General features: G+C 67.5%; 92 protein-coding genes and 7 pseudogenes. 55 read left to right on the top strand and 44 right to left on the bottom strand.

Annotated features, from left to right (window positions below):
- The 3 genes from BMX97_RS27175 to BMX97_RS27160 all read right to left on the bottom strand — a co-directional run.
- The coding region (locus BMX97_RS27175; RefSeq protein WP_091754293.1) for an ISL3 family transposase at positions 1–1,109 on the bottom strand (1,109 nt) is incomplete at its 3' end.
- 531 nt (positions 1,110–1,640) lie between these two features.
- A complete protein-coding gene (locus BMX97_RS27165) occupies positions 1,641–3,809 on the bottom strand; it encodes a sensor domain-containing phosphodiesterase (RefSeq protein WP_091754292.1) in 2,169 nt (722 codons plus the stop codon).
- Between the two features lie 111 nt (positions 3,810–3,920).
- Positions 3,921–5,393 (bottom strand): methyl-accepting chemotaxis protein, encoded by a 1,473-nt coding sequence (locus tag BMX97_RS27160; RefSeq protein WP_091754291.1) that lies wholly within the window; start codon positions 5,391–5,393, stop codon positions 3,921–3,923.
- A 415-nt stretch (positions 5,394–5,808) separates the two neighbouring features.
- Between BMX97_RS27160 and BMX97_RS32410 the strand changes: the two genes are divergently transcribed.
- The 3 genes from BMX97_RS32410 (at position 5,809) to BMX97_RS27145 (ending at position 8,975) form a co-directional block, all read left to right on the top strand.
- Positions 5,809–6,015, top strand: coding sequence for a hypothetical protein (locus BMX97_RS32410; protein ID WP_143074725.1), 207 nt, complete (start codon positions 5,809–5,811; stop codon positions 6,013–6,015).
- 1,201 nt (positions 6,016–7,216) lie between these two features.
- On the top strand, positions 7,217–8,149 hold the full coding sequence (gene dapA / locus BMX97_RS27150; RefSeq protein ID WP_244538667.1) for a 4-hydroxy-tetrahydrodipicolinate synthase: 933 nt from the start codon (positions 7,217–7,219) through the stop codon (positions 8,147–8,149).
- Positions 8,139–8,975 carry a 2-keto-4-pentenoate hydratase gene (locus BMX97_RS27145; RefSeq protein ID WP_091754288.1) on the top strand — a complete coding sequence of 279 codons (837 nt, stop codon included), beginning with the start codon at positions 8,139–8,141 and terminating at the stop codon, positions 8,973–8,975. Before dapA ends, BMX97_RS27145 begins: the two co-directional genes overlap by 11 nt.
- 10 nt (positions 8,976–8,985) lie before the next feature.
- Here BMX97_RS27145 and BMX97_RS27140 read toward each other — a convergent pair whose 3' ends face one another.
- From BMX97_RS27140 to BMX97_RS27110, 7 genes are all read right to left on the bottom strand, one after another.
- A complete protein-coding gene (locus BMX97_RS27140; RefSeq protein ID WP_091754287.1) occupies positions 8,986–9,435 on the bottom strand; it encodes a PTS sugar transporter subunit IIA in 450 nt (149 codons plus the stop codon).
- 47 nt (positions 9,436–9,482) lie between these two features.
- Positions 9,483–10,172 (bottom strand): response regulator, encoded by a 690-nt coding sequence (locus BMX97_RS27135; RefSeq protein WP_091754286.1) that lies wholly within the window; start codon positions 10,170–10,172, stop codon positions 9,483–9,485.
- Positions 10,169–12,889 carry a sensor histidine kinase gene (locus BMX97_RS27130; RefSeq protein ID WP_091754285.1) on the bottom strand — a complete coding sequence of 907 codons (2,721 nt, stop codon included), beginning with the start codon at positions 12,887–12,889 and terminating at the stop codon, positions 10,169–10,171. Before BMX97_RS27130 ends, BMX97_RS27135 begins: the two co-directional genes overlap by 4 nt.
- Positions 12,890–12,898: 9 nt before the next feature.
- A complete protein-coding gene (locus BMX97_RS27125) occupies positions 12,899–13,534 on the bottom strand; it encodes a K(+)-transporting ATPase subunit C (RefSeq protein WP_091754284.1) in 636 nt (211 codons plus the stop codon).
- Between the two features lie 14 nt (positions 13,535–13,548).
- Positions 13,549–15,663, bottom strand: a complete 2,115-nt coding sequence (kdpB, locus tag BMX97_RS27120) for a potassium-transporting ATPase subunit KdpB (protein WP_091754283.1) — start codon at positions 15,661–15,663, stop codon at positions 13,549–13,551.
- Between the two features lie 309 nt (positions 15,664–15,972).
- A complete protein-coding gene (gene kdpA, locus BMX97_RS27115) occupies positions 15,973–17,688 on the bottom strand; it encodes a potassium-transporting ATPase subunit KdpA (RefSeq protein ID WP_091754282.1) in 1,716 nt (571 codons plus the stop codon).
- A 12-nt stretch (positions 17,689–17,700) separates the two neighbouring features.
- Positions 17,701–17,790, bottom strand: a complete 90-nt coding sequence (locus tag BMX97_RS27110) for a K(+)-transporting ATPase subunit F (RefSeq protein WP_091754281.1) — start codon at positions 17,788–17,790, stop codon at positions 17,701–17,703.
- Positions 17,791–18,087: 297 nt separating this feature from the next.
- Between BMX97_RS27110 and BMX97_RS32405 the strand changes: the two genes are divergently transcribed.
- Positions 18,088–18,288, top strand: a complete 201-nt coding sequence (locus tag BMX97_RS32405; RefSeq protein ID WP_143074724.1) for a hypothetical protein — start codon at positions 18,088–18,090, stop codon at positions 18,286–18,288.
- Positions 18,289–18,457: 169 nt separating this feature from the next.
- On the opposite strand, the gene BMX97_RS32400 is transcribed toward BMX97_RS32405, so the two are convergent.
- On the bottom strand, positions 18,458–18,691 hold the full coding sequence (locus tag BMX97_RS32400) for a hypothetical protein (RefSeq protein WP_143074723.1): 234 nt from the start codon (positions 18,689–18,691) through the stop codon (positions 18,458–18,460).
- A 786-nt stretch (positions 18,692–19,477) separates the two neighbouring features.
- On the opposite strand from BMX97_RS32400, the gene BMX97_RS33190 reads away from it, so the two are divergent.
- Entirely contained in the window at positions 19,478–19,615 is a 138-nt protein-coding gene (locus BMX97_RS33190; protein WP_177202371.1) for a hypothetical protein, read from the top strand.
- 202 nt (positions 19,616–19,817) lie between these two features.
- Positions 19,818–20,051 carry a hypothetical protein gene (locus BMX97_RS27100; RefSeq protein ID WP_091754279.1) on the top strand — a complete coding sequence of 78 codons (234 nt, stop codon included), beginning with the start codon at positions 19,818–19,820 and terminating at the stop codon, positions 20,049–20,051.
- 416 nt (positions 20,052–20,467) lie between these two features.
- Here the strand turns inward: BMX97_RS27100 and BMX97_RS27095 are convergent.
- The 4 genes and pseudogenes from BMX97_RS27095 to BMX97_RS27080 form a co-directional block, all read right to left on the bottom strand.
- Positions 20,468–20,943, bottom strand: a pseudogene (locus tag BMX97_RS27095) (Na+/H+ antiporter NhaA); the annotation flags it as partial.
- Positions 20,873–21,190, bottom strand: coding sequence for an alpha/beta fold hydrolase (locus BMX97_RS33960; protein WP_244538666.1), 318 nt, complete (start codon positions 21,188–21,190; stop codon positions 20,873–20,875). The pseudogene BMX97_RS27095 and the gene BMX97_RS33960, both read right to left, overlap by 71 nt.
- 268 nt (positions 21,191–21,458) lie before the next feature.
- A complete protein-coding gene (locus BMX97_RS27085; protein ID WP_091754278.1) occupies positions 21,459–22,475 on the bottom strand; it encodes an NADP-dependent oxidoreductase in 1,017 nt (338 codons plus the stop codon).
- Between the two features lie 37 nt (positions 22,476–22,512).
- Positions 22,513–23,307 (bottom strand): SDR family NAD(P)-dependent oxidoreductase, encoded by a 795-nt coding sequence (locus tag BMX97_RS27080; RefSeq protein WP_091754277.1) that lies wholly within the window; start codon positions 23,305–23,307, stop codon positions 22,513–22,515.
- A gap of 107 nt (positions 23,308–23,414) precedes the next feature.
- Here BMX97_RS27080 and BMX97_RS27075 point away from each other — a divergent pair, with 107 nt between their 5' ends.
- Complete coding sequence (locus tag BMX97_RS27075; protein WP_091754276.1) at positions 23,415–23,960, top strand: TetR/AcrR family transcriptional regulator; 546 nt, start codon at positions 23,415–23,417, stop codon at positions 23,958–23,960.
- 319 nt (positions 23,961–24,279) lie between these two features.
- A complete protein-coding gene (locus BMX97_RS27070; protein WP_177202370.1) occupies positions 24,280–24,645 on the top strand; it encodes a DUF3526 domain-containing protein in 366 nt (121 codons plus the stop codon).
- A gap of 192 nt (positions 24,646–24,837) precedes the next feature.
- Here the strand turns inward: BMX97_RS27070 and BMX97_RS27065 are convergent, their stop codons facing one another.
- The 7 genes from BMX97_RS27065 to BMX97_RS27040 all read right to left on the bottom strand — a co-directional run bounded on the left by BMX97_RS27065 (position 24,838) and on the right by BMX97_RS27040 (position 30,764).
- The gene (locus tag BMX97_RS27065; RefSeq protein ID WP_091754274.1) at positions 24,838–25,149 is read right to left on the bottom strand and encodes a hypothetical protein; all 312 of its coding nucleotides are present in this window, start codon (positions 25,147–25,149) and stop codon (positions 24,838–24,840) included.
- A complete protein-coding gene (locus BMX97_RS27060) occupies positions 25,146–25,379 on the bottom strand; it encodes a hypothetical protein (protein WP_091754273.1) in 234 nt (77 codons plus the stop codon). Before BMX97_RS27060 ends, BMX97_RS27065 begins: the two co-directional genes overlap by 4 nt.
- Entirely contained in the window at positions 25,363–25,869 is a 507-nt protein-coding gene (locus BMX97_RS27055) for a copper chaperone PCu(A)C (RefSeq protein ID WP_091754272.1), read from the bottom strand. The genes BMX97_RS27060 and BMX97_RS27055 overlap by 17 nt, the downstream gene beginning before the upstream one ends.
- A 94-nt stretch (positions 25,870–25,963) precedes the next feature.
- A complete protein-coding gene (locus BMX97_RS32395) occupies positions 25,964–26,317 on the bottom strand; it encodes a hypothetical protein (protein ID WP_143074722.1) in 354 nt (117 codons plus the stop codon).
- A 201-nt stretch (positions 26,318–26,518) separates the two neighbouring features.
- Positions 26,519–27,442, bottom strand: coding sequence for a HoxN/HupN/NixA family nickel/cobalt transporter (locus BMX97_RS27050; RefSeq protein ID WP_348273138.1), 924 nt, complete (start codon positions 27,440–27,442; stop codon positions 26,519–26,521).
- Positions 27,443–27,730: 288 nt separating this feature from the next.
- Complete coding sequence (locus BMX97_RS27045) at positions 27,731–28,603, bottom strand: DJ-1/PfpI family protein (RefSeq protein ID WP_091754270.1); 873 nt, start codon at positions 28,601–28,603, stop codon at positions 27,731–27,733.
- Between the two features lie 13 nt (positions 28,604–28,616).
- Positions 28,617–30,764, bottom strand: a complete 2,148-nt coding sequence (locus BMX97_RS27040; protein WP_091754269.1) for a TonB-dependent siderophore receptor — start codon at positions 30,762–30,764, stop codon at positions 28,617–28,619.
- 406 nt (positions 30,765–31,170) lie between these two features.
- Between BMX97_RS27040 and BMX97_RS33955 the strand changes: the two genes are divergently transcribed.
- The 3 genes from BMX97_RS33955 to BMX97_RS27020 all read left to right on the top strand — a co-directional run bounded on the left by BMX97_RS33955 (position 31,171) and on the right by BMX97_RS27020 (position 35,031).
- Complete coding sequence (locus tag BMX97_RS33955; protein WP_244538664.1) at positions 31,171–31,842, top strand: hypothetical protein; 672 nt, start codon at positions 31,171–31,173, stop codon at positions 31,840–31,842.
- A gap of 40 nt (positions 31,843–31,882) precedes the next feature.
- Entirely contained in the window at positions 31,883–34,060 is a 2,178-nt protein-coding gene (locus tag BMX97_RS27025; RefSeq protein ID WP_091754267.1) for a TonB-dependent siderophore receptor, read from the top strand.
- 257 nt (positions 34,061–34,317) lie between these two features.
- Positions 34,318–35,031, top strand: coding sequence for a DJ-1/PfpI family protein (locus tag BMX97_RS27020; RefSeq protein WP_280142819.1), 714 nt, complete (start codon positions 34,318–34,320; stop codon positions 35,029–35,031).
- Positions 35,032–35,169: 138 nt separating this feature from the next.
- Here the strand turns inward: BMX97_RS27020 and BMX97_RS27015 are convergent, their stop codons facing one another.
- The 3 genes from BMX97_RS27015 to BMX97_RS27005 all read right to left on the bottom strand — a co-directional run bounded on the left by BMX97_RS27015 (position 35,170) and on the right by BMX97_RS27005 (position 38,294).
- Positions 35,170–36,396 (bottom strand): ABC transporter substrate-binding protein, encoded by a 1,227-nt coding sequence (locus BMX97_RS27015; RefSeq protein ID WP_091754266.1) that lies wholly within the window; start codon positions 36,394–36,396, stop codon positions 35,170–35,172.
- Positions 36,397–36,492: 96 nt separating this feature from the next.
- Positions 36,493–37,575, bottom strand: a complete 1,083-nt coding sequence (locus BMX97_RS27010; RefSeq protein WP_210187681.1) for a Leu/Phe/Val dehydrogenase — start codon at positions 37,573–37,575, stop codon at positions 36,493–36,495.
- The gene (locus tag BMX97_RS27005) at positions 37,575–38,294 is read right to left on the bottom strand and encodes a DJ-1/PfpI family protein (protein ID WP_091754300.1); all 720 of its coding nucleotides are present in this window, start codon (positions 38,292–38,294) and stop codon (positions 37,575–37,577) included. The genes BMX97_RS27010 and BMX97_RS27005 overlap by 1 nt, the downstream gene beginning before the upstream one ends.
- Before the next feature lie 105 nt (positions 38,295–38,399).
- Between BMX97_RS27005 and BMX97_RS27000 the strand changes: the two genes are divergently transcribed.
- From BMX97_RS27000 to BMX97_RS26950, 11 genes are all read left to right on the top strand, one after another.
- The gene (locus tag BMX97_RS27000) at positions 38,400–39,359 is read left to right on the top strand and encodes a GlxA family transcriptional regulator (RefSeq protein ID WP_091754264.1); all 960 of its coding nucleotides are present in this window, start codon (positions 38,400–38,402) and stop codon (positions 39,357–39,359) included.
- 485 nt (positions 39,360–39,844) lie between these two features.
- Complete coding sequence (locus tag BMX97_RS26995; RefSeq protein WP_091754263.1) at positions 39,845–40,930, top strand: efflux RND transporter periplasmic adaptor subunit; 1,086 nt, start codon at positions 39,845–39,847, stop codon at positions 40,928–40,930.
- Positions 40,927–44,034, top strand: a complete 3,108-nt coding sequence (locus BMX97_RS26990; RefSeq protein WP_091754262.1) for an efflux RND transporter permease subunit — start codon at positions 40,927–40,929, stop codon at positions 44,032–44,034. Before BMX97_RS26995 ends, BMX97_RS26990 begins: the two co-directional genes overlap by 4 nt.
- Positions 44,035–44,263: 229 nt before the next feature.
- Complete coding sequence (locus tag BMX97_RS26985) at positions 44,264–44,806, top strand: TetR/AcrR family transcriptional regulator (protein WP_091754261.1); 543 nt, start codon at positions 44,264–44,266, stop codon at positions 44,804–44,806.
- A gap of 189 nt (positions 44,807–44,995) precedes the next feature.
- Entirely contained in the window at positions 44,996–45,949 is a 954-nt protein-coding gene (locus tag BMX97_RS33950) for a Vgb family protein (RefSeq protein WP_244538662.1), read from the top strand.
- 36 nt (positions 45,950–45,985) lie between these two features.
- Entirely contained in the window at positions 45,986–47,398 is a 1,413-nt protein-coding gene (locus BMX97_RS26975; RefSeq protein ID WP_091754260.1) for an MATE family efflux transporter, read from the top strand.
- A 184-nt stretch (positions 47,399–47,582) separates the two neighbouring features.
- Entirely contained in the window at positions 47,583–47,795 is a 213-nt protein-coding gene (locus BMX97_RS26970) for a hypothetical protein (RefSeq protein WP_244538661.1), read from the top strand.
- A gap of 813 nt (positions 47,796–48,608) precedes the next feature.
- Positions 48,609–49,640: a 2-keto-3-deoxygluconate permease gene (locus BMX97_RS26965; protein ID WP_091754259.1), complete on the top strand. Its 1,032-nt coding sequence runs from the start codon at positions 48,609–48,611 to the stop codon at positions 49,638–49,640.
- A gap of 3 nt (positions 49,641–49,643) precedes the next feature.
- Positions 49,644–50,897 (top strand): four-carbon acid sugar kinase family protein, encoded by a 1,254-nt coding sequence (locus BMX97_RS26960; protein ID WP_091754258.1) that lies wholly within the window; start codon positions 49,644–49,646, stop codon positions 50,895–50,897.
- On the top strand, positions 50,894–51,892 hold the full coding sequence (gene pdxA / locus BMX97_RS26955) for a 4-hydroxythreonine-4-phosphate dehydrogenase PdxA (protein ID WP_091754257.1): 999 nt from the start codon (positions 50,894–50,896) through the stop codon (positions 51,890–51,892). Before BMX97_RS26960 ends, pdxA begins: the two co-directional genes overlap by 4 nt.
- Positions 51,893–51,897: 5 nt before the next feature.
- Positions 51,898–52,659 (top strand): DeoR/GlpR family DNA-binding transcription regulator, encoded by a 762-nt coding sequence (locus tag BMX97_RS26950; RefSeq protein WP_091754256.1) that lies wholly within the window; start codon positions 51,898–51,900, stop codon positions 52,657–52,659.
- Between the two features lie 58 nt (positions 52,660–52,717).
- Here BMX97_RS26950 and BMX97_RS26945 read toward each other — a convergent pair whose 3' ends face one another.
- A complete protein-coding gene (locus BMX97_RS26945; RefSeq protein ID WP_091754255.1) occupies positions 52,718–54,403 on the bottom strand; it encodes a methyl-accepting chemotaxis protein in 1,686 nt (561 codons plus the stop codon).
- Between the two features lie 748 nt (positions 54,404–55,151).
- A complete protein-coding gene (locus tag BMX97_RS26940; protein ID WP_091754254.1) occupies positions 55,152–56,396 on the bottom strand; it encodes a metal-dependent hydrolase family protein in 1,245 nt (414 codons plus the stop codon).
- Positions 56,397–56,524: 128 nt separating this feature from the next.
- Here BMX97_RS26940 and BMX97_RS26935 point away from each other — a divergent pair, with 128 nt between their 5' ends.
- From BMX97_RS26935 to BMX97_RS26845, 17 genes and pseudogenes are all read left to right on the top strand, one after another.
- Positions 56,525–57,178, top strand: coding sequence for a TetR/AcrR family transcriptional regulator (locus BMX97_RS26935; protein WP_091754253.1), 654 nt, complete (start codon positions 56,525–56,527; stop codon positions 57,176–57,178).
- A gap of 115 nt (positions 57,179–57,293) precedes the next feature.
- Positions 57,294–58,127: an ABC transporter permease gene (locus BMX97_RS26930; protein WP_091754252.1), complete on the top strand. Its 834-nt coding sequence runs from the start codon at positions 57,294–57,296 to the stop codon at positions 58,125–58,127.
- The gene (locus BMX97_RS26925) at positions 58,127–59,188 is read left to right on the top strand and encodes an ABC transporter ATP-binding protein (RefSeq protein ID WP_091754251.1); all 1,062 of its coding nucleotides are present in this window, start codon (positions 58,127–58,129) and stop codon (positions 59,186–59,188) included. The genes BMX97_RS26930 and BMX97_RS26925 overlap by 1 nt, the downstream gene beginning before the upstream one ends.
- Positions 59,185–60,210, top strand: coding sequence for an extracellular solute-binding protein (locus BMX97_RS26920; RefSeq protein ID WP_091754250.1), 1,026 nt, complete (start codon positions 59,185–59,187; stop codon positions 60,208–60,210). The genes BMX97_RS26925 and BMX97_RS26920 overlap by 4 nt, the downstream gene beginning before the upstream one ends.
- Before the next feature lie 245 nt (positions 60,211–60,455).
- Positions 60,456–61,283, top strand: a complete 828-nt coding sequence (locus BMX97_RS26915) for an ABC transporter permease (protein WP_091754249.1) — start codon at positions 60,456–60,458, stop codon at positions 61,281–61,283.
- A 26-nt stretch (positions 61,284–61,309) separates the two neighbouring features.
- Positions 61,310–62,920, top strand: a complete 1,611-nt coding sequence (locus BMX97_RS26910) for an amidohydrolase family protein (protein WP_091754248.1) — start codon at positions 61,310–61,312, stop codon at positions 62,918–62,920.
- A complete protein-coding gene (locus BMX97_RS26905) occupies positions 62,917–63,945 on the top strand; it encodes a CobW family GTP-binding protein (protein ID WP_091754247.1) in 1,029 nt (342 codons plus the stop codon). The genes BMX97_RS26910 and BMX97_RS26905 overlap by 4 nt, the downstream gene beginning before the upstream one ends.
- Before the next feature lie 1,048 nt (positions 63,946–64,993).
- Positions 64,994–65,180: pseudogene (locus BMX97_RS33945) on the top strand (cytochrome c oxidase accessory protein CcoG); the annotation flags it as partial.
- Between the two features lie 324 nt (positions 65,181–65,504).
- Entirely contained in the window at positions 65,505–66,479 is a 975-nt protein-coding gene (locus BMX97_RS26885) for a LysR substrate-binding domain-containing protein (RefSeq protein WP_177202368.1), read from the top strand.
- Positions 66,480–66,530: 51 nt separating this feature from the next.
- Positions 66,531–67,931: a 3-isopropylmalate dehydratase large subunit gene (leuC, locus tag BMX97_RS26880; protein ID WP_091754245.1), complete on the top strand. Its 1,401-nt coding sequence runs from the start codon at positions 66,531–66,533 to the stop codon at positions 67,929–67,931.
- Entirely contained in the window at positions 67,928–68,575 is a 648-nt protein-coding gene (leuD, locus tag BMX97_RS26875) for a 3-isopropylmalate dehydratase small subunit (RefSeq protein WP_091754244.1), read from the top strand. The genes leuC and leuD overlap by 4 nt, the downstream gene beginning before the upstream one ends.
- Positions 68,572–69,690 (top strand): 3-isopropylmalate dehydrogenase, encoded by a 1,119-nt coding sequence (gene leuB, locus BMX97_RS26870; RefSeq protein ID WP_244538660.1) that lies wholly within the window; start codon positions 68,572–68,574, stop codon positions 69,688–69,690. The genes leuD and leuB overlap by 4 nt, the downstream gene beginning before the upstream one ends.
- Before the next feature lie 45 nt (positions 69,691–69,735).
- Complete coding sequence (locus BMX97_RS26865) at positions 69,736–70,809, top strand: ABC transporter substrate-binding protein (protein WP_091754243.1); 1,074 nt, start codon at positions 69,736–69,738, stop codon at positions 70,807–70,809.
- Positions 70,809–71,636: an ABC transporter ATP-binding protein gene (locus BMX97_RS26860; RefSeq protein ID WP_091754242.1), complete on the top strand. Its 828-nt coding sequence runs from the start codon at positions 70,809–70,811 to the stop codon at positions 71,634–71,636. The genes BMX97_RS26865 and BMX97_RS26860 overlap by 1 nt, the downstream gene beginning before the upstream one ends.
- Positions 71,637–71,646: 10 nt before the next feature.
- Positions 71,647–72,513: an ABC transporter permease gene (locus tag BMX97_RS26855; protein WP_091754241.1), complete on the top strand. Its 867-nt coding sequence runs from the start codon at positions 71,647–71,649 to the stop codon at positions 72,511–72,513.
- Positions 72,514–72,539: 26 nt separating this feature from the next.
- A complete protein-coding gene (locus tag BMX97_RS26850) occupies positions 72,540–73,853 on the top strand; it encodes an MFS transporter (RefSeq protein ID WP_210187680.1) in 1,314 nt (437 codons plus the stop codon).
- Between the two features lie 7 nt (positions 73,854–73,860).
- Entirely contained in the window at positions 73,861–74,784 is a 924-nt protein-coding gene (locus BMX97_RS26845; protein ID WP_348273137.1) for an SMP-30/gluconolactonase/LRE family protein, read from the top strand.
- A 152-nt stretch (positions 74,785–74,936) separates the two neighbouring features.
- Here BMX97_RS26845 and BMX97_RS26840 read toward each other — a convergent pair whose 3' ends face one another.
- Complete coding sequence (locus BMX97_RS26840) at positions 74,937–75,713, bottom strand: GntR family transcriptional regulator (RefSeq protein ID WP_091754238.1); 777 nt, start codon at positions 75,711–75,713, stop codon at positions 74,937–74,939.
- A 136-nt stretch (positions 75,714–75,849) separates the two neighbouring features.
- Here BMX97_RS26840 and pcaB point away from each other — a divergent pair, with 136 nt between their 5' ends.
- The 3 genes from pcaB to BMX97_RS26825 all read left to right on the top strand — a co-directional run bounded on the left by pcaB (position 75,850) and on the right by BMX97_RS26825 (position 80,157).
- Complete coding sequence (pcaB, locus tag BMX97_RS26835; protein ID WP_091754296.1) at positions 75,850–77,211, top strand: 3-carboxy-cis,cis-muconate cycloisomerase; 1,362 nt, start codon at positions 75,850–75,852, stop codon at positions 77,209–77,211.
- Between the two features lie 108 nt (positions 77,212–77,319).
- The gene (locus BMX97_RS26830) at positions 77,320–78,657 is read left to right on the top strand and encodes a cation:dicarboxylate symporter family transporter (RefSeq protein WP_091754237.1); all 1,338 of its coding nucleotides are present in this window, start codon (positions 77,320–77,322) and stop codon (positions 78,655–78,657) included.
- Between the two features lie 72 nt (positions 78,658–78,729).
- Positions 78,730–80,157, top strand: a complete 1,428-nt coding sequence (locus tag BMX97_RS26825; protein WP_091754236.1) for a class II fumarate hydratase — start codon at positions 78,730–78,732, stop codon at positions 80,155–80,157.
- Between the two features lie 42 nt (positions 80,158–80,199).
- On the opposite strand, the gene BMX97_RS26820 is transcribed toward BMX97_RS26825, so the two are convergent.
- Positions 80,200–81,225 (bottom strand): GntR family transcriptional regulator, encoded by a 1,026-nt coding sequence (locus BMX97_RS26820; RefSeq protein ID WP_177202367.1) that lies wholly within the window; start codon positions 81,223–81,225, stop codon positions 80,200–80,202.
- Between the two features lie 385 nt (positions 81,226–81,610).
- Here BMX97_RS26820 and BMX97_RS26815 point away from each other — a divergent pair, with 385 nt between their 5' ends.
- The 3 genes from BMX97_RS26815 to BMX97_RS26805 are packed head-to-tail and all read left to right on the top strand — an operon-like array spanning position 81,611 to position 84,421.
- Positions 81,611–82,393: an acetoacetate decarboxylase family protein gene (locus BMX97_RS26815; RefSeq protein WP_210187679.1), complete on the top strand. Its 783-nt coding sequence runs from the start codon at positions 81,611–81,613 to the stop codon at positions 82,391–82,393.
- A 49-nt stretch (positions 82,394–82,442) separates the two neighbouring features.
- On the top strand, positions 82,443–83,684 hold the full coding sequence (locus BMX97_RS26810) for an ABC transporter substrate-binding protein (RefSeq protein WP_091754234.1): 1,242 nt from the start codon (positions 82,443–82,445) through the stop codon (positions 83,682–83,684).
- A complete protein-coding gene (locus BMX97_RS26805; RefSeq protein WP_091754233.1) occupies positions 83,681–84,421 on the top strand; it encodes an SDR family NAD(P)-dependent oxidoreductase in 741 nt (246 codons plus the stop codon). The genes BMX97_RS26810 and BMX97_RS26805 overlap by 4 nt, the downstream gene beginning before the upstream one ends.
- Positions 84,422–84,915: 494 nt before the next feature.
- On the opposite strand, the gene BMX97_RS26800 is transcribed toward BMX97_RS26805, so the two are convergent.
- Positions 84,916–86,187 (bottom strand): cation:proton antiporter, encoded by a 1,272-nt coding sequence (locus tag BMX97_RS26800; RefSeq protein WP_091754232.1) that lies wholly within the window; start codon positions 86,185–86,187, stop codon positions 84,916–84,918.
- Positions 86,188–86,893: 706 nt separating this feature from the next.
- Between BMX97_RS26800 and BMX97_RS26790 the strand changes: the two genes are divergently transcribed.
- The 4 genes from BMX97_RS26790 (at position 86,894) to BMX97_RS33390 (ending at position 88,209) form a co-directional block, all read left to right on the top strand.
- Positions 86,894–87,145: a hypothetical protein gene (locus BMX97_RS26790; protein ID WP_091754231.1), complete on the top strand. Its 252-nt coding sequence runs from the start codon at positions 86,894–86,896 to the stop codon at positions 87,143–87,145.
- A gap of 106 nt (positions 87,146–87,251) precedes the next feature.
- Entirely contained in the window at positions 87,252–87,728 is a 477-nt protein-coding gene (locus tag BMX97_RS33400; RefSeq protein WP_210187678.1) for a mechanosensitive ion channel family protein, read from the top strand.
- Entirely contained in the window at positions 87,683–87,862 is a 180-nt protein-coding gene (locus tag BMX97_RS33395) for a mechanosensitive ion channel family protein (RefSeq protein ID WP_210187684.1), read from the top strand. The genes BMX97_RS33400 and BMX97_RS33395 overlap by 46 nt, the downstream gene beginning before the upstream one ends.
- A complete protein-coding gene (locus BMX97_RS33390) occupies positions 87,835–88,209 on the top strand; it encodes a hypothetical protein (protein WP_210187683.1) in 375 nt (124 codons plus the stop codon). The genes BMX97_RS33395 and BMX97_RS33390 overlap by 28 nt, the downstream gene beginning before the upstream one ends.
- Before the next feature lie 30 nt (positions 88,210–88,239).
- Here the strand turns inward: BMX97_RS33390 and BMX97_RS26780 are convergent.
- Positions 88,240–88,797, bottom strand: a pseudogene (locus BMX97_RS26780) (ion channel); the annotation flags it as partial.
- A 370-nt stretch (positions 88,798–89,167) separates the two neighbouring features.
- Between BMX97_RS26780 and BMX97_RS26775 the strand changes: the two are divergent.
- The 4 genes and pseudogenes from BMX97_RS26775 to BMX97_RS26760 all read left to right on the top strand — a co-directional run bounded on the left by BMX97_RS26775 (position 89,168) and on the right by BMX97_RS26760 (position 93,158).
- Positions 89,168–90,859: a methyl-accepting chemotaxis protein gene (locus tag BMX97_RS26775; protein ID WP_091754230.1), complete on the top strand. Its 1,692-nt coding sequence runs from the start codon at positions 89,168–89,170 to the stop codon at positions 90,857–90,859.
- A 188-nt stretch (positions 90,860–91,047) separates the two neighbouring features.
- Positions 91,048–91,236: pseudogene (locus tag BMX97_RS26770) on the top strand (Na+/H+ antiporter NhaA); the annotation flags it as partial.
- Positions 91,237–91,429: 193 nt separating this feature from the next.
- On the top strand, positions 91,430–91,792 hold the full coding sequence (locus tag BMX97_RS26765; RefSeq protein WP_348273139.1) for an MgtC/SapB family protein: 363 nt from the start codon (positions 91,430–91,432) through the stop codon (positions 91,790–91,792).
- A 67-nt stretch (positions 91,793–91,859) separates the two neighbouring features.
- A pseudogene (locus BMX97_RS26760) lies at positions 91,860–93,158 on the top strand (DUF2254 domain-containing protein).
- Between the two features lie 97 nt (positions 93,159–93,255).
- On the opposite strand, the gene BMX97_RS26755 reads toward BMX97_RS26760, so the two are convergent.
- The 6 genes from BMX97_RS26755 to BMX97_RS26730 form a co-directional block, all read right to left on the bottom strand.
- The gene (locus BMX97_RS26755; protein ID WP_091754229.1) at positions 93,256–93,921 is read right to left on the bottom strand and encodes a response regulator transcription factor; all 666 of its coding nucleotides are present in this window, start codon (positions 93,919–93,921) and stop codon (positions 93,256–93,258) included.
- Between the two features lie 18 nt (positions 93,922–93,939).
- Positions 93,940–96,012: a sensor histidine kinase gene (locus BMX97_RS26750; protein ID WP_091754228.1), complete on the bottom strand. Its 2,073-nt coding sequence runs from the start codon at positions 96,010–96,012 to the stop codon at positions 93,940–93,942.
- Positions 95,996–96,340 (bottom strand): hypothetical protein, encoded by a 345-nt coding sequence (locus BMX97_RS26745; RefSeq protein ID WP_244538659.1) that lies wholly within the window; start codon positions 96,338–96,340, stop codon positions 95,996–95,998. Before BMX97_RS26745 ends, BMX97_RS26750 begins: the two co-directional genes overlap by 17 nt.
- 125 nt (positions 96,341–96,465) lie before the next feature.
- Positions 96,466–96,681, bottom strand: coding sequence for a hypothetical protein (locus BMX97_RS26740; RefSeq protein ID WP_060850927.1), 216 nt, complete (start codon positions 96,679–96,681; stop codon positions 96,466–96,468).
- Between the two features lie 186 nt (positions 96,682–96,867).
- Positions 96,868–97,365, bottom strand: coding sequence for a PRC-barrel domain-containing protein (locus tag BMX97_RS26735; RefSeq protein ID WP_091754226.1), 498 nt, complete (start codon positions 97,363–97,365; stop codon positions 96,868–96,870).
- Positions 97,366–97,450: 85 nt separating this feature from the next.
- Positions 97,451–97,882 (bottom strand): hypothetical protein, encoded by a 432-nt coding sequence (locus BMX97_RS26730; RefSeq protein ID WP_091754225.1) that lies wholly within the window; start codon positions 97,880–97,882, stop codon positions 97,451–97,453.
- 367 nt (positions 97,883–98,249) lie between these two features.
- On the opposite strand from BMX97_RS26730, the gene BMX97_RS26725 reads away from it, so the two are divergent.
- Positions 98,250–98,495 carry a hypothetical protein gene (locus tag BMX97_RS26725; protein WP_091754224.1) on the top strand — a complete coding sequence of 82 codons (246 nt, stop codon included), beginning with the start codon at positions 98,250–98,252 and terminating at the stop codon, positions 98,493–98,495.
- Between the two features lie 766 nt (positions 98,496–99,261).
- On the opposite strand, the gene BMX97_RS26710 is transcribed toward BMX97_RS26725, so the two are convergent.
- The 7 genes and pseudogenes from BMX97_RS26710 to BMX97_RS26680 form a co-directional block, all read right to left on the bottom strand.
- On the bottom strand, positions 99,262–100,398 hold the full coding sequence (locus tag BMX97_RS26710; protein WP_091754221.1) for an alpha/beta hydrolase: 1,137 nt from the start codon (positions 100,396–100,398) through the stop codon (positions 99,262–99,264).
- 124 nt (positions 100,399–100,522) lie between these two features.
- Complete coding sequence (locus BMX97_RS26705) at positions 100,523–101,728, bottom strand: ABC transporter substrate-binding protein (RefSeq protein ID WP_091754220.1); 1,206 nt, start codon at positions 101,726–101,728, stop codon at positions 100,523–100,525.
- Positions 101,729–101,858: 130 nt separating this feature from the next.
- Positions 101,859–102,504: pseudogene (locus tag BMX97_RS26700) on the bottom strand (CoA-transferase).
- Between the two features lie 17 nt (positions 102,505–102,521).
- Positions 102,522–103,181 carry a 3-oxoacid CoA-transferase subunit A gene (locus BMX97_RS26695; protein WP_091754219.1) on the bottom strand — a complete coding sequence of 220 codons (660 nt, stop codon included), beginning with the start codon at positions 103,179–103,181 and terminating at the stop codon, positions 102,522–102,524.
- Between the two features lie 122 nt (positions 103,182–103,303).
- Positions 103,304–104,092: an SDR family oxidoreductase gene (locus tag BMX97_RS26690; RefSeq protein WP_091754218.1), complete on the bottom strand. Its 789-nt coding sequence runs from the start codon at positions 104,090–104,092 to the stop codon at positions 103,304–103,306.
- 77 nt (positions 104,093–104,169) lie between these two features.
- Positions 104,170–105,428, bottom strand: a pseudogene (locus tag BMX97_RS26685) (MFS transporter).
- Positions 105,429–105,559: 131 nt separating this feature from the next.
- Positions 105,560–106,498 (bottom strand): 3,5-dioxohexanoate:acetyl-CoA acetone transferase, encoded by a 939-nt coding sequence (locus tag BMX97_RS26680; protein ID WP_091754217.1) that lies wholly within the window; start codon positions 106,496–106,498, stop codon positions 105,560–105,562.
- A gap of 382 nt (positions 106,499–106,880) precedes the next feature.
- Between BMX97_RS26680 and BMX97_RS26675 the strand changes: the two genes are divergently transcribed.
- Entirely contained in the window at positions 106,881–107,936 is a 1,056-nt protein-coding gene (locus BMX97_RS26675) for an AraC family transcriptional regulator (RefSeq protein WP_091754216.1), read from the top strand.
- The last annotated feature ends 742 nt before the right edge of the window (positions 107,937–108,678 follow it).

Below are 108,678 nucleotides of genomic sequence, written 5' to 3'. Positions count from 1 at the left end.
CCGACCACCCGCAGACTACCGGTGAACCCTCTCGCACGAAGTTGCCGCCACAGCTCCGCCCCGTTCCGGCAGCCCGCCTTCCACTCGCCCTCCAGCCAGGGCAGATGAACCTCCAGGCTGCTCTGGCGGGAGCGGAACACGTCGCCCGTCAGGCCGCGCACCACGTTGCGGACGAGCTTGCGGCTGTGGCCGGTCGTGCGAGCGATCGTCTTGATCGGCACCCCTTGCCGCGAGAGGGCTAGGATCGCCTCGCCCGTCGCCTCCCGACGCAGATAACCTTCGTACCGCAGACGCTCGGCACGGGTCAGCCGCTCGGGGTCGACCGTCGCGGCGCCCACCGCCTTGCGGATCGCCGACATCGACCGGCGCACGGCGTCGAGGAAGGCGGCGCTGGCGTTCTCCATCAGGTGCCCGCGATCGGCGGTCTGGACGGCATTGGGCAGCGCCCGCGTCGTGGCCTCCCCGTAGCCACCACCACGATCGCTTGCGACGATGGTGATCTCGGGATGAGCCGATAGCCAGGCCTCCACCGTGCCGCTCTCGCGATCCGGCAGCAGGGCGAGGGTGCGCCGCCGCTCCAGATCGACGATGATGGTGCCGTAGCGCCGTCCACGGCGGAACGCCCAGTCGTCGATGCCGATTACGCGCGGCGCCTCTACCGGTCGCGCGGCATGCCGGCGTACGCTGCGCAGCAGCGTATCGCGACTGGCGGGGACGACGAGCCGGCGGCTGAGACGCTCTGCAGGCCTGCCGCCGAGCGCGAGACCGAGGTGATTCACGATGCTCTCGAGCCGGGCGGTGCGCCGGGCATAGGGGCCGGCGAGATCCGGACCCAGCCGTTCGGCGAAGATCCTAGTCGGGCAGCCACTTGCGGCACAGCGGAAGCAGCGGACGATGACCTCGATGACGGCCTGCCTGCCGGCGACGGGCAAGTCCGCCAGGGTTCGCGTGTAGCGGCTGTGGACGCGGGATGAGGGCTGATCGCAGCCAGGACAGAGGGCCGACGCGGCTACGGGCTGCGCGATGATGGTGATGCAATCGGCAAGCTCCACGCGATCGACCAGGATGCCGGGCGGGGCAATCACGTCGGGGTGCAGGCTGGGAGCCATGGCAGGATCTCCAACGGCCAGAGCCGAGATCCATCAACCCACATGCACCGAGAGTGCGTCAGAGCCCCGTTCCGATGCCGTTTGACACGCCTGCTCCTGCGGAGTCTCCGGAGCCAGGGGACCGCAGCGTGCCTTGAACCAATAGTGATCAAGGTGATCGATGACATGCTGGTACTGAGTATGGTTTGCGCGAGCTTTGCCAGCGCATCGAACTCGCGCTCGGGCGGCGTGTCGAGAAGGGCAGCCTCGGCCACCCCTGTTTGCGGCGTGCCTCGCGCTAATTGTCCGACATGAGACCCTGCACCCTCATCGCTAGCCTCGCGAGGCTGATATGTCGTCAAACGTCTAGAGGTTTCAGATTAAATGATCATGACCTATCAGGCGCTGATGACGATACGCGTGCATCCTATCCTGTTACACAATCCTACAACCCGGCCATCGACGCATGCGCACCGCATACACGGACACAAGCGCTCAGCCGATCCTCTTGGGATAACAGAGTCTTCCTCGGCGTATGGTGCGAAATTTGTATTAGGCGGCAATCTCGCGGACGGGCGGATTCTTCAGCTCGAACCGCGATGCGAAGCTCGTAGCGGGCATCGGGCGACCAAGCAGGTATCCCTGGAGCTCATCACAGCCCTTGGCGAGTAGCCGTTCCTGCTGCATTAAGGTTTCTACTCCTTCTGCGATGACGCCGAGGCCGAAGGCCCTCGCCATATGAACAATGGAACGCACGATCGCAGCGTCCTCCCGCGACTGGCCGATGTTGCGCACGAAGGATTGGTCGATCTTCAGGCGCGATAGCGGGTACCGCTTCAGTAGGCTGAGCGAGGCGTACCCAGTGCCGAAATCGTCGAACGCGATGCTGACACCGTCGGCGTACAACGTCCGAAGCATCTGCAGGGCGAGATCGTTCTGCTGCAGGATGATGTTCTCCGTGACTTCGAGCTCGAGGGCCGCCGCAGGCAGGCCGGCCTGCTTCAGGACCGCCCTCACTTCCGCCACGAGATCTCCCGTGTGCAACTGAAGCCCGAAAAGGTTGATGCCCATCCGAAAGCTCGGCGCATCTTGTCGCCAAATGGCCGCCTGGGCGCAGGCGGTCTGCAGCACCCACTGTCCAACTTCAACCGCCAAAGAGCTTTTCTCGAGAAACGGGAGGAAAGCCGCGGGGGATTGCAGCCCGCGATCGGGATGCTCCCAGCGCAACAAGGCCTCTGCCCCCACCAGCCGCCCGGCAGCGTCGACCTGCGGCTGGTAGAATAACTGAAATTCACCGTTTTCGCAGGCTCGGCGCAGTTCCCCTGCGAGCGCATGTTGCTGCAGCGCCGCCTGGCGTAACCCCGGCGAGTAGAGACGATGGCACTGTCGACCCTCGTTCTTGGCTGCGTAAAGTGCAAGATCGGCAGCCGAGAGCAGATCGTCTGCTTGTCTTGCATGCGAGGGGTAGACAGCGACGCCGACGCTGGCACTCAGATTGAAGGCCAAGCCATCCACCGTGAACGGCACGGAAACGGCCTGGATGAGACGTTCCGCGACGAAATCTCCCCTTCGATCCGCTCCGCCCTCGAGGAGGATCGCGAACTCATCGCCGCCGAGACGGGCGACCATGTCGAGGGGGCAGGTCACGCTCACAAGGCGCTTTGCGACGTCTTGGAGCAGGCGATCGCCAGCCGAGTGTCCCAGTGTGTCGTTGACCTGTTTGAATCCGTCGAGATCGAGCACAAGCAGGACGGCTTCCTGCTGTGCCCGGACTATTGCATCAAGGCGCTGACGGACGACCAAGCGGTTGGGCAGGTCAGTGAGATGGTCGCGATGCGCAAGCCGATCCAGGCGCTCCTCGTTGGCACGCCGGCCGGAGAGATCGCGGATGATGGCGCCAAAGCTCGCGGTCCCATCGTCCCGCCACATCGATAAGGCGAGTTCGATCGGAAGCTCCGACCCGTCCTTGCAAAGTGCCGAGAGTTCCACCGACTGGCCGACGAGCTTTGGTGTTCCGCCTGCGCCGACGTGCCTGAGACCACCGGCGTGACCGCCGCGGAAGCGATGGGGAACGATGAAATCGATCGGTTGACCTTCGGCCTCGGCAGCCGAGAAGCCGAGCATCGCCTCAGCGCCCTGGTTCCAGAACCGAATGATCCCCTCGTGGTCGGCGCAGATGATGCCGGCCGGCGAGGTCCCCGCCATCTGACGGAAGCGGTTATTGCTGGCTTGCTCTGCACGCTCGAGCCGCCTCAGCTCCATCTTGTCGAGCGCGAGCGTGGCCAGAAGCTTCAGATTGGCGACATCTGCTGGTGTGAATGCCTCACGCGGGCGGGTATCGAGAAGACAGAAGGACCCGATCGCTGCCCCGGACGGGCCGATCAGCGGGGCACCGGCGTAGAAGCGAACATGCGCCGGCCCGTTCACCAGCGGGTTGTCATGGAAATTCGGGTTCTGGCTCGCGTCGAGAATGACGAGTGGTTCGTCCTTGGTGATCGTCGAATGGCAGAAGGAAATGCGTCGATCGACCTCGCAGACCGAGATTCCGACGCGGCTGGCAAAGAACGTCTGATGCTCCGCAACGACTGATACCATCGAAGTCGGCACGCCGAAGAGCGCGCTCGCCAGAAGGTTCAGCGGTTCCAGGTCTCCTTGCATGACGTCGGGGCTGAGACCGTAGGCGGCGACAGCGCGCAGGCGAGAATCGTCACTGGTCAGCATTCGATCTGCAGTCACAAAAATATTTCCTCAAACGATCACCAACGATCGGCTACGCCATGTTTCATCGACTCCGCGCGGGCGCGAGTGACCGCAAGAGGCCCGAATTGGCCGTCACGCCGCCTCGGAAGCTTCACGAACCTTGGTTGTCGAGCGATCGACCTGCTCGGCCGCCTGGGCGATCGCCGCCATGCTACCGGCAAGGCTGTTGGCTCCCCGAGAGGCCATCTGCATTGACGCTGAGATCTCGTCGGTCACCGCCGACTGCTCCTCCACCGCCGCCGCGATGGCGGTTGCGACCTGATCAAGCGTCCGGATCGTACCCTGGATCGCCCCGATAGCGTCCACCGCCTGCTGGGTTGCTCCTTGCGTTGCACCAATCTGCTGGCGGATCTGATCGGTCGCCTTGCTGGTTTGCTCGGCGAGTTGCTTGACCTCCTGCGCGACCACGGCGAAACCCCTCCCCGCCTCGCCCGCGCGAGCCGCTTCGATGGTCGCGTTGAGCGCCAGCAGATTCGTCTGGCTGGCGATTGCCTGAATCAGGGCGACGACCTCTCCGATACGCGCGGCCTGTTCGCTGAGTCCCGCGACGATGCCACCGGTATGTTCGGCCTGGGTGACCGCCCGCCCGGCGATCTGCGAGGCGTGCTGCACCTGGCTACTGATCTCCGCCACCGAGACCGACAGTTCCTCGGCCCCGGATGCGACGGCCTGGATGTCGCCTGAGACCTGATGCACCGTGCCTGCCGCTGCGACCGTCTGTGTCGTCACCCCATGCACCGCTCGACTGATGGCGTTGAGGTCGAGGCTGATGGCACGGGCCTTCTCTGCCCGGTGTCGGCGTTCGTGCACTTGTGCGGTCACATCGACGGCGAACTTCACGACCTTGACCAAGCGCCCATCGTCGTCACGGATCGGATTATAGGTCGCTTGGATGAATATCTCCCGCGCGCCCTTAGCAAATCGGCGATACTCCGACGCTTGATACTCTCCGCGCCCGAGTGCAGCCCAGAAATCATGATAGGACGCACTTTCTCGTTCGGACGGGTCGATGAAGATGCGATGATTTTGACCTTTAATTTCGGTCAATTCATAGCCCAAAGCTTCGAGAAAATTGCTATTGGCGTCGAGGATGGTGCCGTCTGGCGTGAAAGCGATCACAGCCTGCGACCGGTGCAAGGCGGCGACCTGACCATCGGTGTCGATGCTACGCGCCTTTTGCGACGTGATGTCGGAGGCAAAGACAACGATACGTACGGGCTTGCCGGATCGGCCCAACACGGGGTTGTAGGAGGCCAGGATCCAGACCTCGCTCCCTGCCTTGGTAATCCGTTTGAATTCGCGGGTCTGCGGCTTGCCCTCGCGCAGGCTGGTCCAGAAATCCGCGTCCTGCGCGCCATGCCGTTCGGTCGGGGGAAGCAGCAGGCTGTGGTGCTGGCCGACCAGTTCCTCGTGGCGGTAGCCCATCAGATCAAGGAAGTTGGTGTTCGCGTTGCGGATGGTGCCGTCGAGGTCAAGGTCGAGACAGCCCCGCGAGCGGTTGATCGCCTCCGTGAGGGCACGCAGCCTGGACCGAAATAACGACATCTACGCGTCCTCCCGGCAGCGGCGATATCAACGCCGATTGATGCAAACCCATAGCATTTCACCGTTGAATCAATAGTTAACAAGCTGCACAGTAGAGGATCGTCGCCATCTCTATAACATCAGACCCACGCGCAATGCGGTGAGCGAAGATGTCTGATTTTAGACACACATAATATAACTTTTATACTTGTTAGACGACAGGAGCAATTTTCGATCGATGCCGTTACGGCACTCGGAGCCATGTGACAATCGCAGCGGGTGCAACGGCAAAGCGGCTTCGAATGATCGCCGAAGCGCAGCCATCTCCCGTCCCTCACCCTGTCGACTGAGAAAGAGAAAATCGCACTACATACAATCAACCGCGATTTAGATAGGGTGCAATATGATTGCTGCCCAACCGCACAGATCTCCTGTAATGCCCATCGCCGCGCTGGCCAAGGAGCTTGCTTTTGCTCTCACCCCGGACCTTCTGGCCGAACAATATCGTAAACGCAGCACAGCCCTCGATCAGCTCGCCGCGGCCAAGGTCTTTCTTGCGAGTCATCATCACCCCGTGGGACCGAACGCCCGAGAGGTGGTCGAGATCGCTCAAGCTCAAGGAGGGTTGGCACAAGGGCAGTAACGGATCGGCAGTTGCGCGATGTTTGTAGGGCCGCAGTCACGCCGTTCCTGCCCCTCCGATGACGGCGATGAGAAATGGGCGCTGGCCGCATCTCGCCCGATACTGCCGCCCGAGACCGTCACCCCGCGCGAGACTGGAGCATTTTCCGACGAAGTAAAAACCGGTTCGTTGGATAAAATGCGAAAAAACAAAGACTTAGAGAGCTTCGCGATTGCAACGCGATCGTGAAGCGCTCTAGCCAGCGGGGGTGTCCAACAGACGTCTCGATCAAGGTATAAGCGATATAACTGATGGAATATTATTAACTTAGTCATTATTTTGATCAAATCACGAGAGTACTCAAAAACTCAATGATATTGTTTTATATAATATATTGTTTTATCGGTATTTACTGAATTAATCTACAAATTATGATATTACGAGCGGTCAGCTAAGAACTGACTTTATCTGCTTAATTCGTTGACATTCGGATGAATTCGATCCCGTCGATCCAGGAAGGTTTCTGTGTGCCAGCGCACCGATGCCAGCGGCCAAGCAGGATACGGTTATCGATGTTACTGGAGATTGATCATGGCTCGGCTCCTGATCGTCGGTGCGCTCGCGCTAACCATATTCCATGAAGGATTTGCTGTTATTCAGCATTGGATATGAATGCCAAACTCGAAACGAGCTTCCAATATTATTTATTAAAATAATAAAGTCGTTCAATATCAAGGAGCCTCGATCGAGTGAGCCCTCATGCTCAGCTCGAAGATCGAGCACTCGCGTTCGGTGCTTCCCTCACAGTGCTGGATCACTATGCATTTTTAATAACTCTACCCCTCAAGCCGCATCGACCCCTTATGCCGAAAGGCGCAATCCTTGGGCGCGGTCCTGCAATCGGGCCGCGTCAGCCAGATCGGCCCATGTCGCACCTCGTTGAAAGAACTCCCGTTCGCTCGTCGACCACGGACGGCGGGCAGAGCTACCTTGTCTGCTTGAGCGTCGATGGACAGTGGCTCGCGGTCGAGACCCGCGGCCTCGGCGGCGGGATCTTCCGCTCGCAGCGTGATGCTCTCGCCTATGCAGCCTTCGAGACGGGTCGGCGCCCAAACGCCGTGACACTCTCGCCCCATCCTATCGTCTTCACACTGTGAGGCCTCCCATGCCCCGTGGAGCCTTCCGGGATACCGGCGCGGACGATGCAGCAGGTCTGACGACATTGCGCATCGGTGGATCGCTCACCGCGCTCATCACGCCCTTCGTCGAGGGCGGCAGCCGGGTCGACGAGCGTGCCTTCGCGGATCTCGTGGCCTGGCAGATCGCCGAGGGCACGCAGGGCCTGGTGGTCGCCGGCACCACCGGCGAGGCGCCGACGCTCGCAGAGGCCGAGAGGACCCGGCTTTTGCACATTGCCGTCGAGGTCGCAGCCGGACGCGTCCCGATCGTCGCCGGCTCGGGCACCAACTGCACCCGCAGCAGCATCGCGCTGACACGTGCCGCCAAGGCCGCCGGGGCCGATACGGCGCTCATCGTCACACCCTACTACAACAAGCCGACGCAGGAGGGGCTCTACCAGCACTGCGCCGCCATCTCCCGCGGCGTCGACCTGCCGGTCCTGCTCTATACCGTACCGAGCCGAACCGGCGTCGATTTCGCACCTGCGACCCTTGCTCGGCTCGCCGCGATCCCGGGCATCATCGGCATCAAGGATGCCACGGGCGATCTCGGCCGGCCGGGCATCACGGCTGGTGCGGCGGGATCCGCCTTCCTTCAGCTCTCGGGGCACGATGCCACCGCCGCCGCCTTCAACCTGGCCGGCGGCCGAGGCTGCATCTCGGTTGTCGCCAATGTCGCGCCGCGCCTCTGCGCCGAATTGCAGGGCGCCTGCCGGATCGGGGATTATCGGCGGGCCATGGTGCTCCAAGCCCGCCTCAACCCCTTGATCGCTGCCCTCGAGCGCGAGACCAATCCGGGACCGGTCAAGCTGGCGCTCTCGCTGATGCGCAGCGACATCGCACCGGACCTGCGCTTGCCCCTCGTGGTTCCGCGACCCGAGACGGCAGTGGCTCTCGCCGAGGCGCTTGCATCGCTCCAGGAAACGGGGGACGGGGCGCCTGCCGTACACGATGAGGCGCAATCCTATGCAGCGTGATCTCTGGCCGGCGACCTCAGTGACAATAGGCCCCGGACCGGTTCGGGACCGCATCGATCCCGAGCGGCTGGGGTGGCAACTCGCCCAAGCCCGTCGCTCGGGCACGGTCGCGCCCGGCCTCGACCTTCGCGCGGTCGACGGACCAGTCTCGGCCGCGGAGGTGCAGGACGCGGCCGTGATAGCCTGCGGCCAGCCGATCCGCGGCCACGCGCTCGCCGCGACGTCGGACCGCGTCACGCGGCAGCTCGGCTGCGACGGCCCCGTCGTCGCGCCCCTCCTTGCCGGCAGCCTGCTGCCGAGCAGGGCCGGGCTGACCCTCCCGCGGGGGATCCTGGGGATCGGCGCGCAATACGTCTTCGTGCTCGGGCGGCCGTTCCCACTCGACGACGAGGATCCCGGCGACGGCGAGAGGCTGGCCGAGGCGATTCTGTCCTGTCACCTCGGCCTGCAGATCCTCGGGCGGCGCGTGCCCCACGGCGTGCCGCTGAACGCTTTGACCGCGACCGCCGATTTCGGTCTCGACGTCGCGCAAGTTCGCGGCCCATCCGTCGCAGGATGGCGTGAAATCGATCTCGCCACCGCGCCCGTCACCCTTGCTCTCGATGGCCACATCGTCGCCCGTGGCTCGGGTGCCGAGATACTCGGCCGGCATCCCCTGGCCGCGGTCACCTGGCTCGCCGAGACCCTGTCGCAGACCCGGCGTGGCCTCGATGCCGGGGATACTGTGGCGGTCGGGAGTTGCACCGGGTTGAGCCAGCTCGTTCCGGGGCAGAGGGTCGAAGCGGATTTCGGCGCGTTCGGGACGGTCGTGCTCGACACGCAGTAAGGCGTTCGCCTCACCGATCTCCGGTCAGCATCGCGTAGAAGGCCGCCGGATCGCGCACCTGCCGCAGCGTCGCAACGAGGGCAGGATCGCGCAGCCGGCGGGCGATCGAGACGAGAGCGTTGAGCGGTTCGCTCGGGGCCTCCGCCGGGATCAGCAACAGGAACACCAGGTCAACCGGTTGCTCGTCGATCGCCTCGAAATCGATGGGCTGGCGCAGCCGCAGCATCAGGCCAGCGGGCCTGGTTACCTGCGGCAGCCGGGCATGCGGCAACGCGATCCCGTTCCCGATCCCCGTCGAGCCCAAGGCCTCGCGAGCATCGAGCGCACGAAAGATCGGCTCGCCGGCGAGGCCGAACGAGGCGGCGGCGCGGTGAGCCAGGTCGTCCAGCAGCCGGCGCTTGTCGGGAGCCCGCACGTCGAGAAGGACATCGTGGGGAGCGAGGAAGTCGGTGATGGTCATGGGTGTCGGGCGAGGCTCGAATGAGGGTTTGCGCGTCGTCACCGACATCAATCGGGCGCACGCAGGCGGTAGCCGATTCCGGTCTCGGTCAGGATGTAGTGAGGGCGCTCCGGGTCCGGCTCGATCTTCTGGCGCAGCTGGCGCACGTAGACGCGCAGGTACTGCGTATCGGCCACCGTCCCCCAGATTTCTCGCAGCAGGTGGGCGTGGGTGAGGACCTTTCCGGCGTGATGCACCAGAAGGCGCAGAACGTCGTACTCCTTCGGCGAGAGTTTGACGTCGCGATCGCCAATCCTGACGACGCGGCGTACCAGGTCGACAGAAAGTTCGTCGACGCGAAAGATCGGACGCTCGCCCTGCTGGGCGAGTTGGTGGCGGAGTGCAGTCCGCATCCGAGCCAGAAGCTCGTTCATCCCGAACGGCTTCGTCACGTAGTCGTCCGCCCCGAGGTCCAGGGCCTCGACCTTTCCGGCCTCGTCGCCGCGGCTCGACAGGACGATCACCGGCAGGTTCGGCCACGACTCGCGGATCAGGCGCAGGAGCTCGTGACCGGGCATGTCGGGTAGGCCGAGATCCAAGAGTGCGAGATCGATTCTGTCCTCGGCCAGGACCTGCAGGGCCGCCTTGCCGGTCCCCGCATCCCGGAACTCGTAGCCTTGGCTGGTCAACCCCATACGCAGGAGCTTGCGGATGGGCGGCTCGTCGTCGATCGCCAGAATGCGGAGCGCAGCGGTCATGCGGCAGTGTCCAGAACGCGTCGATCGACAGGGATCGGAAAGCTCAGGGTGAAGACGGCACCGGACCGGTCCGCCCGGTTCTCGGCTGTCAGGCGACCGGCCATGGCCTCGACGAAGCCGCGCGAGATGGCGAGGCCGAGCCCCGTCCCCGCCTGGACGTGGTCGCCCTTCCGCGCCCGGTTGAACTTGTCGAATATCGCCTCGAGATCGCTCGGTGGGATTCCGTCGCCCTCGTCCAGCACCTGGAGGCAGACGTGATGGCTCGTGTGCCAGCCCTCGATCCGCACCGTGGACCCGCCGAGAGCATATTTGGCGGCGTTGTCGAGGAGGTTGAACAGCACCTGCTCCATCAGCACCGCATCGAGGAGCAGTGGCGGCAGGTCCTGCCCGAGGACGACCTCGATCCGGTGGCCGGCCAGGATCTTGCCCGCACGCCGCAACGCGGTGCCGACGATCTCGCCGAGATCGTTCAGGGCGAGATTGGGGACAACGGCGCCGGCTTCGAGCTTCGTCATGTCGAGAAGGTTGGCGATGAAGCGGTTCAGGCGCTCCGACTCGTCGATGATGGTGGCGACCAGCTCTCCCTTGACGTCCTCGGCGAGGTCCGACCTGAGGTCGCGCAACGTCGTCGCCGCCCCGAGCACCGAGGCGAGTGGGGTCTTGAGGTCGTGCGAGAGCGAGGTGAGCAGGGCTTGGCGCAGGCGGTCGGTCTCGGCGGCGAGCCGGGCCCGGTCCAGATCCGCCACGAGGTGGACCCGCTCGATCGCCAGCGCCCCCTGGTCCATCAGCGCGTCGAGGAGGCGCCGCTGATCGGGCGTCAGGAGGGGGCCGGGCTTGTCGGTGTCGAGGCCGACCACGCCGATCACCCCCCGGCCGGTCCGGAGCGGCAGGAACAGGCGCTTGGCGCCGGGCAGGGTGTCGGCGCCGCGGCCGGCGGCGCGGCCATTGTCGAAGGTCCACCGGGCGGCGGCAAGGTCGGCCTCGTCGAGCATGTCCTCCGGCGGATAACCGACCATCACGGTCAGCCGCTCGGCCTCCGGCAGGAGCACCACGACACGTAGGCGCAGCATCAGGGCGACCTGGTAGGCGGTGGCCCACAGCACGTCGTCCAGGGTGCCGCAGCCCGCGAGCTTGCGCGAGAACCCGTACAGGGCCTCCGTCGCCCGGGCCTGCATCCGCGACATGGTCGCCTCGATCCGCACTCGCCCGCCGAGGTTCGAGACCAGGACCGCGACGATCGTGAAGAAGAACAGCGCCACGACGTTGGTCGGATCGGCGATGGTGAAGGTGTAGAGCGGCGGCAGGAAGAAGAAATTATAGGCGAGCGAGGCCGCAACTACCGCCAGCAGCGACGGGTAGAGCCCGAACCGCACCGCGACGGCGACGACGGCGGTGAGAAAGACGAGGTCGGTGCTCTCACGCCCGAGGGACGATTGCAGCACGAGACCGATGCCGAGCGCCACCGCTATGGCGCCGAGCGCCGCCGCGTAGCTGAACCCGTCGGCGATGCGGGGCGGCGAGGCCGTGTGAACCGTCTTGCGTGGAACCGGCTCGTCCTCGATTTCCTCGCCGGCGATGACGTGGATGCTGATCGCGCCACCGCTCCGGACGAGGTCGTGCACCACGGACCCGTGCAGGAGCTCGAACCAGCGCGAGCGGGTCGACTTGCCGATCACCACGTGGTTGACGTTGCGCTCGCGGGCGAATCCGATCACGTCGTCGGCGATCCGCCGCGCCTCGCCCGGAATCGTAATCGCCTCGCCGCCCAGTCGCTCGGCGAGCCGCAGGGTGTCGGCGATGCGGTCGCGCTGCACCTCGGAAAGCTGGGCGCTGCGCCGGCCCATGACGGTGAGCGCGATCCAGGGCGCCCGCAGCCGGTCGGCAAGCCGCTTGGCATAGCGCACGAGGCCGGCCGAGCGCGGGTCCTCGCTGACGCAGACCACCACCCGCTCGCCGGCCGCCCAGGGGCCGGAGATGGCGTGAGCCCGCATATGTGTGAGCAGCTGGTCGTCTACCCGCTGGGCGGTGCGGCGCAGCGCCAGTTCGCGGAGCGCTGTGAGATTGCCGGGGGAGAAATAGTGCTTGAGCGCCCGTTCGGCGTTGCGGGGGACGTAGACCTTGCCCTCCTGCAAGCGCTGGATCAGGTCACCAGGCGAGAGGTCGATGACTTCGATGTCGTCGGCCCGGTCGAGGATCGAGTCCGGCACCGTCTCGCGCACCCGGATCCGGGTGATCTGCGCCACCACGTCGTTCAGGCTGTCGACGTGCTGGATGTTGAGGGTGGAGTAGACATCGATACCCGCCTCCAACAGCTCCTCGACGTCGAGGTAGCGCTTCGGATGCCGCGAGCCCGGGGCGTTGGTGTGGGCGAGCTCGTCGACGAGCGCCAGCTTCGGCTTGCGGGTCAGCAGCCCGTCGAGGTCCATCTCCTCCAAGACCGTGCCGTGATACGGCACGCTCTGGCGCGGCAGCACTTCGAGCCCGGCGACCAGGGCCTCGGTTTCGGCCCGGCCGTGGGTCTCGACGATGCCGATCACGACATCCACGCCCTCGCGCCGGCGCGCGTGAGCGCTCGTCAGCATCTCGTAGGTCTTTCCGACGCCGGGTGCGGCGCCGAGGAAAATCTTCAATCGCCCTCGGCCGCTCTCCTGGCGGAGTTCCGCCAGGAGAGCGTCGGGGGACGGGCGCTTGTCGCGCTCGCTCCGTGCCGCAGCCATGATCCGCCGTTACTTGCCCGACTGAGACTTGCCGGTCTGGACCTTGCCGGTCTGGGCGTCGAGGGCGAGGTTCAGCGCGAGCACGCTCACGCGGGGCTCTCCCAGGACACCGAGAAGCCGACCTTCCGTCTGCGCAGCGACCAGCTCCTTGATCCGGTCCTCCGCGACGCCGCGGGCCTTGGCGATGCGGGGCGCCTGGAACAGGGCCGCCTCCGGCGAGATGTCGGGATCGAGGCCCGAGCCCGAGGTGGTCACGAGATCGAGCGGCACCGGGGCGGACGGGTTTTCGCTTTTCAGCTTGGCGACGTCGTCCTTGACGCGGTCGAGGAGCGCTTGGCTCGTCGGCCCGAGGTTGGACCCGCCGGAATTGGCGGCGTTGTAGGGCGCCGCCACCGTCTTCGAGGCATCCGCCGGATCGGGTGCCACGGTCGCCGAGAGGCGGCCGTGGAAGTAGCCGTCTGCGGTGAAGTTCTGGCCGATGAGGGCGGAGCCGATGACGACGCCGTCGCGCTCCACAAGACTGCCGGCGGCCTTGGCCGGGAAGATCGCGCCGGCGATCCCCGTCATGGCGAGCGGATAGGCGATGCCTGTGATCGCCAGCAGGGCGACGGTGAGGACCAGGGTCGGACGAAGGTGTTTGAGCATGGGGGTCGTCTCGTTCAAGCCAGGTGGAGGGCGCTGACGGCGAGGTCGATCAGCTTGATGCCGACGAACGGCACCACGATGCCGCCGAGCCCGTAGATCAGGAGGTTGCGCCGCAGCAGGGCCGCCGCGCCGACCGCGCGGTAGCGCACGCCCTTGAGCGCGAGCGGGATCAGCGCGACGATGATGAGGGCGTTGAAGATGATCGCCGACAGGATCGCGCTCTGGGGCGAGGCCAGCCCCATCACGTTCAGCGTCTGCAGCTGCGGGTAGAAGGCGAGGAACATGGCCGGGATGATGGCGAAGTACTTCGCCACGTCGTTGGCGATCGAGAACGTGGTGAGCGCGCCCCGCGTCATCAGCAGCTGCTTGCCGATCTCGACGATCTCGATGAGCTTGGTCGGGTCGGAATCGAGATCGACCATGTTGCCGGCCTCGCGGGCCGCCACCGTGCCGGTGTTCATCGCCACGCCGACATCGGCCTGGGCGAGGGCCGGGGCGTCGTTGGTGCCGTCGCCGCACATCGCCACGAGCTTGCCTTGCGCCTGCTCCTTGCGGATCAGCGCCAGCTTGTCCTCCGGGGTGGCCTGGGCGAGGAAGTCGTCGACGCCGGCCTCCGCGGCGATGGCCGCCGCGGTCATCGGGTTGTCGCCGGTGATCATCACCGTGCGGATGCCCATCCGGCGGAGTTCCGCGAAGCGCTCCCGGATGCCGCCCTTGACGATGTCCTTGAGGTAGATGACGCCGAGGAGGCGGCCGTCGCGGGCCACCGCCAGCGGCGTGCCGCCGGCCTTGGCGATCTCCTCGGCGATGGCGCGGATCTCCGACACCGCCTCGCTTCCTGCGTCGGTGCGGAAAGCCAGGGCCGCCCCCGTGCCGCGGCTTGCCGCGGGCTGGGTCGCGACCGCGGCGACGATGGCTTCGACCGCCCCTTTTCGGATCGACGAGCCGTCGAGGTCGACGCCCGACATCCGCGACTGCGCCGTGAAGGGCACGAAGGTGGCGTTGAGGCTGCCCATGTCGCGGGCGCGGATGGCGTACTTTTCCTTGGCGAGCACCACGATGGAGCGGCCCTCCGGGGTCTCGTCGGCGAGCGAGGCGAGTTGCGCTGCGTCGGCGAGGTCCTGCTCGCTAACACCGCGAACCGGGCGGAACTCCGTGGCCTGGCGGTTGCCGAGAGTGATCGTGCCGGTCTTGTCGAGGAGCAGCGTGTCGACGTCGCCCGCCGCCTCGACGGCCCGGCCCGACATGGCGAGCACGTTGAACCGCACCAGCCGGTCCATGCCGGCGATGCCGATCGCCGAGAGCAGCGCCCCGATCGTGGTCGGGATCAGGGTGACGAAGAGCGCCACCAGCACCGTCATCGGGATCGCGCCGCCGGCATACGAGGCGAAGCTCGGGATCGAGCCGACCGCGAACACGAACACGATGGTGAGGCCGGCAAGCAGGATGTTGAGCGCGATCTCGTTGGGGGTCTTCTGCCGCGCCGCGCCCTCGACCAGCGCGATCATCCGGTCGACGAAGGTCGAGCCTGCGGCCGCCGTGATCCGCACCCGGATCCAGTCCGAGAGCACCTGGGTGCCGCCGGTCACCGCCGAGCGGTCGCCGCCGGATTCGCGGATCACGGGCGCGGATTCGCCGGTGATCGCCGCCTCGTTGACCGAGGCGACGCCCTCGATCACCTCGCCGTCCGACGGGATCAGGTCACCGGCCTCGACCAGCACCACGTCGCCGACCTTGAGATCGGTGCCGGGGACGACGCGATGGGCGTCGCGCGGGCCGCCGGGGGCCGCCGCGGGGCCGGTCAGCAGCTTCGCGGTGGTCTCGGTGCGGGTGCGGCGCAGGGAATCGGCCTGCGCCTTGCCTCGGCCTTCCGCCACCGCCTCGGCGAAGTTGGCGAACAGCACGGTGAACCACAGCCAGAGGATGATCTGGCCGCTGAAGGCCAGGTTCTCGCCGCCGGTGACGAGGTCGCGGACGAACAGCAGGGTGGTGAAGGCCGCTACGACCTCGACCACGAACATCACGGGGTTCTTCACCATCTGGCGTGGGTCGAGCTTGGTGACCGCGCCGAGGCAGGCCGGCCCGATCAGGGCGGCACTGAACAAGGAATTTCGGGAGGAGTGAGCCATAGGCTTCGGGTCCGGCAGGATCTGCACGAAGAGATCCGGGAGAGAAGGGAGGGAGGACGGCGGCTCCGGACGACACCGGAGCCGCGCGTCGGGTCAGGGAGCGAGGGCGCGGCCCGCCAGGTTGATTGAGCCCCAGATCGCCAGGGAGCCGACGAGCGCAAGGCCCGCCAGCACCAGGACGATGTCGGTGGCGCGCATCCGGGAGCGGTCGCGACGGGGACCAGTCGGAGGGAGCTTCCGGTGTACGGGGCCCCGGCCCCGAGCAGCGCGGCGCTGCGCGGTCCTCAGGAAGACGATATCGGCCATCGCTCAGCCCCCCGTGGCGAAGGTCTGGCCGGAAAGGCCCGACAGGTGTTCGACGATCGGCCCGAGCGCGAGCGCCGGGAAGAAGGTCAGACCGCCGATGATCACGATCACGCCGACGAGCAGGCCGACGAACAGGCCGCCATGGGTCGGGAACGTGCCGGCGGATGCCGGGACGGTCTTCTTCGCCGCGAGCGAACCCGCGATGGCGAGCGCCGGGATCTTCACGAAGAACCGGCCGACCAGCATCGCGATGGCGAGCGTCGTATTGTAGAACATGGTGTTGCCGGTCAGGCCGCCGAAGGCCGAGCCGTTATTGGCCGCCGCAGAGGTATAGGCGTAGAGGATCTCCGAGAAGCCGTGCGGCCCCGCATTGGCCGGCCCCGCGAGGCCGACCGGCAGCACGGTGGCGAGCGCGGTGAAGCCGAGCATCATCAGCGGCAGGCAGAGGATGCCGAGCATCGCCATCTTGACCTCCTTCGCCTCGATCTTCTTGCCGAGGTATTCCGGAGTGCGTCCGACCATCAGGCCGGCGACGAAGATCGCCACCACCACGAAGATCAGCATGCCGTAGAGGCCCGCACCGACGCCGCCGATGATGATCTCGCCGAGCTGCATGTTGATGATCGGGATCATGCCGCCGAGTGCGGTGAAGGAGTCGTGCATCGCGTTGACCGCGCCGCACGAGGCCGCCGTGGTGATCACCGCAAAGAGCGCTGAGGCGACGATGCCGAAGCGCAACTCCTTGCCTTCGAGGTTGCCGCCCTGAAGCCCGAGCGAGTGCAGAAGCGGGGTGCCGTTGGCTTCCGCCCAATAGGTTACGATGACGCCGGCGAGGAACAGCACTCCCATGGCGGCGAGGATCGCCCAACCCTGACGCTCGTCTCCGACCATGCGGCCGAAAACGTTCGTGAGAGCCGCGCCGATCGCGAAGATCGTGACCATCTGGACAAAATTCGATAGCACCGTTGGGTTCTCGAACGGGTGCGAGGCATTGGCGTTGAAGAAGCCGCCGCCGTTGGTGCCGAGCATCTTGATCGCAACTTGGCTCGCAACCGGGCCGACCGCGATAGTCTGCTTGGCCCCTTCGAGCGTCGTCGCGTCGACGTAGGCGCCGAGCGTCTGCGGGATGCCCTGCGAGACGTAGAACAGCGTGAGGACGATGCAGAGCGGCAGCAGCACGTAGAGGGTGGCGCGGGTCATGTCGACCCAGAACGAGCCCACGGTGCGGGAGGAGGCGCGGGAGAAGCCGCGGATCAGCGCCACCGCGGCGGCCATGCCGCTCGCCGCCGAGACGAAGTTCTGGTGCGTCAGCCCCAGCATCTGCGTCAGATAGGACAGCGTGCTCTCGCCGCCGTAGTTCTGCCAGTTGGTGTTGGTGATGAAGCTGACCGCGGTGTTGAAGGCGAGGTCCGGCGCCACGGCTGACTGGTCGGCCGGGTTAAGCGGCAGCAGCGCCTGAAGCCGCAGGATCCCGTACAGTACGAGGAAGCCCGCGATGTGGAACACGACCATCGCCCCGGCATAGCCGAGCCAATGCTGCTCCTGCCGCTCGTCGATGCCGGCAAGGCGATAGAGGCCGCGCTCGACGGGGCGCAGAATGGGCGAGAGAAGGTTGCGCTCGCCGGTGAAGACCTGGGTCATGTAGAGACCGAGCGGCTTCACGAGGGCGAGAACGACCGCGCAGTAGAGCGCGATCTGGATCCAGCCGATGAGTGTCACGGAAGTCTTCCTTCAGAACCGCTCGGGGCGGACGAGGGCGTAGGTGAGGTAGGCGAGGAGGCCGAGGGTCATGAGGCCCCCGAGCGCGTAATCGAGCAGCATGGCGGGCCCCGTCACAGGCGTTCGCACAGGGAGACGTAGCCGAGCGACAGGGCGAAGAAGCCGAGGCCGGCCGCGGTGAAGATGGCGTCGAGCATGGTGTTCCCGCGATCGGATGGCCCGGACCAATGGCACCGGGACGCATCGAGATGGACCGCCCGAGAGGCAGTCTCACCGCTGCACGAAACACCCGAACGGCATAGGGATTCGAGTCGGGGGACGACTCGAAGATATAAAGACCGTATAAAGATCCGGGGATCGCGGCTCTCCGCCCGATGCCGTTCAGCGGATCGCCCGGGCATGCCGCAACAGGTCGCGGAGTCCGGCGCAGGTATGCGCGGTGCCTTGGCGGGCCTGATCATGACAAGTCGCACGAAGGCGCTGCCAGTCGAGCGTGACGACGCAAGTCGAGTCGCCGCGGAAACCGCTCACGCTGAAGCCGCAGAAACGGCAGATCTCCTGAACGCGCTCGATCGTGCAGCATCCGTCATCATCGTCTGAGATCACGGAGTATTGGTCCCGACGCATGGCCTGATCGTGCGTACGGTCGCCGGCAACCGGCAGGACTGTCCAACCAAGGTACGGCACGGGGCGCGTCCGGTGATCGTCGGGATGCGGGGACGGCGCTCCGTGGCCATGTGATCCGCGGCCGCAAGGCATGGTTCCGGCATCAGCGACCGAACGTGAAGGGCGCGAGCACGAGCCGGATCGACCCCCGGCGGTGATGCGTCCGCGTCCCTGCATAGGTCATCGCCGCGTGCTGCGATGGAAAGACACCGGCGATCGGTCCATCCAGCTCCACGGCGATCCAACGACCGTCGCTCCGTTGTTTGACCATGAACTCGGGGGAGTGACCGTGGCGAGTTACCGATCGAGCCTCATTCGCATTGACCATCCGGTCCATCGCCGCCTCCCATCACGACGAGGAGGATTTGGCATTTCGCCCATAGGGAAACGAGATAGGCTGCACCGCGAACGTATAAAGGATCCATAAATTTTTTGGAGCTAGGCGCTTATGTTCAATTTCCGAAATCATACTAATCGCTAAAACAGATACACACCCAATAGGATGAAATATTCGAACAACAAATAGCGAATATTAATTAGACAATTATCATTTTTGAGACTATCCGATTTTCTAGGTGACAAGATATGATTTCCAAGTCATTTAGCAAGGCATAAAATCGAATTAGTTAGCTAGAACTCATCCTTGTTTGCGAATTCTATCTATAATATTGATCAATTTTAGATTTCGTGATAATATTTGCAGATCCTGCACCTTGGATAAAATCGACTGTTGTAATGCTATTATCACAATCCGACCGCGGAATTTCGAAAAATCACATAGCATTTTTTAGAGCGCAACCTCCGGTATGTGGTTCTGCTATGACTTTGTCCGGCTCCCACCTAAATCGTGTGAAGGCGTGTTCCAACAGAACCGATTTGCTTTTGACGAGCGCAATACAGGAAACGCGACCGATCGAGTGTTCAATACCGAATTGCCGCAAGACGCCGTTGTCGCTGGCGAGAAGCGCTAACGCTAGGGCGATAGATGTCGAACCCCCTTCTCTCTCGCACGCCATGTGCGGATTTTAATGAAATGTTTATACCTGACTCTCGCAGTCCATCTCGCATCTTTATGCGAGCAGCAGTATTTTTCTGGAGTGCTCACAAGCCTCTGAGGCATAAGATGTCGCTCATTCACGATCACTTGAGTCGCTGCCGCCAGGATCGCAACGTTCTGTTGACCACCATCGGCATCGGCTTCTACGGCACGCTTACCCTGGCCGTCCTGTGCCACTCGGCATGGTTGTCCGTCCTGCGCTGACCATTTCGGGATCGGGTAGGCGTCCTGAGGTGCGGTACGTGGGACGATCGCGCGGCGATCGTTGAAGTCGTCGCCCGATCGCCCCTGAAATCCCCACGAAACACTTATGGATCGAGCCCCTCTCCCGTCTCGAACCTTTATGCAGATCGGCCCATCTTCATGGCGCGGTTCCTCCGAGGACCGAGCAAACCCCAGGCCTCCGATGCCTCCCGTCCTTCACGTCGCCGCCATCCACGCCAACGCCCCGTCCATCGAGGCCCCGCGGTTCATCGTCGGGCAGGATCCCGAGGGGCACTGGGTCGCGATCGAGACCCACGGGCGCGCTGGCGGCCTGTTCCGAAGCCGGCAGGCCGCCGTCGACTATGCCGAAGACGAGACCGCCCATAGGCCCGACGGTGTCTTTGTTTCGGGTGAGCGGATCGAGTTTCGCCTCTGAGGGTAACACTCCGCATCTTTCGCACGACTCAGCAAAGAGACCCACCCATGTCCACCCATTCCGTCCGCACCCGTCACGTTCGGCATCTACCCTCAGGCCGCAGGGCGGATAGGGTGCGCATCTCGGACCTCGTCCTGGCCATCGCCGGCGTCGCGATGCTTGGCGGCTTCTGCCTCATGCTGGCCTCAGGTGCCCTGAGCGAGATCGCAGGTCTCTGACCCCGGCCGATCGCGCGACGTTGGGCCTGCTCGCGACGAAACTCGTTCGAGGTCGAAGGCACCTACCAGTCGAGGTCGCCTCGGAGACGGGTGCAACACGGGTACCATCAGATCCCTTTGATGACACCGCGCCCTCGTCCTGACCAAACCTGAGAGAAGACAATTTTAGGGCGCGAGCAGATATTCGTTGCTTTCCCTTCAAGTGTCCGGGCCTGGCGCCGAAACGGTCCACTCGGCCCCGAATCTCGACGATCGAGATCGCCGCGACGCTACAGGTGCTGGCACGCGTGGAGCCAGCCTGAGCACCAGCGCCCCGGCTGACATGCAGAGCAGCGAGCCCACCAGCACGCCGATCTTGGTCTCTGCCTCGAGCTTAGGGGTGCTGGCGAACGCCGGGAGACCGATGAACAGGCTATCGTGAACCCCAACCCGCAGAGCAGTGCCATGCCGTGTACCCGCAGCCGGGTCGCTCGGGCCGGTCTCTGCGCCCAGCCGAGCCTGACCACCGCCAGCACGAACCCGAACATGCCGAGCTGGTTGCCGACGAACAGGCCCAGCGCGACCCCGGGCGTGATCGGATCGAGCACCATGCCCGGCTTGAAGCTAGGCAACGACCCGCCCGCGTTGGCGACCCCGAAGACCGGCAGGATCAGGAACGCAGACCACGGATGCAAAACAGGTAGGTCTTCGGGTCTCGGAAGGTCCGCGTGTCCCCTCGAGGATCAGCGGCCGGGACACGCCGCCGACCCTGTCGATACCGACGCCGCCGGCCGGGCCCGTACCCGCCAGAATCGTTCGACGGACGAGGTCGGGCTGCGTGAGGGCCACCTGCTGGGCCACGAACCCACCGAGGGAGAACCCGAGGAGGTCGACCCGGCCCAGGCCAAGGGCACGGAAAACCGCGACCGTGTCGTCGGCCATCTTGGCCACGGTGCGTGGCACCTGTCACCCCGAGATGCCGACCCCGCGGTAATCGAGGGCGACAACCGGCTGGCCCAGGCGAGGCCCTCGGCGATGCGCGGGTCGAAATTATCGAGGTTCGCTCCCCAGTGGTTGAGCAGCACGACCGGCACGCCCCCCGAAGGTCCGAGTTGCCGGTCGCCGAAGGTCGTCCCCACAGCCGCCACGCTGCGGTTCGGGGCATCGGACCATCGGAACGGGGTCGTCGCGGGTCCGAGGACGGCCATGGTCATGCGCTTGCCCCCGAGGACACCTCGATGACGACCTTGCCCTTGGTCCGTCCATCTCCGAGCTCGGCCAGGGCCCGGTCGGTCGCCTCGAAGAGGACCACGCGGTCGATGACCGGGCGGATGGCCCCGGCCTCGACCAGCTTGGTGATCCCTGCCAACTGGGCGCCGTTCGCGCGCATGTAGAGGAAGGAGTAAGTGACCCCACGTGCCTTGGCCCTGCGGCGGATGCGGAGGCTGAGCAGGCGCATAACGAGCGCGAGCACGACGTTCAGACCCGCCGCCTTCGCGAAGGCAGGGTCCGGCGGTCCGGAAAGCGAGATCAGCTTCCCGCCCCGCCTGAGGACGTCCAGCGACTTGTGCAGCGTCTCTCCGTCCAGGCTGGCGAGCACGACGTCGTAGCCGTTCAGGACCTTCTCGAAGTCCTGGCGGCGGTAGTCGATGACCAAATCCGCGCCGAGGCGCTTGACGAGGTCGGCGTTACCGGCGCTCGTCGTGGTCGCCACCGTCGCCCCAAGGTGCTTGGCGAGTTGGATCGCGAAGGTGCCCACGTCGCCCGCGCCGGCGTGGATCAGCACCTGATCCCCCGGCTTCACCCGGGCGAGCTGGACGAGAGCTTGCCACGCGGTCAGGCCGACGAGGGGGATGGATGCGGCCTCCGCCATGGACAGGTTGCCGGGCTTCAGGGCGAGATCCGCCTCGTCGACGGCGATGCGCTCGGCCAGGGCGCCGATCCGCCCGTCGCGCGGACGGGCATAAACCTCGTCACCGACCTTGAAGCGTCGGACGTTGCGTCCGACCCGGATGACGGTCCCGGCGAGGTCGTGCCCCAGCACGAAGGGGGGACGGTACTTGAGCAGCGGCTTGAACTCGCCGTCGCGGATCTTGGCGTCGAGCGGGTTCAGCCCGGCGGCCGCCACGGCGACGAGGACGTCCCTGTCCCCCACCGCCGGCTCGGGCATCTCGCCGAGCCGCAGCGGCTGCTTCTTCTTGTAACGGTCGAGGATGAGCGCCTTCATGGTCGCCGGGCCTCCGAGTGCCGTGGATGATGCCGTGTCACGCGACGGTGGCGGCGGCGTAGCGCGGGGCCGGCTCGACGGTGCCGAAGCCTGGGATCATCGCCTGGCGAGCGGCCTGGAAGGCGTCCCATTGGCTAGCGTCGTGGAGGTGCGGGATCGTCACCGGCTCGCGGCGGTCGAAACCGGCCAGGGCGGCGTCGACGAGGCGGCCGACCTCCATCATCGGAGGAAGCGACGCGGCGTCCGCGCCCGCACGGGTCCAGATCTCGGTGCCTGTGGCCGCCGGAAGCACGGCCTGGACGTAGACACCCTTGGGACCGAGCTCGTGGGCCAGCCCCTGGGACAGGAACTGCACGAAGGCCTTGGTCGCGCCGTAGACCGTCGAGCTGAACTCCGGAATCAGGCCGACGACGGAGCCGATGTTGACGATGGCACCCTCGCCGGCCTCGGCGAAGCGGGGGGCCACGGCGCGGGCGAGGCGCATCACCGACGTGGCGTTGAGGGTCACGAGGCGCTCGATGTCCTCCGGCGGCTGCTCGGCGAAGGCACCGGCGACGTTGGCGCCGGCGTTGTTGATCAGGATGCCGATGCGCCTGTCGTCGCGCAGGCGCACCTCGACGGTGCGCATCTGCCCGGCATCCGTAAGGTCGGCCGGCACGACGTCGATGGCGACGCCGGTCTCCCGGCGGAGCCGCTCGGCGAGGTCGTCCATCCGGGCCTTGTCGCGGGCGACCAGCACCAGATCGTGGCCGCGCCGCGCGAAGCGGTCGGCGTAGGTCGCGCCGATCCCGGATGAGGCGCCGGTGATGAGAACGCTGGGCTTGGTCGACATGGCGGGGTCCGTTCGAAGCGGTTCACAATCATGATCTCTGTCATGATTGAACTTTAATATGATCGCGATCATAATAGAGTCAACGGCCATGTCGGGGAATTTTCGGAATGCGGGTCACCCAGGAGCAGATGCGGGAGAACCGGAGGCGCATCCTCGCGGAGGCGAGCCGCCTGTTCCGCGAGAAGGGTTTCGAGGCGGTCGGGGTCGCCGAGGTGATGAAGGCTGCCGGGCTCACGCACGGCGGCTTCTACGGTCACTTCGCCTCGAAGGAGGACCTGATGGCGCACGCCATCGGATACGCGGCGGCCGAGAAGGCCGGCTCGGCCGGTAACCTTCCCGCCTTCGTCAAAGCCTACCTGTCGCCGGCCCACCGGGACGACGCCGGCGGCGGCTGTCCGATGGCTGCCCTGGCCGCCGACGCCCGCCTCCGGCCGGCGGCAACCCGGTCGGCCATCACGACGGCCATCCGCTCGCAGATCGAGGGCATGGAGGCGGCGCTGCCCGACACCTTTCCCGGAGATCGACGTCGCGAGGCCATCGGTACCTATGCCGCCATGCTGGGGGCGCTGATCCTGGCGCGCGCGGTCGACGCCCCTTCGCTGTCGGACGAGATCCTGGGAGAAGCTCGTGAATGGCTCGGTCGGGATGACTGAAGCCCTTGGACTGAAGCCCTTGCTGGAACCGAGGAGCGTCTTCCGCCTCTTTTGAGTACAAGCTCTATCACAGAGGATCAGACACACAGAAAATACTTGCAATACCATATCGAAAAAATTCCCGTCGTGGGTCAAATTCGAAGCAGCTCCCCTGGCGGGGCGCGCAAGAGATCTTTGATGCAACTTTGTAAATCATTGTCAGAGTGGAGGCCAATCCGACCGGAATCAGTTATATATTATTTATGATATGGAACAATCGGCCTGCGGTATATGCGAAAAGATGATCCGCTTTAGTACAGATATACTCGAGATCAAGCGCTTGGCGCGCGACGCCTTCTGCGACGCGGCCCCCGCGCCGCGCCGGTACGCCGCGCGCGCCCATTCGACCTCGGCCGCCGACTGGAGCGGACGTCTGGCCCTCCTCTCGCCCTTGAGCGCGTTCGCCCGTGCGCTGGAGGCGGCGGCCGGGAGCGATGCCGGCCGGCACGCGGCCTTCCTGGCCACCGCCGCGGATTACCGTGCCACCCTGCGGACCTTCTTCGAGCCTCGCATCCTGGCCCAGCGCTGCGCCCGGCAGCGGTCTGCGACGGCTGCCAGGCGCGGCTCGACTTCGACGCCTACGACAGCGTTCCCGCCTTTCCGGCTTCCCTCGATCCCGGCCCGGCCGAGCGGCAGGCGCTCCTGAGCCTCGCGAGCTTGCTCGCGGGCAGCCTCCTGCTCATGCTGATCACGTTCCGCCGCTTCGCCCGCCGGCCCGTGTGACCGCGAGCCCCGGCCCGCGGATGAGCGTGGGCTCTTGTTGCGCGGGTTGATGCCCCGGGACGACGGCATCCCGGGGCATCGTGCCGACCCTGATCGGCTTTCGTTCAAGGAGGCATCACGCCTCGGCCCCGTGGCCGATCGCAGGCATCGCGGAGGAGCACTGGTGCCGGGCGACCGCGAGCCGGCCCCGCCGCGTGATCTGCCAGGCCATATGCCGGGAGAATGCCTCGCGGTGGATAGGGGCGAGATAGCCGATGTGGTAGAGCTGCACCAAGGCCATCACCTCCGCATCATCCTCCGCCGCCAATGCGAGCCGACCGGCTGCGAGCGCGCGCCGCATGAGCGACATCTGCACGGGCGAGAGGCTGACGAGGGACTGGCGGCGTGCGGCTGCAACCTTCGCCCGGTCGACACGCGCGCGGATCATCGGCCCCCTCCCCGTTCGCTCATCACGCTCCCGGAGGGGACGACGTCCCCGGTCGAGGCCGGCAGGCGGAACGAAGCGACGATCGGGTCTAGGGCCGGCCAGTTCTCGGCGGCGACGTGCGTGACCAGGATCGTCAGGGCGAGCACGCCGCCCGCCGTGGCGAGCCGGAGCGGTGCGGACGCGCGTGGGGCGAACCACCCTGGATCGGTCGAGTCAGTGATGGTGCGCATGGCCCGCCTCCGGAGCCTTCGCGGCGATCGCATCGATGGCGAACTCGACCGGCACGGTGCCGGCCCGCTCGAAGGACAGCGTACCCTTGACCATCTCGCCCTGCTTGAGCGGGGCGGCCAAGTCCATGAACATGATGTGGAGGCCGCCCGGCTCGAGCTTGACGGTCTGCCCCGGCTTGATCTCGAGGCCGCCCTCGACGGGGCCCATCTTCATCACGTCGCCCTCCATCGTCATGCGATGGATCTCGACGCGGCCGGCGGCGGTCAGCGAGCCGCCGACGAGCCGGTCGGGCATCGACCCGGTATTGGTGATGACGGCGTAGCCGCCGCCGACCTTGGCGCCGCGCGGCGTCGCGCGAGCCCAAGGATGGTCGATCTTCAGCGGTCCGACGCTGTACTCGTGCGCCAGCGCCAGGCCGGTCAGCGCCGTGAAGGTGAGGGTGACCGCAGCAACGGTCTCGCGCAGGGGGAAGTGGATGCGCTTGGTCATGGTGGTTCTCCTCGTCTGGATGAGAGCGACCGCGGACGGCCGCCGACCAGGTGCGCGGCACGGGCCCGCGACCCGGGTTTGCAGGACAGCAGGTTCAGACGAGGAGGGACGGTGGTGGGTGTGGGCCACGGCAGAGCCGCGGCGGGCCGGTCGTCGGGCGCAGCCCGAGATCGGATACCCGGGAGCGGACCGCATCCAGGCGCACAATGCGCCAGCGCAGCAGCGTGAAAGTCTCCGGCACCGGCAGCAGCGGACCCGCAACGCAACCGAACGGGCAGCAGGCTGGGGGCCGCGGCTGCTCCGCCCCGTCATTGGCCGTCGCAGGAGCTTTCTGCATCGTCGGACGACACAGGACGGGGCCGGCGCTGTCCGGCCCGTTGGGAAATGCCGAGGCGACGCCCACCAATCCGGACAGCAGCAGCTGAAGGGCGAGCGCGTAGGAGAGCATGCATGCACATGCTGCCCGCAGCCAATCCGATTGCCGTCGAAGCCCACCCATGTCGAGAGCCTAGGGGAATCCCGAGGAAGCGCCATGCGGTGTTCCGTCAGCGTCCCCCTTGGGCGACGCCGCCGGCCAGCGCAGACGCACCGGGCCGAGGACCGGCATCGGCGCTCCGAGAGCCCCGCGGATCTCAGTCGTCGGGGTCACTCAACCCTCCTCGTGCTGAAGATCGAGATTGTCGAAGCGGCCGAGCCGGTAGACGAGCCATGACACGGCCCAGGCCACTACGAACAGCCCGATCACCACGAAGCCCAGGAGCCCGAAATTCTCGCTGAGATGCGAGACGGCGCTCCAGAAGGCTCCGTGCAAGCCGAGCTTGTCGCCGATGAGACTCAAGGCCTCGATGCCGCCCACCAGCAGGGCGACCGCCACGGAGACGAACGTGATGGTCAGGTTGTAGAAGAGCTTGCGCACGGGCTTGACGTAGGCCCAGCCATAGGCGCCGAGCATCAGCACGCCGTCGGTGGCGTCGACCAGCGTCATCCCGGCCGTGAACAGCACCGGGAACACCAGGATGGCCCAGAGGGTCGTACCCTTGCTGGCCTCGGCGGCCGCGAGCCCGAACAGGCTGACCTCGGTTGCGGTGTCGAAGCCGAGCGCGAACAACAGGCCGAGCGGGTACATGTGCCAGGGCCGGGTGATGAGGCCGAACAACGGGCGCAGGATCCGCGACAGCAATCCGCGCTGGGCGAGCAGGAGATCGAGATCCTCGCTCACGTAGCGCCCGGTGCGGCGGACCTGCCGGAAGGTGCGCCAGATGCCGGCGAGAAGCACCAGATTGACCGTCCCGATGAGCAACAGGAAACCGGCCGACACCCCGGTCCCGACGAGGCCGCCGAGATCCTTCAGGCTCTCGAACGCCGTCAGGCCGGCCGCCGTCCACGCGATGGTCACGGCGGCGATGATGACGACGCTCGAATGCCCGAGGGCGAACCAGAGGCCGACGGAGACCGGGCGCTCCCCGAACTGCATGAGCTTGCGCGTGACGTTGTCGATGGCCGCGATGTGGTCTGGATCGACGGCATGGCGCAAGCCGAACACGTAGGCGGCCAAGGCCGTTCCGAGCAGCACCGGCCGATCGCGGAACAGCCACCACGCCCAGACCCAAGCAACGATATTGAATACAGACAATATCGCATATAGTAGATATATTCTCGATTGCAAGGACTCTCGGTTAAACATCCGATGATGAGCGACTGATATCATTCGACAATCTCGCTTCGGCAACTTCCAACGATGCACATCATCATTTGCGGTCTAGAGCGCTTCACGATCGCGTTGCAATCGCGAAGCTCTCTAGGTTTTTGATTTTGCCGCATTTTCGTCGACGAACTGGCATCCACTTCGTCGGAAAATGCTCTAGAGGCCGAGGCGTTTCGCTGCGGCGAGGGCCGCGTCCCGCGCCTGTCCGTCCATCCAGACCCGGCCCGTGCGCATCTGCGCGACGCGCTCCGGCCCGGCGAGGATCGGCGTGCCTTTGTGGAACGGAGGGGCCGGCTCGTATTCCAGGACGAGCTGCGTCCGCTCTGCAGCCTCCTGCCCGCGCAGCAGCACCGCGAGGGTCAGACCGAAGTCGAGCCCCGCCGTCACGCCGGCTCCGGTGAGCCGGTTGCGGTCATGGACCACGCGGGCATCGACCTTGGTCGCACCCATCAGAGGCAGGAGATCGGTGACCGCCCAATGCGCGGTCGCCTCGTAGCCGCGCAGGAGACCGGCGGCTGCGAGCACCAGTCCGCCCGTGCACACGCTCGTCACGTAGCGGGAGCGGGACCCACGATCGGCCAGGAAGTCGAGGATCGCGGGGTTCTTCATGCAGGCGACCGAGCCCATCAGGCCGCCCGGCACGAAGAGCACGTCGAGGTCGCGCGGACACTCGTCGATGGTGCAGGTCGGGGTGACCGGGAGACCCAGATCCGTTGCGACGGGTTCCCTCGTCTCCCCGACGAGATGGATGTCGGAGTTGAGCATCTGGAGGACGCTCTGCGGAGCGACGAGATCGAGCATGACCATGCGGGGATAGACCAGCATGGCGACCTTGAGCGGTGCGACGTCCGATTGCTGCATCATGCGCGGTCGCGGGAGCGGCTGCGGCGACGACTGGGCACGGGCGCCGGGCGTCGCTGCGGCGAGCAGAACACCGCCGAGGGCGGTCACCGCGAAGTCGCGCCGGTTCACCGCAGGCGCGTCGAGAGATCGCTCGGCGGTCACGTCCGCGGGCGTGGTTCGGGCCATGGTGGATCTCCGGTCAGAACTGAGTCGAGATCGAGGCGAGTACGGTGAACGGCACCGTCGGACGCAACACGTTGGCGCCATCGGTGTCGTAGATGCGCCGGTCGGTGATGTTCTGAAGGTTCAGCTGCGCGCGAAGCGGCTGCCCCTGGATCGCGAAGCGGTACCAGGCCGCCGCGTCGAGCCGCACGTAGCCCGGGAGCTTGAACGTGTTCGGCAGCGTCGCCTCCCGCGCCGTCTCGGCCCTGACACCGGCGCCGATCCCGAAGCCGTCGAGGACGGACCCGGGCGGGAACTCGTAGGTCGTCCAGACCTGGCCGGCGTGCCTGGCGACCCCCGCCAGCAGGTCGCCGACGGGCAGCCGGTTGTCCTTGGTCACGTCGGCGAAGGTGTAGGCGTAGCTGACCACGCCTTTCCAGCCCGGCAGGATCTCGCCGGCGATATCCACCTCGACGCCGCGGCTCTGCTGCTCGCCGGACGCGATGCTGAAGGTGGCGTTCGTCGGGTCGGGGGTCGGCACGTTGGTGCGGGTGACCTGGAACAGGGCCACGGTGGCCTGCACGCGCCCGTCGAACGCCTGCTGCTTCACGCCGACCTCGAACTGCTCGCTCGCGCTCGGAGGCAGGGTCGCGCCGCTGACCGTCGTCTGCGTCGCCGGAACGAAGCCGTTGGCCCAGTTCGCGAACAGGGCGGTCGTCGGCACCGGCTCGTAGGTGATGCCGAGGCGCGGCGAGAACCGGTCGGCGGCGTTGGCGCTGGTGCGGTTTGTGAGCCGGTTGAGGTTGACCGTATCGGTGACGTCGTAGCGCCCGCCGAGCAGCAGGCGGACCTGCGGCGTGAGCGTCACGAAATCCTGGACGTAGCCGGCGATGTTCGTGAAGCTGGCATCGGAGCTCGCGCTCAATCGCAGCGCGCTCGGCGTCACGCCGTAGACCGGCGCGAAGATATTCAGGTTGGGAAGCGTTCCCTGAAAACTGGTCGCGCTGTTGAAGCTCCAGTAGGTCTCCACTCCGGCCAGCCAGTCATGCCGGACGTCGCCCGTGTAGAACGTCCCCGAGAACTCGTTCTGCCAGTCGTAATCGCGCAGGTGCTGGGGGCCGGTGACGAAGGTGCGCGAGACCGTGCGCCCATCCGCGTTGAAGCGCAGCATGGCGAACCGGTCGGTGCCGATGTCGTAGTTGACCGCGGACGCGTTGAAGCCCGACCGGAAGCGAAGGGTGTCGTCGAACTTGTGGATCCAGTCGTAGCTGATGCGCTCCGCGTTGCGGTGGCTGTCGCGCAGGTTCGGATCGGAGAAGCTGAACGAGTAAGGCAGACGCAACGTCGTCCGGGACAGGGGCGACTGGTACGGTCCGTAGCTGAAGTTGCTCTGCAGGACCTGCGCGCGCACGATGATCTCGTCCTGGGCGGTCGGACGCCAGCGCAGGCTCGGGTTGACGAACTTGCTGTCGCCATAGGCGAAGTCGCGGTACGTGTCGGTGCGGTCGAAGGCGCCGTTGACGCGCATGACGAGGCGGCCGTCGCCGGTCAGGTCCTGGTTCACGTCGAAGGTCGGACGGACGAGGCCGAAGCTGCCGCCGGTGAGAGCGGCATTGGCGAAGTTCAGATCGACGGGTGTCTTGGTGACGATGTTGACCACGCCGCCGGCCGCGAGGTTGCCCCCGTAGAGCACGGAGGCAGGCCCTTTCAGCACCTCGATGCGCTCGATGCCCTGGATATCCTGCTGGTTGCTGGTTTCGCGAAAACCGTCGCGCAGGTTGGAGAAGCCGTCGTTGAAGCCGCGGATCCGGAAGGACTGGCAGCCCGGGATGGCATTGCTGCTCGTCACGCCGCTGACCGTATCGATGGCCTGTCGGACGGTGAGCGCGCCGCGGTCCTGGATCAGTTCCTGCGGGACGACCTGCACGGAGACGGGGATATCCTGGATCGGGGCCGGGATCTTCAGGGCCGTCGTCGTCTGCTTGGGGGTGTAGCCCTGAACGAAGGAGTCGTTCGGCGTCCTCCCGCCATTGGCCCCGAAGGCGGCGCCCCTCCGCTCGCCAGCGACGGTGATCTGTTCGAGCGCGACGGTGTCGGGGGGCGCGGACTGGGCGAGAACGGATGTGGTGGAAAGCAGCATCAACGGCAGGGCGGCACGCAGCTCGGCCCGCGGAATGCGATACATGGTCGGGTCCCATCGTCTGGCGGATCGGAGGACGGATCGCTCAGACGACGGGGGGAGCGCGTGGGCTGGCCCTGCTTCCCGGCGGCGCACGGGGCGTCGCCGTGACTTCCGGGCGCCAGACGATCACTTCCGCCCGACGCAACGGCCAGACCACGGCCATCGAGACCAGGAGCGGTGGGCTTCCTGCGCTCAGATCCTGGGCGGCGGTGCAGCAGGCCGCGTGAGTATGGGCCGGGAGGGATTTGGCCGGCGCCTCCGCAAGACGATTCCGCTTGCGGCGCGCAGAGGATGTGCGCCTGGATCTGATTGCCCGCGAACAGAGTTCCGGCCAACAGGATCTGGAGGGCGAGCGCGTACAACGCGACCACGGCGAGGGCCAGGCGGCAGACCGGTCGAGCTGACAAGCATGCACGCATGGTTCCGCGTACGGCGCGGCTCGATCCGCCGTCAATGCGGCAAACCTTGTTTTCTCATGAATTCAGGTTCGAAGACGGCAGGCCGCCTGGGGAGATGCGGGCCGAGCGCGCGCGACAATATCCACGATGTCCGCGTGGACTTCGTTTCCGGGCCCAAGCGCCCGGCAGGAAAACAATTTTTTTGCCAGGTGCGGTTTGGTCTCCGCACGCTGCCATGGACAGGAATCGATAGCCGCGCGGGATCCGCCGCATTGACGCTGGCGCTAACAGGATCGTACGGCATCGGGATGCGCACGTGCCTGCCAAGCTGGCCGCCCGGTCGTGTGGTCATCGCGGTGGCCGCGCTGTACGCGCTCGCCCTGCAGGCGTTGCTCGGTGGCATGGTGTCTGCCGGCGTGCCGTCGGCGTCTCATATCATCTGCCTGCGGGATACGGGGTCGGCGGGACAAGCACCGGGAAAGCCGGCACCCGTGCACGGCCATATGGCATGCTGCGTCGTGGCCCACGGCATGGATGCGGCCAACCCGCCCATGCCGATCTCTGCAACGATCGTCTGGCCGGTCCGGCACGCTACCGCGGTGATCTGGCGGCCGGAAGTCGTCGCCTGTCCGCGCGCGCCTCCCGGGGTCAGCGCCAGCGCCCGCGCACCACCCATCGTGTGACCGATCGCCAATCCGATCAGTCATATGATGGATCTCAGCCATGCATTCCCTCTCCAGGGTCGAGCTGTACGCCGCCCTGCTGCCGACCCTGCTCGCCTCGACCTCCGTTCTTGCGCAGACCGCCGGTCCGGATACCATCCCTCTCCAACAGATCGACGTTGCCGGTGCGGCCCTGCCCGGCCACAGCGGACCGAACGGCGAGAGCTCCGACGGCGTGACCGGTTATGTCGCGTCCCGGACGACGACCGGCAGCAAGACGCGAACGCCCGTCGTCGAAATCCCACAATCGGTATCCACGATCACGCGCGAGCAGCTCGACGATCGCAATGTCCAGACGCTCGTTGAAGCACTCAATTACACCCCCGGCATCACGCCGAACTACGGGTACGGCCCGTGGGTCGACTGGTTCTCGGTTCGCGGTTTCGATCTCGTCACGCTCGGGACCTATCGTGACGGTCTGCGGCAAGGCTATGGCGGCGGCAACTTCGCCATTCCCCGCGTCGAGCCCTACGGTGCACAATCCATCACGGTTCTACGGGGTCCGGCCTCCGGTCTCTACGGCCTCGGGTCCCCGGGCGGCATCATCAACGTCATCACGAAACGTCCGACCGCGGTTCCCTTCGGCGAGATCCAGTTCCAGGCCGGCAACTACGACCGCTACCAGGGCAATTTCGACATCGGCGGACCGGTGGTCGGCAACGAGCAGTTCAGCTATCGCCTGACCGGCCTGTTCCGCGATGCGAAGGATTGGCTCCCGGGCGGCAAGGACAACCGGACCTACATCGCGCCGGCGATTACATGGCGCCCCGATGCCGATACGTCCGTCACGCTCCTCGCGGAACACATGACGGTCACGAGCGCCGCCAACACGTCCTATTTCTACGACGCGCCGAACCGACGCCTGACCAACTACTTCAAGGGCGATCCGGCCTACAACACGGCCCGGACGGAGCAGTACCGGATCGGCTACGAGGCCGAGCACCGGTTCAGCGACTTCCTGGCCGTGCGTCAGAATTTTCGCTTCTACCGCATCCTCGGTGATTACGGCTACACGGATCTTGTCTCGATCGATCCGGCGGCCAATACAGGACAACGGACCGCGACGCGGATCGTCGATACGGTCAACGCCATCGCGCTCGACAACCAGGCCGAGACGCGGTTCGAGCTCGGCGGCGTCGCCAATACCTTGCTGTTCGGCCTCGACTACAATCATTACGGATACAATGACAAGATCGGTTTCGGTCCTGCGCCCGACCTCGATCTTCTGACCTTCAATTACGGCAGGCAATACATCACACCCGTCGATACGTTCGCCATACGGCAGAAGCAGCGGCAGCACGAGATCGGCCTCTACGCCCAGGAACAGGCCAAGTGGGGTGGTTTCGTCCTGACGCTCAACGGCCGACAGAGCTGGGTGACGAGCACGGTCAACAATCTCGCTGCCGGCACCAAGGCGGATCAGGACAATGCAGCGCTCACCGGCCGGGTGGGGCTCGCCTACGTCTTCGACAGTGGCCTCGCCCCCTATGTCAGCTACGGCACGAACTTCAGCCCGCAGCTCGGCTCGGATGCCGCGGGGACGCCGTTCAAGCCGACATCGGGCGAGCAGGAAGAGGTCGGCATCAAATACAAGGTGCCCGATTTTCCGGTCTTCATGAGCGCCGCCCTGTTCAACATCGACCAGAAGAACGTGCTCCGTCCCGATCCTGGCAACCCCCTCCTCTTCCAGACCCCGACCGGCCAGATCCGCTCGCGCGGCATCGAGTTGGAAGCGACGGCCTCGCTGGCACCCGGCTGGAACCTCACCGCCGCCTACACGCATCTCGACGTCACCATCGTCAAAGGTATCGACGATCCTGCCCTCGGGATCACGACCGGCAAGCAGCTCTCCGGCATCCCCGACGACACCGTCGCCGCCTTTGCCAAGTACACGTTCCAGCCCGGCTCGGCCTTCGCCGGGCTCGGCATCGGTGCAGGCGTCCGCTACATCAGCTCGAGCTTCGGCGACGACCAGAACACGTTCCGCAGCCGGGGGGACGCCCTGGTCGATGGCGTCATTGATTACGATCTCGCGCAATTCGACCGAAAGTACTCCGGCCTGCGGCTGCAGGTGAATGCGACCAACCTGTTCGATACCCGCCGGATCGTATGCCAGACCGGGCTCTGCCTGTACGATGCCAGGCGGCAGGTAATCGGCAGCCTCGTATATCGCTGGTAGGGCCGCGCGGCCATCGATCTCCAGGCAGGGCGGCATGATGCAGCTTTGCCTGGATCCTTGTTATTGCATATATACTGTCTCGGACACGGACAGATACTGCGAATGATTCTCAAAATTCAGATTGAAGGACAGTCGTCATGACCATTATCGATCGCCGAACCGCCGCACTGCTCGCGCTTCTCTCCCCGTTCGCCGCCGGCTCGGCGCGTGCCGGGTCGGCCGGGCCCTCGCCGGGCCCGTCCTCGAACAGCTACGACATGGGTCGTGGCGACGGCGTGCATTGGATCGGTCACGAGGAGATCGGGATGCTGATCTATCCCGGCATGACCATCATGGACCTGATCGGACCACACAGCATGTTCGGGGCCATGATGGGCACCAAGATCCACCTCGTCTCCCGGTCGCTCGACCCGGTGACGAGCGACGCGGGCGTGACGATCATGCCCACGGCGACGTTCGAGACCTGCCCGCGGGACCTGACCGTCCTGTTCACGCCGGGCGGCACGGACGGCACGATCAAGGCGGCCACCGACCCGGAGACGCTTACCTTCATGGCCGACCGCGGCAGCCGGGCGACGTACGTGACCAGCGTGTGCTCGGGCTCGCTGATCCTCGGCAAGGCCGGCCTGCTCGAGGGCTACAGGGCGACGTCGCACTGGTCGTGCCGGGACGCCCTGGCCGGCTTCGGGGCGATCCCGACCGAGGCCCGCGTCGTGCGTGACCGCAACCGCATCACCGGGGCGGGCGTCACGGCCGGGCTCGATTTCGGACTGACGATGGTCGCGGAGATGCGCGACCGCACCTATGCGGAATGCTGCCAGTTGATGAGCGAGTACGATCCGGATCCGCCGTTCCACGCCGGGTCACTGAAAACCGCACCGCCGGAGGTGAGGGAACCGATGATGGAACGGATCGCGGGCTTTTCGGAGCAGGCAAAGGCGCTGGCAGCCGGCGGCATCGCTCGCCGATAACGCTTCGGGAGTCATCCACCGAACTGGCGACCGGTTCGGTGGATGGTGTCATGATACGACGGCGATCAGAGCGGCACCCGGTGACTCGCCGAGGCGTGCCGTCCCACTCGCGGATGGGGTGCGACGCAACGGAAGGGGTCATCGCGATCCCGCCGCAAGCGGGCATCCGCCCTCCGACAGGGGCCGGAATGCCTCCGCGAACGGCACGCGCGCGACCATCTCGTAGAGGTCCCACTCGCCCTTCGACGCGTCTGGGCTCTTTACGCGGAAGAGATACATGTCCCGCTCGACGCGACCGTCGCCGCGGATTCGCCCGTCCGTGATGGTCGCGTCGTTGATCGGGAGCGACCGCATCGCCGCGGCCACGGCCTTCGGCTCGTCGGTGCCCGCCGCCGCGACCGCCTTCAGGTAGTGCAGCGTCGCGCTGAAGATCGCGGCATTCATCATGTTGGGCATGAGCCTGCGTCGCTCCAAGAAGCGCCGCGAAAAGGCACGCGCGTCGTCCGACTGATCCCAATAGAACCCCTCTGCCACGAGCATGCCCTGGCCGGCCTGCAATCCCAGCGCATGGACATCCGTCACCATCATCAGAAGGCTGGCGAGGCTCTGACGCGAGCCCTCGCCGACGATGCCGAACTCCCGCGCCGTCTTGACCGCGTTGATCGTGTCGCTGCCGCCGTTGGCGAGGGCGATGACCTTGGCTCCGGAGGCCTGGGCCTGCATCAGGAAGGACGACACGTCCGGGGAGTTGAGAGGCGCTCGCACCGCCCCGACGACCTGGCCGCCCGCCTCCTTCACGAAGCGCGTGACGTCACGCTCGAGCACGTGCCCGAAGGAGTAGTCGGCCGTGAGGAAGAACCAGGACGTTCCCCCGTTCCGGACACTCGCCGTCGCGATCGTCTTGGACAGCGCGTAGGTGTCGTGCATCCAGTGGAACCCGGTCGGCGAGCAGGCCGATCCGGTGAGGTCCGCGCTGCCGGAGCTGGTCGCGATGTCGAGCTTGCCCTGGTCTCGCGCGTAGGAGCGGACCGCCAGGGCGACGGACGAGGCTCCGAGGCCGATGATGACGTCGACACCGTCCCGGTCGTACCAGCGACGCGCGATGGCAGAGCCGATATCGGGCTTGTTCTGGTGGTCGGCCGTGACGATCTCGATCGGCCTTCCGAGAACCTTGCCACCGACGCTCGCGACCGCCATCTCGGCTGCGATGACGCTCGATCGTCCGGTGATGTCGGCATAGGGCCCCGACATGTCCTCGAGGATGCCGATCCTCACGGTATCGCCGGAGATCTGGGCCATGGCGGACGACGCCACGGCCCAGCACAGGCTGGCGGACGCGATCGCGACTGTCATCAACGGCTTCATCGGCATCTCCTGTCGGATCGGCGTGGACGCCCCCTCGCGGCGCGTCCTCGTACTCGGGAGGGCGGATCGCTGCGTCAGTCCGCTGGACTCGTCACCTCAGGGCAGTCCGGACCTTCCCTTCGATGCGCTCGCGAGAATGTCCCGGGCGGTCGCATCGGCGGCGATGGACGGGGTGATGCGCTCGGCCTCGGCGCGGTCGAGCAGCGCGGACAGCCGGGGGCCGATCCGGGCGACCTGATCCGCCACGTCCCCCGTCGTGAGCCCGAGATACTCGGCCGCGACGTTGATGATCCCGCCGGCATTCACGACGTAGTCCGGCCCGTACAGGATCCCGCGACGATGGAGCAGGTCGGCGTCCGCTGGCGTCGCGAGCTGGTTGTTCGCGGCGCCGGCGACGATGCAAGCCCGGATTTCCGGGATCGTCGTCCCGTTCAGCCCAGCCCCAAGAGCGCAAGGCGCGAAGACGTCAGCCTCGATCCCATGGATCGATCCGGGCGTCGCGATCTCGGCCGGAACGGTCGCGAGGAGTTCGGCGACGGCGCGCTCGTTCACATCCGCAACGACGAGACTCGCGCCGGCCGCGTGGAGGCGCCGGCAGAGGTCGGCTCCAACGCTCCCGAGGCCCTGGACGGCGATTCGGCTTCCCGCCACGGAGCGCCCCCGCCGCCCCAGGAGGATCTCGATCGACAGGAAGACGCCGAGCGCGGTCCAGGGCGAGGGATCGCCGCCGGCCGAGCCGACGTTTACTGTAAGGCCGAAGACGTAGGGCGACACGGAGCGTGCGATCTGCATGTCACGCGTCGTCGTGCCGACATCCTCCGCGACGAGGTAGTCGCCGCCGAGTTCGTCGAGTGCGCGGCCAAGCGCCCGGAACAGCGCGACCCGATCGAAATCTCCGGACGGCCGGCGGATGACCGACTTGCCACCACCGAGCGGCAATCCGGCGATCGCGTTCTTGTAGCTCATGCCGCGCGCGAGGCGCTGGACGTCGCGCAGCATGGCGTCGTCGTCGTCGTAGGGCCAGAGGCGGCATCCGCCCGTCGCGGGGCCGAGGGCGGTCGAGTCGATGGCGATCAGACCGGACGCGCGCGACACCGGATCCTGGAACGCGAGAAGGCGCTGCGGCCTCCCTTCGAAGTTGACTGATTGGATGGGCATGGCAGTGCAGTCCGAGAGCATCAGGACACGCGATGGCGCGCATCTGGCACCCCGCCCCGGAGGCGCGCCACGGCGCGCTGGCTCGAGGCGAGCCGCTCCGCCAGCATCGGAGCGGCCGCGGCCCGGATCTCGGCGAGGAGCTCGGGCGGTGCGTCGCGCTCGCTGATCGCGAAAGGCGGCTCAGGGTCGTATTCGAGGAGCAGTTGCAGGCGCTTGGCGACGGCCTCGCCGCAGAGCTCGGCGGCGACGCGGAACGCGAAATCGATCCCGGCCGTCACGCCGCCGCCGGAGATGCGGTTGCGATCGACGACGATCCGGGATTCCGCCGGGATGGCGCCGAGCAGGGCGAGCTGGTCGCGGGACAGCCAGTGGCAGGCGGAGCGGTAGCCCTCGAGCAGCCCGGCGCCAGCGAGGATCAGGGATCCCGCGCAGACCGATGTCACGTAGCGGGCACTCGTCCCCGCCTTGGCAATGAAGGCCATGACGGCCTCGTCGTCCATCAAAGCCATCTGGCCCGGCCCGCCGCCCACGCACAGCACGTCGAGCTGGGGGCAATCCGAGAACGTGGCCGTCGGCATGAGGGTCAGGCCGACATCGCTCGTGATCGGCTCGATCAGCTTCCACAGGCAGTGGATGCGGGCCCCCGGCAGACGCGCGAGGACCTCGAGCGGCCCCGTCACGTCGAGTTGCGTCATGCCCGGATAAAATAGGAAACCGATCTCGATCGTACCGCTGGACATCGCCATCTCCCCTGCTCGGCGACGATCCTCGGGCTGACAGCGTCCGACAGAAAGGTCATTCTGCCCACCATTCCTGCCAAGCGCGATGCGGACGGGGGCTCCCTCATGGCTCAGGACGTGGTCTTCGTCGTGTTTCCGGGAGCGCTGCTGCTGGATATGTCGGGTCCGCTCGGAGCGTTCGAGATCTCCTGCGAAGATGCTCGGGGAAGGGCCGGGACGTACAGCCTCACGGTGGCGTCGCGGGACGGCGGACTCGTCAAGACGTCGTGCGGCCTGGAGATCGCGACCCAGTCCCTCACGGCGTGCCAGGGGGCCGACACCCTGATCGTCGTCGGCGGACCGGGGGTGCACACCGCCGCCGCGGATGCGGATCTGCTCCACCGGCTCCGGGTGATCGCTACCGGCGCGCGGCGCGTCTGCTCGGTCTGCACCGGCGCCTTCGTGCTCGCCGCCGCCGGCCTCCTGCACGGACGGCGCGCGGTCACCCATTGGGGATCCTGCGACCTCCTGCGCAGCCGATTTCCCGATGTGTCCGTCGCGGACGACGCCATCTACGTGAAAGACGGCGCGGTCTGGACATCGGCCGGCGTAACCTCCGGGATCGATCTCGCCCTCGCGTTGATCGAGGAGGATCGCGGGCGTCCGGAGGCGATCCGCGTCGCGCGTCGGCTCGTCGTCTACCTCAAGCGGACAGGCGGCCAGACCCAGTTCAGCGTACCCTTGAGCCTCCAGGCCGCCGACGACGGTGGGTTCGAGGCACTGCATGCCTGGATTCAATCCAATCTGGGCGCGGACCTCCGGGTCGAGGACCTCGCGGACAGGGTCGGTATGAGCCCGCGCACCTTCGCCCGGCACTACTCACAACGCGTCGGCCAGACGCCCGCCAAGGTCATCGAGCGGTTCAGGATCGAGGCGGCGCGGCAGGCCCTGGAGGAGACAGGGCTCAGCGTGAAAGAGATCGCGGTGCAGTACGGGTTCGGCGACGAGGAGCGGATGCGGCGGGCCTTCCAGCGGCGCCTGGGCGTCGGGCCGCTCGCGTACCGGCAGCATTTCTCGGCTGCGTGACCGCGCCTCCGCGTCACCGACCAGCGTCACGGACCTGGTCGTAAGCCCCACGGTCGGCCGAGGCCGCCGTGGCGCCCGTCATGGTCGATCCGTCGAATCATCGCGGCGCGCCCGCACACCGCGGAAAGCGGTCTGGGGCCGCCCAGGTCCGTTCTGATGCGAGATCGCAGGGTCGATTGTAAGCGTTCTTCCGAGCCCACCTGCGCGATCAACACGTCCGACTGTCGCAGCTTGGCGACCACATCCTCCGGCTTGTGCCGCTTCGTGCCCATCTGTCCGTCCTCGTCCTGGCCCGAAGGCCATACCTCAGGGCGGACCACTTCAGTGGGGGCGGATCAGGACCCCGTTGCCCGCGGTTCGAGGTCCGAGCCTCGATCTTCATCGAAGCCGCCGACCGGTCGGAGAACGCCATTGACGATAGATGACGACCGTAATAGATGATGACCTTAATTCAAAACGCTCAGTTGGCCTCGGGGGAACTGGTTATGGACGCGAGATGGGTGATCGGTCTGGCCGGCTTGGCCCTCTCAGCCTGCTCGCAGGCGGAGACGGCCGTGAACCCGGAGCCGCCCTTAATCCAGGTTGCCGAGGTCGCTCCGGGGATCGGCGGGGTCTCGCGCTACACCGGCACGATCCGGGCTCGCACCGAGAGCAACCTCGGCTTCCGGGTGGGGGGCAAGATCTTCGAGCGCCTCGTCGATCCGGGTGACCACGTCACCCGCGGCCAGCCCCTGATGCGCCTCGACCGCACCGACTACAGCCTCGCCCTCAATGCCGCCCGCGCCTCCGTCGAAGCGGCCCGCGCCCAGATGATCAAGGCCCGGGCCGACGAGGAGCGCAGTCGCAAGCTCGTGGCCGACGGCTGGACCTCGAAGCAGACCTACGACCAGAACAAGGGCGCGGCCGATGCCGCCATCGCCCAGTTCGCCAACGCCGAAGCCCAGGCCAGTCAGATCCAGAACCAGGCGGGCTATGCCGAGCTCCAGGCCGATGCCGACGGTGTGGTCATGGAGGTGCCCTCCTATCCCGGGGAAGTCGTCGCCGCCGGCCAGACCGTCGTGAAGCTGGCGCGTGACGGCGCCCGCGAGGCGGAGATCTTCCTGCCCGAGGCGAGCCGGCGTCTGGCGAAGGGCGACGCCACGGCCACGCTCTACGCCGAGGGCGAGACGACCTTTCCGGCCCGGCTGCGCGAGCTGTCGGCCACGGCCGATCCGGCCACGCGCACGTACCGGGCGCGCTACATCCTGTCCGGCGGCGGCGAGGACGCGCCGCTCGGCGCCACCGTGACCCTCCAGCTCAAGTCCCAGGACCAGTCTCGTCCCGCCACGGTCGAGGTGCCCCTGGCGGCCCTCTTCGACCAGGGGCGCGGCCCCTCGGTCTGGCGCTTCGACGTCGCCACAGGCACGGTGAAGCCGCAAGCCGTGCGGGTCGCCCGCATGGGCGAAGAGCGCGCCGAGATCGCGGCCGGGCTCGATCCGGGCGACCGGATCGTAGCGCTGGGCGCCCATCTCCTGAAGGCCGACCAGAAAGTCCGCCCTGCGCCGTCCAGCATGACGGGGGTGGTGCGGTGAGCGGCTTCAACCTCTCGGCGCTCGCCGTCCGCGAGCGGGCCGTCACGCTCTTCCTGCTCATCGCGCTGACCGGCGCGGGCTTCTTCGCCTTCGAGAAACTCGGACGCGCCGAGGACCCGGCCTTCACCGTGAAGGTCATGACGGTCGCGGCCGCTTGGCCGGGCGCGACGGCGGAAGAAATGCAGCGCCAGGTCGCCGACCCGCTGGAGAAGCGCCTGCAAGAGCTCGTCTACTACGATAGGGCCGAAACCACGGTCCGGCCCGGCCTGATGACGACGAAGGTCATCTTCAAGGACAACATGCCGCCGGCCAAGCTCCAGTCGGAGTTCTACCAGGCGCGCAAGAAGCTCTCGGACCAGGCCTCCAGCCTGCCGCGCGGCGTGATGGGGCCGCTGTTCAACGACGAGTTCTCGGACATCTACTTCGCCCTCTACGCCGTGCAGGCCAGGGGGCTGCCCCACCGCCAGCTGGTCCTGCGCGCCGAAGACCTGCGCCAGCGCCTGCTGCGCGTGCCGGGCGTCGAGAAGATCAACATTCTGGGCGAGCAGGCCCAGAAGATCTTCGTTGAGATCTCCTACCAGCGACTCGCGACCTTGGGCATCAACGGCCAGCAGCTCCTGGCCGCGCTGGCCAACCAGAACGACGTGACGCCCGCGGGCTTCGTCGAGGCCGCGGGCCCGCGCGTCTACCTGCGCCTGGACGGTGCCATCGACAGCCTGGACACGATCCGCAACCTGCCGGTGGCGGCCGGCGACCGCAGCCTCAAGCTCGGCGACATCGCCGAGGTCAAGCGCGGCTACGAGGACCCGCGGACCTTCGAGATCCGCAACGATGGCGAGGCGGCGCTGATGCTCGGCCTCGTGATGAAGCCCGGCTTCAACGGCCTGACCCTCGGCCAGGCCCTGGACGCCGAGGAAGTCGCCATTCGCCATGAGACACCCGTCGGCATCACGTTCGCCAAGATCACCGACCAGGCGAAGGTCATCGACGACGCCATCCACGAGTTCATGGTGAAGTTCTTCACCGCGCTAGGTGTGGTGATCCTCGTGTCGCTGGTCGCACTCGGCTTCCGGGTCGGCATCGTCGTGGCTCTGGCTGTGCCGCTGACGCTCTCGGCGGTGTTCGTGGTGATGATGCTCACCGGCCGCGACTTCGACCGCATCACGCTCGGCGCGCTCATCATCTCGCTCGGGCTCCTCGTCGACGACGCCATCATCGCCATCGAGATGATGGTGGTGCGCATGGAGGAGGGCTACGACCGCATCGAGGCGGCGACCTATGCCTGGAGCTCGACCGCCGCGCCGATGCTGACAGGCACCCTCGTCACCATCGCGGGCTTCCTTCCCGTGGGCTTCGCGGCCTCCACGGCGGGCGAGTATGCCGGCAACATCTTCTGGGTGGTCTCGTTCTCGCTCATCATCTCGTGGATCGTGGCGGTTACCTTCACGCCCTATCTCGGCGTCAAGCTCCTGCCGAACATCAAAAAGGTCGAGGGCGGGCACGACGCCATCTACGCCACGAAGAACTACGAGCGCCTGCGCCGGGTCGTGCGGATGTCCGTCGACCACAAGTGGTGGGCCGCCGGCATCACGGTCGGCCTGTTCGCCCTCGCGGTCGTTGCCATGGGCAAGGTGGAGCAGCAGTTCTTCCCGAACTCGGAGCGCCCCGAACTCATCGTCGAGGTCACGCTGCCTGCAGGCTCGGCCTTCGCCACCACCGAGGCCACGGTGAAGCGGGTCGAGGCGGCGATGCGTGAGTTGCCCGAAGCCCGCGAGATCACGAGCTACATCGGCCAGGGCATGCCGCGCTTCGTGCTCTCGTTCGACCCGGAGCTGCCGGACCCCGCCTTCGCGCAGATCGTCGTGCAGACGGCCGACGCAGCCGCCCGCGACACTCTCAGGGTCAAAGTGCGGGGGCTCGTCGACGAAGGCCGCTTTCCCGAGGCGCGGGTACGGGTGCTGCAGATCGTGTTCGGCCCCCCCGTTCGCTTTCCGGTCGCCTTTCGCGTGGTCGGGCCTGACCTCGACGTGATCCGCGGGATTGCGGCGCAAGTCGCGGGGGTTATGGCCTCCAACCCGAGCATGCGGATGGTTCACCTCGACTGGGGCGACAAGACACCGAGCCTACGCCTCGCCCTGGAACAGGAGCGCCTGCGCCTGATCGGCCTGACCCCGAAGGAGGCTGGGCAGCAGTTGCAGAACTACCTCAACGGCACGCCGGCGACCCAGGTGCGCGAGAACCTGCGCTCGGTGGACGTGCTCTTGCGCAGCCCTGGGCCCGAGCGGCGCTCGCTCGGCGACATCGGCGACCTGACGCTGGCGACGAAGGACGGGCGTCAGGTGCCGGTGTCGCAAGTGGCGCGATTGGAAACCCGCTACGAGGACGCGGTGCTGAAGCGCTACAACCGCGAGACCTACATCCGCGTCCAGGGCGACGTGCTCGACGGCAAGCAGCCACCGGACATCCACGCCCAGGTCTTCCCCCTGCTCGACCCGATCAAGGCCAAGCTGCCCCCTGGCTACCGCATCGACACGGCCGGTTCAGTCGAGGAGAGCGTGAAGGCGCAGATGTCCCTGGCAGCCGTGTTCCCGGTCATGCTGTTCGTCACGCTGACGGTCATCATGATCCAGGTCCGGTCGTTCTCCGCCATGTTCATGGTGTTCGCGACCGCCCCTCTCGGGCTGGTGGGGGCCGCGCCGACACTTCTGATCTTCGGGCAGCCCTTCGGCTTCAACGCGATCCTCGGCCTGATCGCGCTGTCTGGCATCCTGATGCGCAACACCCTGATCCTGGTGGACCAGATCCACCACGACCAGGCAGCGGGTCTGTCGGACTACGACGCCGTCGTCGAGTCCACCGTGCGGCGGGCCCGTCCGGTCATCCTGACGGCAGCCGCCGCGATGCTGGCCTTCATCCCGCTCACCCATTCGGTGTTCTGGGGAGCGCTCGCCTACGTGCTGATCGGTGGCGTCGGCGTCGGCACCCTGCTGACGCTGCTGTTCCTGCCCGCGCTTTACGCCCTCTGGTTCCGGGTGGCGCGGGAGCCGCGTGAGAAGGAGAGCAACGCCGGAACCCACGCGGTGCCGATGCCCGTAAAGCCCTGAGACGGGACGAACCCTTCGTTGCCCCGCCCCGGGGTAACCCGAGATCGCGCGTTTGTCCTTTCGAACGTGCGATGCGTCGACCGGCCTGCGATTCCGCTCACCTCACGCAGGCCGGTCGATCAGCTTTTCCAGTGCGTCGGAGCGCACGGGAGCTCCCACGAGCCTCCGCCCCTTCAATACATGACTGCTTGCATCTATATGGATCTCTGTAACGGCGAAGGACGATAGGATGCCGAGGGTTTCGCAGGAGCAAGCCAAGCTCAACCGCCAGCGGGTCGTGGAAGTCGCGTCCTCTCTGTTCCGGGAGCGAGGCCTGAACGGCATCGGTGTTGTGGACATCATGGCGGCCGCAGGCCTGACCCACGGCGGCTTCTACGGCCAGTTCGCCAGCAAGGAGGCACTCGCGGCCGAGGCATTCGATGCCGCGATCCGTGACGAGTACGAAGCGAACCTCGACGCCTTCATTGAGAACTACCTGTCCCTCGGCCACGTGCGCACACCCGGCAGGGGTTGCCCGGTCGCGGCGCTGGTGAGCGATATCGGGCGCGAGCCGGCAGGGAGCGCCCTGCGGTCGCGGTTCACCCACGCTGTCAAAGGGCTCGCCGGCCTCATCGCAGACAGGCTGCCCAAGGCCACGAAGGAACGGCGCAGGCAACGGGCCCTGATCGCGCTGTCGACCATGGTCGGGGCGGTGGTGCTTGCACGGGGCGTCGACGACGAGGCTTTAGCCGACGAACTGCTCACGGCGGCCCGATCCACCATCGCAGGCTGAAGGGGCATGGGAACCCGCTTTCCAGAGCGGGTTCCCGTCTGAAAATGACACCCCCATTGACCGATCCTCCGCAGCCAAATAGATTAATATCATAATGTTTGGAGGCCTGCTCCGGGTGGATTGCTCCACCGCGGGACGACGGCCTGACCGAGTCATCCAAAGGGGTGAACGATGAGAAACCCAAGTCGCTTGGCGCGTCGCAGCAGCCTTTTGCACCACGCGATGTGGCTGTCGCTCTCCGTCGCATCCCTGAGCCTTCCTGCCCTCGCCGCCGACGGGGCAACGAGTGTGCGTCTGCCGGACACCTCTCGCTTCCCGGAGAGCGTGACGGCGGACGCGAACGGCACCCTCTTCGTCAGCAGCATCGCGGATGGCGGCGTCCTCAAGGTCGGCGCGGACGGCGCCGTGGTGTCTCAGTTCCTGAAGCCGGGCGAGCATGGCACCCGGTCCACCTTCGGCCTTTTGGCCGATCCCAAGCGCGGGGTGCTCTGGGTCGCCTCGAACGACGCCACGCCCCTGGGAGCCAAGGGGCCGACCGTCGCGGAAGGGGCGTGGGTCAAGGCCTTCGACGTCGCGACCGGCGCCATGGAGACCAGTGTCAGGCTGCCGGGCGCCAAGGCGCTGGCGAACGACTTCGCCCTCGACGGCGACGGCTCGCTTTACGTCACCAACACGTTCGCCCCGCAGATCCTGCGTTTGAAGCCGGCGGCGACGGAGTTCGAGGTCTTCGTCGAGGACCCGACCCTGAGCAAGGGGCTGGACGGCATCGCCATCGGCGCCGACGGGAACCTCTACGTCAACACCTTCATGGGCGGCGAGTTGTTCCGCATCGAGGTGAAGCAGGGCAAGGCCGGCAAGGTCACGCAGCTCGAAACGCCGCGTCCGCTGAAGTTCCCGGACGGATTGCGGACCTTTAAGGACGGGTTCCTGATGGTCGAGGGCAGCGGTGCCCTGAGCCGCGTCACGGTCTCGGACAACAGCGCCAAGATCGAGCCTATCCAACAATTCGCGGGGCCCACCGGCGTGACGGTTTCGGGTGACAGGATCTGGGTCTCCGAAGGGCAGTTGGGGTTGATGTCCAAGCAAGCCGAGGCTGGACGCGATGGCCCGAGCTTCCACCTGCGCTCCGTGGACGTCCGGTAGCGCGGCATCTGACAATCCCGCACAAGGGGGGCCACCATGGACGTTCGCACACGGCAGCTACTCACGGCTCCTCTCGTACCGACCCTGGCCCGGATGGCCGCGCCCAACATCCTGGTGATGGCGGTCCAGACCTCCGTTGGCCTCGTCGAGACGTATTTCGTGTCGATGCTCGGGACCGACGCCTTGGCCGGGATGGCCCTCGTCTTCCCAGTGGTGATGCTGGTCCAGATGCTTTCCGCCGGCGGGATGGGGGGCGCCATCCAGTCGGCGGTCTCCCGCACGCTGGGTGCGGACCGACCGGCGGATGCGGGAATTCTGGCTTGGCACGCCACGGCACTCGGCCTGGGGCTCGGCATCGCGACGAGCCTCGTCGCCCTACCGTTCGGACCAATGCTCTACGCGGCGATGGGCGGGTCCGGCGGCTCGCTCAAGGCCGCGACCACCTACGCGAGCATCGTCCTCGGCGGCGCGGTCCTGATCTGGCTGTTCAACGCCCTGTCTGCGGTGATCCGCGGCACCGGCAACATGGCGCTCCCGGCCATCGTCACCTGCGTCGGGGCCGTCGTGCTGGTGCCGCTTTCCCCCGCGCTGATCTTCGGATGGGGACCTTTGCCGGAACTCGGCGTCGCGGGCGGCGGCGTGGCATTCGCGGCCTACTACGCCGCGGGCTCGGCGGCCTTCGCGACCTACATCTGGTCCGGTCGCGGCGTGCTGCATCCGACGCGACATCTGCCGAAGCTGACCTGGGGCCCCTCGCGGGAGATCCTCCGCATCGGGGTGCTCTCGGGCATCGCCAGCGTGACCTCCAACGTCACGGTCATCGCTGCCACCGCCTTCGTCGGTACGGCCGGACCGGCGGCCGTGGCCGGATACGGCACCGGCGCACGCCTCGAATATCTCCTGGTTCCCCTCGTCTTCGGTCTCGGTTCGCCCATCGCGGCCATCGTCGGCACAGCGTTGGGTGCCGGTGACCATGCCCGAGCCCGGCAGGCCGCCCTGACCGGCGCCGTCGTCGCCGGCGCCCTAACGGAGGCTATCGGGATTGCGGCCGCCCTTTACCCGGTCGCCTGGCTCGGCCTGTTCGGCGACGATCCTGCGATGGTCGCCACGGGCTCGCTCTACCTGCGTATCGTTGGCCCTTTCTACGGGTTCTTCGGCTTCGGGCTCGCTCTCTACTTCGCGGCCCAGGGCGCGGGTCGCGTCGGCTGGCCGCTCGCCGCCAGCCTGCTTCGGATGGGGGTGGCACTGGGCGGGGCCTGGACCGCCTCGGCGCTCGGGTTCGGGTCGGGCGGCACCTTCCTCGCCGTATCAGCTGGGTTCGTCGTCATGGGGCTCGTGAACGCAGCGGCCTTCGCGACCGGCCGCATGTTCCCGCGCGCGCCGAGCGACCGACTGTCCCCGACATCCTTTCCCCTTGCGCCTGCCGCCGGTGCGTCCACGAGGCGCTGACCGTGCCGATTGAGGAGACGCCATCGATGAGGGATGCATTCGATAAGCGGCGCCTCGGGGAGCGGGGCTCCGGCTCCTGCTCGCGGCGGTCTTCGTCAGTGCAGCCGGGATGAAGCTGGCGGCGGCCGAGTTCGAGGTCTCGAACTTCGAGTGCTTCGGCTACCCGTCCTGATTCATATACGCCGTGGGCATCGCCCATTTGCTCGACACTATCTCGCTTTGGGTCCGAGGCTACGTCCCCTACGGGGCGCTGTTCCTGGCCGCCAAAATAGCCGGCGGTATCGTCAGTCACCTTCGTGTAGGCGATCCGGTCGTCATGGCCGCTCCGGCGCTCAGGCTGCTGGCTCTCCTGTGCGGCCTCGCCTTCGTCCGGCGAAGCGAGCTCTCGATCGCCTGAGGCTGGCGGAGCTGTGAAGATCATGATGCTTCTCGTGCACGAGGGGCGGCCTGCTCACGTTCGGTGCGCGTCGCCGAACGGTCGTGGCAACTGCATCTTGGTTGCGGTCGACAAAGGTCATGGCAGAAAGAAAAAAGGGGCGACCATGGCTTGCCTTTAAAATTTACGATCATAATTTTGCAGCGTACGGCGGTTGATCGGCCCCCACGTGGTGGTCCGACTTCAAAGTTAGTGTTGGGTCGGCCTTTGCTCCGCGGGTCGCTTGGCCGGCGGAACCGGTCGGGTGAGCGCAGCCGGCCAAACTGACACGGCCGGCACGAACACCTCCGGGGCCGGTGGTCGGCACGCTCTGTCCCTGCGCGATCAACACGTCCGCCTGCCGCAGCTTGGCGACCACATCCTCCGGCTTGTGCCGCTTCGTGCCCATCTGTCCGTCCTCGTCCTGGCCCGAAGGCCATACCTCAGGGCGGACCACTTCAGTGGGGGCGGATCAGTCCCTCCCAAGCCGGAAAGACACGGACAATTCTCAGCCCGGCGAAAGACTAAAAACCTGTGTCGTCCATAGCCGCCCGCAGGGAGAGGCGATTCCCCGCTTGATACTGGCGACACCTTGTCTCGGTGGGACGACGGCTGAGAATGACGGTGTCGTCACCCACCCGAGCTCCGTTCCCGCCCGTCCCGCGCACTCCGTCCGTCCATTCTGCGCATATCGCGCAATAAATTGATTGACTCCCCCGTATTTCTGCGCTCTTCACGCAACAACAGACGGGTAGTCGCGCCATCCGATGCGCGATTCCCGCGGGGGAGAAGCGCATGGCGACGGAATCGGACAAAGACCTGGGCGGAATCCGCATCAAGCGCGCGATCGAACGCGTACCGGGCGGGATGATGGTGGTACCGCTTCTCGTCGGCGCCGTGATCGCGACCCTGTTTCCGACAACCCCGAAGGTGTTCGGCTCGTTCACCGGCGCGCTGTTCACCGGCGCCCTGCCGATCCTGGCGGTGTTCTACGTCTGCATGGGCGCGAGCATCGACTTCCGGGCGACGCCCTACATCGTCAAGAAGGGTGGTACGCTGCTCGTCGTGAAGGTCGGCATCGCGATGATCCTCGGGGTGGTGTTCGGTCGCCTGCTCGGCGAGGCGCCGATCGGGGCCGGGCTGTTCGCCGGCCTCTCGACGCTGGCGATCGTGGCAGCCATGAACGACACCAACGGCGGGCTCTACATGGCGCTGATGGGCCAGTACGGCCGCCCGCGGGATGTCGGCGCCTACACGATCATGTGCCTCGAATCCGGCCCCTTCCTCACCATGGTGACGCTCGGCGTCGCCGGCCTGTCGGCGTTCCCCTGGCAGACGATGGTCGGCAGTATCCTGCCGCTGCTCGTCGGCATGCTGCTGGGCAACCTCGACCGCGAGATGCGCGCCTTCCTGGGCCGCGCCGTTCCGGTGATGATCCCGTTCTTCGCCTTCGCGCTGGGCACCGGGCTCGACCTGACCAAGATCTGGCAGGCGGGTCTGCTCGGCCTCGGGCTGGGCGTCGCCGTGACGGTGCTCACGGGTATCCCGCTCTTCTTCGCCGACCGGCTCACCGGCGGCACCGGGGTGGCGGGTGTGGCCGCCTCCTCGACCGCCGGCAACGCCGCCGCGGTCCCGGCGATCATCGCCGCCGCCAACCCGGCCTATGCCGACGCCGCCGCCCCCGCGACGGTGCTCGTCGCCGCGACCGTGGTGGTGACCGCGATCCTGACGCCGCTCGCCACAGCCTGGACCGCCAAGCATTTCGGCGAGCCGGCGGACGGCGTGGCCGAGCCCGCTAAGGCCGCGACCGCATCGGAGCGCGCCTGAGCCATGGCGCGCCGCTGGCTCATCCTCGCCGACGACCTCACGGGCGCGGCCGATTGCGCCATCGCCTTCGCCCGGCGCGGGGCCACGGCCTGCGTGCAATGGGGCGAGGCGGGGCCCCGCGCCGACGAGGCTGTCCTGTCGCACGATGCCGACAGCCGCCAGCTCGGCCCGGATGCTGCGGCCGCCCGCCATGCCGCCCTGGCGGAGCGGCTGCACGATCCGGACCGGGCCGTGTTCAAGAAGATCGACTCGACCCTGCGCGGGCAGCCGGCGGCCGAGCTCGCCGCCGCCCTCGCGGTCCTGCGCCGGCGCACGGGCGGGGCCTTCGCGATCCTGGCGCCGGCCTTCCCGGCCACCGGCCGCACCACCGAGGACGGGCGGATCCGGGTCGCGGGCCGGCCGCTCGCGGAGATCGAGCTCTGGCGCCGGGACCACACCTACCCGACCGACGCGCTTGCCGCGATGCTGGACGGGGCCGGGCTCACCAGCACGACGATCCCGCTCGCTACCGTGCGGGCCGGCGGCGAGGCCCTGCGCGCGGCGCTTCACGCCGCCTCGCAGGCTTTCGCCGTCGCCGTGCTCGACGCGGTGGAGGATGACGACCTCACCCGGATCGCGCGGGCGGGCCTCGCCCTCGACGTGGCCGGCCTCGCCTGGGTCGGCAGCGCCGGCCTCGCCCACGCCCTGGCGGCGGCCGACGCTCCCTCGCACGCCCCCGCCCGGGCGGTCGTGAGCGGCCCGGGCGGCACGCTCGTTGTAGTGGGAAGCCTCGCGGCGGTCTCCCGCGCCGCGGCCCGCAAGCTGGCGGTCGAGCCACGGATGCGTCACGTCCCGGTGGCGCCCGACTGGCTCATCGAGGCGGGCGAGGCCGAGCGGCAGCGGTGGTGCGAAGCGATCGCGGCGCGCCTCGCCGTCGGAGACGACGTGCTGGTCGAGGTCGCGATGGGCAAGGCGCCCGATCTCGCCATCGGGTCGCGCCTCGCGACCGCGCTCGGCGCGCTCCTCGCCCCGGCCGCGCCCCATCTCGGTGCCCTGGTGGCGACCGGCGGCGAGACCGCGGCGGCGCTCCTGGCGTGGTTCGGGGTCGACGGCCTGTCGTTGGTCGACGAGATCGAGCCCGGCGTCTCCCTCGGCGTGACGCGGGGGCGCCTCCGCGTGCCGATCGTCACCAAGGCCGGAGCCTTCGGCAGCGAGGACACGCTCCTGCGCGCCGTCCACCACCTCCGGGCCATCAGACATGAAGGGTCTCCGACATGAGCCGACCGACCGTCGCGATCACCATGGGCGATGCCTCCGGCATCGGCCCCGAGATCATCATGAAGGCGCTCGCCCGGCCCGACATCGCGACGCTCTGCCGGTCGGTCGTGATCGGCGACGCCGAGCGCCTGCGCGAGGCCGGCCGCATCGTCGGAAATGGCCTGACGGTCCAGGCCCTCGCCTCGCCCGGCGAGGCGACCGACGCTCCCGGCACGGTGGCCTGCGTCGATCTAGGGCTGATCCCGAAGGATCATCCGTTCGGGCGCGTCTTGCCGGTCTCCGGCGAGGCGGCGTTCCGCTACATCGAGCGCGCCGTCCAGGTGGTCCAGGCCGGCGAGGCCGCGGCGATCTGCACCGCGCCCCTGAGCAAGGAAGCGCTGCACGCCGCCGGCCACAAGTATCCGGGCCATACCGAGCTTCTGGCCGCCCTCACCGGCACGCCGGAGGTCTCGATGATGCTGGTCTCGCCCAAGCTCCGGGTGATCCACGTCACGACCCATATCGGGTTGATCGACGCCATCGCGCGGATCGAGCCGGGCCTCGTCGAGCGGGTGATCGCGCGCGGCCACGACACCCTGGTCAAGGCGGGGATCGCGAATCCGCGGATCGGCGTCTGCGCGATCAACCCGCATGCCGGCGAGAACGGTCTGTTCGGCCGCGGCGAGGAGGCGGAGAAGATCACGCCGGCGGTTCAAGCCTGCCGGGCGAAGGGCTGGCGGGTCGAGGGGCCGCTGCCCGCCGACACGCTGTTTTTCCTCGCGGGCCGGGGCGACTACGACATCGTGGTGGCGATGTACCACGACCAGGGCCACGGCCCGATCAAGGTCCTGGGGCTGGAGGCGGGGGTGAACATCACCGTCGGCCTACCGGTGATCCGTACCTCGGTCGATCACGGCACCGCCTTCGACATCGCCGGCAAGGGCATCGCCGACGAGGGCTCGCTGGTCGAGGCCCTGCGCCAGGCCGTCGATCTGGCGCCGCGCCAGGCGGTCTGACGGCCATGACCCGCGGCCGGCACCGTCACCCGCTGCTGCTGGAGGCGCTCCAGGCCGGCGAGGTCGTGGTCGAGGAGCTGGCAGAGCGCTTCGGCGTCTCCGCCTCGACGATCCGGCGCGACCTGCAACGGCTGGCGAGCGAGAAGACGATCACCCGCACCTATGGCGGCGCGGTGATCGCCCACCCGCTTCCCGAGACGAGCCTGCCGGAGCGCGAGGCGCAGGCGAGGCCCCAGAAGGCGGCCATCGCGCGCGCCGCCCTCTCGCTGCTGACCGACGACGACATCCTGATCCTCGACGGCGGCTCAACGGTGGCGGCCTTCGGGGCCGGCCTCGCCGGGCGGCGCCACGCGATCGTCACCAACAACCTGCCGCTGGTCGGCGTGCTCGCCGGCGCGCCCGGCCTGACCCTCACGGTGCTCGGCGGGGCGGTGCGGCCCGGCAGCATGAGCACGCTCGGCCCCCTCGCCGAGGCCGCCCTTCGCCGCCTCACCGCCGACAAGGCGGTGGTAAGCGGGGATGGGTTCGTGGCCGGCCGCGGCCTGTGCGAGGCCGCCCTCGACCAGGTTTCGCTCAAGTCGTTGATGATGGAACAGGCGGCCGAGGTCGTGGTGCTGATGGATTCGTCCAAGCTCGGCCGCGCGACGCAGGGCGCCTGGGCGCCCCTGCCCGGCCGCTGGACGCTGGTGACCGACTCGGGCGCCACGGACGCGCAATGCGCGGACGCGGAGGGCGCAGGCGCCCGGGTGGTGCGGGCGGCGGGGTGAGCGGCCGTCAGGCTGGAGCGGCAGTCAGGCTGGAGCGGCCGTCAGGCCGGTGCGGCCGTCAGGCCGCCCGCACCGTCGCCAGGAACCGCGCCACCTCCGCCGAGAGGTGCTCCGACTGGCGCGACATCTCGGAGGCGGCGCCGAGCACCTGGGCTGCGGCAGCCCCGGTCTCGCCGGCGGATTCGGCCAGGGTGGCGATGGTACCGGTGACCGCGCCGGTACCGGCGGCGGCCTCGGCGACGTTGCGGACGATCTCCCGGGTTGCCGCACCCTGCTCCTCCACTGCCGCGGCGATCGAGCTGGCCACGCCGTCGATCTCGCGGATGCGCCGGCCGATGCCATCGATGGCCGCGGCGGCCTGACCGGTCGAGGCCTGGATGCGGCCGATCTGGCCGGTGATCTCCTCCGTGGCCTTCGCGGTCTGGCCGGCGAGCTGCTTGACCTCAGCGGCGACCACGGCGAAGCCCCGTCCCGCCTCGCCGGCCCGCGCCGCCTCGATCGTAGCGTTGAGCGCCAACAGGTTGGTCTGGCTGGCGATCGACGAGATGAGCGCCACCACGTCGCCGACCTTGGCGGCGGCCTGAGACAGGTCCTGAACCAGCGCCATCGTCTCGCCCGCCTCGCCGACGGCGACCCGCGCCAGATCGGCCGACCCCGAGACCTGCCGGCCGATCTCCTGGACCGATGAGCCAAGTTCCTCGGCCGCCGCCGCCACCAGTGTGACGTTGGCCGCCGCATCACCGGCCGCGCTCGCGACGGTGCCCGACTGGCCGGCGGCTTGCGCCGCGCTGCCGCTGAGCGAGCGCGCGGTGGCCTCGAGCTCGGTCGCTGCCGCCGAGACGCCGCCGACGATGCCGCCGACCGCATGCTCGAAGCTGTCGGCCATCTGGCGCATGCCAAGCTTGCGCTGCTCCTCGGCAGAGGCGCGGGCAAGCGCAGTCTCCTCCTCCAGGACGCGGCTGCGGATCAGGTTGTCGCGGAACACCACGACCGAACCGGCGAGCGCGCCGATCTCGTCCGTCCGGCCTTGACCGGGGATCGCGACGGCGGTGTCGCCGCCGGCCAGGCGCTGGGTCATGGCGGTGATGGCCCGCAGCGGCCCGGACACGCCGCGCCGCACCAGCACGAGCGCGCCGCCGGCGACGAGCAGCCCCAGCGCGATCAGCGCCAGCATCGTCCGGTTGGCGGCGGCATAGGTCTCCGCGATCAGGTCGCCGCTCGCCTTGGAGCCGGTGCCGTTCAGCGCGACCAGCTTCTCCCAGGTGCCCATGATGGCGATGACGCCGTTCGACATGTCGGTGTTGTAGATCCGCTGGCCACCGGCCACGTCGCCCCCGATCGCCTTCGCGATGGCTTGACGCTGATGTTCGGCATAGGCGGCGAGATGCCGGCGGAACTCGGCGTAGAGGTCGCGCTCGGCTGGCGACAGCGGCAGTGCCTCGAAGCGGGCGAACTGCTCGGCGAGGATCGCGTCGCGCTTGGCGATCTGCCCCGCGACCTGGGTCCGGAATTCGGGCGTGTCGGCGGTGAGCAGGCGCGAGGCATTGACCCGCTGGCGCATGATATTGATGCCGATCGATCCGAGGATGTCGGTGGCCGGCACCCGGACGTCGCGCAGATCCGAGGCCGCGGTGTTCACCCGGCGCAGCTCCAGGAGCGCGAGGCCGCCCGTCGCCCCGATCAGCAGGGCCAGGGCGGCGAGGCAGAGCCCCAGCTTCGCCGCGATCGATACTCCGCCGCGCATGGCACTTCGTTCCCGTCGTCATCCAATCGGATCGGGCTGTCAGTAACTGGGAATCGTTAAGCGTATTTGAGCATCCGGCAGGCACGGCTTGGGCTGGTTTAGCGCTAACGGGATCGACCGGAAGCTGTTGGCGAGACCGGACCATCTCGCCGTTTCTGATGATCCGGGCAGGTTCTACGAAAAAAATCCTGTCGCCGCGCTTCCGGACAAATGACCAGGTGGACCGGATCGCCGTCGTCTTCGCGCCGGTCCCGACCTGTCCGCATCGACCCTATCCGCAACGACGCGGCCGCCATTCACGAGCGGGACCACCCGGTCTCTCCAACCCGACCGGCCAGATGCCGAACCAAGAATACCGACGCAATCGGCGACCTAACAACTTAGGCCCTTGCAGAAAATATCATTCTCATGTTCCTCAATTTTGCTCAATATAACAGTATTTCCGGGGAAATGGACGGCATTCGAGGCACAAGTCCTTATGATCCCGCAGCCGAACGAAAGGCCTGCAAACGACAGAGAATGGCATCATGAAGAAGCTCGATGCCAAATCCCTCGACGACGTGGCAGGCGGGGGCTGCCTGCCCGCCCCCGTGCCCCCCGGCCCCGACCTGCTGCAGCGTCAAGCCCCGCTTCTATGAAAAGCCCCGCTTCTGCTGAGCGCGACGTACGGCCGACGCCGATGGGACCCGGTCTCAGGCGGGGCCCCCATCGGCGCATGGTTTGGGAAAGCGTCCGGCCGGACGGCAGCTCAGGCGGCCAGCTCGTCCTTGACGAAGCGCCCGTCGATCATGATCGCCGGCATGTGGCGGCCTTGGCCGGTCAGCAGCGAGAGGTCGGCCAGCGGATCGCCGTCGACCACGATCAGGTCGGCGAAGGCGCCCGGCGCCACCACGCCGGCCTTGCCCTCGAGGCGCACGACCTTGGCGGCGTTGATCGTCGCCGAGCGGATCACCTCGATCGCCGGCAGGCAGCGGCCGCGGATCACGAATTCTTCCGACTGGTGGCGGTGCATCTCGCCCAGGAGATCGGTGCCGTAGGCCATCATCACGCCCGCCTCGTGCAGGGTCTCGAGGGCGTGGAGACCCGCCTCGCGCACGTCCTCGATCTTGGCGACCGAGGCCGGCGGCAGGCCCAGGGACGCGCCTTCCTTGGCGAGCGCATCGAAGGTGACGTTGGTCGGCACCACGTAGGCGCCCTTGTCGCGGATCAGCCGCGCGGTCTCGGGCGTCACGAGGTTGCCGTGCTCGACCGAGATCACCCCGCATTCGACCGCCCGGCGGATCGCCGCGTCGGTGTAGAGATGGGCGGCGACGTAGGTCTGGGCGTTCTCCGCCTCCTCGACGATCGCCCGCATTTCGTCGACCGAGTAGCCCAGGAAGGCGATCGGGTCGGTCGGCGAGGAGACGCCGCCATTGGCCATGATCTTGATGAAGTCGGCCCCGGCCTTGATCTCCTCGCGCGCCACGCGGCGCACCGCGTCGACCCCGTCGCAGACCCGGCCCATGGCGCCGAGCTTGGTGCCGTAGTGGCTCACGTCGCGGGAATGGTAGCGGCCGCGATAGTCGGTGTGACCGCCGGTCTGCGACAGGGCCTTGCCGCAGATCACCAGGCGCGGGCCGTCGATCAGCCCCTCGCGCACCGCCAAGACCAGCCCGTGATCGGCGCCGCCCAGATCGCGCACGGTGGTGAAGCCGCGCATCAGCATTCCGCGCATGATCTTGGCGGTGCGCAGCGCCACCAGCGAATCCGGCAGCTCGGCATTGGCGCCGAGGTCGGGGATCGTCGCGATGACGTGGACGTGGCAATCGATCAGGCCCGGCATCAGGGTGCGGCCGGCGAGGTCGATCACCCGCGCCGAGGAGGCGGTCAGCGGCTTGTCCGACACCTCGCGGATCGTGCCGCCCTCGACCAGCACGTCGTGGCCGTCGAGCGCGGTGTCGTGGGTGCCGTCGAGGATCCGGGCGTTGCGGAACAGGACGAGGTCGGCGCTCATGCGGGCAGTCCCTTTGGCGTGCGAGGCGGCCCGGGGATCAGGGCGCGCAGGCGTGGCGGCACACTGGACAGCGAGAAAAAAACAGGCAAGCTTGTTTTTTATTCAGGCGCTCGCGGGCGGGAGGATCGGTGACGCAGACCGGACGGCAGCCCCAGGCGCGCAGCCTCGCGACCCGCGAGCGGCTGGTGCGCGCGACGATCGACGAGATCTACGCCGTCGGCTACCACGCCGCGACGACGCAAGCGATCGCCGAGCGCGCGCAGGTCTCCCGCGGGGCGCTGCTGCACCACTTCCCGACCCGGGCCGACCTCGTGCTGGCTGCGCTCGAGACGGTGCTCGCCGACGGCACGGCCGAGATCAAGGCGGTGTCGCAGGACGTGCGCTCGGGGGCGCTGCCGCTCGCCGACTTCGTCGAGTTCCTGTGGCCGCTCTTCTCGGGCCGGTTCTTCCATCTCTCGATGGAGCTGATCAACGAGTCGCGCACCGATGCGGAGTTGCGCCAGTGCCTGATCCCGGTGGTGCAGCGCTTCCACGGCGCCCTCGACGGGATTTGGGTCGAGTTCTGCGATTCCGACGCCCGGCCGCCGCGCGAAGCCCGGATCATCCTCAACCTGACGGTGAACCTGATGCGCGGCATGGGCGTGCAGACCGTGCTGCGGCCCGACCCGGACTATTACCGCGACCTGATCGAGACCTGGAAGGCGGTACTGCCGCTCCTGATCGCAGGACCGGCGGGCGACGCCGCCTTCGCCGGGGCCCGCTTCCGCGAGGCGGGGGCGTGACGGGCGCGCAGCGCGGCTTGCAGCCTGGCACCCATCTTGCCACAAGGGCGAACACCTGTCTTACAAATAGGTCAGCTATGATCCGGACGCCGTCGCCCTCGAGCCCGTGAACTGCATGAGCGTCGCCTCCCTCTCTCCCGGCCCGTCGGCCCGTCTCGGCCGCCTCGCCTTCCTGGCGGCGGTCGTCCTCGCCTACGCGATCGTGTTCGCGCCGATCGTGACGGTGATCGCGACCTCGTTCTTCGACCAGGAGATCGTGACCTTTCCGCCCGATGGCCTGACCTGGCGCTGGTACCTCAACGCCTGGGCGCAACGCGATTTCGCCCGCGGCTTCCTCACCTCGCTGCAGATCGCGCTCGCCGCCACCGCGATCGGCGTGCCGCTCGGCACGGCGGCCGCGCTGGCCCTGGTGCGCTCGACCGTTCCGGGGCGCGGCCTCCTCAGCACCTTCCTGCTCGCGCCGCTGGCGGTGCCGGCGATCGTCGCCGGCTCGGCCCTCTACATGTTCACCCTGCGGGCCGAGGACTGGCTCGACATGGACATCAAGGCGACGCTGGGCGGCCTCGTCGCCGCCAACGTGCTGATCACCATCCCCTGGACGGTGCGCCTCGTCACCGCGAGCTTGGCGGGCCTCGACCGCGCGGCGGAGGAGGCGGCGGCCAATCTCGGAGCGCGGCCCTTCACGGTCTTCCGCCGCATCACCCTGCCGATGCTGCGGCCCGGCATCGTCGCGGCGGCCCTGTTCTCTTTCGTGGCGAGCTTCGAGAACCTTGAACTCAACCTCCTCCTCGTCGGCCCGGGGCGCACCACCCTGCCCGTCGCCATGCTGAGCTACCTGGAATTCCGAATGGACCCGACCCTGGCCGCCGTCGCGACCGCGCAGATCCTGATGGTGACGATCCTGATGCTGGTCACCGACCGGTTCGTGAAGCTCTCGCGGATCGTCTGATGGGCACGCTTCTCCTCGACGGCCTCACCAAGCGCTACGGCGAGGCCACCGCGGTCGCCGGCGTCGACCTCGACATCCGCCAGGGCGAGCTTGTGGCACTGCTCGGGCCGTCGGGCTGCGGCAAGACCACGACGCTGCGCATGGTCGCGGGCTTCATCGAGCCGAGCGCCGGCCGCGTCGTGATCGGCGGTCGCGACGTGACGCGGCTCCCGCCGCACGCCCGCGACACCGGCATGGTGTTCCAGTCCTACGCGCTGTTCCCGCACATGAGCGTCGCCGCCAATGTCGGTTTCGGACTGGAGATGCGCAAAGTGGGCAAGGCCGAGCGCGACCGGCGCATCGCCGAGGCGCTGCGGCTGGTGCGGCTCGACGCGCTCGCCGACCGGCTGCCGCGCCAACTCTCGGGCGGCCAGCAGCAGCGCGTCGCGCTCGCCCGCGCCCTGGTGGTGAGCCCGGCGGTGTTCCTCCTCGACGAGCCGTTGTCGAACCTCGACGCCAAGCTCCGCTCCGAGGTGGGGCTCGAGATCCGCGAACTGCAGAAGCGCCTCGGCCTCACGACCCTGATGGTCACCCACGATCAGGACGAGGCCCTGGCAATGGCCGACCGACTGGTGGTGATGGAGCACGGCCGCGTGCTCCAGGTCGGGAGCGCGGAAGACCTCTACGAGCGCCCGGCCAACACCTTCGTCGCCGGCTTCGTCGGGCGCTGCAACCTCCTCGACGGCACGCGCGAGGGCGCCGACGTGTTTCGCCTCGCGAGCGGCGCCGCGGTGCCGTGCGCGCCCGACGCGGCGGCGGCGGGCGGCAAGCTGGCGATCCGGCCCGAGCGGATCGCCGTCGCGCCCGATCCCGGCGGCACCGGGCGGCTGCGAGCCGTGACCTATCTCGGCGCGCGCACCGAGTACCACCTGGATCTCGCCGGCGAGGCGATCGTCGCGGTGAGTCCGACGCCGCTGCCCGACGACCCCCGCCGTCGCCTCGCCGCCGGCGATCCCGTCCGCATCACCTGGATTCCCGACGCCGCCCGCGTCATCCCCGCAGCAGAGAGCCCCGCCCGATGATCACCCGTCGCACCCTGATGGCCGGCAGCGCCGCCCTCGGCCTGTCCGGCACGCTGCCCGCCCGAGCCCAGTCCGCCCCGATCGTCGTCGGCACCTGGGGCGGCGATTACGGCGCGCTGCTGCAGCAGAACATCGACGTCCCGCTGATGAAGCCGCAGGGCATCGAGGTGTCGCAGGACATCGCCAACCAGGACCCGCGCCGCACGAAGCTGATCGCCGAGCGCACCAGCCGCCGCGGCAGCATGGACGTCGCCTGCATCAACGACATCGACAGCTACATGCTGAGCCAGCTCGGCGTGCTCGAGACGGTGCCGGCCACCGAGGTCCCGCGCCTGTCGCAAGTGATCGACGTGTTCAAGAAGCCGCACTCGATCCCGCACATCTATTCGGCCATGGTCATCCTCTACAACCCGAGCAAGGTCACGACCCCGCCGACACGCTACGCCGACATCTTCGACCCGAAGTACAAGGGCCGGGTCGGCTTTTCCGACATCCTCTGGAACTTCAACATGGCCGGCGCCAATATCGGAGCCGGCGGCACCCCGACCGACTTCACCAAGGGCAAGGCGGCCCTGATGGACCTGAAGGCGCTCTCGCCGAAGGTCTACCCGTCGAACGAGACGCTGGCCGCGGCGCTGAAGTCCGAGGAGGTGTGGATCTCGCTGATGTGGCTCGCCCGCGGCTTCATGTGGAAGCAGGCCGGCATCCCGGTCGAGATGGCGATCCCCGAGGAGGGCGCCCTGCCGATCCTGTTCGAGGCCGGCGTGCCGAAGAACTCGCGGGCCAAGGACAGCGGCTTCAAGTACCTGAACGCGATGCTCGACGCGAAGGCCCAGGTCGCCTTCGCGCAGAAGATGGGCTACGTGCCGACCGTCAAGGATGCCAAGCTCCCGGATGATCTCGCCAAGCAGATCAGCCTGACGGAGACTCAGCAGGCCAAGCTCCGCCCGCTCGACTACGCGACGATGCAGGCGCAGCAGTCGGCGTTCTCGGATTTCTGGAACAAGGAATTCAAGGGGTAGGCTGCCGGATCGGCCGCGCGGCCTCACCAACACCCCGCTTCATCCTACACACGCCCTCATCCTGAGGTGTTAGCCGATCAAAGATCGGCTGACCTCGAAGGAGGGCTCCAGCGACCGCGAGGCACCTGGAGCCCTCCTTCGAGGCTCGTTTCACTCGCGATCTCTGATCGCCGGCACCTCGGGACGAGGTCGCGGATGGGATGAGATGGAACCCAGCCGAACAGTTCAGATCGAGACTTCCGCCCGTGTTCGCCCTCATCCTGCCGGCCTTCCTCGTCGTCGCCGCGCTCCTGATCGGCCCGATGGTGCTGCTCGCGCGCATCTCGCTCAACGAATACAGCCCGACGCAGCTGATGATCGAGGCGACGACGGCGCAGAACTATCTCAACGCCGTCGCCGATCCGTATTACCGCGGGGTGATGGGCACGACGCTCGTCATGGCCTTCACCTGTACGGCGCTGACCCTGGCGCTCGGCTTTCCGGCAGCCTACCGGCTCGCCCGGATGGAGAGCCGCTGGAAGAGCCTCGTCACCGTACTGACCCTGATCCCGCTCTTGGTCGGAAACGTCGTGCGCGCGGCGGGCTGGCTCGGGCTCCTCGGCAACGATGGTCTCATCAACGCCTCGTTGCGGGGCCTCGGCATGATCTCGACGCCGCTGCCGCTGATCTACACGCCGGGCGCGGTCGCCATCGGGACGATCGCCGTGGTCCTGCCCTACATGATTCTGACCCTGTCCTCGGTGATCGAGAGCATCCCGCGGGCGGTCGAGGAGGCGGCGGCCAATCTCGGCGCCAGCGCCTTCACGGTCTTTCGCCGGGTGGTGTGGCCGCTGGCGCTCCCCGGCACGGTGGCGGGCTGCGTCCTCGTCTTCATCCTGTGCATGAACACCTACGCGACCGCGGTGCTGCTCGGCGGTTCGCAGTTCAAGATGATGGCGCCCGCCGTCTACGACCAGTTCTCGAAGGGCATGAACTGGCCGTTCGGCGCGGCGCTGGCCTTCATCCTGCTCGCCGCGACCCTGGTGCTGACGGTGCTCGGCACCGCGCTGCTCGGCCGCCGCTACGCCCGATAAATCCAACGACGACGCGGGAGGACACCATGAGCGACGCCCCGATTCTCGCCGGCAACGAGCTCGCCGCCGAGCGGGCCAGGGCCGGCCAGCCGCCCCTGGTGCCCTCGACCTCCCGCGACCGCGGGATCGGGCCACACAAGCGCCTGGTGCTGCGGGCCGCCACCGTCATCGACGGCACCGGCGCGCCGCCGATCGGCCCGACCGACATCGTGGTCGAGAACGGCCGCATCGTGCAGTTGAAGAAGGTCGCGGGCAACCTCGCCAACAGCGCCAACCGGCCCGCGCCCGGCGACCACGAGATCGATTGCCGCGGCAAGTGGGTGACGCCCGGCTTCGTCGATTGCCATGCCCATGCCGGCGTCGCCTATCACGCCGCCAACGGCTGGGTGCCGCCGGTCGAGTACGTCTACAAGCTCTGGCTCGCCCACGGCGTCACGACGGTGCGCGAGATGGGTTCGTTCAACGGCCTCGACTGGATGCTCGACCAGAAGAAGCGCGCGGAAGCCAACGAGATCGCGGCGCCGCGGCTCCTGGCCTACAGCTACTTCCCGGCCGTCAACGACATGCTGAAGCTGATCCACACCCCCGAGGAGGGCCGGGTGTGGCTGAGGAAGCTCAAGGAGCGCGGCGCCGACGGGGTGAAGTTCTTCGGGGCGCCGCCCGCCATCATGGAGGCGGCCCTCGACGAGTGCGCGAAGCTCGGGCTGAAGTCGGGCTGCCACCACGCCCAGATGGCGGTGACGCGGATGAACGCGCTCACCACCGCCGGCTGGGGGCTGACCAGCGCCGAGCATTATTACGGCCTGCCCGAGGCTTTGTTCGAGGACCGGGTCGTCCAGAACTTCCCGCTCGACTACGACTACAACGACGAGTATTTCCGCTTCTCGGTCTCCGGCCAGATGTTCCGCCAGGGCGCCGAGCCCGGCTCGAGGAAGTGGAACGAGACCCTGGAGCGGTTCCTGGAACTCGGCTTCACCTTCGTGCCGACCTTCACGATCTACGACGCCAACCGCGATCTGATGCGGGCGCGCCAGGCCGACTGGCACAAGGAGTATACCTGGAAGTCGATGTGGGACTACTTCACGCCGCAGCGCGGCGGCCACGGCTCGTACTGGTATCGCTGGTCGACCCAGAACGAGATCGAGTGGAAGGAGAACTACCGACTCTGGATGGCGTTCATCAACGAGTACAAGAACCGCGGTGGCCGGGTCTGCGCCGGCTCGGATTCGGGCTTCATCTACCAGATCTTCGGCTTCGGCTACATTCGCGAGCTGGAATTGCTGCAGGAGGCCGGCTTTCACCCACTCGAAGTGGTGCGCGCCGCGACCTCTCAAGGAGCGGCCCTGTGCGGGCTCGAGGGCGAGATCGGCACCGTCGAGGTCGGCAAGCGCGCCGACCTCCTGGTCCACGACCACAACCCGCTCACCGACTTCAAGCTGCTCTACGGCACCGGAGCTTTGCGCCTCGACGAGGCGACGAACGGCGCCACCTGGCATCGCGGGCTCAAGTACACGATCAAGGACGGGGTGATCTACGACACCGCCGAGCTGCTCGCCGACGTGCGCGCGCTCGTGAAGGCGACCTGGGACGAGGCGGTGCCGGCGCAATACGCGACCTCACGGCAGGCGGCACCATGATCGACGTCCTCGACTTCGTCGTGCTCACCGGCTTCCTCGGCTCGGGGAAGACGACGCTGCTGCGCGACTACCTGGCTCGTCCCGAGGCGGCCGATACCGCGATCATCGTCAACGAGGCCGGCGAGATCGGGCTCGACGGGCTGATCCTGCGCGAAAGCGGGGGGGACGTGCCGATGACGATGCTGGCGAATGGCTGCGTCTGCTGCCAGATGACCAGCGACCTCGCCCGCACCGTCGAGGCTTTGCTCGCCGCCGAGCGGCCGGAGGCGTCGGGGCCGCTGCGACGCATCGTGCTGGAGACGAGCGGCCTGTCGAAGCCGGGCCCGGTCTTGCGTCAGTTGGCAGGCCTCGCCGGCTTTCCGATGCGGGCCTCGGTCCTCGCCACCTACGATGCCCTGCGCGGGCCGGACTCCGCGGCCTTCGCCGAGGCCGCCGCGCAATGGGCCGCCGCCCACCGCATCGTCGTGACGAAGCTCGACGCGGCGCCGCCCGGCCGCGTGACGCAGACCCGGGCTGCGGTCGCGGGCCTCAACCCGATCGCCGCGATCGTGGCCGATCCCGACCGGAGCGCGACGGTGGCGGCCGCCTTCGCGCCGCTACCCGGGGCCGGTCTCGATCCGGCGCTGCTCCGGGTGGAACCCGCCGGTGCCCATCCACGCGTTGCGGTCTGGCTCGCGCGGCCGTCCGCCCCCCTCCCCTACGACGATCTGGCGGCCTGGCTCGACAACCTCGCAGGCCGCCTCGGCGAGCGCTTGCTGCGCCTCAAGGGCTTGGTGCCGGTGCTCGAGTCCGACCGACCGCTGCTGGTCGAGAGCGTCGGCACGCTGTTCTCGCGTCCCCGCCGCTTCGGCCGGCCGGGCGATGACGCACCGGCCTTCCTGGTGGTCATCGCCCGCGACTTGGAGGCGGGCGAATTGGAGGAGGTGGCCCCGACCGACCTCTTCCGCTTCGCGCCGCGGGTGCCGGCGAGCCCGCTCATGCGGGCGGGGGCGGGCATGCCGCGGGCGGAGGCGGTGGGGGCTTGAGCCCTCACCTCGACTTTGGCCAATTTTGGCGGTTCGTCGGTCTGTGTGGAGCGGGGGTGACGAAGCGGGGGTGACGGGTAGGCTCGCGCTGTTTCGACCAAGAGACACCGCCATGCCAGACCTGCCCGCCCGATCATCCTGACCGCCGCACCGCTGTTCGTCCACCGCTCGTGGTGCCACGCCCGGATCCTGCTCCTGGGCACCATCCTGGTCCCGGGCCGGCGCACGGTCGCCAGCCTGCTGCGGATCATGAGCCGCGCCCAGGACCGTCGCTTCGTCGACTTCCACCGCGTCCTCAACCGCGCCGCCTGGTCGCCCCGCGTCGGCGCCCGCATCCTGCTCGGGCACCTGATGGCAGCGTTCGCGCCGCGCGGCCTGGTGGTACTGGGCCTCGACGACACGATCGAGCGGCGCTGGGGCAAGCGCATCAGGGCCCGCGGCATCTACCGCGATCCGGTTCGCTCCTCCCACAGCTACTTCGTCAAGACCGGCGGGCTGCGCTGGCTCAGCCTGATGCTGCTGGCTCCCATCCCCTCCGCTCAGCGGATCTGGGCGCTGGCGTTCCTCACCGCCCTGGTGCCCTCCGCGCGCCTGCCGCGAGCAGAGCCGCCGGCACAAGCCCCTGCTCGAGGTCGGACGTCAGATCGTCCTCCAGGCTCGCCGCTGGCTGCCAGGGCGCGACCTCGTGCTGGTGGCCGACAGCGGCCTTGCGGCGCTCGCCTTCCTGGCTGCCCTGAGCCGCCGCGGCGTGGCGGTCGTCACCCGCCTGCGCCTCGATGCGGCGTTCTACGATCCGACTCCGCCTCGCCGGCCCGGCACCATCGGACGTCCGCGCGGCGAGGGCGCGCGGCGCCCCACCCTGGCGCAGGTTCTCGTCGCGGAGGGAACACGCTGGCATCGGCTCACGCTGCCGGGTTGGTATGGGAGCCGGCCGCGTCGCCGGACGGAAACCTCGCTACCGTTGCCCCTCACCGAGCCGACGCAGACAGCCCCTGCGCCCAGGCCCCGTCCGACCAAGACGTTCGGCAGCCGCGCGACGCGGACGGCCATCCCGGCGGTGAACGGGTCGCTCTCCGCTGCCCGGACGAAGATCCGGCCGCAGGCGGTCCGCGGCACCTTCCGGCGGATCAAGTGGGCCCTGCTCGCGGCTACGCTCGGCGTCGACTACGGCGTCCCGTTCATCCGCTGGGACCCGGGGTCCGGGCGAGCCGTCCCAGGCCGTCCTGCTCGACCTCGACAGTGGTCGTCCGGCCGCTCCTTGAGCTCAAGGCCGAGCAATCCGTCGCCGGTCTCGGCCTGGTGCGCTCCACGCGCGTCGCGGCTTCACGCTCCGGCCGTACTCGGTCGCCGAGACGGCGGCCATCGTCGAGCGCTTCCGCCGGCGCTGGCTGCCGGTGCTGACCGACGGCCATCCCCCCGACCATCCACGCCGTCCTTCCCTTCGGCCAGGCCGCGGAGGCTCACCGCATGCTGGAGAATGCGGATGATTTCGGAAAGATCGTGCTCAGGATCTGAGACATTCCCGTATGGTGGCGGCGGGGATCGCCAACAGACGGCCCATGCACCGCTACGACCTCTTCACTCTCGAGCTCTTCATCGCCGTCGTCGAGGAGCAGAGCATCGCGGCGGCGGCCGAGCGCGCGCATATCGCGGCCTCCGCCATCAGCCGGCGCATCTCGGAACTCGAGGCGATGCTCGGCGCCGAACTCCTGGTGCGCCACTCCAAGGGCATCGACCTGACCGAGGCCGGCACGGCCCTTCTCCATCACGCCCGCACCATCCAGGGCAGCGTCGCGGTGATGGATGCCGAGTTGCGCGACTTCGCCAGCGGTCTTCGCGGGCTGATCCGGGTCTCGGCGAACAAGTCGGCGATCATGGAAACGCTGCCGATGGAGCTTGCCGGCTTCCTCGCCCTGCACCCGCTGATCCGCATCAACCTGGAGGAAGGCACGAGCCCCGACATCGTGCAGCGGGTCGCCAGCAACCAGGCCGATCTCGGGATTTTCGGGGGCAACATCCCGGCACCGGGGCTGCAGATCGTGCCCTACCGGCGCGACGAGCTCGTCGTCGTGCTGCCGCCCGGCCACGTCCTCTCGGGGCGGGCCTCGATCGCCTTCGCGGATCTCCTCGACCACGATTTCGTCTGCCTGGAGCGCGGCTCCTCGATCGAGACCCTGTGCCGGCGCGCTGCCGAAGATCTCGGCAGCGAGGTTCGCGTGCGGGTCCGGGTCGGCAGCTTCGAGGGCCAGTTGCGCATCATCGAGAACGGGCTCGGCATCGGCGTCGTCCCGCGCCAGGTCCTCGATGGACAGATGCGCGAGACCGGCCTGACCGCACTCGCACTCGAGGATTCCTGGCGCCTGCGCCCGCTTCATATCGGCCTGCGCGACCATGCCAGCCTGTCGCGACCGGCGCGCCGGCTGATCGCCTACCTGACGCAGCCATCTCCAAACGCGACGGCGGCATGCCCAACCGGCGCTTCGTGCGACGCGGGTCCGTCCCTACGCTCCTCCCCGCAGCAGCCCTCCGACTGAGAGGGCGCGCATCCGATGCGGCGAAAACAGCCGCGCGGGGGAGGACACGTTATGGCGGCCAGAACGCTGTTCGCGAAGATCTGGGACGAGCACGTCGTCAGCGACCTCGGCGACGGCGCCGTGCTCCTGCACGTCGACCGGCATCTGCTGCACGATCTCGGCGGCTCGCGCGGCCTGCTCGACCTCAAGCAGCGCGGCCTCACCGTGCACAGCCCGGGCCTGACCTTCGCCACGCCCGACCACGCGATCTCGAGCGCTGCCGGTCGGGCCGGCACCACCGAGACCGGCTGGAGCCTGCTTCATGCCTTGCGGGCCGAGACGCGGGAGGCCGGCATCCGTCTGTTCGACGTCGGCGAGCGCGGCCAGGGCATCGTCCATGTGATCGGGCCGGAACTGGGCTTAAGCCTGCCGGGCACGCTCATCGTCTGCGGCGACAGCCACACCTGCACCCATGGCGGGCTCGGCGCGCTCGCCTTCGGGATCGGCTCGTCGGAGCTGTCGCACGTGCTGGCGACGCAGACCCTGGTGCAGCGCCGGCCCAGGACCATGCGGGTGCGCTTCGAGGGCGCGATGCCGCCCGGCGTGCTGCCCAAGGATCTGATCCTGCACCTGATCGGGGTGATCGGCGCGGCGGGCGGTACCGGCTACGCGGTGGAATATGCCGGCTCGGCGATCCGGGCGATGCCGGTCGAGGGCAGGCTCACCATCTGCAACCTGTCGATCGAACTCGGCGCCAAGATCGGCATGGTGGCCCCCGACGACACCACGTTCGCCTACCTTCAAGGCAAGCCCTACGCGCCTCGGGGCGAGGCGTGGGACGAGGCTGTCGCGGCCTGGCGCGAACTCGCCAGCGATCCTGAGGCCGCCTTCGACCGCGAGGTGACGATCGACGTCGGACGGGTCGCCCCCCAGGTCACCTGGGGCACCAGCCCCGAGCATGTCGTCCCGGTCGACGGCCTGATTCCCGATCCCGCGTCCGAGCCGGACCCGAGCCGGGCCCGCGCGATGGCGGCCGCCCTCGACTATATGGGCCTGTCCCCGGGCGGCCCGATCGCCGGCACCCCCGTCGACTGGGTGTTCATCGGGTCGTGCACCAACGGCCGCCTCTCGGACCTGCGCGAGGCGGCGGACGTCGCCCGCGGTCGTCGGGTGGCGGACGGGGTGCGCGCCTGGGTCGTGCCGGGCTCCGAGATCGTCAAGCGCGAGGCGGAGGCCGAGGGGCTCGACCGGGTGTTCGTCGAGGCCGGGTTCGAGTGGCGCGAGCCGGGCTGCTCGATGTGCCTGGCCGCCAACGGCGAGGTCGTGCCGGCCGGGCAGCGTTCGGTCTCGACGAGTAACCGCAACTTCGTCGGCCGCCAGGGGCCCCGCGCGCGCACCCATCTGGCGAGCCCCGCGATGGCCGCGGCGGCGGCCCTCGCCGGCGCCATCGCCGACGTCAGGAGGGCCGGATGAACCGCTTCACTCGCCTCGAGGCCGTCGCCGCGCCGATCCTCATCGAGAACATCGACACCGACGTGATCATCCGCATCGAGCGGCTGGTCGGCAACGGAATCCGCGGCACGCTCGCGCCCTGGTGCTTCGGCGCGCTGCGCTACCGCGCCGACGGCTCGGAGGATCCCGACTTCATCCTCAACCGGCCGCCCTACCGTGAAGCGCGGATCATCCTCGGCGGGCGCAACTTCGGCTGCGGCTCGTCGCGCGAGGGCGCGGTGTGGTCGCTCCAGGAGCGCGGCGTCACCTGCGTCATCGCCCCGAGCTTCGGCGACATCTTCTTCAACAACTGCTTCCAGAACGGCATCCTGCCGGTCGTCCTCGACGAGAAGATCGTGGCCAATCTCGCCCGTGAGGTCGAGGAGAGCCAAGGCGCCGGCAAGGTCGCGGTCGACCTCGAGGAACGCTGCGTCGTCTCGCCCTCCGGCCGCCGCTTCCCCTTCGCGGTCGAGGCTCGCCGGCGCGAGGCGTTGCTGCAGGGGCTCGACGAGATCGGCACGACGCTCCGGCAGGCCGACGCGATCGCCCGCTTCCAGGAGCGGGACCGGCGGGTGCGGCCCTGGGTGTACGCGGCGGCGGGCGATGCGGCGGGAGATCGAGGATGAGCGGGACCAACATGATGCGCGTCGCGGTGATCGGCGGCGAGGGCATCGGGCCGGAAGTGACGGCCCAGGCGAGCCGCGTGCTGGCGTGGTTCACCGAACGCCGCCGCCTGCCGGTCGAGGTAGCGGAGGCCGAGTTCGGGCTCGACGCCTACCGCCGCACCGGCAAGGTGATCCCACCCGAGACCCGCGCGGCGATCGAGGGCGCCGATGCGATCCTGTTCGGCGCCACCGGCGGCCCCGAGACCGCCGAGGTACCGCCGGAGGCGCGGCGCGAGGGCAGCCTCTTGAAACTGCGCCGCTCCCTCGACCTCTACGCCAACCTGCGCCCGATCGTGACCGATCCTGCGCTCTACGATTCAGCGCCGTTGAAGGAGCGTGTCCTGACCGGCGTCGATTTCGTGATCGTGCGCGAGTTGTCGAGCGGCATCTACTTTGGCGAGCCGCGCGGGATCGAGACCCGACCCGACGGCAGCCGGCGCGGCTTCAATACCAACAGCTACACCACCGAGGAAATCCGGCGGGTAGCCCGCTTCGCCTTCGAGCTCGCCCGCAGCCGGCGCGGCCGGCTCTGCTCGGTCGACAAGGCCAACGTGATGGAGGCGAGCGTGCTGTGGCGCGAGGAGGTGATCGCGCTCCAGGCCGAGGAATTTCCGGACGTCGAGCTGTCCCACATGTATGTCGACAACGCTGCGATGCAGATCGTGCGGGCGCCGTCCCAGTTCGACGTCATGGTGACGGACAACATCTTCGGCGACATCCTGTCGGACTGCGCCGCGATGGCGGCGGGCTCGCTCGGCATGCTGCCCTCCGCCTCGCTCGGGCCGGCCGATGCGCAAGGACGGCGCACGGCGCTCTACGAGCCGGTGCACGGCTCGGCCCCCGACATCGCCGGGCGAGGGATCGCCAACCCGCTCGGGTCGATCCTGAGCGTCGCGATGATGCTGCGCCTGACCCTTGGGCGGCCCGACGACGCGATCCTCCTGGAGCGGGCGGTCGGCGACGCCCTGGCGCACGGCGCTCGCACCGCCGACATCGCCGAGCCGGGGCGCGCCCCGGCCTCCACCGCCGCCATGGGGGACGCCGTGCTGGCCTCGCTCGACCGCCTCGCGGGCTGACGGCCCGACGATTCCTTCCACTCTCGATCCGGGAGACCGCGAGCCATGACGTCCCCTCTGACGTCCCTGCCGAAGGTGTCCGTCCTGACCCGGCGCCATGTGGTGACGGCGCTCGGCGCGAGTGCGGCACTCGCCGGCTCGCGCGCAGCTCGCGCCGCGAGCGCCGCCAAGGGCATCTATCCGGTCGCGACCTGCAGCTACATGGTGATGTTCGCCGCCCAAGGCCTCGGCTACTTCAAGGACGAGGGCCTCGACAGTCGCCTCGTCCAGGGTGGGTCGGGCGTGAAGACCCGCGAGATCATCGCCTCGGGCCAGGGCGACTTCGCGCTCGCCGACTTCGTCCACCCGATGCTGCTGACGAACAAGGGGCGCCCGTGCAAGGCGCTCACCGCGGTCGACCGCATCGCGGCCGGGCTCCAGTTCATGATCCGGGCCGACCTCTACGCGCAAGGCATCACCGACCTCGCCAAGTTCGTCGCCTGGAAGCGGCCGGACGGACGAAAACCCCTCGTCGGCGTCTCCTCGATCGGCGGCACGACCCACGTCTGGTCGACCTACTTCCTGGAAAAGCTCGGCTACGACGGCATGGTCACCTGGCTCGGCGTCGGCAACGTCGACACGATGCTCGGCTCGCTGAAGACGAAGCAGGTCGACGTCCTCATCAATACCTACTCGCTCGTCGGCGAGGTCGAGCGCCAGGGCTACGGCAAGCTGCTCTACGACGGCTCGGACCCGAGCAACTGGGACTCGGTGATCGGCGGCACGGTGCCGGTGACGGTGAATTACTGCCTGCAGGCGCGCATCGAGCGCGATCCGGCCCTGGTCCAGGCCTGGACCAACGCCGTGATGCGCGCCGGGCAATGGGTCGACAAGCACGACCCGGAGGAGATCTACGGCGCCATCGAGCCCTTCGTCGGCTCGACCTCGCGCGCGTCGAACCTGATCGAGATCAAGTCGACCAAGGCAGTCGGCAATGCGGCCGGCCTGATCGACCAGGCCGCGTTCGACCGCGGCGCCAAGGTGTGGTTCCGCGAGATGACCGGCGTGCAGAGGCTGCCGCTCGACGCCGTCTACGCGGCGCGCTTCGCCGAGGCCGCCGCCGCGAAGTACCCGGCGTGATGCTGGCCCTCGCCGAACCCCCGACCAGAGCAGCGCTCGCCCCCGTGCGCGTCGACGTGCGCGGCCTCTCGAAGTCCTTTGCCCTGCACGGCCGGCGGATCGACGCGGTCGAGGACGTCTCGTTCACCGTGCGCCAGGGCGAGTTCGTGTCGCTGCTCGGACCCTCGGGCTCCGGCAAGAGCACGGTGCTCAACATGATCGCGACACTGCTCGCCCCGACCGGCGGCTCGATCCTGATCGACGGCAGGGCCGTCGTGCCGGGCCGGACCACGCCGCAGGTCGGCTACGTCTACCAGAAGGACACGCTGTTTCCCTGGCGGAGTGTGGCCGACAACATCGGCTACGGCCTGGAGCTCGCAGGTCTGTCAAAGGCGGAGCGGCGCGAGCGGGTCGCCCGGGCGGTGGCCCGGGTCGGGCTCACCGGCTTCGAGGCCGCCTATCCGGCCTCGCTCTCCGGTGGCATGCGCCAGCGCGCCTCGCTGATGCGCACGCTCGTGCGCGAGCCCGAGATCCTGCTGATGGACGAGCCGTTCGGCGCCCTCGACACCCACACCAAGCTCGACATGCACGACGTGCTGCTCAAGATCTGGGAGCGGGAGAAGCAGACGGTTTTGTTCGTCACCCACGATCTCGGCGAGGCGCTCACCCTGTCGGACCGGATCATCCTGTTCTCCGCCCGGCCGGGGCGGATCAAGGACAGTTTCGAGGTGCCGTTCCCGCGGCCGCGCGACGGCGTGGCGATGCGCGAGACGCCCGAATACGCCGCCCTGTTCTCGCGAATCTGGCATGCGCTCGGCGAGGAGTTCAAGAAGGCGCGCAAGTCATGAGTCTCTTGCCATGAGCCGGCCGCTCTCCACCCTCGCCTGGCAGGTCGCGATCGTCGCCGTGCTGCTCGCCCTGTGGCAATGGGCCTGGAGCCTCAAGCCCTACGCGCCCTGGGCGGTGCCGGACCTGTTCGATCCCTACTTCGTGTCGCGCCCCTCCGAGATCTTCGAGCAGTTCCTGCGTCTGAGCTGCCTGCAGCCGAAGCCCGGCGAGTGGGCGATGCCCGGCGGGACCGCGTTCTCGGCCTGCACCGCGCGCTACGAGAACAATTTGTGGTTCGCGACCTTCGTCACCCTGCGCAATACGTTCTTCGGCTTCCTGACCGGCGTGACGAGCGGCGTCGTGCTCGGCCTGCTGCTCGGCCGCTCGCCGCGCTTGGCCGAGATCGCCTCGCCCTTCGTCACCGCGGTCAACTCGATCCCCCGGATCGCGCTCGCCCCGATCATCATCCTGGCCTTCGGCATCGGCGACGCCTCGAAGATCGCGACGTCGTGGATCGTCGTGGTGTTCCTGGTCTTCTTCAACACCTTCGAGGGCGCGCGCTCGGTCGATCCCGACTACGTCAACGCCTCGCGGCTGCTCGGCGCCTCGGAGTGGCAGATCACCCGGACCGTCATCATTCCCTCGACGATGGCCTGGGTCTTCGCCTCCCTGACGCCAGCGGTCTCGTTCGCGCTGATCGGCGTCATCGTCGGCGAGTTCATCGGCGCCGAGTTCGGGATCGGACGCCTGATCATCGAGTCGGAGGCGCGCGGCGAAGCCGCCGGGATGATGGTCGCGGTGTTCGTGCTGATGATCGTCGGCATCGTCCTCTCGGCGGGGATCCAGCGCATGCAGAGCTACCTGCTGCGCTGGCAGCCGCGCCACCAGGGCCGATGAGCCGGGACAACGAGGGAAAGACGCCGATGCCGAGACGCCGGATCTGGATCTACGTCCTGATGTTCGCGCTGGCGACCATCAACTACGTCGATCGCGTCGTACTCTCGGTCTCGGCGACGTCGATCACGCGGGAATTCGGCATCACGCCGGTCGAGCTTGGCTATCTGTTCTCGTCGTTCCTGTGGCTCTACGTCGTGTGCCTGGTACCGATGGGGATGCTGGTCGACCGCTTCGGCGCGCGGGTGGTGAACGCCGCCGGGATCGGGCTGTGGTCGGCAGCCACCGCTCTCACCGCTCTTGCCTCCGGGCTCGGCGGCCTCATCGTCGCGCGCATCGCCATGGGAATCGGCGAGTCGACGACCTATCCGGCGGCCGGCCGGGTCATCCGCGAATGGATCCCGCGCTCGGAGCGGGCCCTGTTCGCGGCGATTTTCAACGCCGGAGCGTATTTCGGGCCGGCGATCGGCGGGATCGCGCTCGCTTGGCTCGTCGAGGCGGCAGGCTGGCGCGCGGCGTTCCTCGCCTGCGCCGCGGCCGGGTTCGTGTGGCTCGCCGCCTGGCTCGTCTGGTATCGCCGCCCCGAGAAGGCGGGCTGGCTCGATCCCCGCGAGCGCGGCCTGATCCTCGGTGAGCGCGAGCCGGATGCGGCGGCACCCGCGGCGGCGCCCTCCTCCCTCGGCCGGCTTCTCGCCTCGCGCGCCATGCTGGGGCTGATGCTGACGCAGGGCTGCGCCGTCTACACCCAGTACCTGTTCCTGACCTGGCTGCCCAACTACTTCCAGACCGAGCGCGGGATGCCGATGCTCAAGAGCGGCGCCATGATGGCGATCCCCTATCTCGGCGCGGTCATCCTCACGACCCTCGTCGGGCGCTTCAGCGATGCGCGGCTCGACGCCGCGGCGGCGGCCTCTGGCGAACGTCGGCGCGTCGCAGCCTTCGCGATGCTCGCCGGCGCCGTCATCCTGCTCGCGCCGGTAACGTCGAGCGTCCCCCTCGTGCTCCTGCTCATCATGGTCGCGCTCGGCGGCGTCGCCTCGACGGTCGCCCTCAACATCGCCCTCGTCGGCGACCTCATCACCTCCTCGGCCGATGCCGGACGGGCGACGGGGCTCCTCATCCTCGGCGGCAACGTCTTCGGCATCCTGGCGCCGATCGTGACCGGCTACGTGGTCCAGGCCACCGGCAGCTTCGACGCGGCCTTCCTGGTGGCGGGCGGCCTGCTCCTCATCGGCGCCGCCTCGGTCTTCCTGCTCGCCCGCCACCCGATCGGCGCGACCGCCCCTTCCCTCCCCGCCAACCCGGGACCGGTGCATGTTCTTCCAGCCGCCGAGAGACCTTGAGACGACGGTGTTCGCGAGGCTGCCCGACGAGTACCGGCGGGCCGCCCCCGACAACGAGTGGGCGCGCTACCAGCCGCAGGGCGGCCCGGCCACCTCGCTGCTCGAGGGACCATCGATCGACCGCGACGGCACCCTGTGGTGCGTCGACCTGCCGAACGGCCGGGTCTACCGGATCACGCCGGACGGGACCTTCCACGTCGCGGCCGAGTATGACGGCTGGCCCAACGGCCTGAAATTCCACGAGGACGGCCGCATCTTCATCGCCGACTACAAGCACGGCATCATGGAAATGGACCCGGTCAACGGCCGCGTCCGGCCCTTCCTCACCCGTGCCGGCCTGGCGCCGTTCAAGGGCTGCAACGACCTGTTCTTCGCCGGCAACGGCGATCTCTACTTCACCGACCAGGGCCTGACCGGGCTGCACGACCCGACCGGCCGGCTGTTCCGCCTGACCGCCGCCGGCCGGCTCGAATGCCTGCTCTCGAACGTGCCGAGCCCCAACGGCCTGGTGATGAACCTCTCCGAGACGATGGTCTACCTCGCCGTGACCCGCGGCAACTGCGTCTGGCGCGTGCCGCTCAGCCCGGACGGCGGGGTCGCCAAGGTCGGGGTCTACGTCCAGCTCTCGGGCGGCTGGGGCGGCCCGGACGGGCTCGCCCTCGACGTCGACGGCCGGCTGTTCATCGCCCATGTCGGCATGGGGGCGGTCTGGGTCGTCGACGCCATGGGCGAGCCGGTCTACCGCATCCGCACCTGCGCCGAGGCGCACACCACCAACGTCGCCTTCGGCGGCGCCGACGGGCGCACGCTCTACATCACCGAGAGCGGCAGCGGCTCGATCCTGGCGGCACGGCTCGACAGGCCCGGGCGGCCGATGTTCTCCCACGCCGATCGCAACGGTGCCGTCCGTCCGGGCGGCAAGGGTGCGTGATCGCGATCCCGACCCCGGCGTCGGGCCCGGGCGAGCCTGACGAGCGCGAGGCCGGCGGTCGTCACGGTCGATCGGGATGACTGTGGCGCGACGTCCGGTCGGGACGCGGGAGCGTGACGCAGAGATGAGCCCGACCGGACGGCTTGCCGCGCTCAACGCCCTGCGGCCTCCGCAACGACCGCATCCGAGGCGATCCCGCTTCCATTCATGCGGCGCAGCCGCTGTGAGACCGTGAACCGCCCCGCCGGGTGGATCGTCGAGGACATCTCGAAGATCCCGCCCTTCTCGTCGACGTAGTGGCGCACGATCCGGAGCGCGGGCGCGTCGGCCTGCGCCTGCAACGCCGCGGCCCGGACGGCCGGCAGGGCGATGGCGTCGACGGATTGCCGGATCTCCGCGCAGAGCCGGCCGTAGCGCTGCTCGATCAGCGTCGTGATCAGAACCTCCGGCGTGACACGGGCGATCTCGCCGAGGTCGGCGTAGAGCGGGTCGATGTACACGTCGGTCCAGCTCACCGGGGGGGCGCCCGTCTCGCTGTTCAGGCGCAGGCTTGAGATCCGGAACCAGCGCGCGCCCTGCTCGCACCCGATCTCCGCAGCCAGGCCCGCATCCGCCGTGACGTGCGCCGTCTCCTGGACCACGCGGATCGTCGCGGCGCCGAACTGGATCAGGTCCTCCAGGGACGCGAGGGACTGCCGGTAGCCGCCCGTCGGTTCCACCGCCTCGACCCGCGTCCCCGCCTTCTTGTTGCGCGAGACGAGGCCATGATCCTGCAGCTGGCGGATCGCGGTGCGCACCGTGTGGCGGCTCATCCCGTAATGCTCGCACAGCTCCAGCTCGGTCGGCAGCAGCGAGCCGACCGGATAGCGGCCCGTGGCGATCCCGGCCTTCAGATCTTGAGCCACCCGCACCCACAACGTCCCGCTCATCGGTCCTTCCCGCATAACCGCGCGCCGTTGCGCACCCGCTCCCTTGACATCATGTCCGGACATAAAATATGCGTTTTAATGTTCGTACATAATAGTGCCGTTCCTGGAGCGGCCGGAGGATGCCGTGAGCCGCCCGATTCCCGCACCCGCCGCCACCGTCATCGACTCGCTCCTGTTCCGCGACGCATTCGGCACCCCGGCAATGCGCGCGATCTTCTCCGACCATGCCTTGATCCAGCGTTACATCGAGGTCGAGGTGGCGCTGGCCAAGGCCGAGGCGGCCTGCGGCGTCATCCCGGCCGAGGCTGCCGATGAGATCGCCGCACGCTGCAGCTTCGAGGCGCTCGACTTCGACCTCCTGCGCCACGAGACCGACAATGTCGGCTACCCCATCCTGCCGCTGGTCCACCAGCTGGTGAAGCAATGCGGCGAGGCGGGCCGCTTCGTCCACTGGGGGGCGACCACCCAGGACATCATGGACACCGCCAACGTGCTCCAGATCCGCGCCGGCCTCGATCTCGTCTCGGCCGACATCGATGCCCTGCGCACCATCCTGGCCGACCTGTCGCGCCGCCACCGCGACACTCCGATGGCGGGCCGCACCCACCTGCAGCAGGCCCTGCCGGTCACCTTCGGCTACAAGACCGCGATCTGGCTTGCCGCCCTCGACCGCCACGCCGAGCGCCTCGCGCAAGCCCGCCCCCGGGTGCTCGTCGGATCCTTCGCCGGGGCGGCGGGAACCCTGGCCTCCCTCGGCGAGAGCGGCCTCGCCGTGCAGGAGGCGCTCTGCCGCGAGCTCGGCCTCGGCGTGCCGGTCTCGACCTGGCACGTCGCCCGCGACGGCTTCGCCGAGGTGGTCAACCTGCTCGCCCTCATCACCGGGTCGCTCGGCAAGATCGCCCTCGACGTGATGATCATGGCCTCGACCGAGTTCGCCGAGGTCTACGAGCCCTTCGTCACCGGGCGCGGCGCCTCCTCGACCATGCCGCAGAAGCGCAACCCGATCTCGTCCGAGCTGATGCTCGCCGCCTCCAAGGGGGTACGCCAGCAGGCCGGGCTGATGCTCGACGCCATGGTGCAGGATTTCGAGCGCGCGACCGGCCCCTGGCACGCCGAGTGGATGGCGATCCCCGAGAGCTTCGTGCTGACGGCGGGCGCCCTGCACCAGGCGAAGTTCGCCCTGGGCGGCCTGATCGTCGACGAGGCGCGGATGCGCCGGAACCTCGGCCTCAGCCGCGGCCTGATCGTCGCCGAGGCGGTGATGATGGCGCTCGCCCCCCATACCGGCCGCCAGGCCGCGCACGACCTCGTCTACGCGGCCTGCCGCGTCGTGAACGAGCACGGCGGCACCCTGGCCGAGGCGCTCGCCGCCGTGCCGGAGGTCACCGCGCACTTCGATCGGGCGGCGATCGATCGCCTGACCGATCCGGCGAACTACCTCGGCGCCGCGCCGCAGATGGTCGACCGCGTCCTCGCCTCGGCACCGCGCGGCCGCTGACACCCCCCACCCGACGACGACCGCATGCGCCGCAACGCGGGGGCGAACGCTCCCGCGGCAATACCAAGAGCGCGTGGTCACGGCCCTCGCCCCCTTCCGGAGGAAACGATGTCGACGACCGTCACCACGCCCGCCGGCCTTCACCCGCCGCCCTCGTCCGCGGCGCGGCCACGCCCGTCGATCTGGAAGAATCTCGGTTTCCAGATCATCGTCGCGATGGTGCTCGGCGCCGCCGTCGGCTTCCTGTTCCCGAGCTTCGCCGCGCAGCTGAAGGTCCTCGGCGACATCTTCCTGCGGCTGATCAAGACGGCGGTGGCGCCGCTGGTCTTCCTCTGCGTCGTCGTCGGCGTGACGTCGGCGGGGGACTTCAAGCGGGTCGGCAAGGTCGGGCTGATCGCGATGCTCTACTTCGAGATCGTCTCGACCCTCGCGCTGGCGGTGGGCCTGCTCGCCGGCAACCTGCTCGGCGTCGGCCAGGGCATGGCGGAGACGACCAAGGCTACCCTCGCGCACGGGAAGACCCCGACCGGTGCCGGCGCGCCGCACTCGACGCTCGACTTCATTCTCAACATCTTCCCCGACAACTTCATCGGCGCTTTCGCCCGCGGCGAGCTGCTCCAGGTCCTGGTGATCGCGCTGATCTTCGGGGCAGCCCTCCTGCACTTGCCCCCCGAGAAACGTCAGCCGATCGAGCGCGGCCTCAACACGATCTCGGACGCGTTCTTCGAGTTCATCCACCTGATCATGTGGTGCGCGCCGGTCGGCACCTTCGGGGCGGTCGCCTTCGCGGTCGGTTCGAGCGGTACGAGCGTGCTGCTCTCGCTGATCTACCTCGTGCTGAGCTTCTACGCCGTGGTAGTCGCGTTCATCGTGATCGTGCTCGGGGCGATCTCGGCCCTGTTCAAGATCAACCTGTTCCGCTTCCTCGCCTTCATCAAGGAAGAGATCTTCATCGTGCTCGGCACCGCCTCCTCGGAGAGCGTGCTGCCGCGGCTCCTCGAGAAGCTGCCGACCTACGGCTGCTCGCGGCAATCGGTCGGCCTCGTCCTGCCCACCGGCTACGCCTTCAACCTCGACGGCACCTCGATCTACATGTCGATGGGCGTGATCTTCCTGGCCAATGCCTATCACGTGCCGCTCGATCTCGGCCAACAGCTCGGCATCCTGGCCGTGATGCTGCTCACCTCGAAGGGCGCCGCGACCGTGTCGGGCGGCAGCTTCGTGGTCTTTGCCGCGACGGTGGCGGCGACCGGCGTTCTGCCGCTGGAGGGGCTGCCGATCCTGTTCGGCGTCTACCGGTTCATGTCGATCGCCATCGCCACCACCAACGTGATCGGCAACAGCGTCGCCACGGTCGTCACCGCCAAGCTCGCCGGGGAGTTCGACCCCCGCGTGGCGGAGGAGGCGATGGCACGTCTCCGGTCGGAGCGCGCCGTATCCCCCTGACCGACGCCGGAAAGGCCCGCGGGCCCTCCCCATACGCCGACGAATGTCCGTTTCCCCGAAGAGCCTTGCGCCATGACCGAGCCGTCGCCCATCCGGATCGAGAACGATGCCTTCGGCCCGGTCGAGATCCCGGCCGACCGCTACTGGGGGGCACAGACGCAGCGCGCGCTCGGGGTCTTCGCGATCGGAGACGAGCGCCTGCCGGTCTGCCTCGTGCGGGCCTTCGGTCTCCAGAAGCTCGCCGCGGCCCGCGCCAACCGCCGCCTCGGGGTGCTCGACCCATCGCTCGCCGACCCGATCGAGGCGGCGTCCCGCGAGGTGTGGGAGGGCGGGTTCGACGGCCACTTTCCCCTCGTGGTCTGGCAGACCGGTTCCGGCACCCAGACCAACATGAACGCCAACGAGGTCATCGCCAACCGTGCCAACGAGCGCCTCGGCCAGGCCCTGGGGACGCGCAGCCCGGTTCACCCTAACGACCACGTGAACCGCTCCCAGTCCTCGAACGACAGCTTCCCGACCGTGATGCACCTCTGCACCGCACTGGAGCTGCGCGACCGGCTGTTGCCGGCGCTCCACCTTTTGCGCGACACCCTGGCCGCGAAGGCGGTGGCCTTCGACGACGTCGTCAAGATCGGCCGGACCCACCTCATGGACGCGGTGCCGATGACGGTCGGGCAGGCATTCCGCGCCTTCGCCGCGCAGATCGAATCGGGGATCGAGCGCGTCGAGGCCGTGGCTCCGCGCCTCCACCGCCTCGCGCAGGGCGGAACCGCGGTCGGGTCCGGCCTCAACGCGCCGACGGGGTTCGACGACGCCTTCTGCGCGGAGGTCGCGGCCCTCTCGGGGCTTCCCGTCGTCCCCAACCCGAGCAAGTTCGAGGGGATGGGCGCCCATGACGCCCTGGTCGAGGTCTCGGGCGCCCTCAACGTACTGGCGGTTTCAGCGATCAAGATCGCCAACGATATTCGCCTGCTCGGCTCCGGGCCGCGCTGTGGTCTCGGCGAGCTCGTGATCCCCGACGACGGCCTGTCGTCGTCGATCATGCCGGGCAAGCGCAACGCGACGGTCGCCGAGGCCCTGGTGCAGGCCGCGTTCCAGGTCGTCGGCAACCACGCCACGGTCTCGGCGGCGGGCGCGTCCGGGACGTTCGAGCTCAACGTCGCCAAGCCGGTCCTGATCCACAACCTCCTGCAATCGATCAGGGTGCTGGCCGACGGCACTCGCGTCTTCGCCCTGCGGCTGGTGCGGGATATCGATGTCGATCGAGACCGCCTCGCCGGCAACGTAGCGAACGCCCTGCTGCTCGCCACGGCGCTCAACCCGATCCTCGGCTACGACCGCGTCGCCGCGATCACCCGGACGGCGATGAGCGAGGGGGTGACCCCGCGCGCGGCGGCGATCGCCCTGGGCGTCGCCACGGCGGAGGAGTACGACCGCCTCGTCGACCCGGTTGCGATGGCCTCGCCCGGCGCCGGTGCGCGCCGGGATCGGGACATGTGAGGCGGCGGGACACCTTGCGGATCCGAAAGGCGGCGTCGGATTCTACTCTGACGGAGTCAGGTAATCCGGGCAGGCGACGCTGCCGAGGGTTGCCGCAACCTCGAACCGGCCGAGCCACCGGTCGATGGCCTCGGCAAGATGCCGCTCCAGGAGCAGGGCTGCCCCGCGCGCATCGCCGTCGAGCAGATGATCCAGGATGGCGAGGTGCTCGTGCAGGGCATGCTCGATCTTGTGCATCGGGATTCCGAGGATCGGGTCGATCAGGTGCCGCGTCGGGCCGAACAGGAAATGCGTCGGCTTGAGGGCGTGAATCAGCTCGTCGTTCCCCGAATGGCCGAGAAGATCCCGATGCAGATCGGTCTCGGCCCGGTCGAAATCCTCGCCATCGATCGCGGGCCGGGCCAGCGTCGCCTCGACATGCGCCCTCGCCTGCCGGAGCAGGGCCTTCGGAACGCGCGGCGCGGCCTCGGCCAGCAAGACCGGTTCGAGCAGCCGGCGCAGCGCGTAGAGGTTGCGGATCCGCTGCGGCGTCACCCGGCGGGCCACCCAGCGCCCGGCGGCATCCTTGGTGACGAGGCCGACGCCGTCCATGCGGGCAAGGAGGTCGCGCGTCACCGTCCGGCTCACGCCGTAATGCTGCGCGAGCCGCAGGTCGTTGACGCGAACCGAGTGAAACAGGATCTGCCCGTAGAGCTCCTGCTCCACCGCGCCGTACAGGGTTTCCCATCGGCGCTGATGGGGCATCGGCGCCGGGTCGAGCGGTGGCGCCGCATCATCCCCCTCCCCGGCTGCAGCAATGCCCCCGACCCTGTACCCACGCGACCCATCCTCGGAGACGAGCCGCTCCGCCGCCAGGGCGTTCAGGGCGCCGCGGGCCGGCGAGCGGCTGACGCCGAATGTCCGGGCAAGCTGCGACTCGAGCAGCCGGGTCCCCGGCCGGATGCGGCCTTCCTCGATCCCTGCCTTGAGGTGGGCGTAGATCCGGTCCTGCAGCGAGACCGCGGACGATGTGACGAGCGGCGCCCGCCGATCCGCCTCGTCCCGTGCCGGTCTCCAGTCGATCGTCATACCCTTCTCCCGGGAACGGCCGCGGGCCGACGCGATGGCGTCGGCACCCGGTGACGGCGGTTGACTCCAATGTACACTGGATGCAGTGTACGCTCTAACAAGGGCGATAGGCGAGGCTGCAAGGCCGGTCTGCCGACCCGAACCAGCCGAAAAGGGACGAAACGTCGGGGCTGCCCGTCGTCGGAGAGCGATCCGACGCCGCATGGATGCTCCCGGCCATAACATGCCACCCGGGCCGGCAAGCGCTGCCGGCTCCCGGTTGCAGGCCTGAAGCGCGGATCGTCGGGCTGATTCGGCGGCACGGTCGCCATGCCCCCATTCATCCTTCGCAGCGGAACCTGACGATCATCGCCGCGAGCGCCGCAGCGAAACCCAGGAGGTCACCGTGTACGACGTCAAGAAGATGTTCGGCGATTACGACATGCATCCGAACAGCGGCGTCAATCCGCAATACGCGCCGGCCTATCCGGTCGAATGGGAATGCGCGCTGCGGACCGTCGAGGTCATGACCCGGGTCGATCGGGCGAAGGTCGCCGCCCTCCTCGCCGACACGCCGTTCGAGCTCATCAACGACCGGGTCGCCTTCCGCTTCATGACCTCGCCGGGGCACACCCTGTCGCTTCATCAAGGGCGCATGTTCGACCTCATGGTGACGGTCGCGGTCCGCTACGAAGGATTGTTCACCCAGACGCATCTCTACATGTATTGCAGCGACCCGATGGGGATCGCTGCCGGGCGTGAGCTCTTCGGCTATACCAAGAAGGATTGCACATACGCGTTCGATGAGGCTCCGGACGGATCGATCTCCGGCCGGGTCGACCGCCGCGGCGGTCCGCTGGCGGAATTCCGGTTCACACCCGATCCGGACGCGCCGGTCGTGCGCCTCGTCGACGCCGACGAGCAGCCGGGCGGCGAGATCCACGTCCGGCGCCTCCCGCATCCGGAGCGCCTGGAGACGGCCTATGCCGACATCGTCTATCGGCGCACGCCCCTCGCCTATTCCAAGCCGCGCCCCGGGCGGGCCGCGATGACGCTGAACGCCTCTGCCTTCGATCCGATCGCGGCGCTGGAGCCCGAGATCCTGTCGGCGCAGTTCATGGTGTCCGATGTCTACGGCGGCGGCTTCGCGGTCGAGGACCGGCGCCTGCTCAAACGCCTGATCCCGTAACGCCCGCGCCGTCCCCGAGCACGGATCGATCACCTTGGGAGAGGATACGATGCCATCGACGGCCTTCAGTGCGCGCCGGATCGGCCGCCGGACATTCCTGGCGGGCGGGGTCGGCGCGGCGGTCCTGGGATCGACCCGCCTCAGGGCCGAACCGGTGCGGCCGGTCAGGATCGGCGTGCTGACCGACATGTCCAGCCTCTACGCGGATTGCACGGGCCAGGGCTCGGTCCTCGCCACGCAGCTGGCCGCCGAGGATCTCGGTGCCGGCCCCTCGCTGCCCGTCGAGATCCTGAGCGCCGATCACCAGAACAAGGCCGATGTCGCCGCGGCGATCGCCCGCAAGTGGATCGATCAGGACGGGGTCGACGTCGTGACCGACGTCCCGAACTCGGCCGTCGCCCTGGCGGTCGGCAGCGTGGTGCGCGACAAGAACAAGGTGATGTTGGCCTCGGGCCCGTCCTCCTCCGACTTGACCGGCAAGGCTTGCTCTCCGAACACGATCCACTGGACCTACGACACCTACGCGCTCGCGACCGGCGCCGCGACGGCAGTCGTCGCCTCCGGCGCGCGCTCGTGGTTCACCCTCACGGCCGACTACGCCTTCGGTCACGCGATGGAGGGAGATGTCCGGCGGGTGGTCGAGCGGAGCGGCGGCAAGGTCATCGGCGGCGTACGGACGCCGATCAACACGCCTGATTTCTCGTCGTTCCTGCTGCAAGCACAGGCCTCGGGAGCCCAGGTCGTCGGCCTGATCAACGCCGGGGGCGACACGATCAACGCGATCAAGCAGGCAGTCGAGTTCGGCATTCCGTCAGGTGGGCAGAAGCTCGTGGCGACGGTCCTCTACATCACCGACGTCCACTCCCTCGGTCTCGAGACGGCGCAGGGGCTGCAATTCACCGAGGCCTTCTACTGGGATCTGAACGAGGGAACCCGGGCCTGGACGAAGCGATTCGTCCCGAGGAACCGCGACCGCTACCCGAGCGCACTGCATGCCGGCGCCTATGCCTCGGCCCTGCACTACCTGCGCGCCGTCCAATCGCTCGGCAGCGCGGCCGACGGCCGGGCCGTCGTTTCCCGGATGAAGGAGGTGCCGACCGATGATCCACTCTTCGGCAAGGGCTCGATCCGCCCCGACGGCCGCAAGCTCCATCCGATGTACCTGTTCGAGGTGAAGAGCCCGACCGACTCGAAATACCCGTGGGATTACTACAAGGTCGTGCAGTCGATCCCGGCCGACGTCGTGTGGCGTCCGCTCGGCGAGGGCGGCTGCCCGATGGTCAAGGCATGAGCGTCGCGCTCGTGACAGGCGGCGGGGGCGGCCTCGGACGCGCCATCGCTCTCCGGCTCGCCCGGGACGGCGCCGCGATCGCGCTCGCCGACCACGATCCTGCTTCGGGCGCGGAGACCGCGCGGCTGGTCGAGGCCGCGGGCCGGCGCGCCTTATTCGTCAGGACGGACGTCTCCGACAGCGCCGGATTCGCCGCCTGCGTCGCGGCCGTCGAACGCGATCTCGGACCGATCACGGCCTTCGTCAGCAATGCGGGCATCGAGGGTGTCGTCGCTCCGATCGACGAATACCCGGACGACGTCTTCGACCGGGTTCTCGCCGTCAACGCCAAGGGTACGTTCCTGGGCCTGAAGCATGTTCTCTGCCGGATGCGCCGGCGCGGCGCCGGGTCGATCGTCACCATCGCCTCCACCTCCGCGATCCGGGGCCGTGCCGGCCTCGCGGGATACGTGGCCGCCAAGCATGCCGTCCTCGGGCTGACCCGGGTGGCGGCGCTCGACGTCCAGGGTACGGGCGTTCGGGTGAACGCCGTCCTGCCCGGTCCGATCGACACCCGCATGATTCACTCGCTCGACGCGCAGGCCCTCAGTTCCGGTGGCGCGATCCGGAGGGCGGGACAGCCCACTTACGGCAAGCCCGCCGACGTTGCGAACGTTGTCGCGTTCCTCCTGTCCGATGAGGCCGCGCATGTGAATGGAGCCGCCCTTACGGTCGACGCCGCCGCCAGCGTCCTGTGAGCGCCAACAGCGGACCAACACATTCCTTTGAACGCAAGGTTGGCTCGCGATCCCACCGCCGAACCTCCCGTACCAGTCCTGCATGCAACCCTCGATGGCCATCAGCAGCACCGGAAGGACGCATCGGTTGCTATGCCTCCGGCACTCAGAAAGGGGCCGCACGCGACCGTACGGCTCGGAGCGCTGTGATGCGCGAGCCAGTTTGAGTCAATGCGGAGCTTCTGAAAGCGCATAGCGAACGCCAGCCGTAGGACGGTGGATCGGTCTTGACGTCATAGTACGCGTTGACCGGCCCCAGGCTCACGATCCATCCCATGAACGCACCAGTTATACATGGGGCATGCTTGGGCCTCCCGATACAAGGTTTTAGGGAAGCCGAGCTTGATTGGGACAATGGCGAGTTTGTCTCGGAACGCTGCGTGGACCGCAGTACTCGACCCATTGCGCGTCATGCGGGAGTTGCCAGACCTCAGACCTGCCACAAGCCGGGGCGATCATGTCGTGTCGTCCTCCGGCAGGTCCTTCAGCGTCCGGCGCGCGACGGCGCCGAGAGTGAGGCCTTGCACGATGATGGTGAACAGGACCACCGCGTAGGTCGCGGCCAGCACGACGGATTTGGCTTCACTCTCCGGCAATGACAAGGCCAGGGCCACGGAGATGCCGCCGCGCACCCCCGCCCAGGTCAGGAACGGCACGTTGCGGGGGCTGAGATGGCCGCCCCACCTGAAGGCCAGGAGCGGCGCGGATACGGCAATGAGGCGGGCGACGAGGACGATGGGCACGGCACAGACGGCGAGCAGCAGCCCGCTCGCCGCGAAGCGCAGCACCAGCACCTCCAGGCCGATGAGCAGGAACAATACCGAGTTCAGCACCTCGTCGATGAGCGTCCAGAGGGACTCGACGTAGCCTTGCGTGCGCTCGCTCATCGCGTCACGTGGCGCGCGGTCTCCCACCAGGAGACCGGCTGCAACGACCGCGAGCGGACCGCTTGCGTGCAGCTTCTGGGCGAGCGCATAGGTGCCGGCGACCAGCGCCAGAGTGATCAGCACCTCGACGGGAAAGTCGTCGATGGCCCGCATGGCCCGGTAGGCGAGGTAGCCGGCGACAACGCCGAGCAGCAGGCCGCCGCCCGCCTCATGAAGCAGGAGCTTGGCGACGCCGCCGGCGGTCGTCGCCTCTCCGCCGGAGCCGACGGCGAAGGCGACGAGCACCGTGAAGAGCACGATGCCGATGCCGTCGTTGAACAGGGCCTCGCCCTGCATCTCGACCTCCAGGGCCTCGGGGACCCGCACGTTCTTGAGAGTCGCCAGCACCGCCACCGGGTCGGTCGGGCTGATCAGGGCGCCGAACACCAGAGCCCAGGCGAGGGGTAGCGGCTGGCCGAGGGAGCTCGCCGCCAACCAGAAGGCGCCGCCGACGATCGCGGTGGAGATGAGGGTACCGACGAGCGCCAGCGTCGCCACGGCCCACGCCCGGTCGCGCAGGGCTCCGAGGTCGAGGCTCATGGCACCGGCAAACAGCAGGAAGGCCAGCATGCCGTCCATCACCACCTTGGTGAAGTCGACCTGCCCGAGGACGCGGGTGAGGTCCTCGTACAGGTGCTGCTCGGGGAAGGCCACGTCGAGGATGACGAGGGCAAGCGAGGCGGCGAGGCCCATGACGAGCAGGCCGACGGAGTGCGGCAGATGCAGCAGCTTCCGGTTGAGCCAACCGAACAGGGCCGAGAGCGTCAGCAGCATGGCCGCCAGATCGAGGATGGAAATCACGGTCGTACCCCGATGAGGAGTGGCATCGCGGCCGCCATGGGCGCGCGGGACTTCAGCGCATGTCCCGCGGCAGGTGCCTCAGCGGGTCTGTCCGGCCCCCACCGTTCTTGCCATGCACGGAGCCTTCGGACCGCATCACCTCCGTGGACGCCTGGATCGCGCTCGGAGACGCCACTTGGCCGGTAGTCCGGTCGCGCGGCCCGCCATGGCCCTCGACCGTAGCCGTACCGGGGGGCAGGGTCGCGGCAGTCGGCTGGTCGATGGCGCTGGATGCCGACTGGGCCGCCGCCCGATCGACGGTGGCGGCCGTCGCGCCAAGGCCGGCGACGGCACAGATGAGGAGGGTGGCGATGCTCCGCCTGCGGCGAGCCCGTCGGTGGTCGGTCATCGGTTCGCGGTACTCCCGATCGGATGGCCGCACGCCGGCCCGTCGTCCTGCAAGCCCCTCCGATGGCCTTGGTTCCTGATCGGGCTCGGTGGTATCCGCACAGGCCGTGTCGCAGGCGGCACCGAGCGAAAACCCGAAGCGACGAGCTGCATGGCGCCGCCCGTCGGTCCTGCCGCCCCCGGACGATGGTCGAATTTTCCTCAACGCGAGCGAGGTTCGGGCGTTGCCGACCGCGATCCGACACGTCGAGCGGGCGCGTCCTGGTCGCATTACCCGAATGTCGGGCAAACCTGTCCAGGCCGGACAAGGAGCATCACCGTGCAGAAGACCATCCTCGCTTCGGCGTTTCTCGCCGGTCTCGGCCTCGCCGCGACCACCCTTCCATCCGCGGCGCTGCCCGTGAGCGCCTCCGGCGTAGCGCCCGCTGCCGGCATCGACGTCATGCAGGTGCGCATGCACCGGCGCTCCCGGATGCGGCAGGGGTCCGCCAGCCGCGGGAATGCCGCCATGCCCTCGCGGGGCGCCCGCGGGCAGCAATATGGCGGGACGAGCGGCGGCCCTCGCCGCTGATCGCACACGCGCTTATCCCGTGGGGGGCCCGCGCCCCTTCGGACAACGACGCGCCGCCGGAAGGCACGACCGCCTCCGGCGGCTTTTTCATGGGGTGATGCCAGGCATGATCTTCGCGGAAGCGCTCGGACGCCTCGAGGGGCTGGGTCGGTCGGCAGCGGCGCTGCTGCCGGGGCTTGGCGTCGCTCTCGTCCTGTTCGGTCTCGGCCTCGTCGTTGCCCGACTGGTGCGCGCCGCCGTGCGCCGAGCCGCCGCACTCCGTGACGCCTCGCCGGGTTCGGCCGCGGTCCTCGGACGCATCGCCGGCGGCGTGACCATCCTCGTCGCGTTCCTGGTGGCCGCGTCGGTCGCCTTCCCGTCGGTCTCGGCCGCCGACCTGTTCAACCTGCTCGGCATCGGCGGCGTTGCCATCGGCTTTGCCTTCCGCGATGTGCTCCAGAACCTGCTCGCCGGCATCCTGATTCTGCTGACGCGGCCCTTCGTCATCGGCGACCAGATCCGTGCCGGCTCGCACGAAGGCACGGTCGAGGACGCTGGGTGCGCGCCACGGTGCTGCGCACCTACGACAACCAGCGAGTGCTGATCCCGAACGCCACCCTGTTCGTCGACAAGATCACGGTCATCACCGCGCACGAGAAGCGCCGCCTCGCCTTCCCGCTCACCATCGGAACGGCGACGACATCCGCGAGGTGCGCCGGGTCATCGTCGAGGCGCTGAAGGGCACCGAGGGCGTGCTGGCCGACCCGCCGCCCGAGGCCCTGGTCACGGGCCTGGGCGCCGCCGGGGTCGACATGACGGCCAGGCTGTGGATCGACCCGCCCCGGCGGCGCGACGCGGTTGATGCGCTCGATCACGCCATCGCCAACGTAAAGGACGCGCTCGCTGCGGCCGGAATCGACCTGCCGTATCCGACCAGCCAGATCCTGTTCCATGACCAGACCGAGGAGACCGACGGCGACCGGGCTCGCCAGCGCGAGGGCTGGCCCGCCGGCCGGAATCCCCCGCGCAGCCGCGGGCACGTCGCGCGGGAGCGGCAGGAGACGGACGAGGAGGAGCGTGCGTAACGGCTCGCCTCGATGGGTTCTCTCGCCGGCGATGTTAAGGCCCGTCCAGCAGGCCTCGTCATGCACGGCGTCCATCTCGTACCGCTGAAGGGCGCAAGTCGGGCACGGGAAGCGCACCTTGCGGGGCCGGAACAGCACCTGAACGAGGCGCAAGAAAAAAGCGTCACCCCGCAGATCATCACCACGACCAAGACGAGGCGGACGCCGGTCCCGTGCTGGGTAACGTCGCCGTAGCCGGTCGTCGTCAGCGAGTTGATCGTTAAGGAGAGCGCATCGACGTAGTTGCCGATGACGGAGTTGCGCCCGCTCTGCGTGAAAAAAGACGATCCCCGTCATCACGAACACGAACACCGCGAGGTTCACCGCCACGATGATCACTTCCTCGGTGCGATGGAAAAACGGGAAGTCGGCACGCAGGCGGTCGAGCAACGGGTAGGTGCGCAGCAGCCGCAGGATGCGCAGGGAACCCGCACCCTCGCCGACGATGGGCGGGAGGAACGAGGCGATGGCGGCGAGGTCGAACCAGGTGGTCGGGCACGGGAACTCGCGGCCGAGCCGCGGGCAGATGGCGTGCCGGAACAGGAAGTCGACGGTCGCCGCCGCCCAATCAGGACGTCGACGCCCTCGCCGTAGAAAGTCCAAAGCCTCTCGGTCAGGCATGTCTTACGCAGGGAAACATTTGCCCGGAGGTTTCGGCGGCGGAACCTGCGCCGTGGACACGGCGGTGGCAACCTGAACAGGACGGCGGCTGAAAAGGTCTTCCTCGTGGGTCCCAGGACGAAACGTCCGTCGGCTTGGCCTTGCAAGGGTCTACAGACGACCCGTTGCGCAACAAGGCGCCTGAACTCGAGACGAAAGCCAACGGCGGGGCATAATATCATAACCGTTAAATATAGTAATGGAGCAATTCGTCATTAACAACGGCGTGCTCAAACAGGTGCGACTGTGGAGACGACCCATGCTACGCCTTTCGAACTACAAAATAATTCCCAAGCTTGCCAGCGTCCTGGTCATGATCGGTGCGATCATCGGTTGCTGTATCTGGTATGCACAGGGACGCATGACCCAGATCGACAATGCCTACAGTGAGTTCATCGACCGTGAGGCGCAAGGAGCAGCTACGGCCCGGCGGGTCAATCGGCTCATTTTCGAACTCAACTACTGGGTCTATCGCGTCATCGCCGAGACCGATGAAATGCAGATGAAATATGCAAACGATGGGTTCGAAGCAACGATTCCCAGGATACAGAAAGTGTTGGATGAATTGCGTCATCAGGCGCCGTCTTTCTTACCGCGGATCGAGGAGCAGGCGGGGCGCGTGGATCGGTTCATCAAAAATGTTGTGGAAGTTCGCCGTCTCGGTTTGGCCAATCAGAATGCCGAAGCGGTCGACCTCGTTCATCGAACCGTCGATCCGACATTCAAAGCCATGGTCGAGGAGGGTAACAGGCTCGGTGACGATATCCTCGATTACATGCGGAAGGGGTCAGCGTCTCTCACCCACGAGACGAACGTTACGCGGCACAGCCTGATCGGGTTCAGCGCGGCCGGGATCCTGGCGGGTCTTCTCGCGGCAGTCCTCGTCGCAATCTACGGCATCACGCGACCGCTTGGTAGCTTGGTGCACGTGTTGCAGCGTATGGCGAATGGCGACATCGACGCTGCGATTCCGGAGGCCACGCGCGGGGACGAGATCGGCTCAGTGGGCAAGGCGGTCGAGGGCATCAAGGCCCTGGTGGCGCAGAAAGCCGCCGAGCAGGCGGAGATCAAGCGGATCGCCGAAGAAGTTGCGACGGTCGAGCGTCGGCGCGCCACGGCTGAACTGGCAGATGCCTTTGAGAAGTCGGTCGGTGGCATTGTCGGCAGGGTGTCCGCCTCTGCAACGGAGCTTCAGGCTACCGCCGCGACCATGACGGCCACCGCGACCGAGACTGCTTCGCAGTCCACGACGGTGGCGGCCGCCGCCGAGCAGGCAGCCTCCAACGTGAGCACCGTAGCCGCAGCCTCTGAGGAGTTGGGCGCCTCGGTGCAGGAGATCGGGCGCCAGGTGCAGGGCTCGGCCTCGATGGCAAATTCCGCCGTACGCGAAGCCGATCAGGCGGCGCACCTCGTCGAGGAACTCACCGCGGCAGTCTCGAAGATCGGTGATGTCGTCAACCTGATCTCCTCGATTGCCGGGCAGACCAATCTCCTGGCGTTGAACGCGACCATCGAGGCGGCCCGGGCCGGCGAGGCGGGACGCGGCTTCGCGGTCGTCGCCGCGGAGGTCAAGGAACTTGCCGGGCAGACGGCACGCGCCACCGACGAGATCGGCGGCCATATCGGGCGCATCCAGGGCGTGACTGACCAAGCCGTTTCGGCGATCAGCTCGATCACGGCGCGTATCCGGGAAATCAACGCGGTGACCACGACCATCGCGGCGGCGGTTGAGGAGCAGAGCGCGGCGACCCAGGAGATCGTCCGTAACGTCGCCCAAGCGGCCACCGGCACGTCCGAGGTGACCGGCAACATCGCCGGGGTCGCGCAGGCGTCGGAGGAGACCGGAGCCGCAGCCAGCCAGGTGCTCGCCTCCGCCTCCGAGCTGTCGGGCCAATCCGAACACCTCTCGGCCGAAGTGGCGCGCTTCCTTCACACGGTGCGTGCAGCTTGACACTTCGGCAAATCATGGCCGGGCTCATCCTTGGTGATGTGAGCCCGGCTACTCTCTAAGTGGCGCATCCTGTGCTACCACCACAGGGTCGCTTCGAGTATCGCCCCCGCGACCTTATGCGACGGGCAGGCCGGGCCGGCGCAGTCTGAACAGCTCCCCGCTCGTGCTCCGGCCTGCCGCCCCGATACCTGCTCTGCGACGTCGGCCTCGTCAGGAGCCGGTTCATCGGCCGGCTCGCCTTCGCGAACGCGCCGACTCTGGAGGCCGAGGTCAGGATCGGCATTCTCGCCGGTTCGGTCGCCTGCATGGTCGCCGGGGCGCTCGTGCTTCCGGTCGCTGCACCGCGGCAACGCCGCGCGCGGCCGGTCCCGGCCTGAGCCGGGCGGCCCGGGAAAGGGGTGCGGCCAGCGCGTGTTGATCCCCAACGCCTCGCCAGGCCTGCCGGGATCCGAACCCGTTCATGCCCCTCGACACCACCACCCTCTCGCTGACGGACATCTTCCTGCGGCTCGGCGCGGCTGCGGCTTGCTGCTGGGCTTCGAGCGGGAGCACAAGGGCTAGGATGCCGCGATCCGCACACATGCCCTCGTCGCCCTGAGTTCCGCGGTCATCACCACCTCGGCGCTGAGCCTCTACGTCGACGTGCAGGCCCGCGGCGGCAACGCCGATCCTCTGTGCGTCATCCAGGGGTTGGTTGAGGCCATCGGCTTCATCGACGCCGGCACGGTCTTCGTCGACAAGGACGACGCGGAGCGGACCGTCCGGAACCTTACGACGGCGGCCAGCGTCAGGCTCGCGGCCTCGGCCGGCATCGTGGCCGGCGCGGCGCAGTTCACGCTGCTCGCCGCGGCGATGGGTGTCGGGCAGGCCATCCTGGTGCTGATCACCCCGCTCAAGCGGTTTGGTCTCGCGCGGGCGGATGGAGAGGAGTGAGAGCGATGCCGGTAGACTGGAAGGAGCGCCCCGCTCGAGCCCGAGCGGCGGAACGGGGGAATTGCCGGTGAGGGCGAGGATACGGGCCTTGATCGAGTTCCTGGGCGACCAGTTCTGGCTGCGGCCGGCGCTGGTCGTGCTCGCCTGCATCGGCCTGGCGCAGGCCGCGATCTGGCTGGAGACCGCCCGCATCGCCGGCTACGACCCGTCCTCCCCGGACGCGAACTGGGGCTGGGCCGGCGGCGCCGAGGGGGCCCGGGCGCTTCTCAGCGCGGTCGCCTCCTCCACCATCGGCGTGGCGGGTACCACCTTCTCCATCACCATCGCGGCGCTGACCCTCGCCTCGAACCAGATGGGGCCGCGGCTCCTGCGCAACTTCGTGCGCGACGCCCGCAACCAGCTCGTGCTCGGCGCCTTTCTCGGCACCTTCGCCTACGCGCTGATGGTGCTGCGCACGGTGCGCACCGTCCAGGAGGAGACCTTCGTCCCGCACCTCGCCATCTCGGGCGCCGTGCTGCTGGCGCTGGTCTGCCTCGGAACGCTGGTCTGGTTCGTCCACCACGTCGCCACCAGCATCAACGTCGAGACGGTGGTAGATGCTGTCCATCGCGACTTGTGCAAGGCGGTCGAGGCGCGGACTCGCGACGAGGCCGACATCCAGCCGCCGGCGGGGGGGCCGCGCGGCGTCCCGGTCGCGCCGGCGGAGGGCGGATACCTGTAGGCGGTCGATACGGAGGGGCTCGCCGACTGGGCGCACGAGCACCGCATCGTCCTCGCCCTGCGGGTGAGGCCGGGCGACTTCGTACCGAGGGGATTTCCGGTCGTCGTGCCGTCCGCGGGCGTCGACGGCACCGCCGATGCAGTCGCCCGCTCGCTCACCTTCGGACGCCGCCCGGCGGCGCTGCAGGACCTGGAATACTCTGTGCGGCAGCTCGTCGAGATCGGGGTGCGGGCGCTGTCGCCCGGCATCAACGACCCGATGACGGCGGGGAGCGTACTCGACCATCTGGGGGACGCCCTGTGCCGGATCGCCCCGCGCCACCTGCTCACGGGGGCCGTCGCCCGCGAGGGCCGCGTCGTGCTCGTCCATCCGGTGACCGATTACGACGGCCTGTGCGATGCGATGTTCCACATGATCCGCCAGAACGCCGCCGGGTCGGTGCATGTGCTCGCCCGGATGCTCGACGTGCTGGCCCGGGTCGCGGAGGTCGAGCGGCTGACCTCGCGCTTGGCGGAACTCGGACGCCATGCCGACCTCGTGCTCGCCGCCGCCCGGCGGGACGTCGCCGACCCGAGCGACCTTGCCGACCTGGAGGAGCGGCACGCCCGCTTCGTCCGGGTGCGCGCCGGGACCGGACCGGGATGATCCCCAAGACCACGACGAGACCCGCTCCGGCCTTCGCCGGGCGGGGTGCCGGAGGGCGAAGGGCCGACCCCGGCGCCGCCAGGGAATGAGGGTGTCGCTACCGCAAGGCGAGCGCGTCGAACCAGCCATGCGTGGCGCCGTAGCGGATGATCTCGGCCCGGGTCTTCAGCCCGAGCTTCTCGGCGGCCCGCGCCTTGTAGGTCTCGACCGACTTCACGCTGACGTCGATGCGTCGCGCGATCTCCTTGTTGCTGAACCCTTGCGCGATCAGCCGCAGGGTCTCGGTCTCGCGCGGGCTCAGCGGCTCACGCCCCTCCGTCGTGCCGGGGCGTCCATCCGCCCCGGAGGGCTCCGCCAGGGCGTGGCCGGCGATCGAGGGGTCGAGATAGACGCCCCCGGAGGCCACTGCCCGGACCGCGCGCAGCAGGTCGTCCGCCGCGGAGCGCTTGAGCAGGTAACCCCGCGCCCCGGCCCTTATCAGCGGCTGCACATAGGCGGCATCCTCGTGGACCGTCAGCACCAGCACACGGGTCCCCGGGCACTCGCCCGTCACCCGCTCCGTCAGTTCGAGGCCGTTCAGACCGGGCATCGAGACGTCGACCACGGCGATGTCGGGCGCGACCGCACGGATCATCGGCAGCGCCTCGCCGCCGTCGGTGGCCTCGCCGACGAGATCGATCTCCGGGTCGGCTTTCAGAAGCGCCCGGATGCCCGCGAGGACCACGGGATGGTCGTCGGCGAGAACGACGCGGATACGGTCCATGATGGCTTCTCCCGTGCGTCAGGCGGCCGGCGCCACCGGGATGCGGACGAACAGCGTCGTACCGACGCCCAGGGTCGTTTCCAGGGTGAGCGTACCACCCAGCAGGGTCAAACGCTCGCGGATGCCCGAAAGGCCCAGTCGCGGCTCGGCGGACTTGCGCCCGTCGCGCAGTGGGGGGCCGGAGGCGGCCTCGCAGCCGACGCCGTCATCCTCGATGATCACCTGGACCTCGTCCGGGCGGTGGTCGACGCAGACGCTGACAGTGGCCGCCCGCGCGTGCTTCAGGACGTTGGTGAGCGCCTCCTGCACGATCCGGTAGATCGCGCTCTCGACGGCCGCCGGAAGGCGCGACGCCTCGCCGATGAATTCCAGGTCGGGCCGGATGCCGTGGCGCTGGCCCCACTCGCGGAGAAGCGTCGCCAGCGCCTCGCGCAAGCCGAGGTCGTCGAGGGCGGTCGGGCGCAGGTCGATGGCGGCGCGGTGGATGTCGCGTCCGACCTCGCCGGCGAGACGCTGCAGCCACTCGATCTGCCGTTTGGCCTCGGTCGAGGTCCCGTCCGCGGCGAGCAGCCGTTCCAGCCCCTTGAGGCCGAGCGATAGCCCGGTCACCGTCTGCCCGACCTGGTCATGCAGCTCGCGGGCGATCCGGCGCTGCTCGTTCTCCTGCGCCTCGCCGAGGCGGCGCAGCAGGTCGAGGCGCTCCGCCTCGGCGCGCTTGCGGGGACCGACATCCGAGACGACGCCGTAGACGAGGTCGGCGGGGTCATTCTTTCGAAGCCGGGGCGCACGCCCGGTCAGGCGCACCCACCGCGGCTCCGGGCTCCGTTGCGAGACCCGGAACTCCACGTCGAGGGGCACGCCCTCGGCGAGGCTTCGCCGCAGTTCCGTGACCAACCGCTCGCGGTCGAGGGCGTCGACCGCCAGCAGGGCGATAACGGCATCCGCCGTGATCTCGCGCCCCTCCGGCACCTCCGCCTCCCAGCCCAGGAGCTCGGCGGCGCGCCGGGAGGCCGTCACGGTCTCCTCGACCGGATCCCATCGCAAGGTGCCGAGTTCCGCCGCCTCGGCGGCGACCGCGCCCTGCTCCTCGCTCGACCGCAGGGCGAGGGCGAAGCGCGCCTGCTCGCCCGCCCGGCGCTGAGCCATGTCGCGGCCGACGAGGCCGACCAGCGCGAGACCGAGGCCGATGCTGAGCACGCTGCCGCAGGCCAGCACGAGGTAGGAGCGCGAGACCGGCGCATTCAGCGTGGCGACCGGCAGACCGAAATGCACCGACCAGCCGCCCGTCTCCGTCAACGTGCGGTAAACGACCTCGACGTCCGGCCCCTCCAGGGTGGAGCCGGTGTAGAAGCCCTGCGGCGCCCGCCGGATGGCGGCCCGCAAGGCGGCGTTGGCCGGGTGGCCGAGTTCCTCCTCCTCGGCCCGGGTGCGGGCGATGGTGTTGCCCTGCGCGTCGACGATGGTCCCGACCCAGCCCTCCGGTGCGCCCGCATCGCGGAGGATCGAGCTGACGGCGTTCGTCGCGAGGCCGACCGAGAGGACGTGGCGGAGCGTTCCGTCGCGGACGACCGGGACCCGCAGCGCGACGAGGCGCTTGCCCGAGATCCGCCCGACCGGCCCGATCCCTCCGACCACCGGCCGCTTCGTCCGCACCACCGCATCGAAGCTCACGCGGTCGGCGGTGGGGCCGAGCTCATCGTCGAGGGAGCGGAGCAGGTTGACGACCTGGGCGCCGTCGGGGCCGGCGAGCTCGACGGTCTCCCACAGCGGGTGCTCCTGCCTCAGACGCTCGGCCTCGGCGTAGAAGGCGGCGAGGTCCGGCCGGTCCAGGCTCGCCGAGGCGGCCTCGGCGCGGAGGACCGCGACCTGGGTCGCGATGTCGAAGGCGACGCGCTCGGCGACGCGGGCCGCGCTCGCCACGGCGGCACCGCGGGTCAGTCCGCGCTGCTGCTGCGCCATGAGCGTCGCCACCCAGCCGCTGAGCAGCAGCACCGGGATGGCGGCCGCCACCGCGAGCGCGACGACGGTACGTCCGTTTCCGCGATGGATCTCGGGCCGGCCGGAATCGCCGTCGTCAAGCCTTGAGGTCATGCAGGGACAATCGGGTGGACCCGTTCGCAGCGGTCGTCCCGGCCGAGGAGGCCGGCCTTTCCGCGTCCGGACCATCGGCCGAGATCGTCGCATCCTGCAAGGGCGCCCCGGACGAGGGCGCTCCGACTATGCCGGGGTCGATCGACGTTCCCGGATCGGTCAGCGCCAGCCCGTCGCCGAGCAGGCGCCGGCCGGACGCGATGACCTGGAGGATCTGGCGGTCGCCCCCTGCGGCCACCGCGTTCCGCTGCAGGTGCCGCAGCCGTTCGATGAGGTTCGGCGGCGCCGCCGCAGGGTCCTGCAGGCCCGCCTCGACCAGGGTGGTCACCACCCGTTCCAGGCGACTGAGGGGCCGGCCCTCGATACAGTGGGTTCGCTTCCGTCCCATCGCCGTCTCCGTTGCCGTCCGGACCGGCGCCGAAGCCCCGCAGGCTCGAGGGCGACGTCCGCGATTTAGATCGAGGTCGGGTTGGCCGCCGCGTCCCGGGTCGTGCGGCTCCGGGACGCGACGGCCGGATGGGTGACCCGCTCGGCGAAATCCCACGTCGAACCATCGTAGCCCTCGTACCAGGCCCGGCGCTCGCGGGAGTCCAAGGGGTAGTTGCAGGCATCCCGCGGGCGCCCGAGGGCCCGGGCGCGGGAGCCCTGCTTGATGATGTCCATGATCATCGCCGCTCTTTCCGCTGTCTCAATGGTGTTGAAGCGGTTCCGAGTAGCGCCCGGATCATCGCAGGCGACAAGAGGTTTCGCCGAGCCTCGCCGTTCTCACCGACGCCTGTCAGGTTCATCCCGACAGGGCCCGCGCACGGGAGCGCTTGAGCGTGGCTCCGCGAACACGGAGCCACGCGCGACGGATCAGGTGTTCCGGCTGTACTTGAACTCGGGCGCGTTCTTCAGGGCGTCCTTGTCCGTGTCGACCATCGCCTTGAGCTTGCCGTCCGTTTTGTGCAGGAAGATCGACGAGGGGTCGACCACCACGTAGCGCTCGCCCATGCCGAGGAAGCCGCCGACGCTGACGACGACGCCGGTGACGGTCTTGCCGTTGTCGATGACGAGATCCTCGATCTCCCCGACGGTCTCGTTCTTGTTGTTGTAGAGGTTCTTGCCGACGAGTCTGGACGAGGTCACCTCTGCCGGCTTGGCGGTGACGAACTTGATCTTGGCGGTTGCGGTGTCGGCCATGGTCATGCCGCCCGCGTTGCCGGCCGGGGCCGGCATCGCAGCGCCGGCCGCCGGCGGCGTCATCGGTGCGGTCTGGGCACCGGCGGGCGGCTGCGCCGCCTTGTCCTGGGCGAGCGCGGGGCCGGCCAGCAGGCCTCCGGCGACGAGGCTGGTTGCGAGAAGCGTCTTCATGGGTTCGCCTAGGTCATGAGGGAAGGGAAGTCCCGGCGGGACGGGGCCGCCAGGATCCGGGTGCGGGTCCGATGGACGGAGGACCTCAGTAGCCGCAGTTGCAGGCGGGCTGGCCGTAGCCGTACCCGTAGCCTACCGGGGCGTAGCCGTATCCATAGCCGCGGTCATAGGCGGGCCTGGCGGCGGCCGCGGCGAGACCGAGACCGAGACCGGCCGCCAGCCCGAGGCCGCGATGGCCGCGGCGGTACCCGTAGCCGTAGCGTCCGTAGGGGCGCCCGTAGCCGTACCGGGCTCGCGACAGGCCGTAGCGGCGGTATCCACCAAAGCGCCTGGCGTGGGGGCGCAAGCCGATCGACCGGTGCCCATGGAAACCCTGGCGGAGCCCGCCGTGATGGCCGCCGACGCCGCCGTGGTGGAAGCCGTGACCTTGGCCGCGCCCGAAGGGCCGGGCTTCGCTCGCTGACGAGAACAGCATCAGGCCCGATGCGGCCGCGAGGGCCAGTGCGAGACGTTTCATCTGTTTCAACTCCGTGATGGTGGTGGCTGACCCTTGCGGGCCACGACCGTGACGGGTTCGACGAGGTGGCCTGTGGCTTGGCTCGCGGGTCGCAGGGTCCTCTCGCGCCGGCTCCTGCAGCGACCGGGCTCGGTGCCCCGGTCTCCCCGCTCACCGAGTGATCTGTGGCGCCGAGGATGGAGGCGCAGTCGGAGAAGACCGCAATCCTGTCGGGACAAACCTGACACTCCCTATGACACGCCTTCGCGGGCGGCTTGCGCCGGCCAAGTTGGTTCACGAAAGCTTAGGCTCGAACCTCCGACCTTGCCGCGCGAAGGCAGGGGCGACGGTTCCCGGTCCGCGTCAGCCACCGAGACGGGAGAGCGACATGAAGAAGGCCATCGTTCGGACGGCGTCATTTGCCTGGGGCGGCTGGGCGGGGTCAGGCTCTGTGGCAGGAACGGACGACGCACCGGGCCTTACTCTCCCAACGGCCGGGTCGATCGAAGATTGGGCACGCCTCGGCGGCGGCCTGGCGTCGACCCATCCCGATCTCCTGTCCGGCCATGGCGGCACCGCCACGGATGACCGCAGCACCGGATATCCCGGTCATGTCGTACCGCCATCCCCCTGACGCCGGCTCGGGCTCGTCGGTCCAGCAGGCCCCGTCGCCATGTCGACGATGGCGGCGCTGGCCGAGCGAGCGGCCGCGGTCCGGCAACGACAATGGGCACGGCGCCACCGCGTGGCTCCTCTGGGCTGCAGGCGGGGTCGGGCTGTGCCTGATCCTTGTCCTTGGCGTTGCCGTCGTCGGCGGATCCTGAACCCGGCGGTCCGTTCGCGCCAATTGCGGGGCGCAAACCCGCAGGTCCCGGATCGGAACATGCCAGGAAGATCATTCGCGACCCATTCCATTGTTTGCAAAGGCAGCCGGCGGCACCTTGCCTTCGAGCCTCGTCGCGGCTCACCACGGACCTCCGACGTGGTCCTGGCCATCGTCGCAGTGCCCCTGCTCGCCGGTCTGTGCCTGCTCGCGGCGGCCAACGCGATCGGAGTGATCGGCCCGCACGGCGTCGTACAGCGCGTTCGAAGGCCTACCTGCTTGCTGGGGTGCTGCAGCGTCGCACAGGCGGCCCGGGGGCTTCCTCAGCCCAGCACGACAGCGTCAGCGTAGAGGTCCAGTCTGTCTGGCAATACCCCTCGCAAAAAGTACATAGTTGGAACAAATATAATAATCAATCTGTCAAGTGCCATTTTAATTTGATTGATTCTTTCATAATCAATAAAACTCCCACGAACAATGACTTTTCTTAGCATTACATACCAAATCATAAACATATTGTATTTTTAGTAAGCGCGCCCCTTACAATCAATATTTATCGAGGCGCGCCTTGTATCATTTATTTTCCAAGATAGGCGTCGAAGAACCGCGCGATGTCATTGAAAGCCTCCCGCGTTTCTGGCGCGTCGATGTTCCCCATGTACTGGGCGTGCGACTGGCCTTCGTAGATATTCAGCTCGGCCACGACACCGGCGCGTTTCAGCGCGCGATGCGTCCGCACGGTGTTCGACAGGAACAGGTCGCGCGTGCCCGAGGTAAGGATCGCGGGCGGGAAGCGGCTGAAATCGCCGTAGATCGGCGAGAGCTGCGGATCCTTCAGGTCGTGGCCCGCTGCGTACAGCCTGGCGGCCCGGCCAAGCCAGCCGTCCCACGTCACCAGGATGTTGTCGACCCACTCGTTGCTCTTGTAGGTGTCGCCGGTATCGGTGATGTCCGACCACGGCGTGCCGGGTGCGATCGCCGCGGGCAGCGGCAGACCCTCTTGCTTGGCGCGGTGGACCATCGCGAGCGTCATCGCCCCGCCTGTCGAGGTGCCCAGGATCGCGATGTTCTTCGGATCAGCCATCGTGATAGCTGCCTTCCAGACAGCCATGGCATCGTCCATCGCAGCCGGGTAGGGGAAGTCGGGTGGCATCCGGTAGTCGACGCAGATGACCTTGAAGCCGCCGAACCCGGCGATCATCAGGGCTTCCGGCAACGCCGCCTCGCCCGGCGCGAAAACGTATCCACCGCCATGCATGTGGACGAGCAGCCGGTTCCTGTTGGCCTCCGGAATCGCATTCGGCGTGACGATGTAGGCCTTGACCCCACCGATGACCGCCGGTTGCACGGTGACCGCCATCTTCTCCTGCATGGCTGGAAGCGCCGCCCGGATCAGGGCGGCCCGCCGTTCGATCAGGTCCTTCCACTCCGCCGCACTCTGCGGCTCGGCGTTGAAGTGCGGCGGGAACGGCGCGGCGATCATCGCCTGGGCGGCCGAGCTGACCCCTTCGATCGGGACCGGGATGGTCTCGGCCGGGCGCCGACGCGGACCCGGCTTGCTGTTGGCGGCTGCTTGCTGGGCGGCGAATGCCTCGCCGCCAGTCTGTATTTCGGTCGCGGCGGACGGCTGAGGCGCAGCTTGTTGGGCTAACGCGGGCGAGATTGCGGGCGACACGGCCAGCGCAACGACAGCAATGCGTAGGAACGGCGACATTTCTTCCTCCCAATACTTATCAATGCTTTTTTGTTGCGCGTCGCATGACGCGAGCGGCCCTTCGTGATCGGCAAGCCGGCTGCAATCTGCATGCAGGCGCGGCTGGCCGATCTGATTGTTAGGTTTAGTTCTTCGCGACAAGCGGGCAACCGCCCTGGCTCATTGGCTTAAAAGCCTGGTCGCCGGGGATCGTGGCGAGCTTGTTGTAGACATCCCAGGGGCCCTTCGATTCGGACGGCTTCTTGACCTCGAACAGGTACATGTCGTGGATCGTGCGGCCGTCGGCGCGGATCATGCCCTTGCCGAACAGCGGATCGTCGGTCGGGTTGGCCTTCATCCACTCCATCACGACCTTTGGGTCCTTCGACTTCGTCGCCGCGATCGCCTTCAGGTAGTGCATCATCCCACCGTAGACACCGGCCTGGTTCATGCTCGGCATGTTGCCGTTCGCGCGCTTCGCGAAGCGCTCCGAGAAGGCCCGGGTCCCGTCGTTCAGGTCCCAATAGAAGGCCTCCGTCAGCACCAGCCCCTTGGCGGTCTCGAGACCGAGCGCCTTGGCGTCCTGGGCGTAGAACAGGAGCGCCGCGAGCTTCTGCCCACCCTGGGTGATGCCGAACTCATGGGCCTGCTTGACGGCGTTGATGGTGTCGCCGCCGGCATTCGCCAGCCCGATCACCTTGGCGCCCGAGGCCTGCGCCTGGAGCAGGAAGGACGAGAAATCGTTTGCCGGGAACGGCACCCGGGCCGAGCCGAGGACCTTGCCGCCGTTGCGGGTGACGACCGCGGCGGTCTCACTCTGGAGCGATTGCCCGAAGGCGTAGTCGGCAGTCAGGAAGAACCAGGTGTCGCCGCCGCGCTTGACCATGGCGCCGCCGGTACCGTTCGCCAGCGCGTAGGTGTCGTAGGTCCAATGAACGGTGTTGGGCGAGCACTGCGACCCGGTCAGGTCGGTGCTGCCAGCGCCCGAGTCGATGAAGATCTTGTTCTTCTCACGGGTAACCTGGCTGACAGCAAGCGCTACCGACGAGGTCGGGACGTCGAAGATGGCGTCGACGCTATCGCGATCGTACCACTGCCGGGCGATGCCGGCGCCGACGTCCGGCTTGTTCTGGTGATCGGCCGAAACGATCTCGACAGTGACGTCCTTGCTGATCGCCGCGAAGTCCTCCGCCGCCAGCTGCGCCGCGACAACCGAACCCTTGCCGCCGATATCCGAGTAGACGCCCGACATATCGTTCAGGACCCCAACCTTGACGCTTGTTTGCGCTAGGACGGAGGCGGTTGAAAGGGTAAACCACCCGATGGACAGCAGAACCTTTATTTTCTTCATAGCCAGCTCCTATTTTATGACTTCGTTGGACACCGATATACGACATGATTTCACATCGATCGCAATCAATTATCGTATGTTTCAACTCAAAAAGCGTTCCAGTTGCGCATCGTGAAACAGCCACATTTCTTCAGAGTGACATTTCTGGAACATATTCTTTGATGAAAAAACCTGCACAGTCGCTCCGAGGATCGCATCAACCGACACACCTAGTGCACGCTCGCGAAGAGATAATCGGTCCTGGCCGGGCTCGATCGCCGCCATTTCCCGTCACACTGAGAATCACGGGACGGAGCGATGTCGCGGGCAGCGTGAGTTCCGGGATGATCTTGAGAACGTTCTTTTGCGTATGATTCATCTCGACGATGACGCGACGGGCTCCACTGACGAGGTCCATTGTTCCACCCATGCCCAGGACGAGCTGTCCCGGTATCATTCAATCGGCCAATCGCCCGTACAGGTCGCCAGCCGCCCTCCGAGGACGGTCGCATCGAGATGACCGCCGCGAATCAGGGCGAACGGCATCGCCGAGGCGAACGCGACCGCCCCTGGCAGGGCGGAGACGAACGCACCAGCCGCGTCGGTCAGGTGCACATCCTCCATCCCCTCCGGGGGCGGGCTCGAAAACCGACGATGCCGTTCTCGGGCTGAAAGTAGACCCGGCGCCCTCGGGGAACGAAGCGCGCGACCTGCGTCGGGAGCCCGATACCGAGGTTGAGCAGCGTGTTGTCCTGTAAATCCTGGGCAACGCGGCGTGCGATCAGTTCGCGGGAAATTCATATCGTCTCGAACCTCACGGAGGGAGCGGGCGTTTGACCAGTTGGTCGACCGGGATGGCCGGCACATGGATGATGTCCGGTGATAGAACGCTGGCTGGAACGATCTCGTTCGGCTCCGCGATGACGGTGCCGGCTGCCAGAGCCATGAGCGGATTGAAGTCCCGGGCGGTGAGCGAATAGGCGAGGTTGCCGGCGTAGTTCGCACTTCGAGCCGCGACTTGGGCGATCGCTGCACGGAACGCCTCCTCGATCAGGAACTCCCGGCCGCCGATCGTCGGGACGGTCTTGCCCTCGGCGACGATAGTGCCGAGGGCGGTGGCCGTCAGCACGCCGCCCAGGCCGGAGCCGCCGGTAAGCACACGCTTCGCCAGGGTACCCAGTGGGACCAGTTCAACCACGATGTCGCCGGCCAGCATCCTGCACCGCGTCTCGGGGTTCGTGCCGTTGTGAGAGACGATCGCGGGGGATACGGCGCCTGCGCTGATCAGCTTGTCGATGCCTATGCCCGGCCGTACGGTAACGTTGGCGATGATCGTCAGCTCCCTGGCACCACGAGCCACGAGCGCATCGACAAAACGGACCGGCGTACTGACCCCCATGAAGCCACCAATCATGATCGTGGCTCCGTCCGGGACCAGTTCGTCAGCCGCGTACGGTGTCAGGCTGTTTCTCACGGCGGACCCATCGGTAGCGTTGGCGCAGCTGAAGTCGTGTGCCGTTGAGCGATGCTTCCGGCCGTGATGACGCGAGAGCGGACGCTTCGTCGGCGCGCGGGGCAACGGCTTGCCCAGTGGGGCTACAAGTGCTCGACGTTTCCGTCGACGCTGATGGCCTGGCCGGTGATATTCCTGGCCGCCGGCGAGCATAGGAACAACGTCGTCGCGGCGATGTCACTTTCGGTGACCATCCTGCCCAGCGAGATCTTCGTGAGGTATTCGGCTTTCATCTCGTCGAAGCCGAGCCCCAGAGCCTGCGCCCGCGCGGCGATGACGCGGTCCATGCGCGGTCCGGCCACGGGGCCGGGCAGGACGGCATTGACCCGCACGCCGTCCCGGCCGAGTTCCATCGCCAGCGATTTCACTAGGCCGGCGATCGCCCACTTGGTCGATGCGTAGGGCGTCCGGAACGGGTAGCCGAGGCGGCCAGCCACCGACGACATCGCGACGATGCCGGCCGCCGGAGAGCGCTTCAGGATCGGAACCGCACGGCGCAACACATAGAACTGGCTGTTCAGATTGGTGGAAACCGTCCGATCCCAATCGTCGGGCTCCAGGTCCTCGATGGCACCGGTGGGACCCGAGATGCCGGCATTGTTGACGACGACGTCGAGCCCACCCAGCGCTTCGGCTGCGGCATCGACCAGCCGGTCGACGCTCTCCCTGTTGGCGACATCGGCGACGCCGGCGCCGATCGATGGATGGGCTTCCGTGACGGCTGCCACGGCGGCAGGGTCGATGTCGCAGACGTAGACGCGTGCATCGGCCTCGTCGAACGCCTTGGCGATGGTGAGGCCGATACCGGCGGCCCCGCCCGTGACGAGGACCCGAAGGCCGGGGGCTGGTTTCAAAAGATCGAAGGTGGCCATGATGGATCCTGTCTGAAAGGCTGCTGCCAGAGGGGCGCCGTTGGCTCCAGGGAGCCGACGGGTCGTGCCAGATCGTCTTAGGTATGGCTCGGGACGAGGAGCCCGTCGTCCTGGGGACGGGATTCAGTGCGAAGAGCCTTTGCCAGAGCAGTGATCAGGACGAGGCCCAGCGCCGCCGTGACTGCGATGACGATGAAGCCCGAGGCGCTGCGGCCCGTCTCCCGTTCGACGAGCCCGAAGATGTAGGGCCCGACGAAGCCGCCCATCAGGCCGATCGTGTTGATGAAGGCGAGGCCCGCGGCCGCCTGGATGCCTTGCAGGCGTTTCATTGCGATCGACCAGAAGATCGGCAGGATCCCGCCGGCGAAGAACGCGGTGGTCGTAAAGAGCACGAGATGGATTGCCGGCAGCGAAACCATCAGGAAGATCGTTGCGCTGATCAGCAAACCCGTGGTGACGACGCCGAGGAACATCATGTCGCTCTCGAAGAGCGGCTTGATGCGCGGCAGGATCAGGACGCCGAGGAGAAATCCGATCCCCACGGTGCTCGACAGCAGGCCGACCATCAGGGGCGTACTCGCCTGCATCTGCTGCACCATCGAGGGGATGAAGAAGTACAGCCCGACGAACCCGATCTGGTTAAGAAAGTAGATGAGCGCGATCAGGACCGTGCTGGGGCGCTTGAGGGCGGAGACCCAGTCCTTCGACGGCGCATGGGCGTGAGAGTCCTTGGCTCCGGCGGCGTTTCGCTCGAGAGCCGAGGCTTCGTCGGCGGTGAGCCAGCGCGCATCCCGCGGGCGGTCGGGGAAGATGAACCAGAGGACGATACCGAAAATGACGGTCGGAAGCCCCTCAAGCAGGAACATCCATTGCCAGCCGTGAAGTCCACCCATGCCGTCGAGCTGCATGAGGGCGCCGCCAAGAGGATTTCCGATCGTCAGTCCCATGGCGGGAGCCGTATAGATCCAGCCGATCGCGACACCCGGTCGCGCTGTGCGAACCAAAGCGTCGTCACGTACATGAGGGCCGGGAACAGGCCGGCCTCGGCAATCCCGAGCAGGAGGCGAAACGCGTAAAACGACCATTCCCCCTGCACGAACATCATCAGCGCCGAGATCGCCCCCCAGGTCACCGCGATGCGCGCGATCCAGCGTCGCGGGCCGATGCGGTGCGCCAGAAGATTGCTCGGGACTTCCAGGAGCGCGTATCCCCAGAAGAAGATCCCTGCGCCGAACCCGTACATTGCCGGCGTAATGCCAAGATCGACCTGGAATGCCCCTTTCGCGAGCGCGACGTTCGTGCGATCGATAAAGGACAGAAAATAGATGAACACCATCATCGGCAGAAGGTGGCGGTTCACCTTCGCGGTGGCGCTGCGCAGGACCCGGTCCGCGGGTGCGCTGCTTAACCTCTCGCTCATTTCGCGTCTTCTCCCTAGATATTTTTTAGATAAAGATGTCTGCGAAACTAGAATTTAATATTGCTTGGACCCTTCAACCGGAGGATCTCTCGGGCTTCTGCCGGTGTTGCGATCTCAAGCGAGAGTTCTTCCAGGATTCGCCTGATCTTCCAGACCTGCTCTGCGCTCGACTTAGCAGGAACGCCCTTGGCGATGTAGATGCTGTCCTCCAACCCGACGCGAACATGGCCGCCCATGAGCGCGCCCAAGGTGACGAACGGGAGCTGGTGGCGACCAGCACCGAGCACCGAGAACTGGTATGATTCCCGACCGAAGAGCCGATCCGCCGTCATGCGCATAAGCGTCAAGTTCTCAGGATCTGGACCAAGTCCACCCAGCACGCCAAAGATCGACTGAATAAAGAAGGGGGGCTTCACCAGCCCTTTCTCGACAAAATAGGAAATATTGTAGAGATGGCCGACGTCGTAGCACTCGAACTCGAATCTTGTGCCTTTGGCACCGAGATCCTGTAAGATATATGCAATATCCTTAAACGTATTTCGAAATACTTGATCTTCCATGCCCTCGAGATAAGACTTTTCCCAGTCGTAGCGCCAGGAGGAAATCCGGCTGGCGACGTCATGGATCGAGAAATTCATCGAGCCCATGTTTAGCGAGCACATTTCGGGCCCGACTTCGAGCGGATAAGCAAGCCGCTCGGCCAGCGTCATGCGCGTGCTGCCTCCAGTGGTGATGTTGACGATGGCGTCGGTGGCGGCTGCAATGACGGGCACGAACTGGCGGTAGACGGCCGGATCGGGTGTCGGCCTGCCATCAGCCGGGTTGCGAGCGTGGAGATGGATGATCGCAGCACCCGCTTCCGCAGCTTCGATCGACTGGCTGGCGATTTGTTCGGGCGTCAACGGAAGATGCTCGGACATTGACGGCGTATGCGTCGATCCAGTAATTGCACAAGTGATAATAATCTTGCGAGATTTCGATTTCATGGCGACTTCCTTTTCATTGTTGGGCTGTCAAACGACATCTGCCGGTGAAGTGCACTATTGCTTCATTCTATTATAACAATGTATAAGATTATCGAACGAACACCGCGATAAATCGTGGCGAAGCTGCGTCCGGCGAAATCGAAGGCAGATTTCGATTTGATCATTGACGATAACGGCTGTGAGGCTCGCAACAATGCTTGCCCAGATCATGAAATTTGTCGCGCTCGTGCTCGACCACATGTGCGGTCAACGCTGTGCGATCACGCAAGCTCCGCGGCTCTTGGTCCCCCCTGATCTTCCATGACTTTAATCCGTCCCTGGGTAGCCGCCAAGGTCATCGTGGGACATACTACGGTCCTTAGAGGACAGGCGGGAGGCACCCGTGTTCAGTAAGTTGCCGCTGCCGGGCGAACGGATCTACGCGCCTTACAAGATCGCTGCGCTTGTCGAGGTTCTGGGGGAGCAGGGCATCCCAGCGGACGCTTGCCTGCATGGGACCGGGGTGAACGTAAGCCAGCTTCGAGACGGCGCGACCCTGACCTCGGTGCGGCAGTACGCAGATGCCTGCCGGAATGCACTGCGACTTTCACAAGATCCGAGCACGCCGTTCCAGGTGGGCTCCCGCCTTCACCTCTCGGCCTACGGAATGTACGGCTATGCCCTCATGTCCTGCCTGTCGCTCCGGGATTATTTTAATCTCGGAGTAAAATACCACTTTCTGGCAACGCCGACCTTGACGATCGAATGGCAAGAGGGTCCTGACGCAGCTATCTGGAGATTTCCTGACGAATTCAGTTTTGCGCCGTCAGGGGAGCTTCGACAGTTTTTGATAGAACAGCAATTTACGCAGCAGGCTACTCATATTCAAGATGTTGCTGGAGTATCATGCCCTCCCACGAAGGCGAACTTTTCTTTCAAGCAGCCGCATTATATTGATATATATGAAAAATATCTGAGATGTCCGTGCTTTTTTGATCAGGACCGATGTGAGCTTCACTACGATAGCTCCATCCTCGATTGGAAGCCGCAGATGGCGCATCACTTAACGACATTCATGTTTCAGGAAGCCTGTGACAATCTCGTTGGAAAGGCAAAAACGTCAGTTGGTATTGCCGGAGAGATTTATCAAATATTGATGCGTTCACCTAGCTCATCCCCGAACATAGAAGACGCAGCTAAGTCTCTACACATGACAGCGCGGACCCTTCGCCGACGCCTGGAGCTCGAAAACATCACGTTCTCGATGATCGTCGATGATTTTCGCAGATCCCTCGCCATCGAATATCTTTCCAAAACAAAATTGAACTATGAGGACATCGCGGTGCTTGTCGGATTTTCCGATGTGGCAAATTTTAGGAGGGCGTTCAAAAGGTGGACGCAAAAAACCGTTGGTGACTTTCGTGGACAGGGGTCAAGGAAGCGGATTTCAGAAAAGTAGGATCCGTGCTGCTTACCATCAGAAGCATGCCTTCATCATGACAGTCACCCACTTGGTCTCGCGGCAACCGTTCCATAACACATCGTACGATCACTCACAGTCGGACCAGTCAGAGATTTTCCAACTTACACCCCAAAGCGTATTATTTTTCGCCGCTAATCCAACAGTTTTCTGCGAGCATATAGTCCGGCAGCTGGAGCCACCCGTCGCCGGCTTTACTGGACGCGCGCGTTAGGATCTCGGACGCGAAGCTTCGATCCTAAATTCATTTCAGTTGCTACCGTTGGACTTCGCACGGCCGAGTAGCCTGACCGAGTCTTCCGTTCGACGGAAGTCGCAAACCGCAAGCGAGCTGGCCCAGCTGCTCGGCAACCGACGGCGCCCCTGGAGACCTGATTTGCATTCTAATGCTTTAACGCATTCAGAGGCCTCATAGGAGGCGCGAGCCGTGCGGGTCGGAGGGCAACTGCGAGTCCCTGGCGATCCGAGTGGCGCATAAGCTTGAGGCCCCGGACGTGAGCGATCTGCTCTCGGATTTGTTCGTCCTGCGCGCGTGCCTGCGCACGTTTGTGTATCAGCACTGAAGCGGCCCCCCGTCGCAAAAATATCATAAGTTCCTGATTTTAAATCATAGATTGAGTGTAATCACCCACGGGGTTCGGCGCGGTGCACGAGCCGCCTGACCTTGTCGAGGACGAGGTGAACCCGGGAAGCGATCAGGCGCGGATGGTCTTGAGGAGGG

Source organism: Methylobacterium sp. ap11 (genome assembly GCF_900110515.1).
Lineage (GTDB): Bacteria > Pseudomonadota > Alphaproteobacteria > Rhizobiales > Beijerinckiaceae > Methylobacterium > Methylobacterium ajmalii.
Note: the sequence above shows the minus strand (reverse complement) of the source record. Positions and strands in the feature narration are given on the sequence as shown.

What these genes read in the sequence shown, in the direction of transcription:
- leuD (WP_091754244.1), top strand. Translation starts at nt 67,928, where the DNA reads ATGAACCGCTTCACTCGCCTCGAGGCCGTCGCCGCGCCGATCCTCATC.
- BMX97_RS27110 (WP_091754281.1), bottom strand. Translation starts at nt 17,790, where the DNA reads ATGCTGCTCGATTACGCGCTCGGGGGCCTCATGACCCTCGGCCTCCTC.
- BMX97_RS27100 (WP_091754279.1), top strand. Translation starts at nt 19,818, where the DNA reads ATGCCTCCCGTCCTTCACGTCGCCGCCATCCACGCCAACGCCCCGTCC.
- BMX97_RS26860 (WP_091754242.1), top strand. Translation starts at nt 70,809, where the DNA reads ATGCTGGCCCTCGCCGAACCCCCGACCAGAGCAGCGCTCGCCCCCGTG.
- BMX97_RS33400 (WP_210187678.1), top strand. Translation starts at nt 87,252, where the DNA reads ATGATCTTCGCGGAAGCGCTCGGACGCCTCGAGGGGCTGGGTCGGTCG.
- BMX97_RS32405 (WP_143074724.1), top strand. Translation starts at nt 18,088, where the DNA reads ATGCCGCAACAGGTCGCGGAGTCCGGCGCAGGTATGCGCGGTGCCTTG.
- BMX97_RS32395 (WP_143074722.1), bottom strand. Translation starts at nt 26,317, where the DNA reads ATGCTCTCCTACGCGCTCGCCCTTCAGCTGCTGCTGTCCGGATTGGTG.
- BMX97_RS27130 (WP_091754285.1), bottom strand. Translation starts at nt 12,889, where the DNA reads ATGGCTGCGGCACGGAGCGAGCGCGACAAGCGCCCGTCCCCCGACGCT.
- BMX97_RS26730 (WP_091754225.1), bottom strand. Translation starts at nt 97,882, where the DNA reads ATGAAACGTCTCGCACTGGCCCTCGCGGCCGCATCGGGCCTGATGCTG.
- BMX97_RS26820 (WP_177202367.1), bottom strand. Translation starts at nt 81,225, where the DNA reads ATGACGATCGACTGGAGACCGGCACGGGACGAGGCGGATCGGCGGGCG.
- BMX97_RS27125 (WP_091754284.1), bottom strand. Translation starts at nt 13,534, where the DNA reads ATGCTCAAACACCTTCGTCCGACCCTGGTCCTCACCGTCGCCCTGCTG.
- BMX97_RS27160 (WP_091754291.1), bottom strand. Translation starts at nt 5,393, where the DNA reads ATGTCGTTATTTCGGTCCAGGCTGCGTGCCCTCACGGAGGCGATCAAC.
- BMX97_RS26775 (WP_091754230.1), top strand. Translation starts at nt 89,168, where the DNA reads ATGCTACGCCTTTCGAACTACAAAATAATTCCCAAGCTTGCCAGCGTC.
- BMX97_RS26825 (WP_091754236.1), top strand. Translation starts at nt 78,730, where the DNA reads ATGACCGAGCCGTCGCCCATCCGGATCGAGAACGATGCCTTCGGCCCG.
- BMX97_RS32400 (WP_143074723.1), bottom strand. Translation starts at nt 18,691, where the DNA reads ATGGACCGGATGGTCAATGCGAATGAGGCTCGATCGGTAACTCGCCAC.
- BMX97_RS27005 (WP_091754300.1), bottom strand. Translation starts at nt 38,294, where the DNA reads ATGTCCAGCGGTACGATCGAGATCGGTTTCCTATTTTATCCGGGCATG.
- BMX97_RS26905 (WP_091754247.1), top strand. Translation starts at nt 62,917, where the DNA reads ATGATCGACGTCCTCGACTTCGTCGTGCTCACCGGCTTCCTCGGCTCG.
- BMX97_RS27060 (WP_091754273.1), bottom strand. Translation starts at nt 25,379, where the DNA reads ATGCGCACCATCACTGACTCGACCGATCCAGGGTGGTTCGCCCCACGC.
- BMX97_RS33190 (WP_177202371.1), top strand. Translation starts at nt 19,478, where the DNA reads ATGTCGCTCATTCACGATCACTTGAGTCGCTGCCGCCAGGATCGCAAC.
- BMX97_RS33955 (WP_244538664.1), top strand. Translation starts at nt 31,171, where the DNA reads ATGCACGCATGGTTCCGCGTACGGCGCGGCTCGATCCGCCGTCAATGC.
- BMX97_RS26945 (WP_091754255.1), bottom strand. Translation starts at nt 54,403, where the DNA reads ATGCGCGGCGGAGTATCGATCGCGGCGAAGCTGGGGCTCTGCCTCGCC.
- BMX97_RS26940 (WP_091754254.1), bottom strand. Translation starts at nt 56,396, where the DNA reads ATGAGCGCCGACCTCGTCCTGTTCCGCAACGCCCGGATCCTCGACGGC.
- BMX97_RS27000 (WP_091754264.1), top strand. Translation starts at nt 38,400, where the DNA reads ATGGCTCAGGACGTGGTCTTCGTCGTGTTTCCGGGAGCGCTGCTGCTG.
- BMX97_RS26920 (WP_091754250.1), top strand. Translation starts at nt 59,185, where the DNA reads ATGATCACCCGTCGCACCCTGATGGCCGGCAGCGCCGCCCTCGGCCTG.
- pdxA (WP_091754257.1), top strand. Translation starts at nt 50,894, where the DNA reads ATGAGCCGACCGACCGTCGCGATCACCATGGGCGATGCCTCCGGCATC.
- BMX97_RS26885 (WP_177202368.1), top strand. Translation starts at nt 65,505, where the DNA reads ATGCACCGCTACGACCTCTTCACTCTCGAGCTCTTCATCGCCGTCGTC.
- BMX97_RS26850 (WP_210187680.1), top strand. Translation starts at nt 72,540, where the DNA reads ATGCCGAGACGCCGGATCTGGATCTACGTCCTGATGTTCGCGCTGGCG.
- BMX97_RS26680 (WP_091754217.1), bottom strand. Translation starts at nt 106,498, where the DNA reads ATGAAATCGAAATCTCGCAAGATTATTATCACTTGTGCAATTACTGGA.
- BMX97_RS27010 (WP_210187681.1), bottom strand. Translation starts at nt 37,575, where the DNA reads ATGCTCTCGGACTGCACTGCCATGCCCATCCAATCAGTCAACTTCGAA.
- BMX97_RS27015 (WP_091754266.1), bottom strand. Translation starts at nt 36,396, where the DNA reads ATGAAGCCGTTGATGACAGTCGCGATCGCGTCCGCCAGCCTGTGCTGG.
- BMX97_RS33960 (WP_244538666.1), bottom strand. Translation starts at nt 21,190, where the DNA reads ATGGCCGACGACACGGTCGCGGTTTTCCGTGCCCTTGGCCTGGGCCGG.
- kdpB (WP_091754283.1), bottom strand. Translation starts at nt 15,663, where the DNA reads ATGGCTCACTCCTCCCGAAATTCCTTGTTCAGTGCCGCCCTGATCGGG.
- BMX97_RS27025 (WP_091754267.1), top strand. Translation starts at nt 31,883, where the DNA reads ATGCATTCCCTCTCCAGGGTCGAGCTGTACGCCGCCCTGCTGCCGACC.
- BMX97_RS27075 (WP_091754276.1), top strand. Translation starts at nt 23,415, where the DNA reads ATGCGGGTCACCCAGGAGCAGATGCGGGAGAACCGGAGGCGCATCCTC.
- BMX97_RS32410 (WP_143074725.1), top strand. Translation starts at nt 5,809, where the DNA reads ATGCCCATCGCCGCGCTGGCCAAGGAGCTTGCTTTTGCTCTCACCCCG.
- BMX97_RS27065 (WP_091754274.1), bottom strand. Translation starts at nt 25,149, where the DNA reads ATGATCCGCGCGCGTGTCGACCGGGCGAAGGTTGCAGCCGCACGCCGC.
- BMX97_RS27040 (WP_091754269.1), bottom strand. Translation starts at nt 30,764, where the DNA reads ATGTATCGCATTCCGCGGGCCGAGCTGCGTGCCGCCCTGCCGTTGATG.
- BMX97_RS26855 (WP_091754241.1), top strand. Translation starts at nt 71,647, where the DNA reads ATGAGCCGGCCGCTCTCCACCCTCGCCTGGCAGGTCGCGATCGTCGCC.
- BMX97_RS27055 (WP_091754272.1), bottom strand. Translation starts at nt 25,869, where the DNA reads ATGACCAAGCGCATCCACTTCCCCCTGCGCGAGACCGTTGCTGCGGTC.
- BMX97_RS27140 (WP_091754287.1), bottom strand. Translation starts at nt 9,435, where the DNA reads ATGACCATCACCGACTTCCTCGCTCCCCACGATGTCCTTCTCGACGTG.
- BMX97_RS26750 (WP_091754228.1), bottom strand. Translation starts at nt 96,012, where the DNA reads ATGACCTCAAGGCTTGACGACGGCGATTCCGGCCGGCCCGAGATCCAT.
- BMX97_RS26910 (WP_091754248.1), top strand. Translation starts at nt 61,310, where the DNA reads ATGAGCGACGCCCCGATTCTCGCCGGCAACGAGCTCGCCGCCGAGCGG.
- BMX97_RS27080 (WP_091754277.1), bottom strand. Translation starts at nt 23,307, where the DNA reads ATGTCGACCAAGCCCAGCGTTCTCATCACCGGCGCCTCATCCGGGATC.
- leuC (WP_091754245.1), top strand. Translation starts at nt 66,531, where the DNA reads ATGGCGGCCAGAACGCTGTTCGCGAAGATCTGGGACGAGCACGTCGTC.
- BMX97_RS26960 (WP_091754258.1), top strand. Translation starts at nt 49,644, where the DNA reads ATGGCGCGCCGCTGGCTCATCCTCGCCGACGACCTCACGGGCGCGGCC.
- BMX97_RS26705 (WP_091754220.1), bottom strand. Translation starts at nt 101,728, where the DNA reads ATGAAGAAAATAAAGGTTCTGCTGTCCATCGGGTGGTTTACCCTTTCA.
- BMX97_RS26830 (WP_091754237.1), top strand. Translation starts at nt 77,320, where the DNA reads ATGTCGACGACCGTCACCACGCCCGCCGGCCTTCACCCGCCGCCCTCG.
- BMX97_RS26925 (WP_091754251.1), top strand. Translation starts at nt 58,127, where the DNA reads ATGGGCACGCTTCTCCTCGACGGCCTCACCAAGCGCTACGGCGAGGCC.
- BMX97_RS26975 (WP_091754260.1), top strand. Translation starts at nt 45,986, where the DNA reads ATGGACGTTCGCACACGGCAGCTACTCACGGCTCCTCTCGTACCGACC.
- BMX97_RS26740 (WP_060850927.1), bottom strand. Translation starts at nt 96,681, where the DNA reads ATGATCATGGACATCATCAAGCAGGGCTCCCGCGCCCGGGCCCTCGGG.
- BMX97_RS26810 (WP_091754234.1), top strand. Translation starts at nt 82,443, where the DNA reads ATGCCATCGACGGCCTTCAGTGCGCGCCGGATCGGCCGCCGGACATTC.
- BMX97_RS27020 (WP_280142819.1), top strand. Translation starts at nt 34,318, where the DNA reads ATGGGTCGTGGCGACGGCGTGCATTGGATCGGTCACGAGGAGATCGGG.
- BMX97_RS26725 (WP_091754224.1), top strand. Translation starts at nt 98,250, where the DNA reads ATGAAGAAGGCCATCGTTCGGACGGCGTCATTTGCCTGGGGCGGCTGG.
- BMX97_RS27045 (WP_091754270.1), bottom strand. Translation starts at nt 28,603, where the DNA reads ATGGCCCGAACCACGCCCGCGGACGTGACCGCCGAGCGATCTCTCGAC.
- BMX97_RS26995 (WP_091754263.1), top strand. Translation starts at nt 39,845, where the DNA reads ATGGACGCGAGATGGGTGATCGGTCTGGCCGGCTTGGCCCTCTCAGCC.
- BMX97_RS26950 (WP_091754256.1), top strand. Translation starts at nt 51,898, where the DNA reads ATGACCCGCGGCCGGCACCGTCACCCGCTGCTGCTGGAGGCGCTCCAG.
- BMX97_RS27085 (WP_091754278.1), bottom strand. Translation starts at nt 22,475, where the DNA reads ATGAAGGCGCTCATCCTCGACCGTTACAAGAAGAAGCAGCCGCTGCGG.
- BMX97_RS26755 (WP_091754229.1), bottom strand. Translation starts at nt 93,921, where the DNA reads ATGGACCGTATCCGCGTCGTTCTCGCCGACGACCATCCCGTGGTCCTC.
- BMX97_RS26865 (WP_091754243.1), top strand. Translation starts at nt 69,736, where the DNA reads ATGACGTCCCCTCTGACGTCCCTGCCGAAGGTGTCCGTCCTGACCCGG.
- BMX97_RS26985 (WP_091754261.1), top strand. Translation starts at nt 44,264, where the DNA reads ATGCCGAGGGTTTCGCAGGAGCAAGCCAAGCTCAACCGCCAGCGGGTC.
- BMX97_RS26690 (WP_091754218.1), bottom strand. Translation starts at nt 104,092, where the DNA reads ATGGCCACCTTCGATCTTTTGAAACCAGCCCCCGGCCTTCGGGTCCTC.
- BMX97_RS27165 (WP_091754292.1), bottom strand. Translation starts at nt 3,809, where the DNA reads ATGCTGACCAGTGACGATTCTCGCCTGCGCGCTGTCGCCGCCTACGGT.
- BMX97_RS26710 (WP_091754221.1), bottom strand. Translation starts at nt 100,398, where the DNA reads ATGTCGCCGTTCCTACGCATTGCTGTCGTTGCGCTGGCCGTGTCGCCC.
- BMX97_RS26805 (WP_091754233.1), top strand. Translation starts at nt 83,681, where the DNA reads ATGAGCGTCGCGCTCGTGACAGGCGGCGGGGGCGGCCTCGGACGCGCC.
- BMX97_RS27135 (WP_091754286.1), bottom strand. Translation starts at nt 10,172, where the DNA reads ATGACCGCTGCGCTCCGCATTCTGGCGATCGACGACGAGCCGCCCATC.
- leuB (WP_244538660.1), top strand. Translation starts at nt 68,572, where the DNA reads ATGAGCGGGACCAACATGATGCGCGTCGCGGTGATCGGCGGCGAGGGC.
- BMX97_RS27145 (WP_091754288.1), top strand. Translation starts at nt 8,139, where the DNA reads ATGCAGCGTGATCTCTGGCCGGCGACCTCAGTGACAATAGGCCCCGGA.
- BMX97_RS26930 (WP_091754252.1), top strand. Translation starts at nt 57,294, where the DNA reads ATGAGCGTCGCCTCCCTCTCTCCCGGCCCGTCGGCCCGTCTCGGCCGC.
- BMX97_RS26840 (WP_091754238.1), bottom strand. Translation starts at nt 75,713, where the DNA reads ATGAGCGGGACGTTGTGGGTGCGGGTGGCTCAAGATCTGAAGGCCGGG.
- BMX97_RS26735 (WP_091754226.1), bottom strand. Translation starts at nt 97,365, where the DNA reads ATGAAGACGCTTCTCGCAACCAGCCTCGTCGCCGGAGGCCTGCTGGCC.
- BMX97_RS26965 (WP_091754259.1), top strand. Translation starts at nt 48,609, where the DNA reads ATGGCGACGGAATCGGACAAAGACCTGGGCGGAATCCGCATCAAGCGC.